At 31.3% G+C, this 115,343-nt stretch carries 112 protein-coding genes and 1 CRISPR repeat array (2 of these 113 cut by a window edge); of the genes, 50 read left to right on the top strand and 62 right to left on the bottom strand.

Annotation, left to right across the window (positions count from 1 at the left end; all coding sequences use genetic code 11):
• From EO083_RS02860 to EO083_RS02825, 8 genes are all read left to right on the top strand, one after another.
• Nucleotides 1-2,078: the 3' portion of a DNA-directed RNA polymerase subunit beta' gene (locus tag EO083_RS02860; RefSeq protein WP_126992686.1), read on the top strand. Its footprint begins 2,875 nt before the window's first position; the window shows 2,078 of its 4,953 coding nt (coding positions 2,876-4,953); the start codon falls outside the window, past its left edge; the stop codon is at nt 2,076-2,078.
• 100 nt (nt 2,079-2,178) lie between these two features.
• A complete protein-coding gene (locus tag EO083_RS02855; RefSeq protein WP_126992685.1) occupies nt 2,179-3,318 on the top strand; it encodes an amidohydrolase in 1,140 nt (379 codons plus the stop codon).
• Between the two features lie 127 nt (nt 3,319-3,445).
• Nucleotides 3,446-4,348, top strand: coding sequence for a carbohydrate kinase family protein (locus tag EO083_RS02850; RefSeq protein WP_126992684.1), 903 nt, complete (start codon nt 3,446-3,448; stop codon nt 4,346-4,348).
• 5 nt (nt 4,349-4,353) lie between these two features.
• Nucleotides 4,354-5,760 carry a glycosyltransferase gene (locus EO083_RS02845; protein ID WP_126992683.1) on the top strand — a complete coding sequence of 469 codons (1,407 nt, stop codon included), beginning with the start codon at nt 4,354-4,356 and terminating at the stop codon, nt 5,758-5,760.
• A 91-nt stretch (nt 5,761-5,851) separates the two neighbouring features.
• On the top strand, nt 5,852-7,225 hold the full coding sequence (locus EO083_RS02840; RefSeq protein ID WP_126992682.1) for a transporter substrate-binding domain-containing protein: 1,374 nt from the start codon (nt 5,852-5,854) through the stop codon (nt 7,223-7,225).
• A gap of 1 nt (nt 7,226) precedes the next feature.
• Nucleotides 7,227-8,456: a sensor histidine kinase gene (locus EO083_RS02835; protein ID WP_241229942.1), complete on the top strand. Its 1,230-nt coding sequence runs from the start codon at nt 7,227-7,229 to the stop codon at nt 8,454-8,456.
• The gene (locus tag EO083_RS02830) at nt 8,449-9,792 is read left to right on the top strand and encodes an HD domain-containing phosphohydrolase (RefSeq protein WP_126992681.1); all 1,344 of its coding nucleotides are present in this window, start codon (nt 8,449-8,451) and stop codon (nt 9,790-9,792) included. The genes EO083_RS02835 and EO083_RS02830 overlap by 8 nt, the downstream gene beginning before the upstream one ends.
• Before the next feature lie 171 nt (nt 9,793-9,963).
• Entirely contained in the window at nt 9,964-11,550 is a 1,587-nt protein-coding gene (locus EO083_RS02825) for a hypothetical protein (protein WP_126992680.1), read from the top strand.
• A 53-nt stretch (nt 11,551-11,603) separates the two neighbouring features.
• On the opposite strand, the gene EO083_RS02820 is transcribed toward EO083_RS02825, so the two are convergent.
• From EO083_RS02820 to pheS, 9 genes are read right to left on the bottom strand one after another with little or no spacing between them, the layout of a single operon-like run.
• Nucleotides 11,604-12,281, bottom strand: a complete 678-nt coding sequence (locus EO083_RS02820; protein ID WP_126992679.1) for a YjjG family noncanonical pyrimidine nucleotidase — start codon at nt 12,279-12,281, stop codon at nt 11,604-11,606.
• A complete protein-coding gene (locus tag EO083_RS02815) occupies nt 12,271-13,353 on the bottom strand; it encodes a Gfo/Idh/MocA family protein (protein WP_126992678.1) in 1,083 nt (360 codons plus the stop codon). Before EO083_RS02815 ends, EO083_RS02820 begins: the two co-directional genes overlap by 11 nt.
• A gap of 11 nt (nt 13,354-13,364) precedes the next feature.
• Entirely contained in the window at nt 13,365-14,105 is a 741-nt protein-coding gene (locus EO083_RS02810; RefSeq protein WP_126992677.1) for a ZIP family metal transporter, read from the bottom strand.
• On the bottom strand, nt 14,102-14,896 hold the full coding sequence (locus tag EO083_RS02805) for a carbon-nitrogen hydrolase family protein (protein ID WP_126992676.1): 795 nt from the start codon (nt 14,894-14,896) through the stop codon (nt 14,102-14,104). The genes EO083_RS02810 and EO083_RS02805 overlap by 4 nt, the downstream gene beginning before the upstream one ends.
• The gene (locus tag EO083_RS02800) at nt 14,871-16,064 is read right to left on the bottom strand and encodes a TIGR04013 family B12-binding domain/radical SAM domain-containing protein (protein WP_126992675.1); all 1,194 of its coding nucleotides are present in this window, start codon (nt 16,062-16,064) and stop codon (nt 14,871-14,873) included. The genes EO083_RS02805 and EO083_RS02800 overlap by 26 nt, the downstream gene beginning before the upstream one ends.
• A complete protein-coding gene (locus tag EO083_RS02795; RefSeq protein ID WP_241229941.1) occupies nt 16,055-16,291 on the bottom strand; it encodes a DUF370 domain-containing protein in 237 nt (78 codons plus the stop codon). The genes EO083_RS02800 and EO083_RS02795 overlap by 10 nt, the downstream gene beginning before the upstream one ends.
• Before the next feature lie 10 nt (nt 16,292-16,301).
• The gene (locus EO083_RS02790; protein WP_126992673.1) at nt 16,302-17,369 is read right to left on the bottom strand and encodes a DUF933 domain-containing protein; all 1,068 of its coding nucleotides are present in this window, start codon (nt 17,367-17,369) and stop codon (nt 16,302-16,304) included.
• Nucleotides 17,366-18,286 (bottom strand): tRNA pseudouridine(55) synthase TruB, encoded by a 921-nt coding sequence (truB, locus tag EO083_RS02785; RefSeq protein ID WP_126992672.1) that lies wholly within the window; start codon nt 18,284-18,286, stop codon nt 17,366-17,368. The genes EO083_RS02790 and truB overlap by 4 nt, the downstream gene beginning before the upstream one ends.
• Entirely contained in the window at nt 18,286-19,263 is a 978-nt protein-coding gene (gene pheS / locus EO083_RS02780) for a phenylalanine--tRNA ligase subunit alpha (protein WP_126992671.1), read from the bottom strand. Before pheS ends, truB begins: the two co-directional genes overlap by 1 nt.
• Before the next feature lie 94 nt (nt 19,264-19,357).
• Here pheS and EO083_RS02775 point away from each other — a divergent pair, with 94 nt between their 5' ends.
• Genes EO083_RS02775 through EO083_RS02765 form a run of 3 tightly spaced genes read left to right on the top strand, consistent with a single transcriptional unit; the run spans nt 19,358 to nt 23,033 of the window.
• Complete coding sequence (locus EO083_RS02775) at nt 19,358-20,452, top strand: M20 family metallopeptidase (RefSeq protein ID WP_126992670.1); 1,095 nt, start codon at nt 19,358-19,360, stop codon at nt 20,450-20,452.
• A complete protein-coding gene (gene lysA / locus EO083_RS02770; RefSeq protein ID WP_126992669.1) occupies nt 20,449-21,603 on the top strand; it encodes a diaminopimelate decarboxylase in 1,155 nt (384 codons plus the stop codon). The genes EO083_RS02775 and lysA overlap by 4 nt, the downstream gene beginning before the upstream one ends.
• Nucleotides 21,604-21,641: 38 nt before the next feature.
• Nucleotides 21,642-23,033, top strand: a complete 1,392-nt coding sequence (locus EO083_RS02765; RefSeq protein WP_126992668.1) for an HD domain-containing phosphohydrolase — start codon at nt 21,642-21,644, stop codon at nt 23,031-23,033.
• A 25-nt stretch (nt 23,034-23,058) separates the two neighbouring features.
• Here EO083_RS02765 and EO083_RS02760 read toward each other — a convergent pair whose 3' ends face one another.
• The 5 genes from EO083_RS02760 to EO083_RS09870 form a co-directional block, all read right to left on the bottom strand.
• A complete protein-coding gene (locus tag EO083_RS02760; protein WP_126992667.1) occupies nt 23,059-24,267 on the bottom strand; it encodes an RNA-guided endonuclease TnpB family protein in 1,209 nt (402 codons plus the stop codon).
• Entirely contained in the window at nt 24,206-24,667 is a 462-nt protein-coding gene (gene tnpA / locus EO083_RS02755) for an IS200/IS605 family transposase (RefSeq protein ID WP_126992666.1), read from the bottom strand. Before tnpA ends, EO083_RS02760 begins: the two co-directional genes overlap by 62 nt.
• 120 nt (nt 24,668-24,787) lie before the next feature.
• Nucleotides 24,788-25,582 carry an ABC transporter permease gene (locus tag EO083_RS02750; RefSeq protein WP_126992665.1) on the bottom strand — a complete coding sequence of 265 codons (795 nt, stop codon included), beginning with the start codon at nt 25,580-25,582 and terminating at the stop codon, nt 24,788-24,790.
• A 3-nt stretch (nt 25,583-25,585) separates the two neighbouring features.
• Nucleotides 25,586-26,392, bottom strand: a complete 807-nt coding sequence (locus tag EO083_RS02745) for an ABC transporter permease (RefSeq protein WP_126992742.1) — start codon at nt 26,390-26,392, stop codon at nt 25,586-25,588.
• Nucleotides 26,389-26,727: a hypothetical protein gene (locus tag EO083_RS09870; RefSeq protein ID WP_164723680.1), complete on the bottom strand. Its 339-nt coding sequence runs from the start codon at nt 26,725-26,727 to the stop codon at nt 26,389-26,391. Before EO083_RS09870 ends, EO083_RS02745 begins: the two co-directional genes overlap by 4 nt.
• 195 nt (nt 26,728-26,922) lie before the next feature.
• Between EO083_RS09870 and EO083_RS09940 the strand changes: the two genes are divergently transcribed.
• A complete protein-coding gene (locus EO083_RS09940; RefSeq protein WP_241229939.1) occupies nt 26,923-27,537 on the top strand; it encodes a transposase in 615 nt (204 codons plus the stop codon).
• A gap of 46 nt (nt 27,538-27,583) precedes the next feature.
• Here EO083_RS09940 and EO083_RS02735 read toward each other — a convergent pair whose 3' ends face one another.
• The 8 genes from EO083_RS02735 to EO083_RS02700 all read right to left on the bottom strand — a co-directional run bounded on the left by EO083_RS02735 (nt 27,584) and on the right by EO083_RS02700 (nt 38,531).
• The gene (locus EO083_RS02735; protein WP_241229938.1) at nt 27,584-28,276 is read right to left on the bottom strand and encodes an ATP-binding cassette domain-containing protein; all 693 of its coding nucleotides are present in this window, start codon (nt 28,274-28,276) and stop codon (nt 27,584-27,586) included.
• 25 nt (nt 28,277-28,301) lie between these two features.
• Nucleotides 28,302-29,162, bottom strand: coding sequence for a DUF1385 domain-containing protein (locus tag EO083_RS02730; protein WP_126992664.1), 861 nt, complete (start codon nt 29,160-29,162; stop codon nt 28,302-28,304).
• 32 nt (nt 29,163-29,194) lie between these two features.
• Nucleotides 29,195-29,428: a hypothetical protein gene (locus EO083_RS02725; protein ID WP_126992663.1), complete on the bottom strand. Its 234-nt coding sequence runs from the start codon at nt 29,426-29,428 to the stop codon at nt 29,195-29,197.
• A 7-nt stretch (nt 29,429-29,435) separates the two neighbouring features.
• On the bottom strand, nt 29,436-29,708 hold the full coding sequence (locus EO083_RS02720) for a stage V sporulation protein S (protein ID WP_004101650.1): 273 nt from the start codon (nt 29,706-29,708) through the stop codon (nt 29,436-29,438).
• Nucleotides 29,709-29,871: 163 nt separating this feature from the next.
• A complete protein-coding gene (locus EO083_RS02715) occupies nt 29,872-33,969 on the bottom strand; it encodes a PolC-type DNA polymerase III (RefSeq protein WP_126992662.1) in 4,098 nt (1,365 codons plus the stop codon).
• 12 nt (nt 33,970-33,981) lie between these two features.
• Nucleotides 33,982-34,455 carry a crossover junction endodeoxyribonuclease RuvC gene (gene ruvC / locus EO083_RS02710; protein ID WP_126992661.1) on the bottom strand — a complete coding sequence of 158 codons (474 nt, stop codon included), beginning with the start codon at nt 34,453-34,455 and terminating at the stop codon, nt 33,982-33,984.
• Between the two features lie 19 nt (nt 34,456-34,474).
• On the bottom strand, nt 34,475-35,575 hold the full coding sequence (locus EO083_RS02705; protein ID WP_126992660.1) for an MFS transporter: 1,101 nt from the start codon (nt 35,573-35,575) through the stop codon (nt 34,475-34,477).
• Between the two features lie 671 nt (nt 35,576-36,246).
• Nucleotides 36,247-37,766: direct repeats of the CRISPR family, unit length 30 nt; unit sequence GTTTAGAATCTACCTATGAGGAATGAAAAC.
• Nucleotides 37,767-37,850: 84 nt separating this feature from the next.
• Nucleotides 37,851-38,531, bottom strand: a complete 681-nt coding sequence (locus EO083_RS02700; RefSeq protein WP_241229937.1) for a transposase — start codon at nt 38,529-38,531, stop codon at nt 37,851-37,853.
• Nucleotides 38,532-38,916: 385 nt separating this feature from the next.
• On the opposite strand from EO083_RS02700, the gene rplU reads away from it, so the two are divergent.
• From rplU to EO083_RS02625, 15 genes are all read left to right on the top strand, one after another.
• Nucleotides 38,917-39,237 (top strand): 50S ribosomal protein L21, encoded by a 321-nt coding sequence (gene rplU / locus EO083_RS02695; RefSeq protein ID WP_126992659.1) that lies wholly within the window; start codon nt 38,917-38,919, stop codon nt 39,235-39,237.
• A complete protein-coding gene (locus tag EO083_RS02690; RefSeq protein ID WP_126992658.1) occupies nt 39,234-39,545 on the top strand; it encodes a ribosomal-processing cysteine protease Prp in 312 nt (103 codons plus the stop codon). Before rplU ends, EO083_RS02690 begins: the two co-directional genes overlap by 4 nt.
• A complete protein-coding gene (gene rpmA, locus EO083_RS02685) occupies nt 39,535-39,801 on the top strand; it encodes a 50S ribosomal protein L27 (protein WP_004101635.1) in 267 nt (88 codons plus the stop codon). The genes EO083_RS02690 and rpmA overlap by 11 nt, the downstream gene beginning before the upstream one ends.
• A gap of 11 nt (nt 39,802-39,812) precedes the next feature.
• Nucleotides 39,813-40,346, top strand: a complete 534-nt coding sequence (locus EO083_RS02680; RefSeq protein WP_126992657.1) for an ECF transporter S component — start codon at nt 39,813-39,815, stop codon at nt 40,344-40,346.
• 16 nt (nt 40,347-40,362) lie between these two features.
• Entirely contained in the window at nt 40,363-40,812 is a 450-nt protein-coding gene (gene rplM, locus EO083_RS02675) for a 50S ribosomal protein L13 (RefSeq protein ID WP_126992656.1), read from the top strand.
• 19 nt (nt 40,813-40,831) lie between these two features.
• Entirely contained in the window at nt 40,832-41,230 is a 399-nt protein-coding gene (gene rpsI / locus EO083_RS02670; protein WP_126992655.1) for a 30S ribosomal protein S9, read from the top strand.
• Between the two features lie 79 nt (nt 41,231-41,309).
• Entirely contained in the window at nt 41,310-42,917 is a 1,608-nt protein-coding gene (gene dnaG / locus EO083_RS02665) for a DNA primase (RefSeq protein ID WP_126992654.1), read from the top strand.
• A 7-nt stretch (nt 42,918-42,924) separates the two neighbouring features.
• Nucleotides 42,925-44,040, top strand: a complete 1,116-nt coding sequence (rpoD, locus tag EO083_RS02660) for an RNA polymerase sigma factor RpoD (RefSeq protein ID WP_126992653.1) — start codon at nt 42,925-42,927, stop codon at nt 44,038-44,040.
• A gap of 47 nt (nt 44,041-44,087) precedes the next feature.
• Nucleotides 44,088-46,652 (top strand): ABC transporter permease, encoded by a 2,565-nt coding sequence (locus tag EO083_RS02655; RefSeq protein WP_126992652.1) that lies wholly within the window; start codon nt 44,088-44,090, stop codon nt 46,650-46,652.
• A gap of 115 nt (nt 46,653-46,767) precedes the next feature.
• A complete protein-coding gene (gene rpmB, locus EO083_RS02650; protein ID WP_126992651.1) occupies nt 46,768-46,977 on the top strand; it encodes a 50S ribosomal protein L28 in 210 nt (69 codons plus the stop codon).
• Between the two features lie 330 nt (nt 46,978-47,307).
• On the top strand, nt 47,308-48,402 hold the full coding sequence (gene alr / locus EO083_RS02645) for an alanine racemase (RefSeq protein ID WP_126992650.1): 1,095 nt from the start codon (nt 47,308-47,310) through the stop codon (nt 48,400-48,402).
• The gene (locus EO083_RS02640) at nt 48,399-49,412 is read left to right on the top strand and encodes a 3'-5' exoribonuclease YhaM family protein (RefSeq protein ID WP_126992649.1); all 1,014 of its coding nucleotides are present in this window, start codon (nt 48,399-48,401) and stop codon (nt 49,410-49,412) included. The genes alr and EO083_RS02640 overlap by 4 nt, the downstream gene beginning before the upstream one ends.
• A gap of 1 nt (nt 49,413) precedes the next feature.
• A complete protein-coding gene (gene topA, locus EO083_RS02635; RefSeq protein ID WP_126992648.1) occupies nt 49,414-51,516 on the top strand; it encodes a type I DNA topoisomerase in 2,103 nt (700 codons plus the stop codon).
• A gap of 77 nt (nt 51,517-51,593) precedes the next feature.
• Nucleotides 51,594-52,085 carry a chromate transporter gene (locus EO083_RS02630; protein WP_126992647.1) on the top strand — a complete coding sequence of 164 codons (492 nt, stop codon included), beginning with the start codon at nt 51,594-51,596 and terminating at the stop codon, nt 52,083-52,085.
• A gap of 139 nt (nt 52,086-52,224) precedes the next feature.
• Nucleotides 52,225-53,565, top strand: a complete 1,341-nt coding sequence (locus tag EO083_RS02625; protein WP_126992646.1) for an FAD-dependent oxidoreductase — start codon at nt 52,225-52,227, stop codon at nt 53,563-53,565.
• A 49-nt stretch (nt 53,566-53,614) separates the two neighbouring features.
• On the opposite strand, the gene EO083_RS02620 is transcribed toward EO083_RS02625, so the two are convergent.
• The 12 genes from EO083_RS02620 to EO083_RS02565 form a co-directional block, all read right to left on the bottom strand.
• Nucleotides 53,615-55,477 (bottom strand): NAD(P)/FAD-dependent oxidoreductase, encoded by a 1,863-nt coding sequence (locus EO083_RS02620; RefSeq protein ID WP_126992645.1) that lies wholly within the window; start codon nt 55,475-55,477, stop codon nt 53,615-53,617.
• A 25-nt stretch (nt 55,478-55,502) separates the two neighbouring features.
• A complete protein-coding gene (locus EO083_RS02615) occupies nt 55,503-55,781 on the bottom strand; it encodes a 4Fe-4S binding protein (RefSeq protein WP_126992644.1) in 279 nt (92 codons plus the stop codon).
• A gap of 25 nt (nt 55,782-55,806) precedes the next feature.
• Nucleotides 55,807-56,136, bottom strand: coding sequence for a NifB/NifX family molybdenum-iron cluster-binding protein (locus EO083_RS02610; protein WP_126992643.1), 330 nt, complete (start codon nt 56,134-56,136; stop codon nt 55,807-55,809).
• 14 nt (nt 56,137-56,150) lie between these two features.
• The gene (locus EO083_RS02605; RefSeq protein ID WP_126992642.1) at nt 56,151-56,495 is read right to left on the bottom strand and encodes a NifB/NifX family molybdenum-iron cluster-binding protein; all 345 of its coding nucleotides are present in this window, start codon (nt 56,493-56,495) and stop codon (nt 56,151-56,153) included.
• A 16-nt stretch (nt 56,496-56,511) separates the two neighbouring features.
• Nucleotides 56,512-57,384 carry an ATP-binding protein gene (locus EO083_RS02600; RefSeq protein WP_126992641.1) on the bottom strand — a complete coding sequence of 291 codons (873 nt, stop codon included), beginning with the start codon at nt 57,382-57,384 and terminating at the stop codon, nt 56,512-56,514.
• The gene (locus tag EO083_RS02595; RefSeq protein ID WP_126992640.1) at nt 57,381-58,229 is read right to left on the bottom strand and encodes a P-loop NTPase; all 849 of its coding nucleotides are present in this window, start codon (nt 58,227-58,229) and stop codon (nt 57,381-57,383) included. The genes EO083_RS02600 and EO083_RS02595 overlap by 4 nt, the downstream gene beginning before the upstream one ends.
• A 61-nt stretch (nt 58,230-58,290) precedes the next feature.
• Nucleotides 58,291-58,539, bottom strand: a complete 249-nt coding sequence (locus tag EO083_RS02590) for a DUF5320 domain-containing protein (protein ID WP_126992639.1) — start codon at nt 58,537-58,539, stop codon at nt 58,291-58,293.
• Nucleotides 58,539-58,790, bottom strand: coding sequence for a DUF5320 family protein (locus tag EO083_RS02585; RefSeq protein ID WP_126992638.1), 252 nt, complete (start codon nt 58,788-58,790; stop codon nt 58,539-58,541). Before EO083_RS02585 ends, EO083_RS02590 begins: the two co-directional genes overlap by 1 nt.
• 167 nt (nt 58,791-58,957) lie before the next feature.
• A complete protein-coding gene (locus EO083_RS02580; protein WP_126992637.1) occupies nt 58,958-59,443 on the bottom strand; it encodes a polyhydroxyalkanoate synthesis regulator DNA-binding domain-containing protein in 486 nt (161 codons plus the stop codon).
• Nucleotides 59,444-59,484: 41 nt separating this feature from the next.
• Nucleotides 59,485-60,717 (bottom strand): hypothetical protein, encoded by a 1,233-nt coding sequence (locus tag EO083_RS02575; RefSeq protein ID WP_126992636.1) that lies wholly within the window; start codon nt 60,715-60,717, stop codon nt 59,485-59,487.
• 13 nt (nt 60,718-60,730) lie between these two features.
• Nucleotides 60,731-61,489: an outer membrane lipoprotein-sorting protein gene (locus EO083_RS02570; RefSeq protein ID WP_126992635.1), complete on the bottom strand. Its 759-nt coding sequence runs from the start codon at nt 61,487-61,489 to the stop codon at nt 60,731-60,733.
• Complete coding sequence (locus tag EO083_RS02565; protein WP_126992634.1) at nt 61,486-64,080, bottom strand: efflux RND transporter permease subunit; 2,595 nt, start codon at nt 64,078-64,080, stop codon at nt 61,486-61,488. Before EO083_RS02565 ends, EO083_RS02570 begins: the two co-directional genes overlap by 4 nt.
• 256 nt (nt 64,081-64,336) lie before the next feature.
• Here EO083_RS02565 and EO083_RS02560 point away from each other — a divergent pair, with 256 nt between their 5' ends.
• The 9 genes from EO083_RS02560 (at nt 64,337) to EO083_RS02520 (ending at nt 78,043) form a co-directional block, all read left to right on the top strand.
• Nucleotides 64,337-65,605, top strand: a complete 1,269-nt coding sequence (locus EO083_RS02560; protein WP_126992633.1) for an ABC transporter substrate-binding protein — start codon at nt 64,337-64,339, stop codon at nt 65,603-65,605.
• Nucleotides 65,605-68,256 carry an endo-beta-N-acetylglucosaminidase gene (locus EO083_RS02555; protein ID WP_126992632.1) on the top strand — a complete coding sequence of 884 codons (2,652 nt, stop codon included), beginning with the start codon at nt 65,605-65,607 and terminating at the stop codon, nt 68,254-68,256. The genes EO083_RS02560 and EO083_RS02555 overlap by 1 nt, the downstream gene beginning before the upstream one ends.
• Before the next feature lie 57 nt (nt 68,257-68,313).
• Nucleotides 68,314-69,195 (top strand): carbohydrate ABC transporter permease, encoded by an 882-nt coding sequence (locus EO083_RS02550; RefSeq protein ID WP_126992631.1) that lies wholly within the window; start codon nt 68,314-68,316, stop codon nt 69,193-69,195.
• A 12-nt stretch (nt 69,196-69,207) separates the two neighbouring features.
• On the top strand, nt 69,208-70,026 hold the full coding sequence (locus tag EO083_RS02545; RefSeq protein ID WP_004101577.1) for a carbohydrate ABC transporter permease: 819 nt from the start codon (nt 69,208-69,210) through the stop codon (nt 70,024-70,026).
• A gap of 14 nt (nt 70,027-70,040) precedes the next feature.
• Entirely contained in the window at nt 70,041-70,979 is a 939-nt protein-coding gene (locus EO083_RS02540; RefSeq protein ID WP_164723684.1) for a glycoside hydrolase family 130 protein, read from the top strand.
• A gap of 14 nt (nt 70,980-70,993) precedes the next feature.
• A complete protein-coding gene (locus tag EO083_RS02535; protein ID WP_126992629.1) occupies nt 70,994-72,046 on the top strand; it encodes a GntR family transcriptional regulator in 1,053 nt (350 codons plus the stop codon).
• Nucleotides 72,018-75,011, top strand: a complete 2,994-nt coding sequence (locus tag EO083_RS02530) for an alpha-mannosidase (protein ID WP_126992628.1) — start codon at nt 72,018-72,020, stop codon at nt 75,009-75,011. The genes EO083_RS02535 and EO083_RS02530 overlap by 29 nt, the downstream gene beginning before the upstream one ends.
• 255 nt (nt 75,012-75,266) lie before the next feature.
• Nucleotides 75,267-76,379, top strand: coding sequence for a KamA family radical SAM protein (locus EO083_RS02525; RefSeq protein ID WP_126992627.1), 1,113 nt, complete (start codon nt 75,267-75,269; stop codon nt 76,377-76,379).
• 125 nt (nt 76,380-76,504) lie between these two features.
• Nucleotides 76,505-78,043, top strand: coding sequence for an FGGY-family carbohydrate kinase (locus tag EO083_RS02520; RefSeq protein WP_126992626.1), 1,539 nt, complete (start codon nt 76,505-76,507; stop codon nt 78,041-78,043).
• Between the two features lie 32 nt (nt 78,044-78,075).
• Here EO083_RS02520 and EO083_RS02515 read toward each other — a convergent pair whose 3' ends face one another.
• Complete coding sequence (locus tag EO083_RS02515; protein ID WP_126992625.1) at nt 78,076-79,665, bottom strand: DNA-binding protein; 1,590 nt, start codon at nt 79,663-79,665, stop codon at nt 78,076-78,078.
• A 75-nt stretch (nt 79,666-79,740) separates the two neighbouring features.
• Between EO083_RS02515 and EO083_RS02510 the strand changes: the two genes are divergently transcribed.
• The 7 genes from EO083_RS02510 to amrA all read left to right on the top strand — a co-directional run bounded on the left by EO083_RS02510 (nt 79,741) and on the right by amrA (nt 85,498).
• Nucleotides 79,741-80,949, top strand: a complete 1,209-nt coding sequence (locus tag EO083_RS02510) for an L-cysteine desulfidase family protein (RefSeq protein ID WP_126992624.1) — start codon at nt 79,741-79,743, stop codon at nt 80,947-80,949.
• A 14-nt stretch (nt 80,950-80,963) separates the two neighbouring features.
• Nucleotides 80,964-81,833 carry a PP-loop family protein gene (locus tag EO083_RS02505; protein WP_126992623.1) on the top strand — a complete coding sequence of 290 codons (870 nt, stop codon included), beginning with the start codon at nt 80,964-80,966 and terminating at the stop codon, nt 81,831-81,833.
• Nucleotides 81,834-81,849: 16 nt separating this feature from the next.
• Entirely contained in the window at nt 81,850-82,422 is a 573-nt protein-coding gene (locus tag EO083_RS02500) for a DUF4897 domain-containing protein (protein ID WP_126992622.1), read from the top strand.
• A complete protein-coding gene (locus EO083_RS02495) occupies nt 82,422-82,958 on the top strand; it encodes a DUF6115 domain-containing protein (protein ID WP_126992740.1) in 537 nt (178 codons plus the stop codon). Before EO083_RS02500 ends, EO083_RS02495 begins: the two co-directional genes overlap by 1 nt.
• 122 nt (nt 82,959-83,080) lie before the next feature.
• Complete coding sequence (locus EO083_RS02490) at nt 83,081-83,806, top strand: carboxylesterase family protein (protein ID WP_126992621.1); 726 nt, start codon at nt 83,081-83,083, stop codon at nt 83,804-83,806.
• Between the two features lie 12 nt (nt 83,807-83,818).
• The gene (gene rmuC / locus EO083_RS02485) at nt 83,819-84,961 is read left to right on the top strand and encodes a DNA recombination protein RmuC (RefSeq protein ID WP_126992620.1); all 1,143 of its coding nucleotides are present in this window, start codon (nt 83,819-83,821) and stop codon (nt 84,959-84,961) included.
• A 15-nt stretch (nt 84,962-84,976) separates the two neighbouring features.
• Nucleotides 84,977-85,498: an AmmeMemoRadiSam system protein A gene (amrA, locus tag EO083_RS02480; protein ID WP_126992619.1), complete on the top strand. Its 522-nt coding sequence runs from the start codon at nt 84,977-84,979 to the stop codon at nt 85,496-85,498.
• Here amrA and EO083_RS09935 read toward each other — a convergent pair.
• The 5 genes from EO083_RS09935 to EO083_RS02455 form a co-directional block, all read right to left on the bottom strand.
• Nucleotides 85,495-87,177 carry an HD-GYP domain-containing protein gene (locus EO083_RS09935; RefSeq protein ID WP_241229934.1) on the bottom strand — a complete coding sequence of 561 codons (1,683 nt, stop codon included), beginning with the start codon at nt 87,175-87,177 and terminating at the stop codon, nt 85,495-85,497. The genes amrA and EO083_RS09935 overlap by 4 nt on opposite strands.
• Nucleotides 87,167-89,629 carry a DNA mismatch repair protein MutS gene (gene mutS, locus EO083_RS02470; protein WP_126992738.1) on the bottom strand — a complete coding sequence of 821 codons (2,463 nt, stop codon included), beginning with the start codon at nt 89,627-89,629 and terminating at the stop codon, nt 87,167-87,169. Before mutS ends, EO083_RS09935 begins: the two co-directional genes overlap by 11 nt.
• Entirely contained in the window at nt 89,622-90,272 is a 651-nt protein-coding gene (gene tsaB, locus EO083_RS02465; protein ID WP_126992618.1) for a tRNA (adenosine(37)-N6)-threonylcarbamoyltransferase complex dimerization subunit type 1 TsaB, read from the bottom strand. The genes mutS and tsaB overlap by 8 nt, the downstream gene beginning before the upstream one ends.
• Nucleotides 90,273-90,376: 104 nt before the next feature.
• Nucleotides 90,377-90,856, bottom strand: coding sequence for a DUF5317 family protein (locus EO083_RS02460; RefSeq protein WP_126992617.1), 480 nt, complete (start codon nt 90,854-90,856; stop codon nt 90,377-90,379).
• Complete coding sequence (locus EO083_RS02455) at nt 90,853-92,160, bottom strand: HD-GYP domain-containing protein (RefSeq protein WP_126992616.1); 1,308 nt, start codon at nt 92,158-92,160, stop codon at nt 90,853-90,855. The genes EO083_RS02460 and EO083_RS02455 overlap by 4 nt, the downstream gene beginning before the upstream one ends.
• A 459-nt stretch (nt 92,161-92,619) precedes the next feature.
• Here EO083_RS02455 and EO083_RS02450 point away from each other — a divergent pair, with 459 nt between their 5' ends.
• The 7 genes from EO083_RS02450 to EO083_RS02420 are packed head-to-tail and all read left to right on the top strand — an operon-like array spanning nt 92,620 to nt 101,090.
• Nucleotides 92,620-93,822 (top strand): hypothetical protein, encoded by a 1,203-nt coding sequence (locus tag EO083_RS02450; protein ID WP_126992615.1) that lies wholly within the window; start codon nt 92,620-92,622, stop codon nt 93,820-93,822.
• Nucleotides 93,819-94,709, top strand: coding sequence for a hypothetical protein (locus EO083_RS02445; protein ID WP_126992614.1), 891 nt, complete (start codon nt 93,819-93,821; stop codon nt 94,707-94,709). The genes EO083_RS02450 and EO083_RS02445 overlap by 4 nt, the downstream gene beginning before the upstream one ends.
• A gap of 2 nt (nt 94,710-94,711) precedes the next feature.
• On the top strand, nt 94,712-95,107 hold the full coding sequence (locus EO083_RS02440; RefSeq protein ID WP_126992613.1) for a hypothetical protein: 396 nt from the start codon (nt 94,712-94,714) through the stop codon (nt 95,105-95,107).
• On the top strand, nt 95,100-96,515 hold the full coding sequence (gene pelF, locus EO083_RS02435) for a GT4 family glycosyltransferase PelF (protein ID WP_241229933.1): 1,416 nt from the start codon (nt 95,100-95,102) through the stop codon (nt 96,513-96,515). The genes EO083_RS02440 and pelF overlap by 8 nt, the downstream gene beginning before the upstream one ends.
• Nucleotides 96,516-97,913: an exopolysaccharide Pel transporter PelG gene (gene pelG / locus EO083_RS02430; protein ID WP_126992611.1), complete on the top strand. Its 1,398-nt coding sequence runs from the start codon at nt 96,516-96,518 to the stop codon at nt 97,911-97,913.
• Nucleotides 97,910-100,177 (top strand): DUF2194 domain-containing protein, encoded by a 2,268-nt coding sequence (locus tag EO083_RS02425; RefSeq protein ID WP_126992610.1) that lies wholly within the window; start codon nt 97,910-97,912, stop codon nt 100,175-100,177. The genes pelG and EO083_RS02425 overlap by 4 nt, the downstream gene beginning before the upstream one ends.
• A gap of 4 nt (nt 100,178-100,181) precedes the next feature.
• Nucleotides 100,182-101,090 carry an MJ1477/TM1410 family putative glycoside hydrolase gene (locus EO083_RS02420; protein WP_126992609.1) on the top strand — a complete coding sequence of 303 codons (909 nt, stop codon included), beginning with the start codon at nt 100,182-100,184 and terminating at the stop codon, nt 101,088-101,090.
• A 20-nt stretch (nt 101,091-101,110) separates the two neighbouring features.
• Here EO083_RS02420 and EO083_RS02415 read toward each other — a convergent pair whose 3' ends face one another.
• The 22 genes from EO083_RS02415 to rplR all read right to left on the bottom strand — a co-directional run.
• Nucleotides 101,111-102,430 (bottom strand): glutamine synthetase family protein, encoded by a 1,320-nt coding sequence (locus EO083_RS02415; RefSeq protein WP_126992608.1) that lies wholly within the window; start codon nt 102,428-102,430, stop codon nt 101,111-101,113.
• An 86-nt stretch (nt 102,431-102,516) separates the two neighbouring features.
• Nucleotides 102,517-103,395 (bottom strand): RluA family pseudouridine synthase, encoded by an 879-nt coding sequence (locus tag EO083_RS02410; protein ID WP_241229950.1) that lies wholly within the window; start codon nt 103,393-103,395, stop codon nt 102,517-102,519.
• Nucleotides 103,304-103,852, bottom strand: a complete 549-nt coding sequence (lspA, locus tag EO083_RS09930; protein ID WP_126992606.1) for a signal peptidase II — start codon at nt 103,850-103,852, stop codon at nt 103,304-103,306. Before lspA ends, EO083_RS02410 begins: the two co-directional genes overlap by 92 nt.
• A 9-nt stretch (nt 103,853-103,861) precedes the next feature.
• The gene (locus tag EO083_RS02400; RefSeq protein WP_126992605.1) at nt 103,862-104,716 is read right to left on the bottom strand and encodes a CheR family methyltransferase; all 855 of its coding nucleotides are present in this window, start codon (nt 104,714-104,716) and stop codon (nt 103,862-103,864) included.
• A complete protein-coding gene (locus tag EO083_RS02395) occupies nt 104,655-105,374 on the bottom strand; it encodes a hypothetical protein (protein WP_126992604.1) in 720 nt (239 codons plus the stop codon). Before EO083_RS02395 ends, EO083_RS02400 begins: the two co-directional genes overlap by 62 nt.
• A gap of 1 nt (nt 105,375) precedes the next feature.
• Nucleotides 105,376-106,134, bottom strand: a complete 759-nt coding sequence (locus EO083_RS02390) for a YebC/PmpR family DNA-binding transcriptional regulator (protein ID WP_126992603.1) — start codon at nt 106,132-106,134, stop codon at nt 105,376-105,378.
• Between the two features lie 48 nt (nt 106,135-106,182).
• Complete coding sequence (clpP, locus tag EO083_RS02385) at nt 106,183-106,788, bottom strand: ATP-dependent Clp endopeptidase proteolytic subunit ClpP (protein WP_126992602.1); 606 nt, start codon at nt 106,786-106,788, stop codon at nt 106,183-106,185.
• A complete protein-coding gene (locus tag EO083_RS02380; RefSeq protein ID WP_126992601.1) occupies nt 106,772-108,079 on the bottom strand; it encodes a trigger factor in 1,308 nt (435 codons plus the stop codon). The genes clpP and EO083_RS02380 overlap by 17 nt, the downstream gene beginning before the upstream one ends.
• Nucleotides 108,080-108,118: 39 nt before the next feature.
• The gene (gene rplQ, locus EO083_RS02375; RefSeq protein ID WP_004101498.1) at nt 108,119-108,502 is read right to left on the bottom strand and encodes a 50S ribosomal protein L17; all 384 of its coding nucleotides are present in this window, start codon (nt 108,500-108,502) and stop codon (nt 108,119-108,121) included.
• Nucleotide 108,503: 1 nt separating this feature from the next.
• Complete coding sequence (locus EO083_RS02370) at nt 108,504-109,493, bottom strand: DNA-directed RNA polymerase subunit alpha (protein WP_126992600.1); 990 nt, start codon at nt 109,491-109,493, stop codon at nt 108,504-108,506.
• Between the two features lie 6 nt (nt 109,494-109,499).
• On the bottom strand, nt 109,500-110,129 hold the full coding sequence (gene rpsD / locus EO083_RS02365; protein ID WP_004101494.1) for a 30S ribosomal protein S4: 630 nt from the start codon (nt 110,127-110,129) through the stop codon (nt 109,500-109,502).
• Between the two features lie 13 nt (nt 110,130-110,142).
• Entirely contained in the window at nt 110,143-110,532 is a 390-nt protein-coding gene (gene rpsK, locus EO083_RS02360) for a 30S ribosomal protein S11 (RefSeq protein WP_126992599.1), read from the bottom strand.
• A gap of 12 nt (nt 110,533-110,544) precedes the next feature.
• Nucleotides 110,545-110,913, bottom strand: coding sequence for a 30S ribosomal protein S13 (rpsM, locus tag EO083_RS02355; protein WP_004101491.1), 369 nt, complete (start codon nt 110,911-110,913; stop codon nt 110,545-110,547).
• Nucleotides 110,914-110,925: 12 nt separating this feature from the next.
• Nucleotides 110,926-111,042 carry a 50S ribosomal protein L36 gene (gene rpmJ, locus EO083_RS02350; RefSeq protein WP_012057198.1) on the bottom strand — a complete coding sequence of 39 codons (117 nt, stop codon included), beginning with the start codon at nt 111,040-111,042 and terminating at the stop codon, nt 110,926-110,928.
• Nucleotides 111,043-111,062: 20 nt separating this feature from the next.
• Entirely contained in the window at nt 111,063-111,293 is a 231-nt protein-coding gene (gene infA, locus EO083_RS02345) for a translation initiation factor IF-1 (RefSeq protein WP_038042330.1), read from the bottom strand.
• A complete protein-coding gene (gene map / locus EO083_RS02340) occupies nt 111,277-112,044 on the bottom strand; it encodes a type I methionyl aminopeptidase (protein ID WP_126992598.1) in 768 nt (255 codons plus the stop codon). Before map ends, infA begins: the two co-directional genes overlap by 17 nt.
• A gap of 5 nt (nt 112,045-112,049) precedes the next feature.
• Complete coding sequence (locus EO083_RS02335; RefSeq protein WP_126992597.1) at nt 112,050-112,694, bottom strand: adenylate kinase; 645 nt, start codon at nt 112,692-112,694, stop codon at nt 112,050-112,052.
• Between the two features lie 5 nt (nt 112,695-112,699).
• Nucleotides 112,700-113,986, bottom strand: a complete 1,287-nt coding sequence (gene secY / locus EO083_RS02330; protein WP_126992596.1) for a preprotein translocase subunit SecY — start codon at nt 113,984-113,986, stop codon at nt 112,700-112,702.
• Nucleotides 113,987-113,988: 2 nt separating this feature from the next.
• A complete protein-coding gene (gene rplO, locus EO083_RS02325) occupies nt 113,989-114,432 on the bottom strand; it encodes a 50S ribosomal protein L15 (RefSeq protein ID WP_126992595.1) in 444 nt (147 codons plus the stop codon).
• 14 nt (nt 114,433-114,446) lie between these two features.
• Complete coding sequence (gene rpmD, locus EO083_RS02320; protein WP_004101469.1) at nt 114,447-114,632, bottom strand: 50S ribosomal protein L30; 186 nt, start codon at nt 114,630-114,632, stop codon at nt 114,447-114,449.
• Between the two features lie 3 nt (nt 114,633-114,635).
• Nucleotides 114,636-115,166 carry a 30S ribosomal protein S5 gene (rpsE, locus tag EO083_RS02315; protein WP_004101468.1) on the bottom strand — a complete coding sequence of 177 codons (531 nt, stop codon included), beginning with the start codon at nt 115,164-115,166 and terminating at the stop codon, nt 114,636-114,638.
• Nucleotides 115,167-115,180: 14 nt separating this feature from the next.
• Nucleotides 115,181-115,343, bottom strand: partial view of a 50S ribosomal protein L18 gene (gene rplR / locus EO083_RS02310; RefSeq protein WP_004101467.1) — the end only. 206 nt of this gene lie beyond the right edge of the window; only the last 163 of its 369 coding nucleotides appear in the window; its start codon lies off the right edge, out of view — the gene reads right to left on this strand; the stop codon is at nt 115,181-115,183.

Below are 115,343 nucleotides of genomic sequence, written 5' to 3'. Positions count from 1 at the left end.
CTATCAAAATATGGGCTGATGCTACTGAAAAAGTTCAAGATGCAACATTTGAATACATAGGAAAAGATCCATTTAACCCAATCTATATAATGGTTGATTCCGGTGCTAGGGGTAATAAAGACCAACTAAAACAACTTGCAGGTATGCGTGGTCTAATGGCTGATCCTTCTGGAAGAACTATTGAAATCCCAATTATTTCAAACTTTAGAGAAGGATTATCAGTGCTTGAATTCTTTATCAGTACACACGGTGCAAGAAAAGGTTCGGCAGATACTGCACTTAGAACAAGCTCTGCAGGATACCTTACAAGAAGACTTGTAGACGTTGCACAATCTGTAGTTGTTACAACAACCGACTGTGGAACACACAACGGTGTTAGGGCAACTGTTCTAAAGAGCAGCGATGGTTTAACTGTTGAAAAACTTGAAGACTTCTTATTTGGTAGAGTCCTTGCAAAAGATGTATTTGATCCAAAGACAAATAATGTTCTTGTAAATCCAGAAACAGGCAAACAATACACAAGAGATACAATGATCGATGATGATGATGCCAAGTTCTTAGGAAATTATTCTGTAAGAATTCCAGTAGTAACTGAAGGCGAAATTGATTTAAGCAGTCCTGAACTTCCAGAAAGTTACTGTGAACTTGCAGAAGATTTCGTATACGACGATGTACACTATGAAGCTGGAACAGAAGTAAACTGGGATATAATTAGAAAAGCAACATCTGCAGGACTTTCAAAGTTGAAAGTAAAGATATATCCAGTCGTTGGAAAAGTATCAGTTGAGACAGTATTAAGCAGTAAAGATTCCAAACAACTTGTTGTTGATGAAGAATTAATAGAAGTTACAACCGCAAAAATACTTGAAGAAAATAATGTTGAATCAGTACAAGTAAGACCAGAAATCATAGTTAGATCAGTTCTCACTTGTGAAGCAGAGCACGGCGTATGTTCAAAATGTTACGGTATGGATCTTTCAAATCACCAGATTGTTGGTGTTGGTGAGTCGGTTGGTGTTGTTGCTGCACAGTCAATCGGTGAACCAGGTACGCAGCTAACAATGAGAACATTCCACACAGGTGGTATCGCAACAACAGCAGATATTACTCAAGGTCTTCCAAGAGCTGAAGAATTGTTTGAAGCAAGAAAGAAACTTAAAGAACCTGAAGGCGTCTTTTCAAGAGTAAAAGGCTATGTAAAAGATATAGTTGAAGACGAAACTGGTCAAAAGAAAGTTTATATAGAAGATGAAGCTGGTGACATTCACGAATACGAAATTCCAATTAAAGTTAAAGTTGCAGTTAATAAGGGACAAAAGGTACTTCCAGGGCAATCATTGTCAACTGGTGCAATTAGGCCAAGAAAGATTCTTGAAACACTCGATGTTGATGCTACTGCATTGTACCTGTTAAAGGAAATCAAGAAAGTTTACGTAGAACAAGGTGTTGATATTCACGATAAACACTTTGAAATTATAATAAAACAGATGCTTGATAAAGTCGAAGTAGTAGATCCAGGCGATACAGATTATCTACCCGGTGATTTGGTAAGACTTGAAACGGTAAAAAGGATTAATAAAGAAATTTTAGAATCTAATGTACAAGTTGATTCAAACAGAAAACGTGTTATAGGAAAAGAATTACATCACCATCTGATCGCAGAAGATGAAAATGGACAAATAGTAGAAATTGCAAAAGAAGGGGAAGAGGTAACAGAAGAAATTTTAGAAAAAGCTATAAAACTTGGAATTAAAGACCTAGTAGTGAAAAACGGCGAGGGAGAAATTGTTACATATCAAATTCTTCCAAAAGAGCCAATTAAATACAGAAGAAGATTGCTCAGAATTACGAAGGCATCACTTGAACGTGTTGGCTGGTTAAGTGCTGCAAGTTTCCAACAAACACCACAAGTTCTTACAGAAGCAGCTATTGAAGGAGCAGAAGATCTATTACTTGGTTTAAAGGAAAATGTTATTGTTGGACAGTTAATACCAGCAGGAACGGGTCTGGATATGTTTGCAAACATTCAAATAGAAGAAACTCCAAGACTTGCGCAAGAAAAAGAAAAAATGGCTTAACAGACAATAATAGAGATAACCCCCCTCAAAAAATTGAGGGGGGTTATTTGTTTGAAATGCGAACTATATGTTATAATTTACTTTGCAGGGGGTGAATGGTATGATATTGATAAAAAACGGGACAATTTATCCAATTACAAAAAGTCCATTTAAAGGAGATATTTTAATTGAAAATGGGCAAATTAAAAAAATTGGTGAAAACATCGAAGAAAAAGGAGCAGAGGTTATTGATGCAACTAGTAAATACGTCTTCCCAGGATTTATTGATGCACACTCACATATAGGTGTTTTTGAAGAAGGAGTAGGTGAATTTTATTACCAAGACGGAAACGAATATTCAAATCCACTTACACCTCATGTAAGAGCATTAGATGCATTTTATCCAGGTGATAAGGCAATAAAAAGAGCTTTGTCCGGTGGTGTAACAACTGTAATGGTAGTCCCAGGTAGTGCAAATCCAATTGGTGGGCAGGGATTTATTCTCAAATTCAAATCCGACATCGTTGATGAAATGGTTATAAGACAACCAGCAGGTCTTAAAATGGCTTTCGGGGAAAATCCAAAGAGAGTATATGGATCTCAAAACAAAACACCAATGACAAGGCTTGGTGTCACAGCAGTTATTAGAGAATACTTTACCAAGGTAAAAGATTATATGAGAAGAAGACAAGAAGACCCAAAAACTCCAATTGATTTTACTCTTGAAATTGGTGTAAAAGTTTTAAAGAAGGAAATTCCAGCTAGATGTCATGCTCATAGAGCAGACGATATTGTTACAGCCATAAGGATTGCTGAAGAATTTAATTTTGACTTAGTTATTGAGCATGCAACAGAAGGTTATAAAATTGCTGATTTTCTAAAGAAAAAGAAAATACCCGTTGTTTTGGGGCCATTATTTGGTTTTAGAACAAAGCTTGAATTAACAGACATGACATACGAGGCAATTAAAATTATTAATGAAAAAGGAATTCTTGCAGCTTTAATGTGCGATCATCCAGTAATACACCTTGAACATGCTAATATTCAAGCTGCAACAGCATTAAGATATGGTGCAAAAGAAGAAGATCTATTAAAAATGCTTACAATAAATCCTGCTAAGATATTAAAAATTGACGATAGAGTAGGATCAATCGAAGAAGGAAAAGATGCAGATATAGTTATATGGAACACACATCCATTTAACTTTAAAGCTAGAGCAGAAAAGGTATTTATTGAAGGAAAATTAGTATACAGCGACTAAACAGTTAAAAATAACTTTAAAATCAGCAGCCTTTTTAGGCTGCTGATTTTTTATACACCTTATTTTACAAAAGAGCTATAGTTTTGTTGTATAATAATATTAATATATAAAAATAGGAGGAGCAAAAATGATATTGTTTGTTGGAGAATTACTTGCAGACATGATTGCTGAAGAATCATTTGACACAGCTAAGTACTTTGAAATGAAAGTTGGAGGCTCTCCAGGTAATATAGCCTCTTATCTATCACAATTAGGAGTTACAACTCGAATATTATCTAGAGTTGGAAACGATATTATCGGAAAAAGGATTATAAATAAACTAAGACAAAAAGGTGTAGATACCAGCTACATTCAGATAGATAAAGAATATGGAACAACTCTTGTTTTCGTTAAAAAAACAAAAGATACTCCAGATTTTTTTGTTTTAAGAGGTGCTGATAGATTTATTAAGCTACCTGATAATGATATATTTAATGGGATTAAAATACTCCATTTAAGTTGTTGGACTATTTCATACGATGACTTATTTAAAAAAGCTGTTTCAATTTTAGACATGGCTATTAAAAATAGAATCTTAATCGGTTTTGATCCAAATTGCAGGGATAAAATTTTTAAATGTGGCAAAATAAATAAAGAAAAAGTAAAATTTATTTTGAAACATACTAACTTTTGCAAACCCTCACTCGATGATGCAGCTGCTATATTTGGTAAAAAAGATTATTCTCTTGAAGATACCATAAAATATTACATAGATAAATTTCATGACTTAGGCGTTAAAAATATAGCATTAACTGCAGGAAAACATGGGGCATATATTTTTGATGGAAAAGATGTAATACATATTCCAAGTAATGCAAAAAAAGTTGTTGATGCAACTGGTGCAGGTGATGGTTTCTGGGCTGGCTTGTACTACGGAATATTAAATGGAAAGAATTTTGTAGAGTCTTGTAAAATGGGGAGTAAAGTTTCAGCTCATATTCTTAAGTTTGTTGGTGCTGATGTAGAGTTAAATAATAAAATATGGGAGTGATGTCGATGAAAAAAATTGCTTTTTTCAATCCTCAAGGAAATTTCGATAAAAATGATAGTCATCTAACTGAACATCCAGACTTTGGAGGGCAATTAGTATACGTTAAAGAACTTGCAAAAGCAATAGCTTCAAAAGGAATACAAGTTGATATTATAACAAGACAAATAATAGATGAAAAATGGCCTGAATTTTCAGAGCCCTTTGATTATTATCCAGATTCTCCTAATTTAAGAATAGTTAGAATACCATTTGGTGGAAAAAAGTTCTTAAATAAAGAAAATCTTTGGAACCATCTTCCCGAATATGTAGAGGGAATTTACGGCCTCTACAAAAAAGAAGGAAGTTTTCCAGATTTTGTTACAACCCATTATGGCGATGGAGGAATAAGTGGTGTTTTGTTTTTAGAAAAAACAGACATTCCATTTTCCTTTACTGGGCATTCATTAGGAGTATGGAAACTTGAAAAAATGCTAAATGAAGGATTTTCTCAAGAAGAACTTGAAAGAAAATTTAAATTCTCCGTAAGAATACTTGCAGAAAATCTTGCGATAAAATACTCATCTTTTGTTGTTTGTAGTACTTCCCATGAAAGATATGTACAATATTCTCATAAATTGTACAACGCAGATCCATACAGTGATAAATTTAAAATAATTCCTCCTGGAATTAACTCTAAAATATTTAATTCCAAACCTCATAAAGAAGATGAAATAATAGAAAATTATTTAAACAATGTACTTTCAAGTGCTCCTAAAGAAAGGCAAAAACTACCATTTATAATTTTATCTAGCAGGATCGATAGAAAGAAAAATCATATAGCAGTTGTCCGCGCATTTTTAAAAAATAAAAATTTAAAAGAAAATGCAAATTTAATTATTGTAGTAAGAGCAATAGATGATGTCATTAAATTTGTAAACGAAAAAGATAGCGAAGAATCAGAAATCTTAAGAGAAATAATTAATGAAGGTAAAAAAGAAATTAAAAATAGTATATTTTTCTTGAATATTTCTAATCAAAAAAGTCTTGCTTCTTTATATAGAGTCGCTGCAAAACGCAATTCGGTTTTTACCTTACCATCGCACTATGAACCATTCGGGCTGGCTATTATAGAAGCAGCCGCTTGTGGATTAGTCGTTACAGCAACAAAATATGGCGGTCCCGTTGAAATTTTATCTGATAATAAGGAACTACTATTTGATCCTGAAAATGCTGATGATATTGCAAACAAATTGTATATTGCCTTAACTAAATACAACAGCTCACAATTTATTGAATTATCTAGAAAATATACTTGGGAAAGTACCGCCGACAAATATCTTGAAAATATTGACAAAGTTTTGAAAAATAAATTAGAAATTAATAAAAACCAACTTAAAGGCGATATTAAAAAATTTCTAAGAAAAATTCTATAAATCCACAAACTTAATTTGTTATTTTAATATCATATATAATGTTTTCTTATTTTTTTCAAAAAGTGCTATAATTAATTATGGGGATGATAACATGAAAAAATTAATATTCTTATTCCTTATTATAATATATAATATGCTCAGTTTCTCTTTAACTTTGTATACTTATCCACAAGATAATATAAAATTTTTTGATGAAAATGGAAAACTAATCGGAATATCTCACAAATTTATCAAAATATTGAATGAAAAATTGAAAGAATATAATATCAAAATCGAATACAAATCAACCCACCCTAAAAAACTCTCCGAAATTCTCTCAGCCCTTGAAAAAGATGAAATTCAAGTATTCATAGGTCTTGCAAAAAATGAAGAAAGGCTAGAAAATTTTAAATTTACAAATTATCCACTTTGGAGTGTACAACTTGCTTTACTTACCAAAAAAGAAAATAACGATACAAAAAATTTTCACAATAAAAAAATTGGAGTTATATCAAATTCAAAAACCGAAGAGTTATCTAAAATATATTTTAAAGATGCTAAATTTGTCAAATTCGACGGTATCTCAAAAGCATTAGAAAGTTTATTAAAAGGTAAAATAGACTTTTTATCATATAACTCTTTTTTGCTTGGATATTACCAAAGTATATACTATGATTCTTTAAAATTGATAAATATTAAAAATGAAAAGTACAGACAATACATTGCTTTCTCAAAAAGTGTTGATGACAACGTCGTTGATATTTTCGACAATGTTTTAAAAGAACTTTTCAAATCAAATGAATTTGAAAAATTATTCGGTGGATATTACGGAATAATCCCTGGAAATATAGTAGAACTTGTAACCATAGATTGGCCATCTTATGAGTACTATGAAAATGGAAAATGGCAGGGAATTGACTATGAAATTTTAAATCTTGCTGTGAATGAGATGGGACTAAAATTAGTTACATATGAGTATCCATGGAGCAGGTGTCTTCAATTAATGAAATCAAAATACTCAGATATTGTCTTAACTTTGCTAAAAACAGAAGATAGAAAACAATATTTATACTTTACCGATATTCCAATTAGCTATGGAAAAGATGTATATTTTTTTCTAAAAGGTAATCCAAACAGGAATATAGCAGGATATATAAAAGACTATGCATATCCTAAAGAGTTTTTTAAATCACCTTACAAAAAAGTACCAGTAGATTCAGATGAAAGGGGAATGATTTTTCTTTCACAAAAAAGAATAGATGTATTTATAACAAACCTTTACGTTGGGTTATTTTATGCAAATAAGTATAACATTAATGTTGAGTACTCAAAGACAATTAAAGAACAAGAATATTACGTTGGTTTTTCAAAAACGTATTTTGGTAAGTTTTTATCTCAGCAAATTACGAAATTATTAGAAAGATTTAGAAAAGATGGAACATATGAAAAGATTTACAGAAAGTATAATATACCGTGGGAGGAATAAAATGATAAGTAAAAAACCGATATACTTTTTAATAATTCTATTTTCTCTGTTATCATTTTGTTTATATCTTACTTTTTGGCATAAAGATATTACACAAAAAATAGAAGTTTATTCGAGCGGAATAGAATATCCTCTTTGGCTTTTAGATATAGATAACCTTGATTTGTTGTCCACTGTTATTTTAAAAGATAAAGAATTTTGCCACATAGAGATATTTGATCAAAACGGTAATTTACTTTTAGAAAAAGGAAAAAAGAAAATATTTTCTATAAGATATTCTAAAGCAGCCTTCTTTGAAGATATAATTATTGGTACTATATATTTTGATATTTCTCTAAATAGGGTTATCTCTACATTTTTATACATCCTTCTTATATCTCTATCTTTCATGATTATAGCATCTTTATATTTTAAAAATGCTGAAAAAAATGAAAAATTGCTCGAATTAAACGAAGAACTTTCTGAAACAAATGAAGAGCTTGAACAAACTATTAGAGAACTTGAACAAACTCAAGAATCTTTAATTATCTCAGAAAAAATGGCCGCTCTTGGAAAGTTAATGCTAAGTGTTGCACATGATATAAATACACCTATAGGAATAATCTTTACAGCATCAACTGAAATTGAAAATATCTTAGAAAGTAATATCACTGACAAAGAAACTTTAAAACAACTTTCAAAGATAATAATTAAAAACTCTCAAAAAATAGCTGAAATTATAAGCTCACTTAAAAAAACTGCCATTCATGAAGTATCAGACAACTTCTCAAAATTTAATATTAAAGAATTGGTGGAAGACATTGTTGACACCTTATCTTTCAATTTGAAAAAAAATAATATAAAAACAATAATTGATGTTGATGATAAAAATGTGTTTTCAAACCCTGGGGCAATAGCACAAATTTTGATGAATTTAATTAATAACACAGTTGATCATGCATTCAAAAGTGAAAAGGCCGAAAAAATAATCTCGATATCTGCTGAAGTAAATAAAAAACATCTTAAGATAATAGTTAGTGACAATGGTGTAGGAATTGATGAAAAAATCCAAAGAAAAATTTTTGATCCTTTCTTTACTACTGATAAGGAAAAGGGAACTGGCCTTGGTTTAAGCATAGTTCATCAATTGGTTGTTAAATTACTAAAAGGGCATATTGAAGTAAAAAGTAATAAAGGAAAAGGAACAACATTTATCATAATAATTCCTTTGAAGGAGGAAAACAATGGATAAATGGAAAATACTAATTGTTGATGATGAACCAGACGTTCATACATTAACATCTATAATACTTAAAGATATTGAATTTAAAGGAAAAAAGCTAGAAATGATTAACGCATATTCATTAAATCAAGCAAAAAAAATTTTAAAAAATGAAAAAGATATTGCACTTGCAATTGTAGATATTGTAATGGAAAATAAAGATGATGGTTTTAAACTTATACAATTTATTAGAGAAACGCTTAAAAATAAACTCATGAGAATTGTAGTTAGAACTGGACAACCTGGAGTTGCTCCTCCAAGAGAAATAATACTAAAATATGATATTAATGACTATAGAGAAAAAAGTGAATTTTCAAGTAATGCCCTTTTCACACTTGTAATTTCAAAATTGAGAGAGTATTCAGATCTTCTAGAATTATATAATCAAAGAGAAATATTAGAAGAATTTGCAAACATAAATTTTCACAATTTAGATGATTTAAATCTATTTTTTGAAAAAATAAAAAACATCTTGTCTACAAATATAAATATTCAATATTCTGTATTAGACTATTCAGAAGAGGAATGTGACATTATCGACAAAACTCTATGGAAATCAAATAACGAAGTTGAAATATGTATAAAGGCAGAAAAAGAAAAAAGATTAAAATATACAATTAAATTTGACAATCAACTAAGTAATGCATACAAAAACATATTAAACTTAACTTTATCAAAGCAAATCTTAAATATTGAAAACAATATCCTCTCTAAAGAACTAATTGATAACCTGTACCAAATTATATATATACTTTCTGAAATAACAGAGACAAGATCATTTGAAACAGGAGAACATGTAAAACGTGTAGGATTAATAACTAAAGTGATAGCAAAAGAACTAGGATTTAAAAACCAAAAGTTAGAGTTTATATCCACAGCGGCAATGCTCCATGATATCGGGAAAATTGGAATACCTGATGCTATATTAAATAAACCTACTAAACTTGAAGATGATGAATGGCAAATTATGAAGCAGCATACAATTATTGGATACAAAATTTTGAGTTCGGTTGATAACCCACTATTTAATATAGCAGCAAACATTGCTCTTTATCACCATGAAAACTGGGATGGAAGTGGTTATCCAGAAGGATTAAAAGGCGAAGAAATACCACTTGAAGCCCGAATTGTTGCACTCGTAGATGTATACGATGCTTTATCAACTGATAGGGTATATAGAAAGGCCTGGCCTAAAGAAAAGGTTTTAAAATATATTAAAGAACTTAATGGAAAAAAGTTTGAACCAAAGATTGTAGAAATTTTTTTAAATAAATACGATGAGATTAAAAATTTTTATAAGAATTAACAATAAATAATCACTACCTTCTTAGATAATTTTTTCCTAAGCAATCCCTCCATTCAATGAGTTTGACATAAATCAAATTAAAAATTGTGAATTTGATATATTTTTGTTATAATTACTTTGTAGGGTAATTAATTTTAAAATTTTACCCGAATACTTTATGGGGGTGGTATTATGAAAATTTTCAAGGGTATTTGGATAGTTTTGATTGTACTTTTTGTATTTATCTTTGGTTGTGTAAATACAAATCCTATCGATCTTGGACCTTCCGAAATAAGTGATACAGGAAACAACCCTGAATCTCCAGCATATGCTGTTGATATTGTAACAGATAATGATTTCATAGACCTAATAAATCAAATCGCTAATACATCCAGCGGTGGAGGAACAACTTTATCAAAAAATTCAAACAACCTTTTTAAAACTCCTACATCATCTGACGAAGAACTTTCATCTCAAAATGAATATGATCATCTAATTAACATTTTCAATGCAATATCAAGTAAAGAGAATCTGATTAATAAGATGAAACAATTTAGGAAAGCTGTGAACAATCTGCTAAAGTATGAAAACAGGTATGAATACTATGCTGAAGTTACAGGAAATGCTAAAACCAAGCTAGAAAATGCTCTGAGACAATTAAAAGATTTAGATTCAAGCGCTTCAACAACAAACTTATATATCGATTTTAGAGATGTCATGGTATTAAATTTACTTATTGAACCCTTTATATTTATTCATGACAACCATGATGAACTAGTAAAAATTATAAGAGATTCCTCAGAAAATAACATTGAGCCAGTTATTCGAGATGAATTTACAAATTTAGTTAGTACCTTTGAAGCTTCTTATTCAAATGTAGATCCCTCTTATTTTTCAAATCCAACATTTTTAAACGATCTTAAAAATACTCTGGACAAAATTTCGGACATTTCTGAAGATAAAAATTATCTTGACTTAAATGACATTTTCGTTCCAGAGGCCTTTGTACTCAATTGGGTAGACGATGCTATTAATCTCTCTGATTTTCTTTTAAAAACAATTGTTGAAATTAATGAATATGAAATTAGAAAAACAGATGAAAATGGTTTTAGAAAAGATGGAAAAACAACAATTTGGACTTTTGGAGAAAATAAAGCTGATAATATATCAATTACACTTGAATGGTACAACACTCCTTTAATAGAAGAAGATCTTCCAAAAGGCGCAAGTATAACTTTGAATGATAAAGAAGTTAACACTTCTACAACAGCAATAGATGTTCTAAAAATTTTAGATTCAGCTTTACCTAATAACACTTTAACTTTAAATATTAGCTTTGCAACTCCAATAAACTTAGAAAGTACCGCAACCATCAACTACTCATTGAAATTTGATTTTGAAAAATTAAATACTTCAGCACTCGACTTAAAAAATTGTAATTTAAAGATTAATGATGGAATACTAGATATACTTAATGTTGCATCAATAACAGAACTTACAATGGCTATAAATACTCGAAATTTCGAGGTACTTAGCAGCTACTTAAGCTTTATCAGTAAAAACCTTGAATTTGCTTCATTTAGTTACGATTCTGGTTCCAATACAACCACTATTAAATTTGAATATAATCTAGAAAACGGAGCAGTTATAGAAACTCTAGAGTTCAAACTTGAAGGTATTACTTTATATGATTTAATGAATATACCAATTACTTTTCAGGAGAAATTTAGTCATTTAAATCCTCAAAAGTTGTTATTTCTAAAACAAATAAATTACTAAAATCAAAAACAAGGAGCCTTTATGGCTCCTTGTTTTAACATAATGTCCTTTTTTTAATCAGCTAATATTTTATACAATTCTTTGTAACTTGAAACTCTTTTTATATTACCATCAAATTTATTTTTGGGATCAAACAGAACAAAATCAAGCTTTGCTCTTTTTGCACCTTCATAGTCAGTTTCTATATTGTCTCCAATATAAATAGATCTTGAAAGCGGAACATTTGATAATTTTTCTGCATAGAAAAATATATCAGGTTCTGGTTTTGGTTTTCCAACCTTTTCTGAGGTAAGTACAAATTCAAAAAATCTATCTAGTCTTGCAATTTTTGCTCTTTTTTGCTGAACAGATTCTACACCATTTGTAATAGCAGCCATTCTAAATCCTTTCTCCTTCAATTTTTCTAAGAACTCTTCAGCACCTTCTATAAAGAAAGCAACACTGGAAAGTCCTTTTAAATATACCTGTGCAACTTCATTAAAATTCAAATTAAATACTCCAATTTTTTCAAAAAATTCTCTAAATCTTTCTACAACAATCACTTCTTTTCTATACTTTCCCTCTGAAAAAAGCTTCCACCATTTTTCATTTATAGGCCTATAAACTTCTATGTAACTTTCATCATAACCAATATTAAGATGTTCAAACACACTTTTTAGCGCATACTCTTCAGATTTGTCAAAATCTAATATTGTATTATCAAGGTCAAAATATATCATTTCATATTTCATATTTTTTCTCCTTTATCTCATATGTAGAAAATTCAAAAGGAAATTTAACCGGTTTTCCTTCAAGTGCTGATTTGTAGATCGCAAGCACTATCTCTACCGCTTTTTTACCATCTTCTCCACTTATGTATGGCTTTCTATCTTTCACTATTGATTCATAAAAATCTCTATACAAGGGTACATGCCCACTTCCATATACTGTATCTGGATCTGGCAAGGACATAAATGGATGTCCTTCTTCTCCTTCAAATCTCCATTCTTCTATCCTATTTACCGCCAAACCTCCTATTACCACTGTCCCTTTTTCTCCAAATATTGCTAGCTTTTCATGCAAGTTCTTTGGATATATCGTTGTTGTCCCTTCTATCATCCCTATTTTTCCATCTTTAAACTTTATTATCGCTCCTCCAAAGTCTTCTGCTTCTATATATGGGTGACTAAAGTTCTTTATTACCCCATATACTTCTTCTATTTCTCCCCCTAGCATCCACTGGAGCAAGTCTATGTTATGTGTACATTGGTTCATCAATGCTCCACCGTCTTTTTCCCATGTCCCTCTCCAACTTGCCTGCTTGTAATAGCCTTCATTCCTATTCCACCTTATTGTCGCAACTCCATAATGAACTTTCCCAAAATCTTTTCCTTCTATCTTTTTCCTTAACTCTTGTATCGGTGGATTAAATCTATTTTGAAAACATACCTCAAGTTTCAACTTCTTCTCTTTTGAAAGTTTTATCATTTCATCTGCATGCTTTGTAGATAGCGCCATTGGTTTTTCAACAAGCACATGTTTCCCGTTACTTAATGCTTCCATCGCTATCTCATAATGGCTTCCACTATCTGTCGCAATAGCAACCGCATCTATATCTTCTCTCTTTAGAAGCTTTTTAAAATCTGTTTCAACTTCTGGTCTTTTTCCTATCCTTTCTTCAAAAATATTAGCGCAATCTGATGCTTTTTCTTTTACTATGTCACATACTGCAACCACATCAAATAATTCTTTGTTTTGTATCAATGCCTCTGTATGTTTTTTTGTCGCTATCCTTCCACATCCTATCAATGCTAGCTTTAACATATATCTTCCTCCTATCCTAAAACAACATCAAGTGCAGACATTATAAAGAAACCTATTATTAAAAAGTACGTTGACAATCTTTCATTTCCTCTAAGGTGTGTCTCTGGAATTACCTCATCACTTATTACAAATATCATAGCACCACCAGCAAAAGCCATCATATATGGAAGAAGCGCTTTTGAAATAGACACTATTCCAGAACCTAAAATACCTCCAATTATTTCAACAACACCAGTCAAAAATGCCACCCAAAATGATGTTTTTATAGAATACCCGGCATTTAAAAGCGCTGCAGCAACAGCAGCTCCTTCTGGTATATTTTGCGCTCCAATTGCAAATGCTATATTTAACGCTTGATCTGAGAATGCACTCACACCAACCGCCATACCTTCAGGTAAATTGTGAATTGTAATTGCAATAACAAAAAGCCATATTTTACTTAATCTTTTAAGTTCAGCTCCTTCATGCCCCTTTAAAAAGTGTTCATGTGGTGAGTATTTATCCATCAAATCAACGAGTATTGCCCCAAGAAAAAAACCAATCCCAAATCTTAAAAGCCCGCCCATTTCAATAGAAGGCGCAACCAAACTAAAAGCACTTGCAGCAAGCATAATACCTGCAGCCATACCTAAAAGGGCATCAATAAACTTTTCACTTGCTCCTTTTCTAAATAGCAAAAATGGAATTGCCCCTAAAGATGTAGCCATCCCAGCAGCAGAACTTAGTAATACTCCTTTTAAAAACAAATTCATCTTATCACATCCCTATATAGCTCTTTCTTCCTATTTAAAAAATATGCATGCGATATTCCTTCTTCTTTGTATCTAAAAAAATCTAATTTTGAAACATCAATATCTGCATAAATAAGCTCTTCTTTTCTTTTTGCTTGAGTTATAACATTACCATCTGGCCCAACTATCCTTGAGTTTCCAATAAAGTCCATTAATCCTTTCCCACTTGTTGATGATGTTACAAGAAACGCTCCATTTTCAAGAGCCCTTGCTCTAGTTGCAATTTCATAAATATTCTTTCTTTCCTTTGAAAATGCAAATGGTGCAAGTAACACTTGTGCCCCGTTAAGTGCTAAAATTCTTGAGATTTCAGGAAATCCTATCTCATAGCATATCAAAATACCAAATCTAACTCCTTTGAATTTAAACACTAAAAACCTCTCACCAGGTGAAAAGACATCTTTTTCCCCTCTAAATAAATGTGTTTTATCATAAAATAAAATCTCTTTTTTCTTCTTTATAACAAACACAGAATTTCTAACTTCAGAAAGTACCTTTCTTGGAACACCACCTACTATAGCCAAGTTGTATTTTCTTGAAAGCCTTAAAAGCTCAGATTGTACCTCATTGAAAAAGCTTATCGAATCTTCAAGTATATTTTTATCGTAAGTATAGCCAGAAATTGAAAGTTCGGGGAATAAAATTAAACTTGCACCTAGCTCTCCGGCCTTTTCAATAAACTCTATATGCTTTTTTAAATTGTATTCAAAATTACCTGGTTTTGGACTAAATTGGGCTGCTGCTATTAACATCTGCAACCCTCCTTGCTAGCTCCTCTTGCCTCAACCAATAACCATCAAGATACCCTTGTGAAGTTAATAACCCCAAGAACTTGTAATGTTTCTTTGTAAGAACACCTGGTCCAATATTTGCAAGTGGAGTACCTGGAAGTGGCATAAAGGTATGCGCATGCACCTTGGCCTTGTATTTATTTACAATTTTTTTGATAAATTCAAAAGTTTTTTCAATATCCTCTTCAGTTTCAAACGGAAAACCAAAGATAAAATCCACTCGAGGAATAAAGTCATATTCTTTTAATAATGATAGTGCTCTTTCAATTTCCTCTAAATTATGCCCTCTTTTTATCATTTCCAATACTCTTTCACTTCCACTTTGCGCCCCAATTACTATGTATTTATTATTAACATATTTTTTTATCACCATAAGTATTTCTTCATTGACACTCTCGGGTCTTACATCTGAAGGAAACGTCCCAAAATATATTTCTTCAACTCCAACCTTTTTCAAGTTATAAAGCAGGGTATCAACTGCTTCAGGATTTGGAATTACACCATTTTTACTACCGTATCCAAATGAGTTTGGGGAAATAAATCTTGCAATTTTCCTATTATTTTTCACGCCTATCTTTGAGTATTCAACTATTTGCTCGATAGGTCTATGCCTTACTAATTTTCCAGCAAGTCTTGGAGTCTGACAATATCCACAAGAAAATGGACATCCCCTCGTTATTTCTATAGGCATATACAAACTTTTTTCAGGACAAAACGGAGGATAATCAGAAAGATCTACCCTATTTGTTATTCCATCATATATCCTATTTTCCGGAAAATCACCATCTATAAACTTACGTATATTTTCTTCCCCGTCACCAACAAATACATAATCAAACCCAAAATTCAATAATTGCTGTGGCATTGCAGTTGCATGAGGGCCTCCAGCAACCACAACATACCCTGATTTCTTTAATTCTTTTAACTCAACTACTACCGATTCAAGATCAAAACTCATAAAAGAATAGAGGACTACTGTCCCCTCTTTTTTATATGAAAAAATTTCTTCAAAGCTTCTAATATCAACAAGTTCTAAATCCTTTCTGTAAGAATAAATAGACGCAACAAGCGCTGTTATACTATATCTATTATTTTGGCTGTATCTAAATAATAATCTCTTTATCTCCACAGGGCTTCATCAACCTCTTCCAATGTTTTTGCAGTAACAAAAATATGACCGCTATCCATGATAATAATAGTCTTGGATTCCTCACCAAAGGTCATATTGACGATATTTCCCCCAACCTTATGCATTCCCCTCATTTTTCTGGCAACAGCAGAAGAAATTGGTAAAACTGCAATTATACGGTTTCTTGGAATATAAAGATTATTCGAGATTTTTACAATCTGTTCCACACTTTCACCCCTAAACATTAAATCTTATTGTAATTATATCACCATCTTCAATTATATGCTCTTTTCCAACTAATTTCATCAATCCTTTTTCCTTAACCTCTTTTTCACTACCAAGCTCTATTAAATCTTTGTATTTAATAACTTCAGCTTTAATAAATCCTCTTGCAAGGTCAGAATGTATTGCTCCCGCTGCTTCTACAGCAGTACTTCCTTTCTTTAAAGTCCATGCCCTAACTTCATCAGGCCCAACTGTAAAGAATGAAATAAGACCAAGTTGGTCATATACAACCTTTGAAAGTCTTTCTATTCCCGTTTGCTCAATTCCAAGATCCTTTAAAAACTCTGCTCTTTCTTCTTCATCAAGTTCCTGTATTTCCTTCTCCATTAATCCACATAGTTCAATATATGCAAAATTGTACTCTTTAACAAGCTCTAATACTTCTTCTTTTGTTTCATAACTATTTGAAGAAAATTGCTCCTCATCTAGATTAAGTGCTATTATAATTGGTCTTAAAGTTACAAGAGAATAGCTGGAGATCAATTTTTTTTGATCATCGGTTAATTCATATTTTGAAAGAAACTCTTCGTTTTCAAGAACCTTTGCCAGTTCTTTTAAAAGCTTTAACTCATTTTCTTCGCGATTATCAAGTTTTCTTTTTGCATTTTCAAGTCTTTCAATTCTATTTGTAATAATTTCAAGATCTCTAAATATAAACTCATCCAAAGCCAATTTCAATTGTTTAAATGCTGTTTCACCATTTTCTGGATATGGAACACTATCATTTTTAAAAGCCCTCAAAACTAATAAAAGTGCATCGGCATTTTGGACCATATTAAATACCTGTGTTCTACTCTTTTTATCTGAAGGATCAAGAGATGGCGTATCGTAAAATTCAAGGGTTGCATAAGTTGTTTTTTTGGGGTTGTACATCTTTGACAAAATATCAACTCTTTTATCATAAACCTTTGCAACACCTTTTTGATGTATAGGTGAATATGGATCAACCTCTATTCCAGTCAAAAGTGAAAATATGGTCGTCTTTCCAACTTGTGGAAGACCAATTATTCCTATTTTCAAATCAGTCCCTCCCTAAAAACTTTTTTTAACTTAAACACACTTCCTCTTACCTCATTCTTTTTTAGAAAACTTGATGTTCTCTGCGAAACAGCAATTGCAACTAATCTACCATCACAAAGGAGCATAACATCTTGATCTTTTCTAAAATCATCCCTTATCTCTTTTACAAAATCCATAGTTGGTTGTACACCGTTAAATATCTTTTCAACGTAATCTTTATAAACCTCAACCTTTGGTAAATCCAAAACTTCCTCTACTCTTAAAATCCTATTTACAATTTGCTCAGAAGACAATTCAAATGGATTAATCGAATCTTCAATAGAAAACTTTCCTACACTTTTTCTTACAAGTTCAACAGCTGTTGCTCCACAACCAAGCTTGTAACCTATATCCATACACAAACTTCTAATATATGTTCCCGGTGAAACTACCACCTCAAAAGAAAATTCTGGAGGATTTATCTTTATATTTCCTATCTCATATATTTCAACTTCAACAGGTGGAAGTGAAATAATCTTTCCTTCTCTTGCAAGTTTGTATAACCTTTCACCATTATATTTTTTGGCTGAATATGCCGGTGGAACCTGCTTGTATCTTCCCTTAAAAGATAAAATTGCATCTTTTATTTCATCATAGCTTTTTTGACATACTCTTTCTTCCTTTACTTGTCCAGTAATATCAAAAGTTTCTGTAATTAATCCTAAGATAGCTTTTACATAGTATCTCTTTTTTTCATTCTTTAAATACTCCAAAAGTCTTGTTGCACCGGAAATACCAATAACTAGAACACCTTCTGCAAACGGATCAAGTGTTCCTGCATGGCCTATTTTCTTTATTTTAAGCTTCTTTCTTAGTTCATCAATAACGTCATGAGATGTGACACCTTTTGGTTTAAATGCATTCAAAAATCCTACCATCAGTAATTCTCCAAAAACCTCACATCATTTTTAATAAAATCTCTAATATCTCTTATTCCGTACTTAACCATCGCAATTCTTTCAAGACCAAGGCCAAATGCAAAACCAGACCATTCATTCGGATCATATCCTACGTTTTTGAAGACGTTTGGATCAACCATACCTGCCCCTAAAATTTCAAGCCACTTTCCATTAAATAGAATATCAACTTCATAGCTCGGCTCTGTAAATGGGAAAAAGCTCGGTTTTAATCTAACCTTTGCGCTATCACCAAAAACTTTTCTTGCCATCTCCTCCAATGTATATTTTAAATGCTTTACCGTAACATTTTTATCTACATACAAGCCTTCCATTTGTGTAAACATTGGAAGGTGTGTGGAATCATAATCTCTCCTAAAAACTCTACCTGGTGAAATAATAGCAAGTGGTGGTTTTCGCTCAAGCATTGTTCTTACCTGAACTGGCGAAGTATGCGTTCTAAGTAAGATTTTATCTGTGAAATAAAATGAATCCTGAACATCTCTTGCAGGATGCCATTCTGGTGTATTTAACGCATCAAAATTGTGCCACGTATCTTCCACTTCGGGACCTTCTACCACCTCAAATCCCATTGAAATGAATATATCTTCCAACTCTTTTTGTATTTTTGTAAGAATATGCAAATGCCCTTTATCTTTTCTTGCTCCTGAAAGTGTAACATCAACTCTTAGTTTTTCATATTTTTTTTGTTTTTCTATTCTATATAACTCATTCATTCTATTATTTAAATAATCTTCCACTTCCGATTTTGCTTTATTAACGATTGCTCCAAATTTTGGTCTTTCTTGTTGCGGAAGATCCTTTAACTTTTTCATCTGAGAGGTTATTAACCCTTTTTTTCCAAGATATTTAACCCTTATCTGATTTAATTGTTGAAGATCTTCTGCATTATCTATTTCTTTTTTGGCAGTATCAACAAGTTGTTTGATCTCGTCCATCAAAACACCTCCAAATTTAACCTGTATGAAACGAAATTCAATATTAATTATAACATATATATGCTATCATTTAAACAAATAGGAGGTGAAGTAAATGGATTCAATCGAGCTTAGACACATTTTACACCAAAACCCAGAAACATCTTTTAGAGAATTTGAAACTCAAAAAATATTACTTTCAGCCCTAAAGGATCTTAAAGACGAAAGGCTAAAAATTTACAAAATAGCTGGTACAGGTGTTATTGCATTGTATGAACCAAAAAAAGGCGAACCTTTTATACTCTATAGATCAGACATTGATGGACTTCCAATTGAAGAAGAAACAGATTGGGAATTTGCTTCTAAAAATTCTAATATGCATGCATGCGGCCATGACGTGCATATGTCAATCGCATATGAACTAATTAAAAAAATACTTTCTTCAAATATAGAAAAAAATTTTGTCTTCATATTCCAACCAGGTGAGGAAACAGGAGCCGGTGCAAGGTACGTTTTAGATGAAATTGAAGAACTTGACATAAAACTTGCTCTGGCACTACACGTCACCGATGAATATGATTTTAAAACTATTGCAACAACTAAAGGTGTTTTATTTGCAAGTGCTACCGAAATTGACTTAACATTTTCTGGAAAAGCCTCTCACGTTGCTTTCTATAAATCTGGGATTGACTCAATATATCTTGCTAGTAAATTTTTGACCGAATTTTACAATCTAACTTTTGACAAAGCAATTGCAAGATTTGGAAAAATAGAAGGAGGAAATGCAAGAAACATTGTCTCTCCTCAAACCACATTAATGGGAAGTATCAGATCAGAATCTTTAAAAATCACTGAAGATATAATAACTAAAATACAAGAAGTAGCAAAAAGTGTTGTTCAAAAAGATGGTGGAGAATTTTCAATATCAAAAGGTTCAATATACCCACCTGTAATTGTGAATGATAAATTGTATGAACTATTTAGAGAATTTGCACAAAAAAACGACATACAATTTATTGATTGTGGAATGAAATATACAGGTGAAGATTTTGGTTATTTCTCCCAAGAATATCCTTCATTAATGTTCTGGGCAGGAGTTTCAAAAGGTAAAAAATATGGACTTCACAATCCAAAATTTTTACCTAACGACGAAGTTATACCATATTATGCAGATGTTGTTTTCAATTTTTTAAAGGAGCTGGAAGTATGAAAGAGATATTCCAAAAAGTTGCTAGTGAATTTGGAACACCCGTTTACATATATTTTGAAAAAATTTTAGAAGAGAGAATAAATAAAGTAAAAAATGTCTTTGAAGAAATTAATTTTTTCCCTACATTTGCAGCAAAGGCAAACAACAATCCTGCGATTTTAAAAATTCTAAAAAATCATGGATTTGGAGTAGATATATTAGGTGAAGGAGAACTTCTTGCTTGTAAAATTGCTTCAATAGAAGGAGATAAAATTGTCTGGAATGGAAATGGTAAAACAAAAGAGCAAAAAGATTTAATGAAAGAATATAAAGTAAAATATGTAAATGTTGACAGCAAAGAAGAATTTGAAAATTTATGGAAAAACGAAGATGAATTTGAACTGTTTTTAAGGGTAAATCCCGATATAGATGCAAAAACACATCCATACATATCAACTGGACTAAAAAAACACAAATTTGGTGTTGATTTTAAAGTGGCTGAAGAAATTTTAAAATCTCAAAAAATTAGTGGCCTCCATATACACATTGGCTCCCAAATAACAGATGTAAAAACTTTTAAAGAGGCTATTGAAAAAACTTTAAAGCTTTGTCAAAAATACAATATAGAAAAGATAAATATTGGTGGAGGATGGGGAATAAAATATAAAGATGAAAATGAACTAAATACTCAAGAATACAAAGAAGAAATAATACCACTTTTGAAAAATTTTAAATTAGTCATAAATGAACTTGGAAGGTTTATAATAGCACCAGCAGGATTTCTTTTAACAAAGGTAACATTGGTCAAAAAAACAGATGAAAAATTCTTTGTTGTAACCGAAAGCGGAATGAATCATCTACTTAGACCAGCACTTTACAATGCATATCACGAAATAGAGGTATTAAATAACAGTAAAGACGAAATTCTCGCTGATGTAGTTGGCCCTCTATGTGAATCTGGAGATTTTCTTGCAAAGGAAAGAAAAATTAAAAAACCTGAAATTGGGGATCTATTAGTTATCAAAAACGCAGGTGCATACGGTTTTTCAATGTCAAACAACTATAACGGAACAATAAGACCTGCAGAAGTTTTAATTACAAAAGACGGTAAAATAAAGCTTATTAGAAAACGAGAAACGTTTGATGATTTGTTTAAAAATATAATTTTATAGTAAAATTGAATTGTACAAAAAATATGGGGGCGCTGTTTATGCATAAAATAATGATAATAGACGATGATGAATTTGTACATAAATACATTGATGAAGTTCTATCAAAAGAATGTGAATATGAAATAGAAACCATACATGCCTTTTCAGAAAATCAGGCAAGCAAGTTAATCGAAAAATTTAAAGATGATATTTCTGTATTCTTTATAGATGTTTTTATGGAAAATGATAACTCAGGCCTTGTATTAGTTGACCTGATTAGAAATCATCTAAAGTTAAGAAAGCCTAGAATTATCCTTGCAACCTCCTACAAAGAATTTGTAGAAAGAAAACATGACATTTCTGATTTTGATATAAGCCTTTTTATGGACAAACAACACATGGATGAATTTATGTTAAAGCATACATTTTTAAGAGCCCTCAAATCATACATTGAAATTGTAACTCTTGAAAATACAATAAAATCGCTGCAAAAAATAATTGAACTTTCAAGGGATAAAGAAAAATTTGACAACATATTAAAATTTTTAAAATTCATGTTGTATGAAGCTATTAATCTATTAAAATTTTCTTCAAAGACAAGCATTGAAGGTTTTGTAACTTTAAACGGTATCGTATATGCAGCAACTCCAAAGTTTGAAGAATACCTAAATGAGCCACTTTCAAGAGTTAATTTTACATTTTTCCCCGAAAACACTATATATTTTGAAAAAGAACTAACAAAAGATTTATCAATTAAAGTTTATATTATTTCCGAGATAAAACTAAACGAAATTAATAGGAACCTTGTAAGTCTTTTTCTTGAAGAAATAACAAATTCGTATAGTTCAAACTATTATTCAAATCTTTATTCACAAACTCAAAAAGAACTTTTAGCAAAACTACTTTCAGCAATTGAGGCAAGATCTGGAGAAACAGGAGAACATGTAGCAAGGGTTGGAAAAATTGCAAAGATACTTGCTAGCAAAATTAACTATTCACAGATAGATGAAATAGAAATAGCTGCATCAATACACGATCTTGGAAAAATTGCAATACCAGACTCAATTTTAAACAAACCAGATAAATTAAATGATGAAGAATATGCAATAATTAAAGAACATCCTATTATAGGATACAATATACTTGAAAATTCAACTTCTAAAATTTTAAAACTTGCAGCTGTTGTTTGCCTTAAACACCATGAGAATTGGGATGGTAGCGGGTACCCATATGGCCTTGAAAAAGAGCAAATTGATATATCAGCAAGGATAACAGCAATTGCGGATGTATTCGATGCACTTGTGAGTGATAGAGTATACAGAAAAGCACTTCCATTAAATAAAGCATTAGAAATAATTAAAAAAGAAAGAGGAAGAAAATTCGATCCAAATCTTGTTGATATATTCTTTGAAAGCCTTGATGAAATACTTGAAATATGTGAACTACCATGACTTATAGAAGTCATGGCTTCCCGCTTCAACCCGTGATGACTCGTAGACCCCATTTGGGTTCCGCTGCCAGTGCACGGTCCACGGGCGTAAATTCGGACGGTTCCCGCCCTACTGATAGTATTAAGCCATACTTAGCTAGATTCTTAGCAGCATTTACATCTCTATCATGGTGTGCTCCACATTCAGGGCACGTCCATTCTCTAATACTTAAGTTTTTTACTTCTTTATTTATGTATCCGCATTCACTACACATCTGACTTGATGGATAGTATCTGTCTGCTTTTATTATTTCAATCCCACAGCGTTTTGCTTTGTATTCGAGAAGTTCTTTGAATTTACCCCACGATTGCATGTGGATGTGCTTTGCGAGTTTGTGATTTTGAACCATACCTTTGATATTAAGAGCTTCTACCACAATCTTACCAACTTGGTTTTTGCTGGTAAGACTGTGTGTAATCTTATGAAGCCAGTCACTTTTTATTTTTGCTATTTTTTCGTACAATTTTGCAAGACGCAAACGTGCCTTATCCCTATTCTTTGAACCTTTTTGTTTTCTTGATAATCGCTTATGAAGTCTCTTGAGTCGTTTCTCGTATTCAAAAAGATCTGGCATGCTGTATTTTCTACCATCACTTAATGTGATTGTGTCCTTAATCCCAAGGTCTATACCTAGAATATTGGTAGAAGTATTTTGTACTTTAACGTCTTTGACTTCAAAGACTATTGCAACATAGTATTTGTTCATCGCCGTTTTGATGAACGTTGCCTGTTTGATTTTTCCATCTTTCGTAATCTTTCTGTGCAACCGAACTTTTATGCCTTCTTTAAACTTTGGTACAAATATAAGGCCGTATTTTGGATTATCTTCTTTAATATACAACTGAATATGTTGTGGAACACGAAAAGTTTGTTGAGAGAATTTCTTTTTCTTGAACCTTGGATAGCCGGCTTGTTTTTTGAAGAAATTTTTGAATGCGCGTTCTAAGTCTTTTAGTGATTGTTGAAGCATTTGAGAATTTACTTCCTTTAGCCATGAATATTTGTCCATCCTTTTGAGTTTTGTCAAAACAGATGCCCATTCGTTGTAATATGTAGAACGTCCCATCACTTTGTAAATGGTAGAGGCGTAATTCAAAAAGAAATTATACACAAATCTGGTGTGACCAAAATGTTTAGAAAGTTTTTCTTCTTGTTCTCTCGTAGGGTAAATACGAAATTTGTAGGTTATTAACATTTTTATCACGTCCTTGAGATTTGATATATTCTTTCAGTACTTCTAAAGGCGCTCCACCTACTGTCAAAAGGCAATAGCTCTTAGACCAAAAAGCGGATTTCCAAAGTTTATCTTTGATTTGCGGAAACTCTTTCTTAACAAGTCTAGACGAAGCGCTTTTATATGCATTTATGAACTTAGATAGCTGCGAATTTGGTTGCGCAGAGAATAAAACATGAATATGATCTTTATCATGATTAAATTCCTTGAGTTTAATACGATACTTATCACCAATATATTCAAAAATCTCTTTAAGACGATTCGATATACGATCGTTAATTACCGGGCGTCTATATTTTGTCACGAGCACAAGATGATAGTTTAATTTAAATACTGAATGATTATTAGATTCAAGAATCAATTATTTCGCCTCCATATCGTGTATTAACACTAAATATTATATTCATATTATCAGCAAAAATCGCAAATTCATCTCCACCTTATAGAAGGTGGAGTCTTCTTTGCGCTTTATTCGATAAATTTAAATTCCAAACGCTGTAAATCTTTTAAGTCCATTTCTCCATACAAATTCAGATATACCAAAAACAACAATTAACCAGAATAGTTGTAGAAAAAGTACGCTAAAAAAATCTAAAAAAGTCGTCCTAGCAAAGAGAAAATTTACAGGCGTATACAACATTAATCTAAAAGGAAGTAGTTCAAAAATTGTTTGAAACTGTTGTGGAAAAAGATTTAATGGCAAAAGTGCTCCAGAAAGTATATTTTCAAGTGTCAAATAGAATGTTATAATCCCAATGTTTTCATGCGTGTAAAAAGAAATCAATCCTATAACATACCAAATTAAAAATCTTAATATACTGCCCAAAAACGCAAGTATTAAAAACAAAATCAGTGTTAGAAAATCTGGAAAAACTCTAGTTACCAACCCCAAAAGTATGTATGCAATTGGAGCAGCAAAAAGAAAGTACACCGTAACTGTTGACGCATATTCCATTAGATTAACAATTCCAAATGGAATATTTCTTGAAAGGTAATTAACTATCTCTCCAGAAAAAATCTTTTCCCTTATTTCACGTGATTTTCTTATAAAAGGATACATTTGAATTAAAAAAAGTGAAACTGTGTAATAACCAAGAACATACGATTTTTCTACCCCAGAAAATGCCTTGTTTTCTAAAATAGATATCCATAGAAAGTAGATCATAAATAATCTTGCAGGATAACCAAAAAGCTTTGTAAACAGCTCTATCCTATTACTAAAAGCTCTTTTCAAATTCAAAATATATGCTTCTTTCATTATATTTAGAATTCTCATCTTTTATCCTCCATAGCTTTCATATCTTTTCATTCCTAGTTTCCATAAAATTTTGAAAATAGCTATCCACATCATAATAGAAAAAACAGCCCCTAATAAAAGCGCCCAAAAAGTTCCAATATAATTCATTTTCAAGGTAACAAAAGCGGGAACAGTTGAAGCATATCCAAAAGGTAAAAGGGTAATCATAAAAACACGAATAAAGAATGGAAATATTGTATGAGGGTAATTTACTAGCATAGCAAGAGAATCGGAAAGCTCATCAATAGCTGAGATTTTCCCAAACCAAAAAGAAACTGTACTTGTAGACATTTGAATCAAGGAATAAATAAAAACAGCAACAAAATTAAAAAGTAGAGCTATAAAAAACGATATAACGTCTAATTTAATTTTGTAAAAATTAATAATGATAATTATCCATATAATTGAAGGAATAGCATTAAAAATATTTTCCAGTCGTATATAAAGTATATTTATTAGCACATACGGTTCTAACGGTTTTGTAAGGTATGTATCTAGTTTTCCTGTATATATAAATTTCCATAATTTTCCTGCAACAGGAAAAAATATCATAGTAAAGATATGAAAAAACTCTGAAAATGCTGTAAACAGGTACATTTGTTCTAATGTCCAACCATTAAAAACCTCTATATTTGTATAAATAATCTTCCAAAATAGTATGTTTACTATAAGAAAAAGGGCATTGCCTAGTACATTAAATAAAGTTGAAATTCTAAAATATAAAAGCCTTCTCAAACTCAGCTCCACACCAATTTTAAATAACTCAAAATTTCTTTTAAGACTTTTCAACAGAATTCCCCCACAAGCCAATTTATAATTTCTTCATAACTCATTTCCTCAATTCTGAAAGACACGACATTTGAATACATTAAAATCTTTCTTTTTATCTCTTCTATTTCCTCTTTATTCTCATACGGAACTTTTATTTTAATACTATTTTTTTCAATCTCTATGGGATATCCAAACAATCTGATATTTTCAACTATAGTTTTAGTTGGTTTTCCTTCAAAATCAATAACAAGGTTCTTGTATCCAAATTTATTTTTTAAATGTTTTGTTTCAATATCTAATTTTAATTTTCCATTATCTAGTAGTAAAATTCTGGTGCAAAAATCTTTTATCACATAGACCCTGGCCAAAGTAAAAAATAGGTTAAATTAGAATATAAAAAAAGGGCTACACCTGCTAAAATTATTTTTGTACCAAAAATAATCTTTATCAAGGAGGTGTAGCCCCTGAAAAATATTCACTTCAATATTATTTTACCACAAAAATTACTCAACAAAATATCTAATCTTGTCTTTGACAAATCTAAAAGAATGTATCTAAGAAAGTATCCTGATCATATCTTTGTTTTAATTTTATCTCTTATGTATTTAACTAATATTCAATCTATGAGAAAACTATATGCTTATCTTTTAGATGGAAGAATAAAAATAAATAATCTACCTTCTAGGCAAACAATACACTATAGATTGAAAAGATTATCAAAAAAGAAAGTGAGTAAGAAACTAAAAAGACTTTTTAGTACACTGCTAGTTATTGACAGTAGTGAAATTAGAGGAAAGAAAAAGAGACTTCATCTATTATATGAAGCAAAGGAAAAAGTGTTATTAGATTTTGAAATAGGAAATAATAAAGAAGTAGAACATGCAGAAGTTATGTTAGAAGATATAGAAGGCTCGATATTGTTGGCAGATAGAGGGTACTGGCAATGGGAGTTTATTGAAAAAATGAAAGAAAAGATGAAGTTATATGTAAGACCTAGGGGAAGAAAAGGGGAAGAATTTATGGAAAGAGAAATAAATAGGTTGATATATAGCAAAAGATGGGAAATAGAATGGTATATAGAAAGACTGAAGCAGAGGATAAAGATGAGAGGAATGAATGAAAGGACGCTAAAGGCACAGATTACATATATGTTACTAGGATAGCAGTTAATAATGCTAATAGACACACTCTCTGCTCATCCTAAGCTGATTAGATTGATTGAAAAATAATTTTTACATTGGCCAGGGTGTCTTTTATCACATAAAATTCATGTGTTATTATAAATACCGTCTTTTCAGATCCAAATGGGTAATTTAACAGGAACTCCTTAAAAGCACTCTTTGCACTTACGTCAAGCCCTATGGTAGGCTCATCAAAGAAAAAGATGGAAGGATCATGAATTGATGCCATAAGTATTTCTGCCTTCATTCTCTCACCAAGAGAAAGTGTTCTAACTATCCTGTTTAATAACTTTTCTATTCCAAAATATTCATCAAAAACTTTTAAACGCTCGTCAAGTTGCTTTTCATTTAATTGATATACAGCTTTATATAATTTTAGGCTATCATAAACGGTAAGTTCTGGAATAAGAAGAGATTTTTGACCAAAAAGAACACCAATGTTTTTTACATACCTTTTTCTATCCGAAAAAGGATCATACCCCATACATTTACAAACCCCCGAAGAAGGCGGTATGATCCCAGTTAATATCTTAAAAAGCGTTGATTTTCCACTACCATTTAAACCCAAAACTGCAACCTTTTCACCTTTAGAAATTGAAAAACTAACGTTTTCCAAAGCTGTGATAGTTTTAAATCGAGGGTTGAATAACCTTACAAAAAAATTTCCCTCTTTATTGTCTGCAATTTTATATGTTCTTGTCAAAGATTCAACCTTTACCAAAGATTACCCCCCCACTTATTAAAAACTATCCAACGTACTCTACATCTTCATCCGGTTCTTCTCCTTCAAGGGCAAATTTTAATGATTCTATAGCAACCTCTATTTGCTTTTCATCAGGTTCAGCTGTAGTAAGTTTCTGAAGCAGTAATCCTGGAAATGACAAAAATCTTAAAAATGGAAATTTATCAAATAACTTTAAAAGTTCATATGAAACAGATGCTACAACAGGTATTAAAACTATTCTAATTACTATTCTTTCAACCCAAGAAAGTGGACGATAAATCCCGAAAATACTAAAAAGAATTATAGCAACTATTAAAAAGATCATCACAAAATTTGTTCCACATCTTGGATGAATGGTTGAATATTTTTTAACATTTTCAACGGTTAATTCTTCTCCGTTTTCATACGCATGAATGGTTTTATGCTCTGAACCGTGATATTGAAATACCCTTTTTACATCTTTCATAAATGAAATTATCCAAACATACAACAAAAACAGTCCGAGTCTTATAAACCCATCCACCAAAGAAAATAAAAATTCATCATCTTTTACCCCCAAAAGACCTGTTAAAAACACCGGCAGTATTACAAACAATCCAATACCAACTACTATTGCTATAAAAATTGAAAAAAATGTTTCAGATTTTTTCATTTCTTCTCCTGTTGCAATCTCTGCAGACCTATCAAGACCTTTTAGACCAAAATACATAGAATAAAAAAGACTAAAAAGTCCCCTTACAAATGGTATTTTCAAAACTTTTTTATTCTTTATCTTTCCAAGTTCTTCTTTTACAATTTCTCCTTTTTCATTTCTTACAGCAATTACAATCTTTTTACCCATCATCAAAACACCTTCAATGATTGCTTGACCTCCAACTTTCATACAATAACCTCCTGTAAACAAAAAAATCGGGGTTATTTCTCCCCGAGAATCTCAAGTATTTTTCTTGCATTTTCATCTTCCAAAATAATTTTAAAAAACTTATACGCGTTATTATCTTCTTCTGAATTTTTACCTAAAAAGTATTGGCGAACCTTTTTAACAAAGTCTTCTCGTTCCTCGCCGCTCATGTTTGCAACATCTTTGACAATATTCAAGAGTCTTTCATCATCCCTACAGCTTTGAGCAATATACTCTAAATCATTCATCCAATAATTATTCCGCCTTCTTTGTTAAATATACTTTAAAAGAAATTCCTGTTCTTGTTTCACCATCGATCTCTACTTCAATAAATCCTGGAACGGCATATAAATCTTTACCTTCTTCTGATAAAAACCTTCTTGCTACTGCCAGAGCTTTTGAAGCTTGATTAACAGCTCCAGCACCTATAGCTTGGATCTCAAGCTTTTCATTCTTGTTTAGAGATCCAACAATAGCACCCGCTACCTTGTTAGGATTAGATTTTGAGCTAACCTTAAGTGTTTCCATAGCTATACCACTCCTCCTTGAACAGATATTAATAGAACTGTTACTAATACGATTATATTTTAACATAAAATTACAAAAATTCAAAATTTTATAAAAATTTATATTCTGATCATATTACAACTTTATTTTTTACCGTAAAATATTGATTTTTCTTCGTTTTTCTTTAGAAATCAAACAACGATGATTGATCTGTTTCAGGTAAGTTATTTAATATCTTCAATTTTTTCATAGTAGTTATATGTGCTTTACTTAATTTTGTCCTTTTTTTCAAATCCTCTATTGAAGTAAATTCCTTTTCTTTTCTTGCTTGAACAATTGAATATGCAACACTATCTCCAACACCTGGAATTCTGTTTAAAGGAATCCTTAGTTTATTATCTTCAATTAAAAATCTTCTGTAATCACTCTGTAATATATCAGGTGGTAAAAATGAAAAACCTCTTAAATACATTTCTAAAGCTGCCTCAAGTACTTTTTCCTCATTCTTTTCCTTTACATCTTTTTTCATTTTTACACTAAGTTCAGTTAATCTCTTTTTTATAGCATTTGGACCTTTTAAAATTGTTTCAATGGAAAATTCATCTCCCTTAATGGAGAAGAACGCTGCATAATATGCAAGTGGAAAATGAACTTTAAAATAAGCAATCCTAAATGCCATACTAACATATGCAACAGCATGAGCCTTAGGGAAAAGATATTTTATCTTTTTACAAGATTCTATAAACCATTCTGGTACATTATGCTCTCTCATCAAATCCTCTTCTTCTTTTGTAATGCCTTTTCCTTTTCTAACTTTCTCCATTATCTTAAAGGCCGTTGATTCTTCAACCCCTGCTTTTATAAGGTAAATCATTATGTCATCACGACAAGAAATAACTTCTGAAAGTGTTGCTTTTCCGGACCTAATTATATCTTGTGCATTATTAAGCCAAACATCGGTACCGTGTGAAAGCCCTGAAATTCTAACAAGCTCTGCAAATGACTTTGGTCTTGTCTCTTTAAGCATTTCCTGGACAAAATCGGTACCAAATTCAGGAATTCCAATAGTACCAATATCCGTTCCTAAATCAGATGCTCTTACTTTTAAAGGTTTTAAAGACGAAAAAATTTCCAACGTTTCCTTATCATCCATAGGAACTGTGGTGGGATCTACTCCAGTATACTCATATAAAAGTTTAATCATTGTAGGATCATCGTGCCCGAGTGCATCAAGTTTTACCAAATCATCATGTATTGATTCATATGCAAAGTGAGTTGTACACATTTCAGAATCCTTCTTGTTTGCTGGATACTGTATTGGAGTAAAATCATATACGGTCATATCCTTTGGAACGATCATTAGACCTCCAGGATGCTGGCCTGTTGTTCTTTTTACCCCTGCAACCTTTTCTGCCAGTCTTACTTGTTCCGCTGTATTTAAAGTTTCATCTTTTAACTCCATATAACTTCTCACATAACCAATTGCACTTCTCTCGGCAATTGTACTGATTGTTCCAGCCCTAAGAACATTATCTTTTCCAAATAACTCAACAATATAGTTGTGGGCCCTTTCTTGATACTCACCTGAAAAGTTTAAATCTATATCCGGGACCTTATCCCCTTTAAAGCCCATAAAAACTTCAAAAGGAATATCTTGACCTGTTTTATTTAATTTTGTTCCACATTTTGGGCACAATTTATCAGGCAAATCATAGCCTGAACCAACTTCCTTTGAAAATTCAAGGTATTTACAGTTTGGACAAATATAGTGCGGCGGAAGTGGATTAACTTCCGTTATACCCATAAGGTATGCAACAAATGAAGAACCAACAGAACCTCTAGAACCAACAACATAACCATCTTCGTTTGCCTTTTTTACTATAAGATGTGCAATTTCATACAAAACCGCATAACCGTTATCAATTATACTTTTAAGTTCTTTTTCAAGCCTTTTTTCAATAACCTCTGGGAGTGGATCACCATAAAGCTCTTTGGCTCTCTTTAGAGATAAATTTCTAACATTCTCTTCTGCACCATCAATTATTGGTGGATGGAGCTTTTTCTTTACCGGTGCAATATCTTCAATCATATCTGCAATTTTATTTGGATTTTCAATAACTATTTCTCTAGCAATTTTTTCGTCCTCAAATATTTCCATTGCCTCTTTTAGTAATTCATCGGTAGTTCTCAGATAAAGCTGTGCATCTTTATCACGTAGATCTTCATCGTGTGGATTGCTTTTTTCTTTCGGCGAAAGTAAAACATGCCTTGCCTTTATATCTTCTGGCTCTAAATAATGAGCGTTATCAACCATTACAACGGGCATTTTTAACCTTTTTGCAAGAAAATAAAGCCTTTTAAATATATCCCTTGCCTGTTCTTTATTTACTGAAACAATAGTACTAAGTGGAAAAATCTCAACATAATCATACTCTTTTAAAAGCTCAATTATCTCTTCATCGGTTGCAGAACCCTTTAATGCTTCAAAAATTTCTCCCTGCTCACAGCCTGTACCAAATATCAACCCTTCTTTATATTCTTTTAAAACATTCTTTGGAACAAAAGGTACATATTTAAAATATTTTACATGTGCGTCTGAAACTAATTTATACAAATTTTTCAATCCTATCTTGTCTTTAACTAAGATAGTTATGTGATTAAATACTCTCTTTGTCCTTATACTTGAAATAGAAGTACCTGCTTTTAGCTTATTTATATCATTTAAACTATTTATTCCCATCTTACCTAATATTTCAACTAATTTACCAAAAAGTTCTGCAGTTACACTTGCATCTTCAAAAGCTCTGTGATGCTTAAATGGTCCAAGTTTGAAATATTCAACAAGTTTTCCAAGGCCAAAAGACTTAACCTTCCCTTTCAAAACTACCCTGGAAAGTTTCAATGTATCAAGATAAGGCATTATCAAATCTTTATCGTATATTTTTCTGTAAACTTCCCTAATAAATCCATAGTCAAAGTCTGCATTATGTGCAACAAGAACAGTACCTTCTATAAATTCCAAAAATTTTGGAAAAACTTCTTCTATACCTGGTGCATCTTTTAACATATCATTTGTTATTCCAGTAAGTTTTTGGGTAAATTCGTTTATATCTTTGCTTGGTTTTACAAAACTTTTAAAGGTACCAATAATTTTTCCATCTTTGTACTTTACTGCACCAAATTCAATTATCTCATCGAATCGTGCGTTTGTACCTGTTGTTTCAAGGTCGAAGACTGTATAAATGCAATCCTTAATCACATAATCTTTGTCTAAATTCTTTACAATATCTCCAGGTTCATTAAGAAAGTACATTTCAGTTCCAAATATGGGTTTTATCTCGTTGGATTTAGCTTCTTCATATAAATATGGTATAGATTGCACATTTCCATGATCCGTTATAGCTACTGCCTTCCAACCCCATTCTTTTGCTCTTTTTACAAATTCCTTTATGTCTATAATTGCATCTAAATCACTCATTTTTGAATGAACATGCAAGGGCACTCTCTTTTCTTGTGATAAATCTTTTCTCTCAATTGGCTCTGGATCTTCGTAAATTTCTTTAACAGAAAAATAAAACTCCCCATTTCTATCAACACTCATCGACCCCTTAAAATAATACCAATTATTTACGGAAACCAAGGTCTCTATTTTATCTACATTCTCAAATACTTTTGCAAGTATGGAATCTTTGTTATCTGTAACATATATACTTAACACCGGATACCCATATTCAGATTTTTCAATTTTAAACACCTTTCCTCTTAAGAAAACTCCTTTTGCATTCATTGAAATAGTTGATGGAAAATAATATTTTATTTTTCCACCTTCAAATGTTTTCAAAGAACTTTCTACTTTTGGAGGAGTAAAACTTATTTCCTCTTCAATTATTTCTACTCTAACATTCTTTTTAGTTAGACTTTCAATTCTTTTTAATTTACTTTCTATTTTTTTAGCTGCAAATTCACCAAAAGCTTTAATAACTATTTCATCTTCAAGAAATTCCACATCTTTTACATAAGGAGCATTACCATTAAGCATGTTCAAAATTTTCTCTTTATTCATCTCAGGCAAACTATATTCTAAAAACACATCAACTCCAAAAAACATCTTCAACTTCTCGCTTAAAATTTCTAAATCTCCAATCGCTTCATTTAAATAAAAAGTAAGAGATTGAGATTTTGTATCATATACTATTTTTACAATCTCACCGGAAAGTTCCAGATTAAAGTATTCTGAAAGTTTCGTAATAGGGATATTTAAATTTGGAAAAACATATTTCATTTTTTATCCTCCCTATGCTCTTATTTCAACTGCAAGACACCAAGCAACTGCTAATGCATCGGCAGCATCATCGGGCTTTGGGATATCATTTAAATTTAAAAGCATTTTAACCATCTTTTGAACTTGTTTTTTATCTGCTCTCCCGTATCCAGTTACATTATTCTTTACTTGATAAGGCGTAAACTCATACAAAGGAATGTTCCTTTGCGAAGAGGCTAGAAGAATTACTCCACGAGCTTCTCCTACATGGATGGCTGTCTTTACATTTTTGTAGAAAAACAAGCTTTCAATTGCACAAGCATCTGGAGAATATTCTTCCAATAGCTCCACAAATCTATCATATATATACCCCAATCTCTTATACATGGGAACATCTTTTTCAGTGGTTATAACCCCATGCGTGACATGTGAAATTTTGTTTTTATTCTTTTCTAGGATCCCATATCCAAGTATACCATATCCCGGATCAACACCTATTATTCTCAAAGATAAATACCTCCACTTTTTATTTGCTTTTCACTCCAAAATTATATATCAATATGGTTAATAACGGAAAAACACTTGCACTCAAAAACATGAATATTGTGTTATTACCAAATATCGCTGCATAACCACTTGAAAGGAAACTTCCAATCGCCCAAGAAAATCCCATTGAAATACCAGATGCAAGAGCCTTATTATTTGGTAAAAGCTTTTGAGCAGAAACAATGTTAGAAGACATTGTAAAAAAGCTAAAGCCGTCAAACAAGACAAAAGAAACTACCTTTAACCACAAATTAGGTACAAATACAAACAACAGTCCAAATATACCCATTCCTACAAAACCAATAGTATTGGTAAATTTATCATTAGTTTTTTCAAGTACAATTGTACCAAAGAAATTAGTAAAAACTCCAAACATCATTCCAAATGTTAATATTGAACCACCTACTACTAAAGATTTTCCAACTTCATTCATATAAATTGGAATATATGTATGAAATATATCCATAGAAAAACTTCTTGATGCAACTATTAAAAAAATAGGCCAAAGTTTGAATATATCGCCTTTAAAACTTAATTTCTTTGCTTCAACTGGTTTTTCATAGCTAAATATCTTGAGGGAAAGAAGTAAAAGAACCGGAATAAAAAATAAAGTTAAAAAATATAGTTTTTCAATTCCTATTTTTTCTTGATAAAAAGTTATAAAGACTGGTGCTATACCGGCACCTAATGTTCCCGCAACTGAAAATAAAGCAACATGCTTTCCTTTAGAACGCCTTCCTGCAAAGCTAGCACCCAGAGGATGAAACATAGAATTTAAAAGTCTAATGACAACCACAAGAGAAAAAAATAAAATAGCTGATTTTACAATACCCAAAAAAGATACCAAAAACACTTCTAATACAACAATTACTGTTATATAAATACCATCTCTTTTTATTTTATCAAAATACATGCCAAAAAATACTTGGAATATAGAAGTAATACCACCAAGTAAAGCTATAAAGCTTGCAAATGTTTTGTTATCAATTCCTAATTTGTCAATAAAATGAGGTGCAAGAGGTTTTACAAAAGCATTAAAAAAATCTGCAAAAAAGTGAAATATTGCTCCCAACAACTCCATCTTATTTCCCCCTTTACATTATTTAGCTTTACGAATTATCAAGATTATTATACCAATTTTCTTTTTCATTGTCTAAAATAAAAGATTAAAAATTAAAATATTATTTGTACCCAATAACTCTTACATTGTAAAATCAAAAAAATCACAAAAATTAGCATCAACACTAAAAACAAAATTAACTATATTGTTATTATATAGTTAATCAAAAGTAAATTGTAACCATAAGTTAGTTTGTATTATGAACATTTTTAGAGGAATTAAAAAGACGTATATTATGCAATATAATATTATTAAAAATGACTTTTATCATAAAATACTTATTTTACTATTTCTTTAAATCTTGAAAATAAATTTAACCTTATTCTTGTAATATTAATTAAAAATAATATACATTATTTTTTAACCCAGGTTTTTGCGAGTATTAAATTAGCACAATAAAAAATATTAACTTTTTGTAACTAAGTTCTGCATACCCCAAAAATAATACGTTTATTTTTTGATTATTGTAACTTTTATGTTAAGTCACAAAAATTGTCTAACTTTCCGGGGGATCTTTTTATACTTGTTTTTTCGTAAAGCCTCTTAAATAAAAGATTTTACATTTTATTTACTTCAGCTCAAAGGTTTCGTTACTTGTTGGGATTGCTTGTATATATTATAATTATTACGGGGTTTAGAATCTACCTATGAGGAATGAAAACCTTGGTTTATCTTTTACGTACGTAACGACTTTTAACGTTTAGAATCTACCTATGAGGAATGAAAACTTTAGGACATCAAGAAGATAAGAATAGACCAAAAGATATTGTTTAGAATCTACCTATGAGGAATGAAAACAATGCCCATCGTGTTCAGCGTGAAGTATCAAAAGAATTATTAGTTTAGAATCTACCTATGAGGAATGAAAACAGTATAGATCAAATGAAGGCACTTGCATAGTTGTAGGTTGGTTACGTTTAGAATCTACCTATGAGGAATGAAAACTCTATGCCTGCTATAGCTGTTCTAACTATTTTTAATATGCGGGTTTAGAATCTACCTATGAGGAATGAAAACCTTCCTCAGATGATGTATAATCATTGATTTCAACATCAAGTTTAGAATCTACCTATGAGGAATGAAAACAAAACACTTTCCTTCATCATAATAAAAACTAAAAGTTTAGAATCTACCTATGAGGAATGAAAACAATTCTGTTAAAATACTTTTCTTTTCAAAAAGAAGAATGTTAACGTTTAGAATCTACCTATGAGGAATGAAAACATCCTTATGTTTTTTGCAATTCTTGCTTTTTCTTTTTTGGTTTAGAATCTACCTATGAGGAATGAAAACTTTTAATAACCATACTAACACCTCCATAATTTTATTTTTTCTGAGGTTTAGAATCTACCTATGAGGAATGAAAACACATTGGCGGTTTACGAAGAACAGCACATGCCTCCTAAATTGTGGTTTAGAATCTACCTATGAGGAATGAAAACAATGCAATTATAGTTATGACAATAATTGCAAAAACTATGGTTTAGAATCTACCTATGAGGAATGAAAACACTGGTTAAAAACTGTGGCTAATTGCATGCGGTATCACCGTTTAGAATCTACCTATGAGGAATGAAAACCCGATGTTTCATCTTCTGCTACGTTCTCGTCGGATTCAGGTTTAGAATCTACCTATGAGGAATGAAAACCAATCAAAACCGCTCTATCATAATTCACACCATAATACAGGTTTAGAATCTACCTATGAGGAATGAAAACACCCATCTGCCCTTGCCAATTATTATCTTTGCAATTGTAACAGGTTTAGAATCTACCTATGAGGAATGAAAACCTTAATGGTCAAGTAAGTCCTGTTATAAGCGGTTTAATGCAAACGTTTAGAATCTACCTATGAGGAATGAAAACTAAAAGACCTCTTGCCTTACCTTCTTCTAAATCATATGTTTGTTTAGAATCTACCTATGAGGAATGAAAACGATATAAGGAAGATCATATCCCACGTATTTTTTGAATCCTTCTCCGTTTAGAATCTACCTATGAGGAATGAAAACCTATTGTAGTTTCGGCTTCTAAAAATTCCGTTTCGTGCGGTTTAGAATCTACCTATGAAGAATGAAAACAAAACGGATCATCCGCAAGTACGACACATTCTAATAAGTCAGTTTAGAATCTACCTATGAGGAATGAAAACTTCTTTATAAAATGTGGGCTTCTACAATGGTAACAATTTGGTTTAGTTTAGAATCTACCTATGACACCCTGGCCAATGTGAAAATTATTTTTCAATCAATCTAATCATTTTAGGATGAGCAGAGAGCGTGTCTATTAACATTATTAACTGCTGCCCTAGTAACATGTATGTAATCTGTGCCTTTAGCGTCCTTTCATTCATTCCTCTCATCTTTATCCTCTGCTTCAGCCTTTCTATATACCATTCTATTTCCCATCTTTTGCTATATATCAACCTATTTATTTCTCTTTCCATAAATTCTTTCCCTTTTCTTCCCCTAGGTCTTACATATAACTTCATCTTTTCTTTCATTTTTTCAATAAACTCCCATTGCCAGTACCCTCTATCTGCTAACAATATCGAGCCTTCTATATCTTCTAACATAATTTCTGCATGTTCTACTTCTCTATTATTTCCTATCTCAAAATCTAATAACACTTTTTTCTTTGCTTCATATAATAGATGAAGCCTCTTTTTCTTTCCTCTAATTTCACTGCTATCGATGACTAGTAATGTACTAAAAAGTCTTTTTAGTTTCTTACTTACTTTCTTTTTTGATAATCTTTTCAATCTATAGTGTATTGTTTGCCTAGAAGGTAGATTATTTATTTTTATTCTTCCATTCAAAAGATAAGCATATAGTCTTCTCATAGATTGAATATTAGTTAAATACATAAGAGATAAAATCAAAACAAAGATATGATCAGGATACTTTCTTAGATACATTCTTTTAGATTTATCAAAGACAAGATTAGATATTTTGTTGAGTAATTTTTGTGGTAAAATAATATTGAAGTGAATATTTTTCAGGGGCTACACCTCCTTGATAAAGATTATTTTTGGTACAAAAATAATTTTAGCAGGTGTAGCCCTTTTTTTATATTCTAATTTAACCTATTTTTTACTTTGGCCAGGGGCTCTAATTCCCCTTACATAGAGTCCATTTGTGTTAACGTTGAGAAAAATAATATTAACAGAATGTTTTCATAAATAATCATTAAAAATGGTAAAATATCTTAGGTTATAGTCGCCTGGAACGTGTCTTAAACGCCAAAAAAGGCTACATGTTCCAGCGGTTGTTTATTTCAAAAAAACTGAGGAGGTGAACTTTGTGTACGCTATTGTTGAAAGCGGTGGAAAACAGTTTCGTGTTGAACCAGGAAAAGTCTTTTTCACTGAAAGAGTTGTCGGTAAAGGTGAAGGAGAAGAAGTCAAACTTGACAAAGTCCTTATGGTAAAAACAGATGATGGAAAAGTTTTAGTTGGAAAACCATACCTTGACAATGTAGAAATTAAGGGAACTATCGTTGAACACGGCAGAGCAAGAAAAGTTGTAGTTGGAAAATTTAGACCAAGAAAAAACTATAGAAGAATAAAAGGTCACAGACAATGGTACACCGCAATTAAAGTAGAAGAAATCCAAGTAAAATGATTACATGTAAATTTTTTAAAGAAAACGGGTATTTTGAAAAGTTTTTAATAACAGGGCATTCAATGTATGCTCGAAAAGGTAAAGATATAGTTTGTGCAGCGGTAAGTGTTATAGCTCAGCACACAGCAAGATATCTGTTAAAAAATGGAGCATCTGTCAAAATAAAAGATGGATATTTAGATGTAAAAAATATTTCGCACGATAATATTTCCCAAATATTTGTAAACGAATTAATTGATACCTTAAAAGATTTAGAGGAACAATACCCAAAATACCTTAAACTGGAGGTGAGCAATGATGAAAATTAACATACAGCTTTTCGCAAAAAGCAGTACTGCCAAAAATGGACGCGACAGCAATCCTAAATATCTTGGAGTTAAAAGAGGCGATGGCCAAAAGGTTTTAGCTGGCACTATTATTGTTAGACAAAGAGGAACAAAATTCTGGCCAGGTAAAAACGTAGGAATGGGAAGAGATTTTACCTTATTCGCACTCAAAGATGGTGTAGTCAAATTTGAAGTTAGAAACAACAGAAAATACGTAAGCGTATATGAAGAAAAATAAGGGGGGCATTTATGCTTAACGCCAAAAAAGTGGCAATTATAGGGGTGTTTGCTGCACTTGCATTTGTAGTAATGTATATCGAAATACCAATATTCCCAGCAGTCAACTTTTTAAAATATGATCCTAGCGATATTTTAGTACTATTAACTGCTTTTATATATTCTCCAACTGTTGGAGTAATAGTGCTGGCAATAAAAGATATTTTGTTTTTCATATTTAAATCACAAGATATAGTCGGAATTGCTATGAATTTTGCAGCTGGAGCTTTGTTTATCGTTCCTGCGGCAATAATATACGGGAAAAAGAACAGATTCAGAGAAATATTAGGTTACATAATTGGTACTGTCGCTGCAACTGGTGGAATGGCACTTTTGAATATGATAGTAGTTCCATATTATTGGAAAATTCCTTTGGAAGAAGTGTTTAAACTTCTGCCATGGATTATTGGCTTTAATGCAATTAAATTTTCAATAGATTCAGTAATAAATGGAATAATTCATAGACGCGTTAAAAACATTTTAGAACCAGATGAAGCGAGAATATAAGGAGGGAGGAATAACAATGGCAAGAACGTTGCCTATACAAAAAACAACTTTATTAAAGAAAGAAGAAGTAAAAAAAGATTGGTACTTAATAAATGCAGAAGGTCAAACACTTGGTAGACTTGCAACAAGAATTGCTCTTGTTCTTATGGGAAAAAATAAACCAAACTGGACTCCACATGTCGATTGTGGGAATTTTGTCGTTGTAATCAATGCTGACAAAATTAAATTAACTGGTAAGAAATGGGATCAAAAAGTTTACTACAGACACTCTGGATACCCTGGAGGAATTAAAGAATTTACAGCAAGACAACTTCAACAAAGAAATCCAGAAAAACTCATTCAACTTGCTGTTAAAAGAATGCTTCCAAAAACAATTCTTGGAAGAAAAGCATTAAAAAGACTTAAAATATATGCAGGTTCAGAACATCCACATAGCGCACAAAAACCAATCGAATTGAATTTTTAATCAAGGAGGGATGTAGAAAATGGCTGAATACTACATGGGAACTGGAAGAAGGAAAACATCAGTTGCAAGGGTATATCTAAAAGAAGGTAATGGAAAAATTACAGTTAATGATAAAGACTATGAAGACTTAAATGGATATCTTGAAAATTCAGTTTGGACTCTTCATGCCCTTGAACCATTAAAAGTAACTGGTCTTGAAGGTTCTTTTGATCTCTTTATAAGAGTTCAAGGCGGAGGAAAATCTGGACAAGCAGGTGCTATAAGACTTGGTATTGCACGTGCGCTACTTCAATACAACCCTGATCTTAGACCTACATTGAAAGAAAAAGGTCTTCTCACAAGAGACCCAAGAATGGTCGAAAGGAAAAAATACGGTCTTAGAAAAGCAAGACGTGCACCTCAATTCTCCAAACGTTAATATTCCTTATTTGCAATATAACTTCACCGTGGCAGTAAAAATACTGCCACGTTTCCTCGTTTAAAAGAGGTGATTACTTATTCTTAAAGACACTATTGAAGAAATCAAGTCAAAAATTGATATAGTTGAACTTATTTCCCGCTATGTAAGTCTACAAAAAGTGGGAAATAGTTATCGTGGTTTGTGCCCTTTCCACACAGAAACAACACCTTCCTTCTATGTAAATCCATCCTTTAAGACATACCACTGCTTTGGCTGTGGAGCGTCTGGGGATGTGATTAAATTTGTTCAAGAAATTGAAGGTATACCATTCATGGAAGCGTTAAAAAAACTGGCTGATGAGGCAGGAGTTAAAATTGAATACAGCTCATCAAATAGCTTTCAACAGTTATACTTCAATTTTTATAAAGAACTTCATAAAGAATACATGGAAAAGTTATTTGATGAAAAAATTGCTCTTGATTATTTATTTTCAAGAGGTTTTAGTGAAGAAGAAATAAAGGAATATGAGTTTGGTTTTTCACCTATAAATTCTAAAATTCCTCAAAAAATTGCTAAAAAATTAGACATTAAATCCTTGAAAAAATTTGGTTTTTCAAATCACGATCAATTTGAAGGAAGATTAATAATACCAATTAAAAATGAATATTCAAATGTTATAGCATTTGGTGGAAGACTCTTAGGTGAAGGTCAACCAAAATACCTTAACTCATATGAAACAGATCTTTTTAAAAAATCAAAAACCCTCTTTTTACTAGATATTGCAAAAGACAAAATTAAAACTGCAGATTTTGCAATTATTTGTGAAGGCTATTTCGATGCTATTGCATTTCATAGAGCTGATTTTAAAAATGCTGTTGCAACACTTGGAACAGCCTTTACAAAATTTCATGCTTTTTCTATTAAAAAACTTACTCAAAATGTTATTTTAGCCTTTGATACTGATAGTGCTGGAGTAAAAGCAGCTCTTCAAAGTATAAAAATACTTATTTCAATGCAATTTAATGTTATGGTTGCTGGAAAAACAAAAGAAAAAGATCCTGACGAAATTTACAAAACTCAAGGTAGTTCTGGACTATATTCTTTCTTAAAAGAAGCAATACCAGCTGAAGAATTTATCCCTTATGTTTTAAGTAAAAACTATGATTTAAACAACTCAAATGCAATACCTCTCTATACAAGAGAAATAAAAAACTGGGAAAAAATATTCGAAAATTTTCCAGAAAAACTTGAAACATTTAGAAAAACTGCCGAAAAGATATCAAAAACGAGTATAACTGTTTCTGTACCTAAGCCAAAACAAAAAACTAATCTTCCAACCTTAGATGAAATGGTTATATATTTACTTTTAAACAATCCGAAAGTTGATATAGAAATTAACCCAAAAATATTTAATGAACTTACCCAAGAATTCATTAAATCTTTAAAAAATCTTAAGAACTTTTCATTTGAAAAATTGTCCAAAGATTTGCAAAAATATATTGAAAATATATTGAAAAAAATGGAAAAATTTGAAATAAATGAAGAATATATAAACACAGTAAAGAAAAAAATTGAAGAAAAAACTTTAGAAAAAAGGATAGAAGAAATAGATAAATATTTAAATTCTGCAACAGATGAAGAAAAAAGGGTGCTTTTACAAACAAGAATGGAACTTGTTAGAAAGCTCAAAAAACTTGGGAGGTGAACTCCTGATGGCAAAGAAAAAAACTGTAGATTCTTTAGATTCAAAAATTGAAAAACTCATAGCTATAGGAAAAGAAAAAGGCTTTGTTACGTATGAAGATATTGACAAGATGTTCCCGCCAGAAAAGGCAGATGAGTTTGATGGAAATGTATTAGAAAAAGTCTATGAAGAGCTTGAAAAAAATAATGTTGCAATTACTGAAGAAAGTACAAACGATGGAATTGAAGATGTAACTTTGGAAGATTTTTTAGAGGAATCTCCAAAGTTTTATGACAATATGGCAACTAAAGACTTAATAAAGATGTATTTAAAAGACATTGGAAAGATTCCACTTTTAAGTCAGTCGATGGAAAGAGAACTTGCAAGACGTGCACAACTTGGAGATGAGAGGGCAAAGCAAAAATTGGTAGAATCTAATCTAAGGCTCGTTGTAAGTATAGCTAAAAGATATGTTGGAAAAGGTCTTTCATTCTTAGACCTTATACAAGAAGGTAATGTTGGTCTTTTAAAGGCCGTTGAAAAATTTGATTGGAAAAAAGGTTATAAATTCTCAACTTATGCAACATGGTGGATCCGTCAAGCAATTACTCGTGCAATAGCGGATCAGGCAAGAACTATAAGGGTTCCAGTACATATGGTAGAAACAATAAATAAAGTTCAGAAAATAATGAGAGAGTATTATCAAGAACATGGAACAGAAATACCAATTGAAGAACTTGCAAAATTAATCGGAAAACCTGTAGAAAAAGTCGAGGAAATTCTACAAGCAGCAAAAGAAACAACTTCTCTTGAGGCACCAGTTGGTGAAGACGATGATTCAACTGTAGGAGACTTTATCGCAGATGAAACGATCGCTTCACCAAAGAAAGAAGCAATGAGAATGTTAATACGTGAAGAAGTAGATAAAGTTCTTGAAACATTAAATGATAGAGAAAAGTTGGTTCTTAAAATGAGGTATGGTCTTATAGATGGAAAAGCAAAAACCCTTGAAGAAGTAGGACAATATTTTAATGTTACAAGAGAAAGAATTAGACAAATAGAAGTTAAAGCTTTAAGAAAACTAAGACATCCTTCAAGAAGTAGATATTTAAAGCTTTTATTCAAAATGCTTGACGAATCATAAAAATTTACCGCACATATTGTGCGGTAATTTATTAGGGTGATACCGTTATGATAAAAATAGCCTTTAGAAACTTCTTTTCAAATTTTAAACTCTCTTTGCTTGTAATACTTGGAAGTATGATAGCAACAATGTTGGTTGTTGGAGCTCTTTCATTGAACGATTCTGTTGATAGCTGGTTCAATTCTAAATTAAGAAATAATTTTGGAAATATAGACATTATTGCAAAAGATAAAAGTGATACATTCTTTTTTCCAAAAACACTAAATGTAGAACAAGTAGAAAAATATCTTAATAAATATAAAAATGAGGGCGTTGTAAAAGATTTCGTCTTTACCTATCTAGTGTCTTCAAGAATAAAGCATAATGGCAATTTTTATGATATTTTTGCCATAGGTTATGATGAAAAAATAAAGGAATTTTCAAAAAAAGATATAGATGGAATCATTTTATCTAGCGACCTTGCAAAAACTCTAAACATAAAGCAAGGCGACACAATAACGATCATAACTCCAAGTGGAAGTAAAGAATTAAAAATTGATCACATTGGACTTGAAGAATTTAACTTCCGTGGTGAAACTGGTATGACAAATGGTAGTATTTTTATTCCAAAAGACTTGATGCTGAATCTAAGAATGTACACATATAATGCTCCAAATACTGTCTTTATATCATTAAATCTTGATTTAAAAAAGCATCTAGAGTTTTCTGAAAAGCTCTCTAAAGACCTTGATCTAAGAACAACTCCAACCAAATATAACTTGAAATACTCACCATTAAACAAAGTTATAGGCTACCTATTTCTTGGATTTAGTGGTTTTTCTATACTAAGCAGCTTTTTATTCATATCAAACTTTTTCGGTGTACTTGCTGAAGATCGAAGAAAAACACTTGGGACTTTACGAGCATTGGGACTTTCAAAGAAAAAAAGTGGTATTATCCTTTTTTTGGAAGGATTAATGTATATAATCTCTTCTTCAATTGTTGGAGCACTACTTGGAATTATTTTTGGTAGGTACCTGCTCTCTTTTGTAAATAACCTTCCAAATATTGCATCATCAGACACAACTATTGCTGAAAAAATTCCATACGTGATAACATATAAATCAATTTTTCTTGGGATTTTAATTTCAATTATTTTACCAGTAACATTATTAATTACTAGAAGCATTTCATTTTCTAAAATTCCACCAGTTGTTCTTCTCTCAGAAGAACAAATACTACCTAAAAAAAGATGGTTGTTTATATTAGCATTTTTAATCGTTGTAGCTTTCTTTTTTATTAATCCACTTTATTCACTGTCTGTGCTAATAATCTTAATATCTATCTTCTTTAAAAAAAGTTATGTGCAACTTCTTGCGGGAGTCCTTTCCATTCTCACAATTTACAACAAAATAGGAACAGGAGAAAGATGGGATTATCTTGCAAGATCAGGAATATTTTTAGCAGCAAGTGTAGTAATAATATTTTCTATTCTTCCTTTAATAAAAAACGTTATTAGAAAATTCTATAGTCTTTCAAATATACTTGCAATTTCATACATTGAAAAACAAAAAATGAGAAACTATATAATCTTTTTTGTATATGCAATAATAACTCTTGTAATACTTTTAACAGCTGTTATTCCAAGTAGCGTTTTTAATTACGTTGACAAAAAACTTGATAGTGGAATTGTAGGATATAACTTTTTGATTATAGAAAACCCATTAAAAAGCTTTTTTAAAAGTGATTACTACGAAACAGATGAAAATTTTAAATCAATGTTTGAAAACCTTGTAAAAATACAACTTGTAAACGCAAAATTTGATAATAAAACTCTTGCAATTATACTTGCAAGGAAAGGAATCGAAAAATCTTTAAAAATTGAAAATGTAAAAGTTAATAATTTGTCGTCAAAAGAAGGAATAGCAAATAAAGAAATCTTTTCTAAGGATTCAACCTATACTTTTTTGATAAAAGGAATACTACCAGGTATAAGTGCCAGATTTTACGAAAACTTTAAAGTTGTCGATACTTTTGATCCTAAAAATGTTATAGTCCCATTCGATGGAATATTTGTTTACGATAAAAAGGTATCTGGTGCCCTGCAAGGATATGCCGGGGTTGTAAAAGAAAAGTACGTAAATCAAGCTAAAAATACAGTATATGAAAAATTCGATGCCCCATTATATGTTACTGAAGAGCTTAATAAAGTATTCTTGAGTATAAAATACTTTATAAATGTCGCCGTGCAACTATTTTATTTTGGTTTTATAAGCGGCTTTTCTGGACTTACGATTCTTAGCCTAAAAAATGTATATGAAAGGAAAAGAATAATTGGATCCCTAAAAGCTTTGGGAGTAAACAGAAAGACTGTATTTTCCTTCTTTATTACCGAAGCATTTTTAATAGTTACTATTGCTATATTAACAGCAATAATTACAACATTCTTCATTACCATGGATTTAACTACTATGATCTCAAGTGAATTACCCGATTTTTCAATAACTATCCCATGGATCCAAATAATCGAAATAATTGCAGGTATTTACTTAATTACAGGTATATTTACAATTTATCCTGCAAACCTTGCACAAAAAATAAGTCCTGCAGAAGCTATAAGGGTTTTTGATTAATGAAACACATTTTTTACATTAAAAAAATTGACACAGTAAAAACAAAAGTGTAAAATATAGTTTGTGTCAGAGTAGATAATTAATAATATTAAATAGAAGAAAGGGGAGGAGCAAAATGGCAAAATGTCAAATTTGCGGAAAAGGACCCGTTTCCGGAAAGAACGTATCTCATTCAAACAGAAGAACAAATAGATGGTTCAGACCAAACTTACAAAAAGTAAGAGTCTTAAGAGAAGATGGAACAGTAAAAAGAATGTGGGTTTGTACCGACTGTCTAAGTGCAGGAAAGGTAAAAAGATACGTCAGCAAATCAGTCGAAGCATAATGAAGCGGGGGGACCCGCTTTGTTTTTTTTGTATAGATTAGTTTTAACCATTATATTTATTATTTCAACACTAATTGTTGCCTACCTTTTGACTCTCCCCATTAATATTATCCCCGTATTATTAATCACTTTATCATACTCAGCTATATTAGTGCTTTTTTTAGAAGCAATAACTTATAAGTTTGAAATAGATGATAAATTCATTATATTTAAAAGCATACTTTATAAAAAAAGATTTGAGATAAGTAAAATAGAATCTTTTCAGATTTCATTTTTTTGTGTTAAAATAAGGTCTGAAGGAAAAAAATACACATTTTTACCATTGGGGGGATGGGTACGGAAAGTAGAAGAACGTTTGCGGAAATAAATATAAATAACTATATTGATAATCTTAAATACTTTCAAAAAAAATGTAGTCCAGCAAAGGTAATGCCCGTTATAAAAGCTAACGCCTACGGGCACGGTGCAGTAATGTTAGCAAAAGCTGCAGAAAAAATGGGGATTGATTATCTTGCAGTTGCATTTTTGGAAGAAGCATTAGTTTTAAGAAAAAATAGGATCAATACCAATATTCTCGTTTTTAACTATCTGGACAAAGACTTTGTTCCACTTGCAGCTGATAATAACATTACAATTACAATAATTTCAAATGAGCAGGTTGAAGAATACAAAAATTTAATCAAAAAGCCAAAGGTTCATATAAATATAGATACCGGTATGAATAGAGTTGGAATTAAGCCAAAAGATGCTATGAAAATATACGAAAAATTAATTTCATATGGCTTTGAAGTTGAAGGTGCATACACACATTTTGCCGTAGCAGATTCTTTAAAGAAAGAAGATATTGAATTTACAAAAAAACAATATGAAAAATTTTTAGAAGTTGATTTACCTGTTAAAATAAGGCACACAAATAACAGTGCTGCCTCTTTATCGGGAATCATATCTTGTGGTGATTATGTAAGAATAGGTATTGCAAGTTATGGCTTAATGCCAAGCAATCAAGTAAAAGATGAAAATTTAAAACCAGTTTTGACCTGGAAAAGTGTTGTATCTCACGTAAAAACGCTAAAAAAAGGAGAAAGTGTGAGCTATGGAAGAACATTTACTGCACCTTATGATATGAAAGTAGCAACTATACCCGTAGGATATGCAGATGGATACTGGAGACATCTTTCAAATAATGGGGAAGTACTGATAAACGGAAAAAGAAGAAAAATTTTGGGAAGGGTTTGTATGGATCAATTTGTTGTAGAAGCAGATGATGAGGTTAAAATAGGCGATGAAGTAATTCTAATTGGAAGACAGGGAAATGAATTTATCAGCGCAGAAGAAATAGCCGATAAGGTTGGAAGCATAAACTATGAGGTTACCTGCAGAATTTCAGAAAGGGTGCCTAGAATTTACAAAGGGGTGGAATTTTGAAGTTACCTAAAGAATTGCTCGAAAAATTTAGAGAACCTTATATCTCAGAACTTGAAAATTATATAAACTCAGAAGTTGAAACAATAGTAAAGGTAAAAAGTAAAAGACTTTTAGAAACCAAAAATGGACAAAAATATTTACTTTTAACCTTTGAAGACAAAACAGGCATACTTAGGGCCATTGACTGGTTTAATGCAGAAAAAAATGATGCCAAAATAAACGTTGGAAATGTTGTAAGAACACAAGGAAAGGTAGTAATATACGATGGAAGAATACAATTAAACATTTTGGAAGATTCAAATATCATTGTTCTTAACGAAGATGAATACAACATTGAGAGGTTTGTATCAGAATCCAAGATGTCCTCAGAAAGTGCAAAAACTAAGATTAATTATTTTATTGATTCAATAAAAAACGATACTCTAAAAAAATTACTAATAGAAATATTTAAAAATGATGAAAAATTATCAGAAGCATTTATGAATGCGCCTGCAGGGCTTAGAGTTCACCACAATTATGTAGGTGGCCTTGCAGAGCATAGTGTAACAGTTGCTAGTATATGTGAAAATGTAGCAAAAATCTACACATGGCTTGATAGAGACCTTCTAATAACCGGTGCTTTATTGCATGACATTGGAAAAATATACGACTATGAAATATCCTCACATGGTATTGAGCTAACACAAAAAGGAGAATTAATTGGTCACATCGTAAGTGGATTTGATATAGTAAAGGAAAAATTGAATAAAATAAATGCTAGCAGTGAGCTTTCAGAAAAGCTACTACATATGATACTCTCTCACCACGGTGAGCTTGAATGGGGCTCTCCTGTTCTACCAAAAACTCCAGAAGCATATGTACTACATATGATTGAAAACATGGATTCAAAATTGAACAGGATGTATAACATCAAAGAAAGAGAACTTGAAATAAATCCAGAAAAAACCTGGAGTGATTTTGATCCAAGTCTTGGAAGAAGAATCTTATTAAAACACGATGAGAGGGGTTAATATGTCCAAAAAAAAGAAAGTGATCATAGTAGAATCACCAGCAAAAGCTAAAACTATTGAAAAAATTCTTGGAGATGAATATAAAGTTATATCTTCAAAAGGGCACGTTAGAGATCTACCTCAAAAGAAATTTGGTGTGGACTTAAATAATTTTGAACCAGAATTTGAAATAATTCCTGGCAAAGAAAACGTAATTGAAAGTATAAAGAAAGAAATAAAAGGAAAAGAAGTGCTTCTTGCATCAGATATGGATAGAGAAGGAGAAGCTATTGCTTGGCACCTTTCACAAATCTTTAACCTTAAAGGAAAAAATAGAATAGTATTTACCGAAATCACTCCAAATACCATTAAAAAATCTGTGGAGACACCCAGAGAAATAGATATAAAAAAGGTTAACGCGCAGCTTGCAAGAAGAATTTTAGATAGAATTGTTGGCTACAAAATAAGTCCATTACTATGGAAAATAATTAAAGGAGCTATGAGCGCTGGAAGAGTTCAATCTGCCGCGTTGAAAATAATTTGTGATAGGGAAAGAGAAAGATTCTTATTTAAACCAAAGGAATTCTACAAAGTATCTATTAATGTTAAAAAAGTTAAAGCAAATCTTTGGAGCATTAACGGGAAAAAGATCAAACAGGAAAATATAACAAAAGAAATTGCAGAAGATATTAAAAGCAATGTAAAACAGGTAACACTTTCAGATATAGTCGAAAAAGAAAGAAAGAAATCTCCTCCAAATCCATACATTACAAGTACACTGCAACAAGATGCAGCAACAAAGTTAGGTTTCCCTGTTTCAAAAACAATGAAAATTGCACAAGCATTGTACGAAGGTATTGACACAAAAGACGGTCATCTTGCTTTTATTACATACATGAGAACTGATTCAACCCGTGTATCAGAAGAAGCAAAACAAATGGCTCAAGAATTTATAGAAAAAAACTTTGGTAAAGAATATATTGGCGGCTCAAAAAAGAAAAAGAAAACCTCAAAAAATGTTCAAGATGCACATGAATGTATAAGGCCTGTTAATCCAGAAATAACTCCAGATATTGCGAAATCTTTACTATCCAGTGATTACTATAAGTTATACAAACTAATATGGGAAAGATTTATGGCATCACAAATGAAAGAATCAAAATATAAAGAAAGAACATATATTTTTCAAAGTGAAAAATATGAATTTAGAACAACATATTCTCATCTAATCTTTGATGGTTTTGAAAAAATATATAACTCTTCAAGCAAGGAAAAAGAAAAAATAGAGCTTGAAAAAGGAAAAACATATAAAGTATCAAAAGTAAATATTGAAAAAGATACTACAAAACCTCCTGCAAGGTTTACAGAAGCAAGTTTAGTAAAAACTTTAGAAGCAGAAGGAATTGGAAGACCAAGCACTTATGCAACTATAATTTCTACACTTCTTGCAAGAAAATACGTAAAAAAAGAAAAGAAAGAGCTTATTCCTACATTACTCGGATTTACCGTAGAGGACTTTTTGACAAAAAGATTCCCAGAAATTGTTGACAAAAAGTTTACCGCCTTAATGGAAGAAGAATTAGATAAGGTGGAATCAGGAGAAAAAGAATGGAAAGAAGTATTAGATAAGTTTTACTCTGAATTTTCAAAATACCTTTCAACTGCACAAAAAGAGTTTTACACTATTGATTATGAAACAGACTTACCTTGTCAAGATTGTAAAGAAGAAAATTACAAATTAAAAATTGGAAAGTATGGATTATATTTAAATTGTGAAAAATGCAAAACAAATAAAAGTATAGATAATACAATAAATGCGGTTCTAATAGAAAATAAAATGTTCATTGCACAGGCACTTGAAAATCATGCAAATGAAACCGTTTCAGAAAATTCATGCCCAAAATGTGGTGGTCATCTAGTCAGAAAAAAAGGTAGATATGGATACTACTTCAAATGTGATAATTGTGATTTTACAGTTTCAGGATATAAAATAGCCCAGGCAAAATGTCCAAAATGTGGTTCATTGGTAGTTATGAGAAGAAGTAAAAACGGTAAAACATATTGGACATGTACTAATTCAGATTGTGATTTTATGTCTTGGACAGAGCCTAAAAATGAAGAATAAAAAATTTTTTCTTTAAGAAATTCTCTCGTGTAGAGAGAATTTCTTTTTACTTAATTAACAAATGAGAGGTGTATAAAGTGCTAAGAGTTTTCTTAGAATTTGTAAAAATAGGATTTATAGCATTCGGTGGTGGTTGGTCAATTATTGGGATAATTAAAGATGCTGTTCTCTCCAATAATTGGTTAACTCCCGAACAATTCAAAGAAATACTTTCAATATCTCAAATGACACCGGGACCTGTAATGCTCAATACAGCAACGTACGTTGGGCTAAAAATGTACGGAATAACAGGTGCTATTTTAAATTCTATTGCAGTGCTTATTGCACCTATTACATTTACAACACTATTTTTTATAGTCCGTGATAGACTTCCAAAAGAATTTATAACAGCACTTAAATTTGGTGTTATTTTTTTGATCTCACTTACCTTCATATCGCTGCTTACAAACATAAGCAGTTTCTATCAAATTTTAATATCTATAGTTGCATTTCTTTTATTTACAAAGACTAAAATAGATCCAATATACGTGATTTTTATCTCTGGAATTATAGGTTTCTTCTTGTTCTAGTTTTCACAATATTCCAAATACTTTTCAGCTAATAGTAGAAATATATATTTAAACAACATATCTGTATTTGTGATATAATATATTATGTACATATATATTTTTCACATGTGAATTATATAACTTTATTGGAGGTGACCTTATGAAATACGATATTATTGTAATTGGAGGAAGCGCAGCTGGATTGGTGGCAGCTTTAACATCTAGGAAACTTTACAAAGATAAGAAAATTCTTGTTGTAAAAAAGCTTGAAAAAGAACTTGTTCCCTGCGGAATACCTTATATATTCCATACTCTCGGAAAAGTAGAAAACGATTACATGGGTATAGAAGATAAATTCAAGGCAAATGGTATTGATTTATTAATTGATGAAGTAGTAGACGGAAACGTTAATGAAAAGAAAATAGTAACAAAAAGTGGAAAAGAATTTGAATATGATAAATTAGTTATTGCTACAGGGTCAACACCATTTGTTATTCCAATCCCAGGAAATGATTTAGAAAACGTATTCTCCATACCAAAAAATTACAAATACTTGGGAGAAGTTCAAGAAAAAGTTAGAAATGCTCAAAATATAGTTATTATAGGTGGAGGATTCATTGGTGTTGAGGTTGCAGATGAAATAAAAAAATCTGGTAAAAATGTAACCCTAATAGAAGCAAAAGATTACCTCTTACCTGCCTCATTTGATGCAGATTTTGGTGAAATAGCAAAACAAGAAATTGAAAGTGACAATGTCAAAGTGCTATTAAGTACAAAAGTTACAAAAATTGAGGGAAATGGAAAAGTAGAAAAAGTCATTTTGGAAAATGGAGAAGAACTACCAGCCGATGTAGTTATTATAGCTACCGGATATAAACCAAATACGGAGCTAGCAAAAAATCTTGGAATCAAAGTTACAGAATTAGGATACATAGAAACTGATGATTATATGAGAACATCAGTAAAAGATGTGTTTGCAGCGGGTGACTGTGTACAACACAAAGATTATTTCACTGGAAAACCTTCAAGATTAATGCTCGCATCCGCAGCTGTTTTTGATGCAAGAATTGCAGCATCAAATCTTTACAAATTAAGACTTCTAAGGACAAATAAAGGCTCACTAAATGCTTATTCAACTGTAATTGGTGGAAAAACATTTGCTTCTGCTGGTATAACGGAAACTGTTGCAAAAGAGGAAGGTTTTGACGTTGTAGTTGGTAGAGCAGAAGTTGTTGATAGACATCCAGGCAAATTTGCAGACGCTTCAAAAATTACAATGAAATTAATCTTTTCAAAGGAATGTGGATTGCTACTAGGAGCACAAATTGTTGGTGGAAAGAGTGTAGGAGAAATAATAAACATTATAAGTCTTGCAATTCAAAAAGATGTTAATATAAAAGACTTACTTACCATGCAAATTGGTACACATCCGCTACTAACCGCTGCTCCAACTGTTTATCCTCTTGCAATTGCAGCTGAAGATGCCTTATCAAAAATGTAAAAAATAAATATCCCAGTAGCTTTTAGCTACTGGGATTATTTTAATTTTATTATATCTTTTCTGAAAGCTCTAATGCTTCTTGAGCAGCATCAATTATCTGGCCAACCTTCATAGCATCTCCAACTAAATAAACGTTATCAAATTGCGAAGATAATTCTTCATATATTTTGTTTTCAGGTTTTGTTCCAGCTGTTATCACAATATCATCAAATTGACCTAATGAAATTTCTTTTCCATCTTTTTCAACAATTACCTCTTTGTCTTTTACTTCTTTAACTAATGTGTTTGTATATACATCAATTTTAGGTGCATAATTTTTTTGGAACAACTTACTTGCAACGATTTCCATACCTCTTCCAATTGAATCTAAGGCTTCAACTACAGTCACTTTTTTTCCTTCTTTGACCAGCGCTTCTGCAACTTCTAAACCTATTAATCCTCCGCCTATTATTAATACTTTTTCCCCTGTTACTTTTTTACCTTCAAAAAAGTCAAAACCAGTAATATAATTTTCAAGTCCCTTTATTGGAGGAACAAATGGTTTTGCACCAGTTGCTACAATAATAGCATCAAACTTTTCCTTTTTAAATGTCTCTACAGAAACTTCAGTATTCAACTTTATATTCAATTCTTTCTCTGCCTTTCTAATCAAATCATCCAAAGTATCTTTCATAGAAAGCTTTCCTGGCGCTCTATACGCTAATACCCATTGTCCTCCCAAATAATTGTTTTTTTCAAAAAGGGTCACATTGTATCCTTTTTTCTTTAAATATAATCCTGTAAATAATCCTGCAGGACCTCCTCCAACAATTGCAACTTTCTTCTTTGATGTCGCTTTTCCATTAAATTCAACGTGAACCTCTGGGTTTGCAATACAACCTACTGGTTTTCCTGCTTTTACATTTCCAAGACATCCTTGAAGACAACTTCCACACCTAATATAGTCATCTGAATTAGAAATTATTTTCTTTGGAAATTCAGGATCTACAATCAATTGTCTTCCTAAAACAACACCGTCAACAACCTTTTCTTCAACCAAATATTTATATCTTTCATTCTTGTACATTCTTCCTGCTGCAATAATAGGTAGTGATGTTAATTTTCTTATCTCTCTTAATTTCTCGTCCATAACATCCAATGGAAGCGACATGTGATTGTAATACCATGGAGCAGAATCACATGCATTTCCCCATCCAACATGGACAGCTGAAACACCAAATTCTTCTGCCAATGCTAGTATCTTTGATAAATCTTCGTTTGTAATACCGCCCTCGACAAATTCGCTCCCCGAAATTCTAATAAATATTGGTATTTCAATGACCTTTGTTATTTCAATAAGTAAATCTCTTGCAAATTTAAGTTTGTCTTTTCCATATTCATCTGTTCTTTTATTTAATCTTTCTGAATAAAATTGATGAACGAGGTATCCATGACCAAATTGAATTTCAATTCCATCTACTCCAGCTTTTTGAGCTCTCAATGCATTTTCTTTAAATGCATTGATTATTTCATCTATTTGCTGAACAGTTAATTCCTCTGGAATTTGCCCTGTAGATGGACATTTTATTGATGAAGGTGCAAGAACTTCACCTGACGCCTTTGGATTAGCCGCTCTTCCTGCATGATTTAAGTGAACAATAAGTTTTGTTTCATATTTATGTAATGTATCTACTAATTTTTTTAATCCCTCAATATGTTCATCTGTATTTAACATAGTTTGCTTTGGATGCTCTTTCCCTGAAGGAAGTACAGCAATCGGCTCTAAAATTATTGTTCCTACTCCACCTTTAGCCCTTTTTTCATAATATCTAATTTGTTCATCAGTAATAAATCCTGTCTTTGGCGTAGCCAATGCAGTTTTAATAGGAGCCATAAAAATATGATTTTTTGCTTCAAAATTTCCAAAGTTCATGAGCAACCACTCCCCTTATCTTTTTTCAAAATCCTCTATTTCTTCCAAAACCTCTTCCCATTCCTCTTCCCATGCCACGACCAAATCCACCACGTCCCCCTCCCATTCCACGCAAGGAAGGATTTTCATAATTTGGCCTTATAGCATTTTTTGGACATTTTTCCATACACAAACCACATCTTGTACAAATATCATTGTTTATATAAGGATAACCATCATCTTTTAGCGTTATAGCCCCTTCAACTGGACACACATTTACACATACCTTACATTTAATACAATCGCTTTCCTTTACCCAGGGCATGTAATCACCTCCAAAGAAAAAACAACTATTTTTCTTCACCTAATAGTGCCTTTACTTCTTCTAATGCTTCATCTACAGTTCTGCTTTCAACTAAAATAGGTTTATACCCTAATTTTTTTAATTGAATCATAGAGCCTTTTCCCATTGAATTCCCAACCCAAACTTTACAATGCCCCAAAAACTCTAGAATCTCATCAACTTTAGCGTGCATATGAGTTTCAGCATAAGGATTTTTTATCTCCTCAATTTTTTTAAAGTTTTCTCCATCAAATTCATATACAACATATATGTGAGAATGTCCAAAATGTTCATCATTTATTCGTTTTCCATCTATAGTACCGAATGCTACTTTCATACTAGTCTCACTCCTTAATGAGTTGCATTTTCTACTTTCTCCAATTTTCCATTTTTATAATTTTCAATTATATTTGCCAATGTATCCTTTTTTGTCAAATATACTTCAATCCCTGCTGCTTTTAATACTTCAAAAGCGTTTTTTCCAACACTTTCCAAAATTAATACGTTTACACCTTTTTCAGCAAGCATTTGAGAAACTTTTGGCCCCATTCCATGTGCCTCATTCGCCGTATTTTCTATAATCTCTACGATCTCACCTTTATCTAAGTCATAAATTACAAAAAGTTCTGCCCTTGCAAATCTATCGTTGCTTAATGAGTCTAATGTTTTACCTTGTGATGGTATGGCTATTTTCATTCTAACACCTCCTGTTTTATTTAAGTTTTTCCATTACTTTCTCAAATATTTCCTTTATAGCCTTCCCAGCTATGCTATTTTCATACAATACTATTGGTTTCATTTCAAGATTAGACTTTTCAACCAATTCATCAAACGGTATTTTCCCTAAAATTTCAATATTATCACTCAAACAGTAATTTTCTATTTGCTTACTTACATCAGGATTTAAATCGTATTTATTTATAACTACACCAAACTCTCTTCTAAAATGCCTGACAGTCTCAACAATTCTTTTTAAATCATGTAGTCCTGAAGAAGTAGGTTCAGTAACTATAACAACATAATTTGTAGCAGTTATAGATGATGTAGCAGGACAACCAATTCCAGGTGCACCATCTATTAAAACAATATCTTTACCTTTTTTTTCCGCCTTTTTCAATGCAAGCTTTCTTACTTCTGCAACTAAACCACCTGAAGTTTCCTCTCCAGGATTTAAATTTGCATGGACAATTTCTTTTTGTTTATCTATAACAGAATAATAATACTCCCCAGAAAGTGCTGTTTCCAAACTAATAGCATTTTGAGGACATGCAATAACACAGGCATTACAACCTTCACACGCATATGGGTCTACTTCATATATATTATTTTCAAAGTTAATGGCTTCAAATCTACAAACTTTCTTACAAATTCCACACTTGTCGCATTTATCTTGATCTATTATAGCCTTTTTCCCACCATAATAGTCATATTTTTCTTCTAATTTACCATTAAACATAAGATTAAGATTTGCTGCATCAACATCACAGTCTGCTAGAACAACAGGACTTAATAGCGCACCAAAAGATGAACTTAATGTTGTTTTACCAGTTCCACCCTTTCCACTAACTATTGCTAACTGTTTCATTTGACCATCCCCTTTATTGTATCAAAAACATTAGCAAACTTTTCTTCCCATTCTGGCAAATATTCTGAAAAAATCTTTCCTTCAGAATATAATTTTGCAATCTCTCTATCAAATGGAATTTTCAATAATATCGGAATGTTCTCTTTCTTTGCATATTCATCAATCAAATTTGTATTTCCAGTATCTCTATTAATAACAATTCCAGCTGGAATCTTCATCTCTTTAACTAAATCAACAGCTAGTGAAAGATCGTGTAACCCAAATGTAGTAGGTTCAGTAACAAGAATTGCAAAATCTATATTTCTTAAACTTTCAACAACTGGACACGAAGTTCCTGGCTGAGAATCTATTAACACTACATCAACATTTTCATCTATGTGTTTCTTTAATTGCCTTATTATTCTAACTCCAGACGGCTCACCTATATTCAAAAGTCCCATTCCAAATTTCAAATTATCATTTATCTTCCCCAATACAATCTTCCCAATACTCTTTGGAACTTCTGTAATAGCATTAACAGGACAAACCATAGAACATGCTCCACAACCATGGCACAAGTTTTTAAATACCACAGTTGCATTTGGAAAGGAGGTAATAGCACCAAACTGACACGCCTTTGCACATTCTCCGCACCTTATACATGCATCATTATCAACCACTGGTAATAATATATCAACACTCTCTTCTTTTTCCACGTTTACATCAAAGAAAAGATGATCATTTGGTTCTTCAACATCGGCATCAAGTAATTGAACTTTATATCTTTTAGAAAGTGTATAGGCCAAATTAGTAGAAACAGTTGTTTTACCAGTTCCACCTTTTCCGCTTAATATTGCTATCTTCATATCCAACCTCCTAACTTAAGTTAAAAGAGGGTTGGATTTCCAACCCTCTTTTAACGTATATTTACCACCAAAACCTTCCAAAACCTCGACCAGCACCTCGACCAAATCCGCCTCGACCATACCCAGCAAATCTTCCGTATCCTCTACCAAAACCTCTGCCATATCCTCTTCCATATCCGTAAAACCAACCAGCTACTGGTCTAAACCAACCGTACCTAGGAGTATAAGGTGCATTTATGTTAGAACATGGTCCCAATCTTCTTCCAACTGGTCCTGTTCCCATTGGTCCTGTACCATCGAAACCTGGCATTACCTGTCACCTCCTTGATAATTATCAATTTCTCTTAATCTTTCCTCTACAAAACGTAATTCTTCCTCAAGGTATCTTTTATAGTCCATTAACATAGCTTTTTCTTCTTCAATTGAGGGCTCATAATAACCATAACCAGCTCCATATCCAAAGCCTCTACCAAAACCACGTCCGTATCCTCTACCAAATCCTCTTCCGTATCCCATTCCTCTACCATATCCACGTCCGTATCCACCGCCATAGAATGGCATATACCTCACCTCCTGTCCAGGTCTTACCATTTTCCATTTTTATTATATGATATTTTTTTATATATGTCAAGTACATATATATACGTAAAAAATAAAATTTTTCCAATAACCAATCTTAAAATTATTTAAAGCCTTTTAAAAACAGATAAAGTAGAAATCTCAACTTTTTATTCACTTTGACCTTCACACCTTTTCTTTAAAAGCTCATATTCCTTCTTTAATTTATCATACTCTTCTTTTGGGACAAAGCCTGTCGATTTAATCAATTCAATTATATCTTTTTTCATATTGTCTTCAAACTCGTTAAAATGTCTGATCACTGCATTTCCGAGTTCTTTTGCAATATCTGCAGGCAAAACTCCTTGATTTACAAGATCAAGAAGTATTTCAATAAAATCATCGGTATTTCCCTTAAATATCTTAATAAATCCCTGGATTAACTTTTCTACCATTTCTTTTTTTAAACTACCAAAAACTCTGCCCTTTATTCTAGCCTTCAAAAAAATTTCCTGGGTAATATCATTACCCAGGTTATCAATAACCTTTACAGCTTCACCATTTTTAACAAAATTTGCAATATCGCTTAAAGTAATGAATTTTTTTATACTTGTATCATATAACTTTCTGTTTTTATATTTTTTAATTATCCTCACTGTATTCCCCCAAAAATCTGGGGGGAGATCCCCCAGAAAGTTTAATAACTAACCTTTACACCGATCATTACTACATTTGTATCGCTATCATCTATTTTACTATATAATCCTCTTGCAAAAAGTGCCGTATAATCATCAAAATTATATGATCCTTCGTACATAACATCAATTTTTTCAGATTTCATGTTATATTTTACCATACCCTTTACACTAAATTCATCCTTTTTATAATCTCCATAAGCCGAGATAGCACTATCATAATACTCAAAATCGTATAATCTTATGTATCCATCAAATCCTATAAGTCCTTGGGTTCCAATTTGATATTCTACGCCAAATACATTTTCTAAAACACTTGGCACTTTCTCCTCTATTTCCACTTCTCCTAATCCTTCAACTGGCAAATTAAATGTACTTTTATTTTCGGATTCAAAACCAGTGTAATTATGAACTATAAAACTGGTTGATGGTATTTGATAAACAAATGATAACGATGCAGTATAAACAAATGGCCATTTAAGATGAACTCCATCTTCTAAAATTTTATCTACAATTAGATAATTTGACTTTTTATAAGTAAACAAAACACCATAATCAACACCGAGTACATTTCCGCTCCAATTTAATGCGTATGCAAAATGATCTGCAAATTTTTGATCTTCAAAAACAGTCGGTAATCCTCCACCTTGCATTGATGCTAAAATTGCCATCTTTGTTTCATCAGGCAAATTTGTTTTTACAGTATAAACATACGAAGCTGGTGTAGAAGATGGTAAACTTTCAAATGTCGAAAAGGTGTAGAGCCCTAAAGTTCCGTAATTTGTTGTGTAAGCATACTTTGCACCTGTAATAGAAAGTTTTTCACCTGATAGGTAACTTCCTATTTTATCGTATACTTTAAAAACTTCAGAATCCACTAGTTTTTCAACAAATTTTCCTACCTTTAAATCTCCAAAATCTGTATATGTTTCAACATATGCTTCATTTACATTTACAACTGCTAAAGGAACAAAAAATGACGCAGTAAAAAACTGTCCATCAAAGTATACATATGAATTATCAAATGTTTGATCAAATCTCAAAGAGGATTTTGTGTAAAATATTCCATCAAACTTTGTATCAGTACTAAACCTTACAGGAATAAATGTTAAACTGTTAGTTTCAAGTGAAAAATCATTTCCATCATAGTATAAATATCCTCCTTCGAATAAAAGAGAATATGAAAATCCAAAACTTGCTAATATCACTAATAAAACTAATATAGTCTTTTTCACAATAAGTCACCCCCTAAAATTTTAATATTGGCTTTGAAATAGTCATAGGTGAAAAGAAACTTTCTGGAATACCTATGTCAAACTCTACATCATTTAAGATAATTTCAGTCTTAGTATTTTCCTTGATGTTGTTTGCCAATATCTTTGTTGGAACATTGTATCCTTGAATATTTTCAATCTTTTCAAAAGTTATAGTTTTATATTTTTCACCTTGCCAGTTAAAAAATTCAATATAGACAGGTATTTTAAGTTCTTTATCTATCTTCATATTCAACTCTTTAAAATCCAATTCTGCATCATTATGAGTAATGTGAAGGTAATAATATTTTTCATCCTCTTTTACAAGTTCTGCTTTATAATTTTTATCACTTACTTTGTAAACAAGTTCTATATCTTTGTATGTAAAATCTGATCCAGCAAATCTATCATTTTTTGCAGCTCCACTTATTCTTTTTGTGGTCCTAAATGCAGGCATGTAAAGATAAATGTTGTCTGCACCTTTTACAAGTAATGTAAGTCTTTTATCAGAAACTGGTTTTTCAAAACGTATAATGGCATACACATCATCTTCACTCTTTTTGTAAAGGTATATAACAAACTGCTTTTCTTTTACTGAACCTTTTTCATCAGTCATCTTCAATGTAAATACTGCTTTTTCATCTTTTACATTCTGATAGTTATCCTTAACCATATCCAATACTTGCTGACCTGTCAATGAAAAAGCAAAAATTGAAAAAACTAGTATTGATACAACTGCCCAAACTTTCCTCATGACTTTCTACCTCCTTTATTCATTAGTAAGAACGCTGATGATAAGAATAATATTGTAATAATTGCACTCAAGAGTAAAGTTATGCCAGTTAATACTCCAAATTGTCTTAGCATCCTAATACTTGAGAAAAAGAACGTAAAGAACCCAAAGGAAACTGCAAGAGCATTAAATAATATTCCCCTTCCACTTGTATAAATTGTTCTCACAATGGCAGTCTTAGAATCTTTTATCCTCCTACTTTCAATCTTGAATCTTGAAATAAAGTGAATTGCATAATCAACTCCTGCACCAATTGCAATAGCAGCAATAGATATCGTTGCGGTATTTAACGGTATGTTAAACATCCCCATAAGTGCAAAATTAAAGAAAACCGTAAAAATAGAAGGTATGATACCAATTATCCCAACTTTGAAAGATCTCATTTGAAGTAAGAGAAGTAAAAATACAACCAAAAGTGTAAGTAACATCGATTGATATTGATTTTTAAATAACAAATCACTAACATAAAGAGCTATCTCCTGTGCTCCAGTATGGACAGCACTATAGGTAGGTTGATCCGATGGGTTATACACACTATCTTCTGCAACAATCTTTAAATATTGTTCCGTGTTTTTGTTATATGGAACATTTAATTGTTCTGCAAAATACATTGCTTTCCATTTTTTGACACTTAAATAAAGTTCATTGTATAATGCATAACCAAAGTCAGGATTATCTTCCATAATTTTTTCAAATTCTTCTTCAGAAAAATCTTTTAAGTTAATAACCTTTCTTAAAACTTCTTCTTTATCATCAACAGTAAAACCATACATTTTTTCTATATGATTAATTGAATTTAATATATCTTCTCTGTGCAGTTTTGAAAGAGTAGAAAAACTCACATTTTTAACAGTTTCATACGACTTCTTTAAATTGCTTGCTTTAACACTTAAAAGATTTGAATAGTATTTAAAATCAACATTATTTGACATTTTAAAGCCCTTTGGAATACTACTTAAAACTTCATCAATTTCTTGCAAAAGTCTTCTTGTTTCACTTTCACTTTCAGTCTTCACTGTTATTTGAATAATTCCTCTATTCAAATCTTTATTTACAACTGAATAAATAGTGTCATTACCAAGCAAGAAAAACCAGAGATTTGAAAGTTCATCTTTAGAAAATGGAATTGAGTAAAAGCCAGTAAATGCTTCACTCAAATCCAAAATTGTATCCACGATTGAAAAAGTATTAACTACTCCGGGAATTTTATTTAATCTTCTTTCAATTTCATTCATCGCAATTAAAGTTGAAGGATCCTTAAAATCTCCCTTTATATCAACAAACAAATAATCACTACCGCCAAAGTTTTTATCCAAAAATTCCTTATCAACTATTATTCTCTCGTTTGGATTTAAGGAATTTACAATATCCATATCAGTTTTGATCCTAAATAAGAAAGGAATACTTACAATTGCAAGGATAATTAGGATAGATATTGTAAGCTTTGGTTTCAAAATCAATTTGGAATGATTTTTATTTTCAACGTGGAAAACAGGTTTTGGATTTATGTAATACAGTAGTGCCGGGACAAAAAAGAGTGCTATAAAGTTACATAACATTACTCCTATACTTGAAAATATTCCCATTATCCAAACAGGTTTTATATCAGCAGTCAAAAGTGAAAGAAATCCAACAGCAGTTGTAAGACCGCTTAAAATAACTGCAAGACCAACATCTGAAATAGTTGAAATTACTCTTTGAGATCTTTCTCCTTTTTCTTCATAGTATTTATTTACAACATGTATAGAATAGGCTGTACCTATGGAAATAAGTGCAACTGGAATAATTGAATTTGCAACTGTTATATTAAAACCAAACAATGCAATTAACCCCATTGTCCAAATTACACTTACAATTACACCTAAAATTGGTAAAATTGCACCTGAAATTTTTCTAAAAGTAACTGAAAGAATAAGTATTACTATAAATATCGAAATTGGAACAAGCCTTAAAATATTTTTTAATGTAATTTCTTTTACCGCTTCGTTAACAGCAGCAACTCCAAAAAAATGTACATCCTTTGGATATTTATTTTCAACAACTTCTTTTAATCTTGAAAAAGTTCCAGATTCTTTTCCGTTCTCAAGAGAAACAAGCATCAAACCAGCTTTTGCATCACTTGAAATAAATTTATCTTTTAAAGTTTTATACTTTAAAAGATAGCTGGGTTCAATATCTCTTGTTTTTAATATTTCAGAAACTGTTGAAACTTCTATTCCATAGTCTGTTTCAACAACTAAAGGAATATTCGTAAGTGAAGTTACATGCTCTACACCTTCAAGTTTCGAAATTTCCTGGGTCAGATTATCAATAACCCTTAAATCGTTAGAAGAATCAATAGAAAATCCAACCATCAACATCGAATTAATACCAAATTCTCTTGCTAGCGAATCATACTTTCGAACCAAAGGATCATCCTTTGGCGGGTATTTGGTAATATCATCTTGAATTTGTAAATCCTTAATCTCATAGCTAAAAAATACGGTTAATAATACCGTGATCAAAACAATCCAAATAGCATTTTTTTGTACAAATCTTCCAAGCTTTTCCAAAATAACACCTCCTTATTATGCATTGCATAATAATAATTTAAACCATATTATATTACAATTAAAGTATCAAAATTGTTAATTTTTATGCACTGCATAATCAACAAAAAAATCTTTCCTAGCAAAAAGAAAAGATTCATTTGTTTATACCTGTATATACAGGTATAAACAAATCTAATTGAAGCTCAATGACTTTGACTTTATGTTAAACAAACTTGTAAAATCAAGTTAACAACCACAATAAAGGGGAGGAGTTTTCATGAAGAAATTTTTAAGTATCATTATTGCATTTTTAACCGTAAGTATTTTATTTTCACAAGTAGAAGTAGTATTTTGGCATGGCCTTTCAAGAGATCCTGATAAAAGCAGCATTGACAAAATCATAGCAGAATTTGAAAAAGAAAATCCGGACATTAAAGTTAAAGTTGTTCTTGTTCCTGCTGCAGAAACCGATTCAACCAAACTTTTAACGGCTGTAGCAGCTGGCACAGGACCAGATCTAGTTTATCTAGATAGATTTACTGTCTCACAAAGGGCTGCTAACAATGTTCTTGAACCCATGGAAGATTATTTAAAAATGGTAGGAATAAATATCGAAGAGATGAAAAAACAATTCTACGATTTTGCCATTGAAGAATGTATTTTCAATGGAAAAATGTGGGCCCTACCATTTGATACCGATGTTAGAATTCTTCTTTACAATAAAAAACTATTAGAAAAAGCCGGTTATTCAAAGCCTCCAAAAACTGTATATGAAATGATAGATGTGGCTGAAAAACTCACCGTTGAAGGGAAACGTGGAAGGTATGAAACTGTAGGTTTTATACCATGGTATGCGCAAGGTTGGCCATATACCTGGATATATGCATTTGAAGGAAAAGTATTTGACAAAAAAACGGGAAAATTTGTATTTGCAACAGATCCAGGTGTTATTGAGGCATACAAATGGCAAAAAGAATGGGCAGATAGATTCGGCTATGAAGCATTGAATGCTTTTGGTTCCTTGCAAATAGGAGATTTAAACCCATTTACAGCGGGAAAACTTGCAATGATCGTCGATGGAAACTGGACCATATCTGGACTGAGAATGTTTGCTCCTAAAGATTTTAAATATGAAATCACTGGTATTCCAACAAAAAGCGGCCAACCAGTTACCTGGGCTGGTGGTTGGAGTCTTGCAATTCCAAAAGGTGCTAAAAATAAAGAAGCTGCTGCAAAGCTTGCATACTTTATTGCTACAAAAGGTCAAGTAATTTACTCAGTTGATACGTTACATCTTCCAACATATAAACCTGCAGTAGACGACTTTCTAAAAAAAGATCCTTCACAAAAAGTTTTTGTGGACTTATTGGATCACGCAAAAACAAGACCTCCTCTTCCAGTCGGCGCACTTTTGTGGGACAAATTAGTTGAAGCAAGGGATTTTGTCTTAACAGGACAAAAATCAGTTGAACAAGCTCTATTAGACGCTCAAAAAGAAGTACAAGAGGAATACGACAGAATAATGCAAAGAGTAGGTGGTAAATAATGAAAAAAATAATTATTATATTATTCTCAATTTTTTCTATAGCTATTTTTTCACAAATTCCTGAAAGTTCATACTGGTATCCTAATGATATTTTAGATTGGTCTCCACAAACAGATCCACAAGCAATTTACAACGTTTCACATGTTCCACTTGCAAGAAGAGTTATAGGAACACCTATTACAGATAGTGCAAGCAAAGACATAAAAATAATGGCTTTATCAATAATGAATCCATCAACCAGTGGAATGCCTTCTCAGGGAAGTAATAACTCTTTTAAAACATACCCTTTCACTTTTTGGCAATATGTAGATTACTTAGTTGCTTGGGCAGGTTCAGCCGGTGAAGGAATTATTGTACCACCAAGTGCAGATGTAATAGATGCAGCCCATAAAAATGGTGTATACGTTCTTGGAACAATCTTTTTCCCTCCTAATGTATATGGTGGAAGAAGAAATTGGGTAGATCAATTACTAAGAAAGGAAAATGGAAAATTCGTCATAGCAGATAAGTTAATTGAAATAACAAAATACTATGGCTTTGATGGCTGGTTTATAAACCAAGAAACAAACGGTTGCAAAGATTCACATGTAAAAGATATGATAGACTTTCTAAATTACATAAAAGAAAGGGCTCCATGGATGAAATTAGTCTGGTACGACTCAATGTCAAATACTGGTGCTATAGAGTGGCAAGGTGAATTAAACGAGAAAAACGTTGTCTTTCTAAAAGACAGTGAAAAGTACATTTCCGATGCAATATTTATAGACTTTAGATGGCAATCACTTAAAAGACCAGAGACTATTGAAAACACATTAAATATTATGAAAAAATACAACATATCTAAGGACAGAGTCTTTGTAGGATTTGACCTTCAAGCAAATGGATACTACACATACTCAAACTGGCCAAAAATTATAGACGAAAATGGAAAATTAAAGGTATCCTTAGGTTTTTATTGTCCAAGTTGGGCTTATTACTCCTCAAAAGAAATTAAAGAATTCTGGGATAAAGAAGAAACCCTTTGGATAGCAGATCATCCTGTTCTACACTACAACTCAAAATCTGAATTCTTCAAAATTCAATGGAACAAAGATTATGAACAATACAAATGGCAATCTCCCGCAAAATACGTTGTAGAAAAATCCCCTGTTACATCTCTTCCATTTATAACATTCTTTAATGCCGGACATGGGTACAAATTCTTTATAGACGGAAAAGTTGCAAAAGATTCCGAATGGAATAATCGAAGTATGATGGATGTATTCCCAACATATAGATGGAAAATAGATGGAAATGATGTGAATATTTCTGTTGATTATTCAGATGCATACTACGGTGGCTCATCACTAAAATTTGAAGGAAAACTCAAAAAAGGACAAGAAACAAATGTAACTTTATACCTTACAGAGTTAAAAATCAACTCTACAACAACTTTAGAAAGTGTAATAAAAGGTATTGGAAATATAAAGGTATCTTTAGTTTTAACTTACAGCGATAACACTTCAAAAGAATTTCCTTTAAAATTCTTCAATGACTGGGTTAAAACAATCTATAACTTAGAAAATAACAAAACTATTTCATCAATTTCTCTCAAAATAATAGCAACAGAAGATACCAGTTACAGCTTTAACTTAGGTATGATAGGTCTTATACCTATCAAAAATTATGATTCACACGCAGGAGATGTGAAAATTGATAATATAGAATTCAAAGAAGGGCTCTATGCACAAATTAATCTGCACTGTGAAAATTCAAAAGCTAAATACTATGAAATATACAGAATTCTTCAAAATGGTGAAAGAAGACTTGTGTGGGTATCCTACAATCCTTACACATATATCACTCAGATCAAAAGAGATGGGAAAGAAAAATTTACCACACTGGAAGTTGTTGGAGTTTCAGAAGGATTTACAAAAAGTACTCCTAAGAAAGTTACATTTCAATGGCCTCCATATCCAAAACCAAAAGCAAACTTTGAAGTAAGCAATACTATTATACTCCCCGAAAGTACTGTAACATTCAAAAATCTTTCTTCTGAAGTTACAGAAAAGGTCCTCTGGATTCTTCCTGGAGCAACTCCAAACGTATCTAGAGAATGGAATCCTACAGTAACTTATAAAGAAGAAGGAATATATCCAGCTATCTTGGTTGCAATGAATAGTGAGGGCGAAGATGTAAAAATATTCAATCCATTAATTGTAGTTACAGAAAAAGCAAAAGAAATAAAAAATCTCGCATTAAACAAAAAGACCTACGCAAGTTCCAATGTTCCAGCAGAAAAACCTTCTATGGCTGTCGATGGAACTGTTGAAAATAATAGTAAATGGTGTGCAGTTGGAAATCCCCCACATTGGATAGTAATTGACTTTGAAAAAGAAGTAATAATTAGCAGTGTCACAATAAAACACGCTGAAGCAGGGTATGAATCTGCCGACTGGAATACTAAAGATTTTAGGCTCCAAGTAAGTAACGATGGAACAAATTGGAAAGATGTTGCAATAATACGAAATAATACAAAAGGAGTAAGCACACATTCATTTGCACCGGTAAAAGCAAGATTCTTTAGATTATTCATTGAAACTCCTACACAAGTTGGAGATAAAGCAGCAAGAATCTATGAAATCGAAGTATATGGACTTGAATCGTTCTAAGATATTCAACCGCCCCATGTGCTCTAGCACATGGGGCATTCACAGGAGGGATTTAGATTGAAAAAGAAAGAGCTAAGAGAAATTGGCAAAGGCCTTATATTTGTTTCCCCTTGGTTAATTGGTTTTATAGTTTTTACATTAATTCCATTTATAGCTTCTTTTTACTATTCTTTTACCGAATTTAGTATTACAACGGATGTAAAATGGGTTGGAACAGAAAATTACAAAAGAATATTCAACGACCCATTATTTTGGAAAAGTCTTAAAAACACACTTGTTTTTGCAATAGGACTCGTCCCACTTGGCCTTGTTGTGGCACTTTCAACAGCATTTCTTATGAACAAACCTTTAAAAGAAGTAGCTTTCTATAGAGCAGCAATTTATATGCCATCAATAGTTCCTGCATTTGCATTTTCTGCGGTTGTAACATGGTTTTTCCATCCATATCTTGGACTTGTAAACAGCATTTTAGAATTTTTGGGAATTAACGGCCCGTTGTGGTTAAGCAGCGAAAAATGGGTAAAACCTACAATAATAATTGCAGCACAATGGGGTGTAGGTAGTGCAATGCTTATATTCTCAGCAGCATTAAAAGATATACCAAAAGAGCTTTACGAATCCGCAAAAATAGATGGAGCAAAGAGTTTTACTATGTTCAGAAAAATAACTTTGCCATTAATAACGCCAACTATTCTTTATTATCTTATTACTTCAACTATAGGAGCTCTGCAAATATTTGATCTTCCAATGTTATTGACAAACGGTGGGCCTGCTAACGCTAGTATGTCACTTTCCATGTATATTTATAAACATGCATTTACATATACCAATATGGGTTATGCTTCTGCACTTTCCTGGATACTATTTTTCTTGACATTTGTTTTGACAATAATATACTTTGTCACTTCAAAAAAATGGGTTTATTATTTTGGAAATTGAGGGGTGAATGTAATGAAAAATACATATATAGTAAGAAGAATAATCCTTATCTTAATAACATTTATTTATTTGCTCCCATTTTTCTGGATGGTGGGAACATCTCTAAAACCAGATAGTGAATTATTAACTTTTCCACCAAAAATATTTCCTGAAAATCCAGATTGGTCAAATTACGCAAAAGCTCTAGAAAAATTCCCTTTTTTTACATACCTTAAAAATAGTATAATAATAACCATAGGAAACTTAATTGGAGTTATTTTATCTGCTCCATTTGTTGCATATGGTTTTTCAAAAATAAAATGGCGTGGAAGAGAATTTTTATTTGCTACGATGATGGCAAGTATAATGCTTCCTGGAGCAGTTACAATGATACCTGTATTTTTAATATACAAAAAACTTGGCTGGTTAAACACTTTTCTTCCACTCATAGTTCCAGCATTTTTGGGTGGAGGAGCAATGAATGTTTTTTTAATCAGACAATTTTTCAATACTATTCCAAATGAAATTCTTGAAGCTGCTAGAATCGATGGAGCAAGCGATTTTAAAATATTCTTCAAAATTATGCTACCTCTTTCAAAACCAGTTCTTGCACTTATATCACTTTTTACATTCACAGGAAGTTGGAATAATTATATGGGACCATTAATTTATATAACTAGCGAAAGTAAATACCCACTTGCACTTGGAATGCCAATGTTTATGAGCCGATATGGGACTTATTGGAATCAGGCAATGGCAGCTGCAACACTTACACTCATTCCTACTATTATTTTCTTCTTTGTAGCCCAAAAATACTTAATCGAAGGAATTAAGCTTTCCGGATTAAAGTAAGGAGGAGATTAAAGATGATTCCTTGGGAAGATAGACCAAAAGATTGTAGTGATGTTATATGGAGATATTCAAAAAATCCAGTAATTAAAAGAAATCAAGCTAAAAATTCAAACAGTATATTCAACAGTGCAGTTGTAAATTTCAAAGAAGGTTTTGCAGGAGTTTTTAGAGTTGATAATACAGAAAGAAACATGAATTTAAGACGTGGTTTTAGTAAAGATGGAATAAATTGGAAAATTGATGATAGTACTATAGATTTTATTCGAGAAAATGAAGAAATAGAAAGTGAATATAAATATGACCCAAGGGTAATATATATAGAAGATAGATACTGGATTACTTGGTGTAATGGTTATCATGGACCAACTATAGGTGTTGGATTTACTTTTGATTTTGAAAAATTTTACCAAATAGAAAATGCATTTTTGCCATATAATAGAAATGGTGTGCTTTTTCCAAGAAAAATAAATGGAAAATACGCAATGCTTAGTAGACCGTCAGATAAAGGTCATACACCTTTTGGCGACATTTTTTACAGTGAAAGTCCTGATATGATTCACTGGGGAAATCATAGATTTGTAATGAACCCAGGATACAGCCCATGGCAATCACTTAAAATTGGAGCAGGACCTAACCCCATAGAAACAAATGAAGGATGGCTTTTATTTTACCATGGAGTACTTTTATCATGTAATGGTTATGTCTACAGTTTTGGAGCAGCTTTATTAGACCTTGATAAACCATGGAAAGTAATAAAGAGATCAAAAAAATATCTTTTATCACCACAAATGATATATGAACAGATCGGTGATGTTCAAAACGTAGTTTTTCCAGTTTCTGCATTGGTTGAAGACAATAAAGTTGCAATATATTATGGAGCAGCTGATACAGTTACTGCGCTCTGTTTTGGCTATATAAACGAAATAATTGATTGGCTTAAATATGAAAATTAATAGGAGGAACAAATATGATACCACTTTATCTAAAAATCGCAAATTACCTTGAAACCAAAATCTTAAAAGGTGAATATTTACCTGGAGATAAAATTCCATCAGAAAATATACTTTCAGAGCAATTTAATACAACCAGAACAACTGTAAGAAAAGCATTAGCAGAACTTGAAAAAAAAGGGATCATTACCAGAGTATTTGGTCTTGGCACATTTGTTACAGAAATAAATATAGTTTCAAAGAAAAAAATAGGAATTATAGTTCAAAACACGAAGATCGTTTATGGAATAATAAAATTTTGTTCTAAAATTGGAAGCAAATGTTTTGTTGTTGAAAGAGTAGAGAATCTTGAAGCTGAAAAACAGGCAATAAAACAACTTTTATCTATGGGGGTTGATGGAATAATTATGGAACCAACTACAACCAGCAGAGCAAACGACATTTTAAAGTCACTACTTCGAGATAATTTCCCAGTTGTATTTGTTGATAGATCTATCGATATAGGTTTTCCAGTTCCTACCGTAATTAATAACAACTACAGTGGAGGAAAAATGCTTGGTGATCACATGAGAAAAGTTCATAAAATAAAAAGTGCAATTTATGTAACCAGTGAAGATATGACAATTTCAAGCGTATATGAAAGATACAATGGTATAAAAGATGGACTCAAATTTTCACCAGAAATCATCAAAGTTTCAAAAATAGATGGAGATTATTCACAAATAATTGAATTTGCTAAAAAGGTAGATGCAATATTCTTCTGCAATGATATGATGGCTGTTAGAGGAATAACCACACTTTTACAAAATAACATCAAAATTCCAGACGATATTAAAGTTTTAGGATATGACAATGATTACGTTTCAAAAATCTTGAATCCCAAACTTACAACCGTAAATCAAGACTTATCTCTTATTGGAGAAACTGCTGCCTCATTAATGGTAAGTCTCATAAAGAACGAGAAGGTAGAACTTGAAAATAAAATTGAATCAAAACTCATAGTCCGAAATTCTTGTGGATGCAAAGAAGAGGAGGAGAAAAATGTACAGAGGAAAAGACAAAGAAATTAGCCACTTAAAAAGGGCTCTTTCTGAAATATATCCATATTGCATTCTAAAACGTGAAGAATACACAGGTTGGAAACATGATGGAAAAGAAATTTCTATACCATATGAATGGTCTCACCAAAAAATTACATTCGAAAATGAATTTAAAATTGACAATAAAAACACATACTTGAGAGCATGGTTTGGTGGTGAAACACTTATATTTATTGACGAACAACCAGTAGGGGAAATAAACCCATTTCATAGAGAGTTTGATTTATCACCATATTGTGATGGAAAGGTTCATTCAATAAAGGTTGAAACTGTCCCAAGAGGATTATTTGGAACAAAAGAAAATCCCCTTTTCAACGAATCCTTCTTAATTTACTACGATATTGAATTAAAAAAAGCTCTAAACTTTGTGTATAATGTAATTCAAGTTGCAGAAGAAACCACGGACCAATACTTGGCACAAGCATTAATTAATATCACTGATGAATTTCTTTCATCCATTTATGTTCCAAGAAATACAAAAGAGTATCTAAACAATGTTCTAGATAATCCAGCAATTATACAAGAAATTAAGAGTGTATGGAATCCACCAAAACTTAAATACACCAATTCCAGAAATAACAGTGACATTAAAAAGAGTGTTCTAGAAAAATTTAATAACTTTAAGGAAAAGATTAAAAATATTCCATTTCCAAAGCATGGAAAAGTTTTTGTAGTTGGACATGCACATATAGATTATGCATGGCTCTGGCCCGTAAATGAAACAAAAAGAAAAATAGCAAGAACTTTTTCAAATGCGGTCACTCTTTCTAAAAAATACAAAGAGTTTATCTACACACAATCTTCTGCAAAAATGTACAAAGATATAAAGGAAAATTATCCTGAATTGTTTGAAGAAATAAAAAAATTGGTTTCCGAAAATAAATGGGAGCCTGTTGGAGGAATGTGGGTTGAATCTGATTGTAATGTTCCTTCCGCTGAATCATTAATTAGACAATTTTACTATGGCCAAAAATTTTTTGAAAAAGAATTTGGAAAAAAATCTAAAACTTGCTGGCTCCCTGATGTCTTTGGCTTTTCATGGATTTTACCACAAATATTAAAAGAAGCTGACATAGACTACTTTGTCACAACCAAACTTTACTGGAACGAATCAAACGAATTTCCATACGATCTATGTAAATGGCGCGGTATAGATGGCAGTGAAGTCATTTATTACAGCTACAAAAACATGGAAGAAGGCTATAACGGAAAAATTTCAGCTAAATCTATAATCAACACATTTGAAAATTTTAGGCATAAAGACTTAACATCTTCAATTCTTTTGTCTTTTGGATATGGTGATGGTGGTGGCGGTCCAACAGAAGAAATGTGTGAAAACTACTACGCTTTAAAGGAAATCCCAGGAATACCACAAGTAGAATACAGTACTGTAGACAACTTTACCAAAAATCTTCCAAAAGAAAATATTCCTGTCTGGGATGGAGAGTTGTATCTTGAACTTCATAGAGGAACACTCACCTCACAATCTAGGACAAAAATATTACACAAAAAATGCGAAGATAAACTAAGAGAAATTGAAATATTAAACGCACTCTATGGAAAAAATTACCAGAAAGAAATTGATGATCTCTGGGATATAGTTTTATACAATGAATTTCACGATATTTTGCCCGGTTCCTCAATTCACGAAGTATATCAAGGTGCTGAAAGTGATCTAAATAAAGTGTTAGACAAAGCCGAAGATATAAAAAGACAAATTCTAACCAAAACTAGTAAAAACAAGCTCGTAATATTTAATTCTTCTTCATTTAAACAAAAAATATACTTTGAATCTGATAAATTATTAAACCTTGAATTAGACGGAAAATCACTAAAAGTTCAAAAAACATACGATGGAAAGTATCTTTATTATTTAGATAAATACATTAACCCCCTTGAAACTATACAATTAAACATTAAAGATAAAATGCCAGAGCTTGAAGCCAAACCATTTGAAAATAAATTAATAGATCTTACCATATTTGAAGATGGAAGCATAAATATATTCGACAAAAAAACTAATAAATATCTCTTCAAAAATAGTGGAAATATTTTAATGCTTTACAAAGACATTCCATATTACTGGGAAAACTGGGATATCGATGCAAATTATGCAAAAAGTGGAAGAAAACTCAACGCAAATAAAATTGAAGTAGTAGAGGAAGGATCAATAAGAAAAGTCGTTAAAGTTGAATATAAAGTTGAAAACTCAAAAATTGTTCAATATTACATTCTTCAAAGAGATTCAAATTGGGTTGAAGTAAAGACAGAAATTGACTGGCATCTTAGAAGAAGCTTGCTAAAAGTTTTATTCCCAACTAATATACTAAGTAGATACGCAAAATTTGATCTTGACGCCGGATACATTGAAAGGCCAACTCACAAAAATACAAATTTTGAAAAAGCCCGCTTTGAAGTTCTAGGACATAGGTGGGTAAATATTTCTCAACCTGACTTTGGAGTGTCCATAATCAACAATGGAAAATACGGCCACAGCGTTGACAACAACGTAATCGGGCTTTCACTAATAAAAGCTGGAACATATCCAGACTTTTTTGCAGATGAAGGCTTCCATGAATTTTCATATGCAATTGTTGAAAGCTCAAACGTTAAAGATACTATACAAATCGCTGATAACTTTAATAAAAGAATATTTGCGCTGGAAAAATTCGATACTAAGGACTTTTCAATAAAAATTTCTCCTGATAACTTCAAAATACTAGCACTAAAAAAACTAACACCAAATACTATAGTGCTTAGACTTGCTGAAGTTGTTGGGACAAGTGGAACACTAGAAATTGAGATTGAAAATTTAAAAAAAGCATATATTTCAAATATACTAGAGGAAATTAAAGAAGAATTAAGTGTGAAAAATAATAAAATAATTTTAGAATACGAGCCATTTAAAATATACACATTTATATGCAAGCTTTAGAAAAATCCCCCTCCTATAAAAATTAGGAGGGGCATTATATTTTTATTATATTATTTTTTATACACAATATAACTTATCTTTCTAAAATTACCTCCAAACCTCTATGTTCTAAAAACCATCATATTTTTAATACAAAAGATATATAAATGTTACTCTATATTTTCTTATATGTAGTATTAAATTAAAATCTAATTGTTAGAATGAAAATGCCCCTTTTTCCTACAAAATCCCACCACAAAGAAAGGAGGAATCCTCATGCAAGTAAACTACATCACAAAAATCGAAAAAGTTCCACAACTTTCCGAGGAAGAAAAAATCAAGTTAAAAAAAGTAACGGAAAAGTATAAGTTTAGAGCTAATGATTATTATTTAAACTTGATTAATTGGGATGATCCAAATGATCCAATAAGAAATTTAATAATCCCACAAATCGGTGAGTTAGAAGAATGGGGAAGACTCGATGCATCAAATGAAAAATCATATACAATTTCTAAAGGTTTACAACACAAATATAGAGACACCGCGCTTTTATTAGTCAACGATGTTTGCGGTGGATTTTGTAGATTTTGTTTTAGAAAGCGCCTCTTTATCAATGTAGGAGAAGAAGTTGCTAGAGATGTTTCTGAAGATCTAGAATATATTAAAAAGCATAAAGAAATAACAAACGTGTTATTAACCGGCGGCGATCCACTATTACTTGCTACAAAAAAACTTGAAAAAATAATAAGTCAGATCAGAGAAATTGATCATGTTCAGATAATAAGAATAGGAAGTAAAATGGTCGCATTTAATCCATATAGAATCACTGAAGATCCAGAATTAATAGAATTGATCAAAAAATATTCAACAGATGAAAAGAAAATATACATCATGACACAATTTAACCACCCAAGAGAAATCACAAAAGAAGCTATTAAAGCTGTAAATATGCTTCAAAAAGCGGGGGCAATTCTTGCAAATCAAACACCTTTGATAAAAGGAGTTAACGCAGACTGGAAAACACTTATGGAACTATTTAAAAAACTTTCATTCATAGGTGTTCCTCCATACTATGTATTTCAAGGAAGGCCTGTTGCAGGAAATAAACCTTTTGCAGTTCCAGTAGAAGAAGGATATCAAATATTCTTAAAAGCAATCATGAATGTATCAGGACTTGCAAAAAGAGCAAGATTTGCAATGTCACATGAGACAGGAAAAATAGAGGTTTCTGCTCTTACAAAGGAACATATTATATTTAGATACCAACGTGCACATGACCCAAAAAATGCTGGAAAAATAATGGTATACAAAAGAAATCCAAACGCATACTGGCTCGATGATTATACCGAACTTGTCGAAGAATATTTTGTAGAAAACCCAATCCTTTAAAAATAAGCCATGGGCCTCCATGGCTTATTTTTTCCTTAAACTTTTTTCCGACCTTCATTTTAATTTTTTCCCCCTTTAAGATATAATTTTAATTAGCCAAACTATTATTTAGGGAGTGAAGATAATTGGAATTTGCACTTAGCATAGATTGTGGAACCCAAAGCCTTAGAGCTCTCCTTTTTGATGGGCTTGGAAACTTACACGATATGGAAAAGATCCAATATACTCCATATTATTCACCAAATCCAGAATGGGCAGAACAAGATGCCAATATTTACTGGCAATCTTTATGTAAAGCTGTTAATACTTTAAAAGAAAGAAACAAAGAAAAATTCAAAAAAATTATTGGCGTCAGTATAACTACACAAAGGGATACAGCGGTCTTGGTTGACAAAAATGGTGTTCCATTAAGACCGGCTATAATCTGGCTTGATCAAAGAAAAGCTTCGTACAAAAATCCACTTAATTTTTTCGAAAATATTGCTTTTTCAATAATTAAAATGAAAGAAACTGCAATAAGAATATATAGAAAATCAAGGCCAAATTGGATCAAAGAAAACGAACCCGAGATCTGGGACAAGACTCACAAATTCCTTCTTTTATCAGGTTATCTATTATTCAAACTCACAGGTAAGTTCATAGATTCAACTGCCTCTCAAATAGGACATATCCCATTTGATTATAAACACCAAAGGTGGCCTAAAAATAAAAATAGTTGGAGATGGAGAGTCTTTGGAGTTGAAAGAGAAAAGCTCCCGGAGCTTGTTCCACCTTGCACAATTGTTGGAAAGATTTCAAAAGAAGTTGCAAGCCAAACAGGGATTCCTGAAGGTACACCCATTATAACTTCTGGATCAGACAAGGGATGTGAAACTATTGGTTCTGGTTGTACTTCTTCAGATTGTGCAAGTTTAAGTTTTGGAACAACCGCTACCATTCAGACAACTTCAAAAAAATATTTTGAAACAATCCCTTTCATTCCACCATATCCTGCGGTTATTCCAAATGCATATAATCCAGAAATTGAAATATTTAGGGGCTATTGGCTTGTAAAATGGTTTATAAAGGAATTCGGAGAAAAAGAACTTGAATTATCAGAAAAATTAAACGTTGCTCCAGAGATAATATTAAATGGATTTCTTGATAACATACCCGCTGGATCTGAAGGGTTAATTTTGCACCCTATGTGGACACCAGGCCTTGATATGCCAAATGCAAGGGGAGCTATAATAGGATTTTCCGATTATCATACAAAAGGCCATATTTACAGAGCAATTATAGAAGGTATAAATTTTGCATTGAAAGATGGCATGGAAAGAATAGAAAAAAGAGGAAAAATAAAAATAAAAAGACTAACCGTCTCTGGTGGGGGCTCACAAAGTGAAAAAATATGTCAAATTACAGCAAATATGTTTAATCTCCCAGTTTATAAACCAAAAACACATGAAACTTCGGGCCTTGGTGCTGCATTATGCATCTTTGGTGCTCATTCGACAATAGACGAAGCAATAAAGAATATGATCCACTACAGTAAAGTTTTTTACCCAGACAAAGAAGAAGCTGAGATCTACAATGAATTATACAAAAAAGCATATAAAAAAATTTATTCTTCACTACGTAATATTTATTCCAACATCAAAAAATTATCAGATAACAACGATTAAAAAACTAGCGCCCAAAGGGGCGCTAGTTAAAATTAGTGAGATGAAAGAAATTTAACTATATTAACCGCAAGTTTGGCATCATCTCCATAGCTCCAACCATCGTGTAATATATCATTTTTATCCCCTGTTCCATCATCAAACGGAGAGCTGTCTCCTATAGCAACAACAAAACCTTTTCCGTAACTACTCAAAACTAAATAAGGCTTTTTATTCCTATCTGAAATTAAAATTTTTACATCATCTCTTAAAACCTGGATAGTACTTCCTGCCCAAGCTCCAACATTGTTTATTCCTTCTGTTATTTCATGTTCATACACGTATTCTAATGGTTCTTCTTCTATACTATCCCCAGTAAATTTAAAACCAAAATTTTCTACAAATTCATTAAATATTTTTGGAGAATCCCAACCATTTCCATTTCTGTCTGAACCGCCATGGTCAGCTATTAAAAATAGGCCACCACCATTTTCAACAAACTTTAATATTGCATCTATTTCTTCTGCTTTAAAAGGTCTGTTAGGTTCAGGAATAATAAATACTTTATAAAGGCTTAAAAGTTCGTATGTAAGATTTTCTTTTGTACTTTCAACATACATACCAAGCTCATTTTTAAGTGCATTTGCAAAATCAGAATATGCACCATATATTACCCAATCTGCATTTCCTGCCTGCTGTCCGTGCCCTTCATCAAATAAAACCCTTTTAGCAAATACATCTTTTTCAGGATTAATAGAAGCAATTACTGATCCCATCTGGTTTTCATTCATATCTTTTATAAACCTTATCATTATTTTAACTGTTGAATCTATTTTTTTATCAAGCTCAAGTATAACTACTCTATTACTGAAATACATCTTGTGACCTTTTATACTTCTTCCTGCAATTCTTATAGTTTTATTATCTATAACGCTTTTTTCAGAAACTGGTTCATTAAAAACAACATATACCTTATCATCCTTTAAAAATACTGATTTTACTTCAGGTGGAAAGACATCACCGGCTTCTATATCTTCCATACTTCTTGGCCAAAGTTCGAAAAATGATTGATATCTTCCAAGGACTCCCTTTACCTTAAGATGCATTCCAACTCTAAAATAAGATGTAAGTATGCCGGTATTTTCACGAATAAATACCATACCATTTCCACTTCCATCATCAATATATACTTTTCTTGGATCTGATTGCTCTATTTTTACTACATCACCCTCTACTTCTACAAACAATCCTTGATATTCTTCATTAGTAATATCCTTTGTTGATATTTTCTTTGGTTGAGGCAAAATATTATTTTTAGATAAGACCTTTATGTAATACTTTTCTTTGTCAGCATCAATTACAAGTTCTCTATTTAATCTATGTGTCCACATGTATCCACTAATTTCAACTAAATCCCCTCTGTTTATACCTTCAAAATGACCCCCACGAAGGTAAACATTAATTCCTCCACTTTCATCCTGGATAAAGATAATGTTTACATCAAAAGGGCCTGGTTCAACGGTAACAATTCCTCTTACAATTACATCTTTCCCATCGCTAAGAGCCTTTGCATCTGAAATACTAATAACTGATGAAAATAAAAATAGTGGAACAAGTATCAAAAGCATAAAATAAAGTTTTCTCATACCTTTCCCTCCCATATTTTAATTTATCATATTATTGTATCATATGTTATAATTTCAATGAAAGGGGGTCTTAGTTTGATAAAAGATATATTCTTTGATCAGGTAAAGCCAGCATATGGTTGCACCGAACCCATAGCTGTAGCATTATCGACAGCTACGGCAAAAAAGTATTTGAATGAAAGTTTAGAAGAATTAAAAGAAATAAAAATATCTCTTGACAAAAATACCTACAAAAACGGACTTGTTGTAAATATCCCGGGCACAAATATATACGGCCTTGAAATTGCTGCCGCTTTGGGATATTTATGTGGAATCCCAGAAAAAGGACTTGAAGTTTTAAAAAATGTAAATTCTCAATGCCTGAGCAAAGCCATGAACCTCAAAAATAAAATTAAAGTAGAAATTAATGATGTGCCATACCTTTATGTGGAAACAATAGCTGTATCAAAAGACAATCACACCGTTAAAATTTTAATTGAAGGAAAACATGACAACATTGCAAAAATAACTATTGATTCTAATACAATCCTTGACAAGCCATTTAATCCATCAAAAACCACCTTAGAAAACATTAAAAAATACTCAATTGATGAAATTATCGATTATGTTGAAAATCCGGACAAAGAAGTTTTAGATTATGTTGAAAAAGCAATTGAAATGAATATAGATATTGCAAAATACGGAATGCAAGTGGAAGGAAATTTTTCAAACGCTGCAATAAATGACTATGTAAAATACGTAAGTGCAGGTGTTGACGCAAGAATGAGCGGGGTCTTAAAACCAGTAATGACTGTTGCTGGAAGCGGAAATCAAGGACTTTCATGCATACTACCAATAGCTACAAAAAGAGAAGAATACGATAAAGAAAAAATCTTAAAAGCAACATTGCTAAGTATATTAGTTACAATATATATAAAAGCATATACTGGTCTTTTAACTCCAATTTGCGGGGCAGGAAGTATTTCTGCTGCAGGCGCTGCAGCTGGGCTCACATATCTAAAAGGTGGTAACAGACAACAGATCAAAAATGCAATTAACGACACAATTGGAACATTGTTTGGATTAACTTGTGATGGAGCAAAAAGAGGGTGCGCTCTAAAGGCAGTAACGGGAACACTTACCGCTATTCAAGTAAGTGAGCTTGCAATAAATAATATTGATGTTCCTTGTGGAAATGGTATAGTTGCAAAAGATGTTGAAGAAACAATAAGACGTGTTGGAAAACTTACCAATTCTGTAAAGCAATTTGATAAAGATGTATTAGACTATATAGGAAAATGTTAGTGGAGGTGTAGCATTTGAAGTGCCAACATTGTAAAAAACAAGCGATATTAAAATCTCCAAGGCTATGTGAAGATCATTTTGTAGAATACTTTGAAAGAAAAATTGGTAAATTCTTAGAAAAGTATAAGATTAAAAACAAAAAATTATTGGTAGCCATATCCGGTGGTAAAGATTCAGTTGTTGTAAGCTATGTTCTCTCAAAACTAAAAGAAAAATTCAACCTTCAAATTGAATATTTCTTTATAAGACTTGGAATACCAGTATTTACAGAAAAATCCGAAGAAATAGCTACAAAGGTAACAGAAAGTATAAATTATCCTCTAACAATATATGATTTGAAAAAAGAAGAAGGATTTACCATTATGGATATAAAATATAAACCATGTTCATACTGTGGAATGATTAGAAGATATATTCTTAACAAATATGCATTTGAAAACGATTTTGATTACGTTGTTCTTGGCCACAACTTAGATGATGAAGTTTTCTTCATTTTCAATAATATGTTCAACAAAAATATTCCGCAGCTGCAAAGAACAGGCCCACTTACTCAAACTATAAAGGATAAAAAACTTGTTGGCAGAATAAAGCCACTATATTTCCTTACAGAACAAGAAATACTACTTTATGCAAAACTTAAGAATCTTCCATATGTGGGTTGTGCATGCCCAAATTCTCTGGAAAGTACTCAGAAAAAATTTAAAAAAGATATAGAATTTTCAAGGGATCAAAAATTAAACATCGTCTATTCGATACTTGAAATGAAAAAGTATTTGCCAGAAGAAAAAGTAGAACTAAAATTCTGTGAAAATTGTGGATATCCAACTACTTCTGATACATGTAAATTCTGTAGAACCAAAGAAAAAATTCTAAGCACGCTTTAAAAAGGAGGTCTATACCTTGCAAAATAAAACTTTTATGTATATTCTTATACTTGTTGTAGTTGTGTTTTTAATATTTGATCTATTTACAGTATTTAATAGACGTCCAAAGTTTGATATAACATTTTACAAAACTGTTGTTGAAACGGATTACTCTGACACCGCTACAATCACAACAATTGCTGGACTTTCATTTAAAGACAAAAAATCAATGTATGAATATAAAGAAAATTACACAAATGCATCATCAAAAACCTTCTTAAATTACTTTGAACAAATTTCAAAGGAAATAGGTAAAACAATAACTGTATTAAATTATGAAAATTCTGCAAAAGAACGTGCAGGAATTCTTGAGATAGAAGAAGTTGCCGTATTAAAAAATCTTGTAGATGTTTCAAATAATACCTATACTCTAAACATGGGAAATATCCAAATAAATCCAAATCCCAATTCCCTTTTTATTGTTTACATACCAAAAGATAGTATTTTAGTTTCTTCAAATCCAACACCAACTAGCTTTGAAAACAATAAATTAAGCTGGGATGGAGAAAGTCTCAAAAACTTTCCGACGGTGATATATAGGAGGAAATGATGGGAATTATAGAATGGTTAGTATTAATTAGTACAATTTCAACTTTATCTTTTTCATGGGCAGTTTACTTAATAAATTTACATAATAGTAAAAATCTTCCCGAAAAAATCAAGGAAGATGAGGAACGTTTAATTCAACTTATGGGAAGAGTAAGAGTCTTTGTTGATTCCAAAATAGAGATTTTAGAAGAAAAAATGAAAGAATTAAACGAGTTAATTTCTCAAATAAATGACCTTTATTCAAAATTAGTTCTGGAAGTCTCTGAATATCAAAAAAACATTAAAACTAATTCTAAAACATCATACGAAGAAAAAAAGAAAGTTGAGGCTGAGGCAAATTCAGAAAATTTTGAAAAAACCTTAGAAGGAACAATAGAAAAAAGAGAAACCAAAAAAACCGAAATGACAAGAGAAGAACAAATTATAGAGTTATACAACCAAGGAATTGAAGAATCCGAAATTGCAAAGAGATTTGGAATGGGTATAGGAGAAGTACGGCTTATTATAGACCTATTCCATAGAACAAAAAGTAAATAACTAAATCTTCAATATGAAAAAGCATTCCTATTATTTAAATAAACATATTCAATAAAGAAAAATTATTCACAAAAAATAGCACCTTAAATTATGAGAAAATTAGTTACAAAGAGGTGTACTGTTTGAATTACCTTGATTTGTTTAAACCCTTTATATATAAAGACGAATTTATTACTCTCCCTTACAGATTATACTCACCAAAAATAGAAAATAATAAAAAATATCCTTTAGTTGTATTTCTTCATGGAGCCGGAGAGCGTGGAAATGATAATATAAAACAAATTACAGCTAATAAAGGAGCAACTGTCTGGGCATCTGCTGATGTTCAATCAGAAAATCCATGCTTTATTTTGGCTCCTCAATGCCCTGAAAATAGCTGGTGGGGTAGCTATAAAAAGGATGACTTTGTTTTTGAAGCTAATACTATTTTATATACTGTTATGCTATTAATTAATAAAATCTCAAAAGAAAATCCAATAGATGAAAACAGAATTTACATCACCGGTCTTTCAATGGGAGGCTTTGGAACTCTAATCTTATTATCAGACTTTCCGGAAAAATTTGCAGCAGGTGTAGTTGTTTGTGGTGGCGGCGATTTAGACAAAGTGTCAAGATATAAAGATATACCAATCTGGCTTTTTCATGCAGAAGATGATCCAGTAGTTTCCGTAGATTTTTCAAGAAAGCTTTTTGAAAAAAGCAAAAGTATAGGTGGAAATATTAAATACACTGAATATCCAAAAGGATTACTACCCTCAAAAAAGATTCATCCTCATGCAGCTTGGGAGTTGGCATATAACGATAAAGAAATGATCAAATGGCTCTTTAATCAGATAAAAAGGAGATAAGGGGGAATTATTTTGCAAGAATTAATATATATAATTTTGATTACTTTAGGATTATTAATAGGCTTGTTTTTAGGCTACAGACTTGGATACAAAAAAGGGAAAAGTGATAAGAATGCAGAAGAATTATCTTCTAATCTTTCTACAATCAATAATCTTTCTATCCAAATAGCAGAATTAAAAGCCAAATATGAAGAAATAGAAAAAGCAAGGCTTGAAGCTGAAAAGCAAAGAGAAAAACTAAACGAAGAAAAAGAGAAAAGATTTAAAGAGTTTATAGAAAACACTCAAAGGTTATTTTCAGAGATAAGCAACAAAACTATTAAGATTGATGAGGAAAAAGAGAAACGAATAAATGAATTAGTTGAGCAAATGAAAAATTTCTTTGAAGAGCAAAAGAAAAATACCGAAAAATTTTTAAATGAACAAGGAAAATCAAGAGAAGAAATCGAAAAAAGAAGGGATGCCCAAATCGAAGATATGAAACGGATGATTTCCATGTTTACAAAAACAGTGTCTGGAACAAAAACCAGAGGTATGACTGGTGAATTTCTTCTAAAAGAAGCATTAAAAGAATCAATAAAGGTTGGATTAATTAAAACGAATTTAAAAACTGAGAATGGTGAAGTAGAATTTGCCTGGGATCTTGGTGACGGAAAGTATATTCCAATTGATTCAAAATTCCCAGATGTATTTCAACTATTAGAAGAATACAACAAAGTGGAAAATTCAAAAGAAAGAGAAAAATTAAAGAAAGAAATTATAAATAAAGTTAAGAAAGAAATTCAAAGAGTTCAAAAATATCAAAATCTTTTTAATACCATAGATAGTTGTATTTTAGTTGTACCCGAAGCCATCTTAGAAATTGCTCCTGAACTTGTTGGATTAGGCCGAGAAAAAAACGTATTTTTATGTAGTTACAAAGATGTTTTTGTTATAGCTCATACATTACAAGATAAGTATATAAGACTAAAGGAAGAAGGAGACATAGGAAAATATAAGCAAATGGTTTCTTTACTTTTTCAAATTATCGAAAATATTAACAGTAAGGTCTCTACAATTGATAAAGCATTAACTACTATAGCAAATGCAAACACTTATATTAAGGACTATATTAATAAAGCTAAAGAAGCTGGCTCTAGTAATAATATAAATTAACATGGAGGTGATTTTATGATAGGAACTCATCCCTATGTTAAATGGGCTATTAAAGTTATTGAAAATTATATCTTACACTCAAAAGTAATAGAACCCGATCCAAATTCTCTTCCAAAAGAATTTTTTGAAAAAAGAGCAGGTTGTTTTGTTACTTTGCACACCAAAAATGGCAACTTAAGAGGCTGTATAGGAACATTTGAACCTACTCAGGAAAACCTTGCATTTGAAATAAGAAACAATGCAATTGCAGCTGCAACTCAAGATCCAAGATTTCCACCAGTATCAAAAGAAGAGTTAGACAACATAGTAGTATCTGTTGATGTTCTAAGCGAAATTCAACCTGTATCTTCTCTTAATGAACTTGATCCCAAAAAATATGGGATCATAGTTGTTAAAGGGTTTAAAAGAGGTTTACTCTTACCCGACATAGAAGGAGTAGATACTATAGAAGAACAAATAAGAATTGCAAAGCTAAAAGCTGGAATTTTTGATGATGACTTTAAAATATTTAAATTTACAGTTGAACGATATCATTAATTTAAGTATATTTCATTCCATATTTTTTCTATTTCCTTCTCATATCTTTTAAAAACTTCTAAAACCTCTGGTGCAAAATGCGAAGGCTGCGTTCTTCCATCACCTTCCAATATAATTTTCATTGCCTCTTCATGAGTAAAGCTTTTCTTATATGGCCTTTCTGAACGCAAAGCATCATATACATCAACAATATGAGTAATCATCGCCTCAATTGGAATTTCTTCTTTTTCTAGACCGTAAGGGTATCCTGTCCCATCATAATTTTCATGGTGATAAAGAGCAATGTTACGTGCAATCTTAAATTGTTCTTTATCACCTATTAAGCGTGCTCCATAGATGGTATGTTTTTTCATTTCTTCCCACTCTTCTTCCGTTAATTTCCCTTTTTTCAGCAAAATTTCACGTGGTACAAATATTTTACCAATATCATGAAGTGGTGCATAATAACGTATATCGTACACGATTTTTTGAGAAAATCCCATTTTTTCAGCAATAAAAGCTGACAAAATACCTACTCTTTCTATATGATTCCCTGTATTTTCATCATATCCTTCAGCAACCATGGCAAGTTGTGAACTAAAATATATATATGATTCTTCAAGTTCTTTATTAATCTTTTCAATTTCAGAATAACTACTTTCTAGTTCCTGATTTGCAGCATTTAATTCCTGCATATACGCCGATACTTCTTCTGCCATTTTGGCAAATTCACTTGCTATTTTATTCATTTCTTTTATCTCAAAATTAAATGTTCCATCTTTATAAAGTGATTTTTCTTTTCTAAATCTCTCAATATTTCTAATAAGCAGGCTAAAATCATTCGAAATCTTCCTTGAAATTTTTCTTGAAACCCTATATGATATTAAAAAACCTAGTACAATAAAAATAGTAAATAATAACACCAAAAAATAAAATACCCTGTAAAATATTGAAAAATTAATAGAGATGTTTAACAATAATGGTCCAAAAAGGCTATGAGCATCTTCAAAAGCTACGGGATAATAAATTTCATAGCTTCCTTTATCACTTTTTCTCTTATAAATACCTTTATAAGCAACCAATTTTTCAAAATTTTCTAGTACAAAATCATTAATATCGCCATCTATCGTTTTTCCGTTTTTCGTATATAAACTTATTGAATTCACAAACAAATATTTTCTATTTAATTTATTTAAATTACTGATAAAACTTGTTAATATGGAAGTAGGCATCTTCATATGAAGTAAATAAACCTTATTATTAACCCTAATATAAAGCTTATTCTCAAGAAAACCATTGTATACATTTTTAATAGAGTAATAACTTATTGAATCTTTCAGTTTATCCATTAAAAATTTGTCTAAACTATCAAAGTTCAATTCTTCAAAGTAAACTTCTTTAAAATAATATGGTGCCCTCGAAAACAAATATGTTAAAAATTCTTCAAATCTATCTGGTTCTTCTCTAATATTATAGATAGTTTCATCGATCTTTTTTTCAAAAGCCCAACTGACTTCACGAACTGTATTTTCCAAAAGTTCCATGCTACTTTTAATAAAGCCAAGAGAAATGTTCTGAACCTGGCTATTTATAGCACTTATTGAAACATAAACAAATAATGTTACAATTAAAAATAAAGTCAAAATCCCTATTACAACATATTTAAAAAAATTTTTTATAAAATAAGTTTCAAAATTCATTACCATCCACCTCAAAAATTGTTAATTGACCTTCTGCAATTTTTTTTCTACTCTTTATTTGTTTTAATTGCCCTTCTTTTAAAACTCTTACCTTTTTCTCAAGTTCACTCTTTTTAGTTATAACTTCTAAAATTTCCTTTGCTCTTTCAACTACACCATCTGGAACTCCCGCAATTTTAGCAACTTCAATACCATAACTTCTATCTGCAACTCCGTCAACAACTTTATGTAAAAAAACTATACCGTCATTTGTTTCTTCAACTTCTATCGTTAAATTTTTTATGCCCTTATACACATCAGAAAGTTCTGTAAGCTCTGTAAAATGAGTAGCAAATATTGTTTTACATTTTATCTCGTTGTATATGTACTCACTCATTGCCCACGCAATGCTTATCCCATCAAAAGTGCTAGTTCCTCGACCTACTTCATCTAAAAGAACCAGACTATCTTTTGTTGCTTTTGACAAAATTAATGCAACTTCGCTCATTTCAACTAAAAATGTGCTCTTTCCAGTTGAAATATCATCCCTTGCACCCATTCTAGTAAAAATTCTATCAAAAATTGGAAGCTTTGCACTCTTTGCTGGAACAAAACAACCAATTTGGGCCATAACTGCTATTAACCCAACTTGCCTTATGTAAGTACTTTTCCCACTCATATTAGGCCCTGTTATAACATACATTCGCCTTAGCTTATCCATGTATATATCGTTGGAAACAAAGTTTGATACATACCTTTCAACAACAGCATGTCTTGCCTCTTTTACAATAAATTTTTCATCATCAAACTCTGGTTTTACATAACCATAGAGCTGGGATACATATGCAAACGTTGATAAAACATCTAACTCTGCTATTTTTTCTGCAGTTTTTTTAATGTCATTTACATATTTTAATATCATCTTAGTTAATTCATCAAATAAAGCTTTTTCAAGAATTTCAACCTTTTCACGTGCTGACATAATCTTTTCTTCAAATTCTTTAAGTTTTTGAGTAATATATCTTTCTGAATTTACAAGCGTCTGCTTTCTTATGTAATAATCTGGTACATTTTTCACCTGACCTTTTGGAACTTCAATATAATACCCAAACACTTGGTTAAAACTAACCTTTAATTTTTGAATATTTGTTCTTTCTCTTTCCTCTTTTTCAAATTCTTTCAATTTATCTTCAGAGTGAAATAAAAGATTTCTATAATCATCAAGTTCAGGAGAATATCCATCTTTTATTACATTCCCATCTCCAACTGTACTTGAAGGATCATCATATAAAGCTCTTTCAAGCAGTTCTACAACTTCTGGAAATTCTTCTATTTCTTGTATATACTTTGAAAATTTTTCATTTGTTTTCAAAGCATCTAAAATATTTGGAATAATATAGAGTGTATTTTTCAAAGAAATTAAATCTTTTGGAGATACTTTTCCATATTGAAGTCTGGTTAAAATTCTTTCTACATCAAATATTCCATTTAAATATTCTCTTATCTCATTTAACAATAATCTATCATTAAAAAATGCATCAACTATTTCTTGGCGTTCTATTATATCCTTTTTTACCTTCAAAGGTTGCAAAATCCACTTCTTTAAAAGCCTTGAACCCATGGCAGTTTTTGTTTTGTTTAAAATATCGTATAAATTCTTTCCTTTTTCACCAGGAATTAGAGATAGATTATCAACTGTCTTTGAATCTAAAATCATCCATTTACTTTCTTCCAATTTTTTTGGCTTTTCCAATGCTAAATTGCTCATTAGTGTGTATTCTAAATATTTTAATAATGCACCTAACACTCTTAACTGTTCGTTTGAAAGTTCAAAGTGATCAAGTGAAACAATTTCAAACGTTTCCTTCACTTTGTCTTCAAACCCTTCAAAATACCAATCATCAAGCTTTTCTATAAATTTATTTGGCAAATTATTATTTAATTCATCAAAAATTTTTTCTTCACAAATTATTTGAGATATATTTACTATAGAAACAAAATCAATTAAATCATTAATTGTCTCAAAATCTTTTACAAACAATTCACCGGTTGAGACATCAACAAAAACAGTATTAAAATTTTCTCTAAATGCAACAGCCATTAAATAATTATTTTCAGAACTTAATAAATCTTCTTCAATCAAAGTGCCAGGAGTAATAACTCTTGTTACTTCTCTTCTTACGATACCTTTAGCTTGAGAAGGATCCTCCATCTGCTCACAAATTGCAACTTTATAACCACTATCAACCAATTTTTTCAAATAATTATCGAGGGCATGATGGGGTATACCGGCCATTGGAGCATTTTGCCTTTTTGTTAGAACTATATTTAATACCTTTGAAATAATTTCTGCATCTTCAAAAAAAGCCTCGTAAAAATCTCCAAGCCTAAAGAGCACAATTGCATCTTCATAATTTTTCTTTATATCCATATATTGCTTCATCATTGGGGTTAAATTCTTCAATTTAACCATCCTTTCGTTGATTCTTTTTTTCAAAATTAATTTCTGCAATAGATTTTTGAATATACAAAGGTTCAACTTTCTCAATAAAGTTCCCAAGTTCTACTTCCTTTTCGGCTAAATAACCTAGTCTAGACGGTTCAGGATAGTTATATAACTCTGGAAGATTTCCACCAAAGTACTCTGCACCATCTCCTATGACTACAAAATTTTCCATCTTTTCAAGCTCTTTTGAAAAATTCTCGATTGATTCAACAAAAGGTTCAACAATAGTATTTAAATACTCATCATATATTGCACCATAAATATACCCTTGCCGTGCTTTTCTTGTGACAACTATATTTTTTCCACTATTCATTAAATTGGCCGCAATAAGTTTTGTCGAAGGAACGACAACTATCTTTTTATCTATAGAAAGTCCAAGAGCAAAAGATATTCCAACCCTTAGACCCGTTAAACTTCCAGGACCTATTCCAATACCTACAACGTCAATATCTTCAAAGTTTATATCCAAATTTTTTAAATTATTCATTACTACACCCAAATTTCTTCCATGCTTATCCTTTCCCATGTAGGTCTGAGTAATAATCTTTTCAGAATCTCTATAATACACTACAATTTTTGATGTTGAAGTATCTAAAGCAAGTATTTTCATATTTCTCCCTCCATTTCTATTTAATTTTATCATATTTAAAAAAATAAAAGAGGGATTTCTTACCCTCTTTTACCTTTTTAAAACTGAATATTTACATTACTCAATTACTTATTTGAATTTATTTTAAGTAAAAAATAAAAAACTCCAACATACACAAATATATCCCCTATACTAATTACGTAATATTCTCTCCATGGAAGTATAACTGGGATCCAATCACCTAAAAATAATTTCCAAGAAAAGTTATCTACAACTAAATGCCTCATACCAACAGGAAGATTAAATTTTTCAACCCAGCAACTTAAAACTGGCATTCTCCAATTATTAATCATCATAACAAAGGAATTTAAAATTGTTCCAATTGAAATTAATGAAAAACCAGGGATATGCTTGTTTAATATCAACAAAACAAGTAAAAATGCAAAAGAAAGTGGCATTAAAATTTCTCTATAGCTTGGAATCATTTGTAGAATAAAAGGTATGGGAAATAAATAAAAATATCTATAATTTCTTTCTATTACATGTTTAATCCGTTTCGTAAATATAGAAATCAAAAAAGCTATCAAGAATATGTATACTATCATATACTACCACCCTCTATTAATTTTAAAAATATATTTACAATTTCAGGATCAAACATGATACCAGCATTATCTTTTATAAACCCAATCGCTTGCTCTTTCGACCAAGCCTCCCTATATGGCCTATCACTTGTTAAAGCATGATAAACGTCTGCTATCATTAAAATTCTAGACTCTAATGGAATTTTTTCACCACTTATTCCTTCAGGATAACCCTTTCCATCCCATCTTTCATGATGGTGTAAGACCCACTTTGCAACTGTTTCCTTAAATTCAGTTATCTGACTTAAAATTTCATACCCTTTTTTTGGATGTTCTTTCATTATTTCATACTCTTCACGGGTTAATTTTCCGGTTTTTGTAACTATAAAGTCAGGTATTCCAATCTTTCCAACATCGTGAAGAAGCCCTGCAATTTCTATCAAATTTAGCTCTTTATCCTGCATTCCTAACTCCTTTGCTATTGCTATCGAAATCTTTGCTACATTCTCACCATGCCCAAATGTATAGCTGTCTTTTTCTTCCAAACTCTTTGCAAGCGCAGTAAGTAAATCAAGCTTTGCTTGTCTATATTTTGTCGCATAATAATTTCCAAGTTGTATTCCTATAATTGTAAAAAATGAGACAGGAATTGCAGAAATACCAATAAATTTATACAAAATGTAAACTATAACCGTATTAATTGCCGTTGAAAAAAAGTTTGTTAATCTTCCTTCACCTATCATTTTAAAAACAAAGTCTTTTGAAAAACTTTTATACATAAAAACTAACATAAGAAAGACAAAGAAAAGGTTCATAACAAAGTAAAAAATTGAAATCAGTGCAACTACAAATGATGAAAATATCAAATTATTTTTCATTACATTAGGGAATACATTATATAACTTAAAAGATAAAAAGATCAAAATTCCGATCGATGAAACATTAAAAATAAAGTAATAATAATTTTTTGAAAATAAAACATTAGATCTTAAAACCAAGAAAACTAAAAAAGGAATTATCAATGCATTAGAAATATTTAAATGTATTGCAGACAAAACACTAACAATAAGCCCAGCACTTAAATACATCTCATATTCTATATCTTTATCATCAAATTTATTTTCAAAAAAGGTTTGAAACCTTACAGGAATAAACTCAAAGAATAAAGAAAAAAGAAAAAAAAGATAAAAATCTATATTTGAATAATCAAATCCGTATTTTTTAATAGCAAAGAACAAGAGGGCCACATATATGGCCCCAAGAGCTAAACTATATATATGAACCAAACTTTCTTTTAAATCTAAAGCTACTTTCTTTTTCTTCACCCCATCACCTACTACTTCTTTTAGACTCTTTAGTAAGATTATAACACAGCAGCTATCCAAATAAAAAAACTAAACTACTTTCCACCTTTTCCTGGCCATAAAGTAATGTTTCCAACTGTTGAAATTACAAATGGAAGTGCCACCAATGCAAAAACTATCACCTTTTTCCAAATTTTTTTCATAACTCCCTTCCCCCTTTCCAAAGTTTTAGAATTGAAACTTATTATTATCACAATATTCATTTTCGTTATTTATTATAAAATTAATTTACATTATTGTCAACACAGCTATGGAATCTTCCAAAATTATTTTACAACCATTTTCTAATATTATTTTAAAACATTTTAACTACTTTTTCCTAATAAAAATTGTAATAAAAGTTTTATTTCTTTTAATTTTCTTTAAAAATTATTAATACTTAATTATTTTGGTATAATATATTTTAGGATGGTGAAAAAAATGCAAAGCAAAAGTTTATACAGCTTTCTTGAGCTTTCAATAATAAATCTAATAATATTTATCCTCGATTTATTATTTAAAAACTATGGTTATATTACTGTAAATCCTAATCCCTATCTAATATTAAATTTATATGTTGCCATTAGATACGGAACAAATATATTCTTTGCTTCTGCAACATTGAGTACATTTTTTTACTTTTTATCTATACATATTCAATATGGCCTAAACGTATACTTAATTTTATTTTCTTGGCCAGTGTTAAAAATACCACTTTTCATTCTTTCCCTTGGTTTTCTTATTGCGTTTTTTAGAGATAGCTATGTTCAAACAATAAATGAACAAGAGGAAAAAATAAAAATACTTTCCAAAAAAATTGATACATTAGAAGATACCATTAGAAAATATGAAAATCTAACAAATGACTTGCAAAATAAATTACTACTGGAAAATAAAGGCGTCTCTATATTTGTCGACAAACTTAAGGACATTGAATACAATAATCCAGAAGATATTTTTAACGAAGCTGTTGAATTAATTTATGACTTTATTGAAGCAAAAACGGTGTCTATATATACATTAAGCAATAACGATTTTTTAAGATTAAAAGTAAGAAAAGGCCCCCAAATCCTTCCAAATTCTTTCCCTCTTGAAAAATCCAAAGTACTTTTAACCACAAAAGATTTAGGTTTTGCCTCCGCTAGCATACTATACCTTTCTAATGTTGATATAGATTTTTCATTTGAACCAGCCATGGCTTCAAAAATTGAACATATGGGAAAGATCTTAGGGTTTATAGTTATAGAAAATATAGACCCTGAAAAAATAAACAAAAACACAGAAACATATCTTAAAATACTATCTGATTGGCTATCAAACATGTTATATGTTTCATCAGAACTTGAAAATCAAATAATTAAAAACGATATTGAAAAATTCAATTTCATTTTTGAAAAGATTGAAGAAAGGTTTGAAAGGTTCAAAATTCCTTATTCATTTATAAAAGCAAAAATTAAAGAAAACTCTAACATAAAAAATATTAAAAAATTTATTCGCGAAACAGATTTTGTATTTTTTGACGAAAAAAATTCAGAATTAAAAATAGTTCTAACCTCATGTAATTCTATTGGACTAAAAAGAGTCCTAGATAAATTAAAAGATTTTAAACAAATAGAAATCGAGGAGGCATATACAAAAGAATGAGGAAATTCTTTGTTCTCGAATTTATATTATTTTTAATTGGATTATTTTCTCTAATATATAAGGAATATTTCTTAACTCTTTTTCTGTTATATCTGGTAGGTAATGCTCTTATTACAATTATATATAAGCTTGATTTATGTCAAGTAATCCTTTCAATTTTCATGTTCCCTTATTTTCCACTTATACAATTTTTTATTTTAAAAGAGCAAACACCTCATTACGTACCATTGGATTTTGAGTACAAGCCAATAGAAACTATCAATCCTTCTTATAAAACAATTGATCTTGCTCCTTTTCATGTAATGTTAAAATATGGTGATAAGGGACAAAAAAAAGAAGCCATAAGATTAATTTTAGAGCTTACATCAAAAGAGGAAATTGATTTTAATGAAGGTCTTAAAATGATCTATACAACAATATCCAAAGAAAACGATCAAGATGTAATTCTTTATGCAACTGAAGCTTTAAATTATCTTGAAAAAATTTTACTAAGAAAACTATATGAATCAAAAGATAAAAATTCTGTTGATTATGCTAGATACTCTTACTATTATGCAAACTCTCCATTTTTAGAAAAAGAACAAAAAATTGAATTGTTAAATAGTACAAAAAAATTCCTAGAAGATTTTATTAAAAAATATCCATACAATATTGATGCTCTTACACTACTTATTAAAATTCTAGAAGATCTAGAAGGACATGAAGAAATTGAAAAACTACTGGAACTAAAACTTGCAAAAATTAAATCTAGAGAACTTTTTGAAATAGCTATACTGTATTATTTGAAACATAGAAAACATTCTAAGGTAAAAGAGTTGTTAACAGAATTCCATAGCTATAAATACACATTCAAAAACGAAAGTCTCAAAATTTTATTGGAGGGATAAAATTGGATAAAGTACTCTTTGGCCTGGTATTAATACTAATATTTTTAGTCATTGTTGTTAATATAAACCAAGTTGAGGCAACATCAGCTGAAGAACTTAAAAAACTTCCATTTGATAAAAGAAGTCTTTATATTAAAATGACTGAGCTTTACGACAAACTTTACAAAAAAAACAATCTTACAATAGATGATATCAAAGATGTTGAAGAATTAATAGAAATATCTTCGATATTAAAAGAAAGTAAAAAGCACGAATTTGCTGAAAATCTTAAATTTTTAATCCTTACCAATGAATTAGAAAGACTTAATCTTACCCCAACACAAAGGTTAGGTCTCTATATTCTTAAACATAAAAACATTTCAAAAGAAGAATTGCAAAAATTAATAGAGGGTGAATAAATTGAAAGTTGGAATAATTTTTGAAGGAACTTATCCTTATATTGTTGGTGGCGTCTCAAGTTGGGGAAATTCTTTAATTTCAAATATGAAAGATGTAGAGTTTTGTGTTATCCACGTAGGTGATGTTCCAAAAAAGAAAATCCCAAAGTATAAACTTCCAAATAATGTTACAGATTATTTTGAATATTATCTTTTTGCAAACTATAAATTTTATAAAAAAAGAAAAATAGGAAAAGAAATTACAAATGCTTTGGAAAATATAATTTCTTATCCTTTTGATGAAAACCTTATGGGCAAAAATCTATATGAATTATTTAAAAAAAATCCCTCTCTTGATTTTACAAGTATATTTAAATCTCAATATTATTGGGGCACGATTGTAAGCTTTTACGAAAAGTATCTTCCATATGAAAACTTTACAAACTATTATTGGACATTATACTCAATGCTTATTCCATTTTTAAATTCTATGACAGTTGATCTTCCAAAGTGTGATGTATATCATACTATTACAACCGGTTATGCTGGCATTTCGGCCATTCTAAATGGTTTAAAATACAATGTCCCTGTAATACTTACTGAGCATGGGATATATCATAGAGAAAGGCAGCTTGAAATCCTAAGAGCTGATTGGATAAAAGAAGAATTCAAAACAGGTTGGATTAAGTTATTTAATACAATAAGTTCTGTAGTTTACAAAGGCTCTGAAAAAATAACAACCCTATTCAGTGAAAACCAAAAATATGAAAAAGAATTTTGTTCTATAGAAGAAAAATTCTTAATTATTCCCAACGGTATAGATACTAACAAATTTTCAAATCTTACATATAGGAAAAGAAAATCTCCATTCAATGTTGGTCTAGTTGGACGCGTTGTGGAAATAAAGGATATTAAAACAGCAATTAAGGCTGCAAAAATTGTAAAGCAAAGAATAAAAGATTTTAAGCTCTTTATTATTGGACCAACAGATGAAGAGCCTGAATACTTTAGAGAGTGCAAAGAGTTAGTTGATATTCTAAATTTGCAAGATACAGTTGAATTTACTGGTATGGTTGATGTAAAAGAATATTACCCAGAATTAAATTTAATGATTCTATCCAGTGTAAGCGAAGGTCAACCCCTTGTAATATTAGAAGCATTTGCCGTAGGTATACCAGTAGTATCTACTAATGTTGGTGCATGCAGGGAACTTATATATGGAAGCAAAGAAGATTTTATATCACCTGCCGGAATTGTAGTAAAACCAAAAGATTTTATATCACTTGCAAAAGCAATAATTTATATGTATGAAAATGATAAATTTAGACTCAACGCATCAGAAACTGGAAAGAAACGTGTCCAAATGAGGTATAGATTAGACCAAATGATAGAAAACTACAAAAAACTGTATCTTTCGGTGGTGAAATAAATGGCAGGTGTGGGCTTCAAACTTAATAAATTATTTTACAAAAATCAAATATCAACAGACGTTCTTGCAGTAATATATTCAATTTTAACATCGTCGGGACCTTGGATAATAACAACTATATCTTTATGGGTTGTTATATATTCTTTAAAGTCAGCAGATATATACTTTAATATGGCTGTTATATATGCATTCATACTTTCGATTATCTTTTCTGGTATTTTTTCCATGTTTCTCTCACGAAGAACCTCAGATCTTATATATTCGAAAAAATATGAAAAAATACTTCCTGAAACACTTTCAATAATCCTAGTAAATAACTTAATTGTAATTACTTATCTTCTAATATTTTTTCTAATCTTTAAACACGACATCAAATTCATTCTTTCCTTTTCCTATTTAACCACTTCACTTATAACATTATGGTTAATATCGGTATCATCACTTGCCACTGATTCAATAAATTGGTATATATTTTCATATTTAACTATGGGCATTTCTTCAATAATCCTAGCAAAATATTTTGGAATTATAGGTTATGCAATCGCAGTAAATATAGGAATAATAATAAATGTATTCGTAATTATTTATTATTTTGGTTCAAGTTCAAAAAAAATTTCCTTTGAATGGCTGAAAGAAGTTAAAAACTACTGGCAAAACCTATTAATTGGTTTTACTTACTATCTTTCAATATGGATAGACGACATAATAGTTTGGAATCATCCAAAATTTGGTGAAGAACCAATTAGTGGATTTAAATTTTCATATGTATATGATAGTCCAATGTTTTTTTCTTATCTTACTATAATTCCAACAATAACAATGTTTATTCTTGTTTTAGAAACTAGATTCTACAAAAAATACAAAAGTTTTTATGACTCTTTGATCAAAGGTCACGTTTTATCTGAAATAATTCTATTAAAAAACTCTATGGAAAAAGAATTAAAGCAAAATATAAGTCTTACAATAAAAATTCAAGCACTTATAACAACAGTATTCTTCATCCTTAACGAGCTTGAGTTGCTACCATTTTCTAATCAACTTTCAAAACCTATACTTCGTCTTGGATTAATAGGTGCCATGCTTAATGGATTTTATTTAATGATGCTTTTGTTAATACTTTATTTTGATTTTAGAAATCTTGCCCTTGCAATAAATCTAAGTGTCTTAGGTTTAAATGCTCTACTAAGTACTATATTTATAAACAAAATTGGGTATGCAGCCCTTGGTTCAGGTTATGCATTTTCATTTGCAATTGGAACCTTTATTTCATATAACTTGCTCAAAAAAAGAGTCAACAAAATTATACAAATAGAATATTCAAGACAAAAGGTTGATCTTGAAGAAGGATACTATCTAAGGTTAAACGAACTAGAACAAATTAGGGAGGAGTTAAAATGAAAAAAGTATTAATAATATTTTTAGTGGTAATTAGTATTATTACATTTTCACAAAAAAAGTTTCTTCTGCTCTATAAGGGCTCTGAACAATATGGAGAATACATGTTAAAGGACTATGTAATTCCCTATCTTGAGAAAAATAAAATAAACTATGAATTACTTGATGTTGAAAGAATGAACTTTTACCGCATAAACTCTAATGACTTTTCAACAATAATAACTTGGTATTATTCAAATGATCTTGAAAACTCTGTATTATATCTTAGGCAGCTTTCAATATTTATAGAAAATGGTGGAACTTTTTTCTTTTTTAACAATATTGGTGCAAATGCAGATGCAAGGGAATTAAATAATGTTTTCAACAAAATTGGAATACATTACAAATATGGATACAAACAATTAACTAATTATCAGATAGAATACGAAAGAAACTTTTTTAAAACGTCTCCAAGCACTGATATAAGCAGGCCAGTTGAAGAATACGAAGTATTCAGTAAAGACACAAAAATAATACTTTCTTTTAAAACAATTGATAAAAAGAAGTATCCAATGATTTTTCTCTCAAAAAACGGCGGTGGTGCAATATTCAACAGTTTTATCGACAAAGAAGGAAATGTTATACTAGATATTCAAAAAATATTACACTATCTTACAAACAAAAAAGTTGGAAGGGAAAATAAAATTTTAGTTGTTTGCGATAAATATGACAAAGAATTCTATCTTGAAAAACAATTTCAACTAAAAAAATTACTTGAATATGCAAAAATAAATTTTGAAACAGTTTACGTTGAAAAATTTTTTGACCATTCATATATAGATCTTACACCTTTTAGATATATAATATGGATAACTGATTCAAAATTTATAACTACTAAAACTATTAAAAGATTTATAAATAACGGTGGAACATTTTTATTTATAACAGATCTTTATAATACTCCATGGAATAACAATATAGTTACTGAGAAAAACAACATAAAAAAGATATTATTCAATAAAAAGTTATTTTTCTTGTCAAATACAGATGAAGGTTGCGAATTTGATATAGATTTTGATATTGACTTTAATGTTGATCTTGACGCCTCAAACATAGTACTTGCAAATCTTGTTGGAAGCAAACCTATCCCAGCCGTTTGGTACAAAAAAGAAGGAAAGGGATACATAGGTTATATATATCCACCAATAATAATGAAGGAAACAAGAGGATTAATTCTTCAGTGTATTCTTGAAATGCAGGATTTTAATATATCTGGATTTCTTAATTCTTTTATATTTTATCTTGATGATTTTCCAATCCCCTCATATAATGTATCAAAAAGAGATGTAATAGACACAGATTTTTACTATAAGACGTGGTGGAAAGATATAAAAGCTTTTGCAAAAAGTTACAACATTAAATATACAATAGTAACACCGTTAAGTTATAATGGAGTTAGCAATCCTCCTTTTGAATTTTCCGAATATCTAATAACTCATTTCCCAAAAGATACTCTCATAGAAATAGATAACTCAGATTTTGAATTAGGACTCCACGGATATAATCATCTATCCTTAACAAAGAAAAATTGGCCAAATCCTCAAAACATAATTGAAAGTTTAAAAGCATCTAAAAAATTCTTAGAATCAATATTGGGTCATAAAATATTTTTAAATAGCTATGTAGCACCAAATAACATAATAGATGAATATGGCGTTCAAAACCTTATAAAAGCCTTACCTGAAGTTACCACTATAGGGACAACGTATAGCTCTACAGATGAATTTTCAGAATATATGATTTACAATAACAACGTTGTGATCATACCAAGAACTACATACGGTTATTATCCATTAAAAAGAATCCTTATTTCTAGTATAAATACACTTGCAAATTTTGGAAGCTTTCAACACTTTATACATCCCGATGATTTTTTTGCAAAAGATAGAAATCCAATGCAAAAAGATTGGGATGAATTAATATCGATACTCGACAAATTTTACTATAAGATAAAATCAAAAATGCCTTGGCTAAAAAATTATACAGCTTCTGAAGCATATCCTTACTTTCTTGATTATTTAACTCAAAAATACGAATACAAGATAAATGAAAATTATATAGAAATAACAATTCCAAATTATTCACTAATGCCCAAATACTTTCTTTTAAAAACTAAACTCCCTGTAGAAAAAATAATTGGAGGTAAAATTGTTTCTTTTTATCTAGAAAATGATATATACATAATCCAAATGCAAGGGACAAGAATGAAAATTTTCTTTTTGAGGTGAAGACGTGGAAGATATTATTAAGCTACTTACGATTGGAATACTACTCTTTTTAATCATACAACCATTATCCATTGAAAGAGTTGAGGTACCTCTTATATATCAACTTCAAAAAATTAATTTAAGAACAATCTATGCATACTACAAGCCTAAATTTTTGATTATTGATGTCCAAGATATTGATGAAAAGGATATATACTATATTAAAAAGCTTAAGGAAAATGGAACAACAATTCTTTCTTACTTAAGCATAGGTGAAGCCGAAGATTATAGAAGCTACTGGAAAAAAGAGTGGTATAAAAATCCGCCTGAGTGGCTAGGAAGTGAAAACCAAAATTGGCCTGGAAATTACAAGGTAAAGTATTGGTATAAAGAATGGCAAAATATTGTTTTTAATATGATTGATGAAATCTTGAAATATGAAGTAGACGGTCTCTACCTCGATCTAATTGATTCATTTGTTTATTGGTCAGAAAATGGATACCCAAAAGAATTTACAGCATTACAGATGATTGACTTTGTCTTTCAAATCTCAAATTATGTCAAAAGTAAAGGAAAATTTTTAGTCGTTCCACAAAACGGGGAAAATATATTAGATTACGATCTTTTAAACAATTATATAAATGCTATCGATGGTATAGGAATAGAATCTTTATTCTTTAAATACACAAAAAGAATTAATGAAAAAATTACTTTAAATAGGCTAAAATACATACAAAAAATTCAAAATCAAGGTAAATTTGTTCTAGTTACAGATTATATATTTTCACCCTTTTATGACAACAGTAAAATAATAAATGAATTTATCGAGTTATGCAAAAAACATAATTTTTTTGGATATCCAGCAAATAAAAATAAAAAACTTTCTGATATTTCTGGTGGACTTAAATATTTTAAAGAAAAAGAGGCCAAATAAGTTGGCCTCCTTATTTTATATTATATTATTTCATATCTTTGCCTTTCCCATTCTGTAACTGCAATTGAAAAATCTTTCCACTCAAGTTTTTTCATCTCTAAAAATTTATTGAAAATATGCTCTCCCAAAGCTTCTTTTATTAGCTCGCATTTTTCCATTTCATCTAAAGCTTCTTTCAAATTTGAAGGTAAATGATCAATTCCAAAATTATCCTTTTCTTCTTCTTTCATGTGATAAATATCCTTTTCAACTGGAAGAGGTGGCTCTATTTTATCTTTTATTCCCTGTAACCCCGCTTTAATTATCACTGCTAATGCAAGGTAAGGATTACAAGAAGGATCTGGAGATCTATATTCAATTCTTGTTCCCATTCCCCTTGCCGCAGGAACTCTAACGAGTGCTGATCTATTTGCAAGAGACCATGCAATATTTACCGGTGCTTCGTATCCTGGAACAAGCCTTTTATAACTATTAATTGTCGGATTGGTAACAGCAGTAATTGACTTTGAATATTTTAATATTCCACCAATAAAGTATCTCATATATTCAGAAATGTCTCCCCTCTTTTCATCAAAAAACATATTTTTTTGCAAATCAGTTGACAGCAAACTTACGTGTACGTGCATACCACTACCATTTACACCAAAAAATGGTTTAGGCATAAAGGTTGCATATAGATTATTTTTTATCGCTAAAGTCTTTATAACCAACTTTACTGTTTGAACTGCATCTGCCGCAGAAAGTGCATTACTGTATCTAAAATCAACTTCATGTTGGGACGGTGCAACCTCATGGTGAGTTGCTTCAACATCTATCCCCATTTCCTCAAGCATAACTGCAACTTCACTTCTTAAATGCTCTGCAATATCTACTGGCAAAAGATCAAAATATCCACCTTCATCCAAGAACTCAAACGAAGGTTTATTGTTCTTTCTTGGAAGAAGGAAAAATTCAACCTCCGGACCTGCATGTGGGACAAATCCCATATCTTTTGCTTCTTGCATCACTTTTCTTAATCTAAAACGTGGGTCCCCTTCAAAAGGTGTGCCATCTTGCTTGTAAACATCACAAATAATTCTAGCACTTCTTTGTCCTTCAAGAGTCCACGGTAAAATTGCAAAGGTATCCGGATCTGGTTTTAAATACATATCAGATTCATTGATTCTAACAAACCCCTCAATTGATGAGCCGTCAAACATAATACCTTTTTCAAAGGCCCTTTTCAAATCTGCAGACGGAATTTCTACATTCTTCAAAGCTCCGTTAATATCGGAAAACTGGAGTCTTACAAATCTGATTTTCTCATCTTCAATTATCCTGAAAATCTCGTCAATTCCCACAGATAACACCCCCTAACATTAATAAAAAAGAAAAATAAGGCATTTAATGCCTTTATAGCTCAATTATAACACATTATCGCTAAAAATCAATAAATTTCAGACAAAATCTTTAAAACTCTTTTAAAATCTTCTGGAAGAGGAGCTACAAATGTCATTTTTTCTTTTGTTGTGGGATGATAAAAAGAGAGTTTTAATGCATGAAGCATTTGTCTTGTAGCGCCATAAATGTCATCTTTTTTTCCACTACCGTATAACTCATCACCTAATAACGGATGGCCTAAGTATTTCATGTGTATCCTTATTTGGTGTGTTCTTCCGGTTTTAGGAAATGCAAAAACAAGTGTTGCATCTTTAAATCTTTTTAATACCTTAAAATATGTAAGTGCATTTTTGCCCCAATCAACTGCGGCCATCTTGGTTCTTACCACCGGATTTCTCCCAATTGGAACTTCTATAGTTCCATAATCTTTTTTTACTATACCTTTTACAATTGCCGCATAAACTTTCTCGGTTACTCGATCTTTAAATTGCTTTGATAAACTCTGATGAGCCTTATCATTTTTTGCAACTACAATAACACCGCTTGTATCCTTATCAAGGCGATGTACTATTCCAGGTCTCAATTCCCCACTTATACCTTGAAAATCTTTGCAATGATACATTAATGCATTTACAAGCGTGCCAGATGTAAAAGATGGTGTTGGATGGGTTATCATTCCCGCACTTTTGTTTACAACAATAATATCTTTATCTTCATATAAAATATCCAATGGAATGTTTTCTGGCAAAATTTCTACTTCTTTAGGCTTTTCTGGAAATTCCAAAAAAACAACATCACCAAGTTTTAATTTATAACTTGGTTTTTTTATTTCATCATTTACTCTTATCTCCCCACTCTTTATTGCTTTCTGAATGTACGTTCTTGAAATCCAACTCGGTGCTTTCTCCTGAACGAATTTGTCCAGTCTCCAACCTTTCTCCCTCGCTGTTACGTTGATCTCCAATATCTCTCCTCCAAAGAAGTACTAATCCTATACCAATTCCACCAACCAAAATAAAAAAATCCGCTAGGTTATAAATAGTCGGCCAGTAAGGCATAGTAATAAAATCTACAACATAACCAAATCTTATTCTATCAACAACGTTGCCAAGCGCTCCGCCTATAATAAATCCTAAAAACATATTTGTCCAGAAAGTTAACTTCTTAAAAAGCGGTATAATTGAAAGACCAATAATAATCACAAGTGTTAAATAAATAACTATTTCCTTAGAGCTTGAAAACAAACCAAACGCCACGCCTTTGTTTGTTGCATACGTTAAATAAAAAAAGTTAAAAAGCCGCGTTGGATTAAATCTCCAATACTCTGTTGCAATATATTTTGTAATTTGATCAATAACAAAAGCAAGAGTAAGCCAGAACAAAAAACCACCTCACAGTTTCCTGTATATAAATGGTGATGCAACTTCAAATCCAAGTTGTCTGTAATTAAAAATTCTTTCTGTATTTCCAATAAACAATATTCCACCTGGCCTAAGGGATTTTGCAAATTTTTCATACAATTCCATTTTTGTCTCCATTTCAAAATATATAACAACATTCCTACAAAGAATCAAATCATATCCAGTTTCAAATCTATCTTGGAGAAGGTTGTGCCTTTTAAAAATAACTCTATTTTTCACATTTTGTTTTACTCTGTATGTTCCTCTACTAGTTACTTCAAAATATTTTTTTAAATATTGTGGTGGAGTACTTACAAATGATCTTTCCTCATATTCACCCATTCTTGCCTTAGTAAGAACACCAATGTCGATATCTGTTGCATGAACTTTTGCAGTAGATGGTGCCTTGAGTTCTTCAAGAAGTATTGCAAGAGAGTATGGTTCTTCTCCTGTTGAACATCCTGCACTCCAAGCCTTAAATTTTGAACCACTTTCTTTCAAAAGTTCAGGTATAAATTTATCTCTAAGTTCCCACCATTTTTCTGGGTTTCTAAAAAACTCAGTAACATTTATAGTCATCCTATCAAAAAATTCTTCCTTCTTTTTTTCATCTTTTTTTATAAGTTCATAATACTCCTTGTATGACTTTAAACCATACTTTCTAATTAACATCTCTATTCTTCTTTTAACTCTATGTGGTTTATAACCTGTAAGATCAAAATTGAAATCTTTTTTCACAACTTCTAAAAACCAGTTAAATTCTTCCATTGAAAATTCTTGTGTATTACCAGATAGAGAATTCAATTGAAAACTGTCTCTTTTCTTTTTGAAATCCTCCAATGACATATATTTCACCCCATTTCCATTTAAAATTTACCTCATCATCGTTTAAAAATAAAAAATTTTCATTGTCTTTTAATACAAATCCAAATTTTCCATTAACTGGCACAAAATAAAATCCCATGTTTTCATTGTTAATATTTAATGCAAATTCTAAACCAAATTTATCAAAATAAACAACTATACCATTATATTCAAACCCAAAAATATTTTCCGTACTATTTTCAAAAAAGACTCTATAATCACTATATTTTAACGCAAAGCCATACATATCTTCGTTAAATATAAAATCAAAAATATCACTATTAAAGTAACTATAATTGCCATAAAAGCCAGTAAATCCCCAAACAATATTTAAATTTTTTTCATAAGGATTTACACTTACATAAAATGGTATCTTCTTATGAAAATAACCATACTCAACCGAGTATGTTTCAGAATATAATTCAAAATTAATATTTAATTGTTCTGGTCTCAATAATGGAAAGCCCTGCTCCCATTTAACAGGCAAATCATAACGAAGCAGGGCCTTTATATTCCAAAATTCTATATTTTGACTTATACTAAATCCATATAATACATTAAATGGATCAACCCAAAAACCTAAAATATTTGAAAAAATTGTTAGAGGAAATAAAAAGAAAAATATTACAATTTTTTTCATCTTATCCTTCTAGTTTTGACATTATTTCTTCAAGCTCTTTATCATCAATTTCAAAGTTTGCATAAACTTCCTGTACATCATCATTATCTTCAAGAACACTAACCAATTTCAATACTTTTTCAGCATCTGCACCTGTTACTTTAACAGTATTTTTTGGAATAAATGTTACTTTTGCTTCACCTTCAAAACCGTTTTCTGCTAATTTATCCTTTACTTCAGTTAACATATCAGGAGTTGTAATAACTTGAATTGGATCATCTTCAATTATGTCTTCTGCACCAGCATCGATTGCAACCATTGCAAATTCTTCAAAATCAGCAATTTTCTCTTTTGGAATTTCAATGATTCCTTTTCTTTCAAATATCCATGCAACTGAACCACTTTCTGCTAATGAACCACCGTGTTTACTTAAAAGGTGTCTCAATTCTTGAGCCGTTCTATTTTTATTATCTGTCATTGCATAAATGTAAAGTGCCACTCCAGCTGGAGCGTATGCCTCATATATGATTTCTTGATAATCTACACCTTCTAATTCTCCGGTACCTTTCTTAATTGACTTTTCAATTGTATCTTTAGGCATATTTGCTGCTCTTGCTCTTTCCAAGACTGCCCTTAATCTTGGGTTTGTTTCTGGATCTCCCCCACCTTCTCTAGCAGCAACTATAATCTCCCTAATCAACTTTGTAAAGATCTTTGATTTTTTCGCATCTTGGGCAGCTTTTCTGTGCTTAATATTTGCCCACTTGTTGTGACCTGACATTTTTTTACCTCCTTCAAAAAATCCTTATCATCTACATTATACCATAAATCATTTTCTATCTTCCGGTTTTATAACTTTATCTATCAAACCGTATTCCAAAGCTTCTTCAGCTGTCATAAAAAAGTCTCTATCTGTATCTTTTTCAATTCTTTCGATTGGTTGGCCTGTATGAAAACTTAGTATCTCATTAATTTTATTTTTTATTCTTAAAAGCTCCTTTGTCATTATCTCCACATCTTTTGCAGGACCTTCTGCCCCACCTAGTGGTTGATGAATCATTATTCTGCTATTTGGCAAAGAAAATCTCTTTCCTTTTGTACCTCCAGCAAGCAAAACAGCTCCCATAGATGCTGCTTGCCCTATACAAATTGTAGCAACATCACATTTTATATACTGCATTGTATCATATATAGCAAGCCCTGCACTTACAGAACCACCAGGTGAATTTATATAAAGTTGAATATCTTTATCAGGATCTTCTGCTTCTAAAAACAAAAGTTGGGCTACAACCAAATTAGCAACATGATCATCTATTGCACTTCCTAAAAATACTATTCTATCTTTAAGTAGTCTTGAGTATATATCGTATGCTCTTTCATATTTTCCGTTGCTTTCAACAACCATTGGAACATACTGATTAATTATTTCCTTCATCCTCGCCACCTTCTTTGTTTATATCAACAATTTCCCTCTCAACATTTTCTGAAATCTTATCTAAAACCTTATCAACAAAAATCATATTTTCTACTTCATTTCTTACTTCTGCTCTTTCTTTAACTAATACTTTTGCTCTTTCAACACTAATACCCCAATATGGAGCAAGAATTTCTGCATATTTTTCAAGCTCTTCATCAGTTGCTTTTCTTTCAATATTGTATTCTTTAGCAATTTTTTCAATTGCTGCTTCCTTTTTCAATTCGCTAACATAGTATTCTCTAATTGCTTCTTTAGCCTTTTCTTCATTATCATATTTTTTTACGTACTCTTCGTATTTCCCTTCCTCTTTCATGTTACTTACAATCAATCTTACTGCATAATCAATTGTTTTTTCTGAAATAAACAATTCTGTTGCTTCTGGAAGTTGTGCAAGAATTTGTTCTCTAATTGAATGCTTTATTTCATCATCGTATATTTTTGTACCTTCTTCTAAAATTTTATTTTTCAACTCATCAAGTGTCTCTAAATGCATTTCAGTTAAATTATTCTTTACAAATTCATCGGTAAGTTCTGGAAGAATTCTCTTGTAAACATCTAAAATCTCTATTTTGTAGTGATAAACTATTTTTTCTTCTTCACCTTTTTGAAATTCTCTATCAAACTCAACAACATCGCCTTTTATGTGTCCTATAAGATTTTGAATTGTAGGTCTTTCATCATCTTTATAAAGTACATACTCATCTTCATTACCATCAACCAAAACCTTACCTGTTTCTTTGTTAGTTACGTATGTCTTAACTCTTACTAAATCGTCAAACTCTGCTGGTCCTTCTTTAGGCTCTAATACTGCATTTTCCTCTCTTAATGTTTTTAATCTTAAATCAAGATAATTTTCTAAAACTTGATCTTTGTTTGCTACTTTTACCTTGATTTTCTCAAAATCTACTTTAGCTACTGGTTTTTTGTGAAAATTAACAACTATTCTTGCACTTTCACTATTTATTTCTTTTTCTGCAATTTCCGGTATAAGTAACAAATTTGACTCTTCCTCAAAAGATTTATATATTTCCTCAACTAATTGTTCGAAAACAAAATAATCATAAAAATCTTTTCCAAATCTAGCTTTAAAAACAGAAAGAGGAACTTTACCCTTCCTAAATCCCTCTATAGTGTACTTTCTATTAAGTTCATTTAATGTTCTCTTTTCAGCTCTTTGTATCTCTGCAGAATCAAATATAAATTCTTTTGTCACAATGTTTTTATCAACACCAAGTTCTTTAATTTCCATACCGCACCTCCTCAAGAGTAAAAAAGGGGGTATTCCCCCTTACTCTTCTATTACAAGCTTAATTAATGACATTTCTGCACCGTCGCCTCTTCTTGGACCAACCTTATAAATTGCTGTATATCCACCTTGTCTGTCTAAGTATTTTGGAGCAATTTCATCAACTAACTTGTTTACCAATCTTCTATCTCCAAGTGCTTTGAATATTTCTCTTCTCAATGCAACTTCTCTTTCCTTTTTATCAGCTTTTTTTGCTTTTACAGCCTTTGTCATTAATTTTTCAAAGAAAATTTGTACAGCCTTTGCTTTTGGAGTTGTTGTAATTATACTACCGTGTTCAACAATTTCTCTTGAGAGATTTCTTAAAGTTGCTTTTCTATGGCTTCCATATCTACCTATTCTGTGTCTTTTCATTCGATGTCTCATTTCAACTTTCCCCCTTTCCGAAGCTGAGCCCAAACTTTTCCATCAACTTTTCTTTTACTTCATCAAGTGATTTTTGACCAAAATTTTTGATTTTCAATAGTTCCTCTTCTCCTCTACTCAACAAATCACCAATTGTTTCAATTTTATCGCGTTTTAAGCAATTTAGTGCACGCATTGATAAATCTAACTCATCAATTTTTCTACTTAAAATATCATTTTCATCAACAACCTCTTCTTCAACTACGCTTACTTCGCTTACTTCAGCAATATCCTTTTCCTCATCAAATTCTCCAAAACTTTCTTCAATAATCCTAAAGTGATCGTTTATTATTTTAACAGCTTTCTTTAATGCATCTGATGGCTTAATATTCTTCTTTGTCCATATTTCCAATACTAACTTATCATAGTCTGTTTTTTTACCAACCCTAACATTTTCTGCAATCCAGTTAACTTTTAAAACTGGATTATAAACTCCATCTAAAACTATCCAACCTATATCAGGTTTTTCATTTCTTTCTGCTGCAGGCACAAATCCTTTTCCTATAGTTGCATAAAGCTTTATTTCCAAATCTGCATCTTCATTTAAAGTTGCAATATGTAAATTAGGATTTGTTACGCTCACACCTGCTGGGACTATTATATCTCCTGCTTTTATCTCACCAGCGCCTTTATGTTGAATTGTCAACTCAACAGGCTCTTCTACATAATCTTCCATTGAAAGCTGAACTTTTTTTAAATTTAAAAGAATCTCAAGAATATCTTCTTTTACACCTTCGATAGTATCAAATTCATGATATTTTTCTGGCCTTACAAATTTTACGTCCGTTATTGCAAGAGAAGGTATTGAAGATAGCAAAACTCTTCTCAATGTATTTCCAATTGTTGTAGCATAACCTTTTTCAAGAGGAGAAAGCACATAACGTGCATAATAGTAATCATCCGATTCTTTGTGCTCCTCCATCTTAAGTCTTTTAGGCATAACAAATTCCATATTTTATCACCTCGAGTACAATTCGATAATTGCTTGTACATCAACTGGAAGATCAATAACCTCTTCTAGTTTTGGATTTCTTTCGTATGTACCTTTATAATTTTCATAATCAACTGTGAGCCATGGCATTGTATTTTTATCTTTATTCAACTCAATTGCATTTTTAACTGGTAAAATATCTCTACTCTTCTCCCTTATTTCTATTACATCTCCTGGTCTTACCTGGTAAGAAGGAATAGTAACCTTTCTACCATTTACCAAAACATGGCCATGATTTACTAGTTGTCTTGCAGTTGTTCTATTAACTGCAAATCCAAGTCTATATACTACGTTATCGAGTCTTCTCTCTACTTGAACTACAAGATTTTCACGGGTATCTCCTGATTTTCTGGAAGCTGTTTCATAATATCTTCTAAATTGTGTTTCAAGAACTCCGTAGATTCTCTTCATTGTTTGTTTAGCTCTTAATTGAATTCCATATTGAGTTAATTTTTTCTTGTCTCTTCCATGATCACCTGGAGCAAAAGGTCTTCTATCAAAAGCACATTTATCTGTAAAGCACCTTTCACCTTTCAGGTACAACTTCATTCCTTCGCGTCTGCAAAGTTTACATTGTGGACCTGTATATCTAGCCATTTATTTCCCTCCCTTAAACTCTTTTCTTCTTTGGCCTGCAGCCATTAAATGGAATTGGTGTAACATCTTTTATTACTCCTATCTCGAGTCCAGCTGCTTGGAATGTTCTTATTGCAGCTTCTCTTCCTGAACCTGGACCTTTTACCAAAATGTCAACTTTTTTCATACCAAGCTTGACTGCTTCTTTAGCAACCTGATCGGCTGCAAGCTGTGCTGCATATGGAGTACCTTTTCTTGTTCCTTGAAATCCGGCAGTTCCTCCACTACCCCAGGTGATTACTTTACCATCTGGATCGGTCAAAGTAATTATTGTATTGTTATATGTTGATTTTATATGAACTACTCCACGATCAACTGCTAATTTCTTTTTTCTTTTGACAACTCTACGTGTTTTTTTGGCCATTTATGTCCCTCCCTATTTTTTCTTTTTAATTCTGCTTGGTCTTGGACCTTTTCTAGTTCTTGCATTTGATTTTGTTTTTTGACCTCTAACTGGCAAGCCCAATTTGTGTCTAAATCCTCTATAACATCCAATGTCAATTAGCCTTTTTATATTTTGCATAACTTCTGTTCTCAATTCACCTTCAACTTTGAAATTTTGTTGAATGTATGTTGCTATTTTACTTATTTCCTCATCGTTTAATTCTCTAACTCTTTTATCTGGATCAATATTTGTTGCTTCACAAATTTGTTTTGCTCTTGTTCTACCAATACCGTATATATATGTAAGTGCTATTTCTACCTTCTTGTCGTTTGGTATTTCAACACCGACGATACGAGCCATCTATCTCCCTCCTCAACCCTGCTTCTGATTATGCTTTGGATTTACTTTACAAATTACGTATACTCTTCCTTTTCTCTTTATTATCTTACAATGCTCGCATCTTTTCTTAACTGAGGATTGTACTTTCATGATTCCTCTCTCCTTTCTTTTTATGACTTTTTCCTATAGACTATTCTTCCCTTAGTTAAGTCGTAGATAGTAAGTTCAACAACAACTTTGTCTCCAGGCACTAGCCTTATAAAATTCTTCCGCATTTTTCCACTGATATGTGCCAAAATTTTGTGGCCGTTTTCAAGCTCTACTCTAAACATTGCATTAGGTAAAGCCTCAACAATTGTACCTTCCATCTTGATAATATCTTCCTTATTCGACAAATCCATCACCCCGCCGGGTTAAAACTTCACATCCATCCTTTTTCACTAACAATGTGTGCTCGAAATGTGCCGCTCTTTTTCCATCTTTTGTAACTACAGTCCAACCATCATCCAAAATTACTACGTGCCAGCCGCCTTCAGTAACCATTGGTTCTATAGCAATTGTCATACCTTCTCTGAGTATTACTCCCGTTCCTTTTTTACCATAATTTGGTATTTGAGGATCTTCATGTAATTTTTTTCCGACTCCATGCCCCACAAAATCTCTAACAACATTAAATCCATTTTCTTCAACATATTTTTGTATCTCGTATGATACATCTCCTAATCTAATTCCAGCTCTTACAGTCTCTATAGCTATTTCCAAAGACTTTTTTGTGACTTCTACTAACTTTGTACCAATTTCATCTGTTTCACCGATTATATACGTATACGCTCCATCACCATAGTACCCTTCATATATTGCTCCAACATCTATTGAAACTATATCTCCTTTTTTAAATACTTTCTTTTTCAATGGAAAACCATGAATAACTTCGTCATTTACTGAAACAGTTGTAATATATGGATAACCATTATAACCTTTAAATGCAGGAGCACATTTCAATTCTTTCAAAATTTTTTCAGCAAGAAGCTCAACATCCCAAGCGCTTGCTCCTTCAACTGCTACTTTTTTAGCCTCGGATAATATTGTTCCAACCGCTTGAGAAGCTATTTTTATCTTTTTAATTTCTTCCTTAGATTTAATATAAATCAACTTCCTCACCTTCTGATAATATTTAATACTTCTTTTATTACTGAATCAACATCTAAAGCACCATTAACTGTAAAAAGTTTGTTAGATTTTTGATAATATTCTATTACAGGATATGTGTTTTCCATATAAACTCTGTATCTTTTTCTTACTACTTCTTCTTTATCATCTTCTCTTTGGTAAAGCTTACCACCACAGACGTCGCATTTTCCATCAACCTTTGGAGGTAGTGTAATTAAATTGTATATCTTTCCACAATTACTACATATCCTTCTATTACTAATTCTTTTAACTACTACCTCTTCATCAACTTCAAAATAAATCACATAATCTAAATCTTTTCCAAGCGAACTCATTATCTCATCTAATGCTTTTGCTTGAGCTACCGTTCTTGGAAAACCGTCTAAGATAAAGCCATTTTTACAATCTTCCTTAGATAATCGTTCTTTGACAATTGAGTTAGTTAAATCATCTGGCACTAGATCCCCACGTTTTAAAATTTCCTCAACCTTTTTTCCAAGCTCACTTTTAGAAGCAACTGCCTCTCTAAACATATCTCCAGTTGATATATGTGGAATATTGAGTATTTCTACTAACCTTTTAGCGTAAGTCCCCTTGCCTGCCCCGGGGGGCCCCAGGAAGACTATATTCATATTGATCATCTCCTTCCTGGGAGTTTACCCTTTTTAACAAAACCTTCGTAATTTCTCATAATCAAGTGTGCTTCCATTTGTTGAGCTATGTCAAGAGCCACACCAACCGCAATTAAGGCACTTGTTCCACCTAACCAAATATTTACTCCCGTTACACCTTGAACAAGATAAGGAACAAGTGCTATTGCTACCAAAAAGAGTGCTCCGACAAATGTTATTCTATTTAATACTCTTGTTATATATTGTTCTGTTGGTTTTCCAGGTCTTATACCAGGAATGTAACCACCGTAGCTCTTAATATTTTGTGCAATATCTTTTGGATCAAAAACAACAACACTATAAAAGTATGTAAAGAAGAAGATCAACACTGCATAAATTGTAATTACTAATGGACTGGTCATTGAGAACAAGGATTTTGCTGTCTCAGAGTTTGTAAGTTGTGCAATTCCAACTGGGATGGAAACAATTGCCCAACCAAAAATTATAGGTATAACACCACTGTGATTAACTTTAATTGGTATATGGGTTGATGTTCCACCATAAATTCTTCTTCCAACCATTCTTGAAGCATATTGAACCATTATTCTTCTTTCTGCTTGTTGTACATAAATAATTCCAATAACCATCAAGAACATTACACCAAGTAAGAAAATCCATTCAAAGATATTCAAACCACCAAGAACTGCTGTTCTAAAGTAAGTTGGATACCTTGCAACAATTCCAGCAAATATTAAAACACTAATTCCATTTCCAATACCTTTCTCGGTAATCCTATCACCAATCCAAAGTAAGAACATTGTTCCTGCAAGGAGAGAAACTGTTGCCAAAAATACAAATGTCCAAAGTGGAATTACAAGAATATTTTCAAACCCTCTTGCAAGTCCAAAGGAAATAACAAATGCTTGAAGTGCACCAAGTAAAACTGTTAAATTTCTCGTTAATCTTTGGAATTTCTTTCTTCCTTCTTCTCCTTCTTTCAACATTTCCTTTAATGAAGGAATAACTGAAGAAAGCAATTGCAAAATAATAGATGCATTAATATAAGGTGTAACACTCAAAGCAAAAATAGAAAATCTTTTGAATGCACCACCGGTAAAGACATCATAAAAACTTAATAAACCACCTGCACTACCTGTACCCATTTGAGAAAAGGCAGCCCCCCATGCCTTTAAGTTCACCCCAGGAACCGGAATATATATACCTAGTCTAAAAACAATTAACATTAACAGAGTAAATACTATTCTGTCACGTAATTCAGGAATTTTAAATGCGTTCTTTAACGCTTTCCACATTATTAAATCACCTCTGCCTTGCCGCCTACGGCTTCAATCTTCCTCCTGGCACTTGAACTAAAGGCATGGGCTACTACTGTCAGAGGTTTTGTTATTTCTCCATTTCCTAAAATTTTAACTCCATCATTTATTTTCTTAATTAAACCAACTTCAAGCAATTTTTCAGGTGTCACTTCGTCACCAGAATTAAATTTTTTTTCAAGATCTTCAACATTAACAACTGTATATACTTTCTTAGCAAAATTTTTGAATCCAAATTTTGGAAGTCTTCTATGAATTGGTGTTTGACCACCTTCAAACCATGGATGTACTTTTCCTGTTCCTCTTGCTTTTTGACCTTTATGACCCTTACCAGATGTTTTTCCTTTTCCAGAACCAATCCCTCTACCCACTCTAATTCTTTTTCTCATGGAACCAGGAGTAGGTCTTATATCTGATAACCTCATATTATATTACCTCCTTATTCCTCTATTTCCTCTACCTTAACTAAATGCCTAACTTTTCTAATCATACCTCTAATTTGAGGAACATCATCTTTTATTACTGTAGAATTTAACTTTCTTAATCCCAATCTTTTTACTGTATCTTTTTGATCATATTTATAACCTATTGGACTTTTAACAAGTGTGATTTTTAATTTTTTCATTTATTAACCCTCCTTTTTTACACCATAGATAACTTCTTGTGGAGTAATGTCTCTTAACTGTGCAATTTTTTCCAATGATAGGAGGTTTTTCAAACCATTAACTGTTGCTTGCGCTAGCACTACAGGATTTGTTGAACCGCTTGTTTTTGTAAGAATATTGTGAATTCCTGCAAGTTCAACAACAGCACGGACGGTTCCATTTGAGATTATACCTGTACCAGGTGCTGCTGGTTTAAGTAAAACTTTTGCTGCATCTTGCCTTCCAACAATTTCGTGAGGAATTGTTCCGTTATAAATTGGTACTTCAAATACATTTCTTCTCGCAGCTGATAAAGCTTTCCTTATTGCATCTGGTACTTCTCTTGCTTTACCTACTCCAACTCCTACTTTCCCATTTCTATTTCCAACAACAGCTAAAACTCTAAATGATAAATTTTTTCCACCCTTAGTAACTTTTGTTGTTCTTCTTATTTCAACTATTCTTTCTTCAAAGTCTTCCCTTGTATTTCTTATCTTCTGTGCAATGTCTGCCATTCAGTGCACCTCCCTTAAAATTCCAAGCCTGCTTCTCTGGCACCTTCTGCAAGTTCTGCAACTCTTCCGTGATATCTGTAGCCACCTCTATCAAATACTACTTTCTTAATGCCTTTTTCAATTGCTCTTTTACCAATTAATTTTCCAACTTCTCTTGCTGCTTCCTTGTTCCAGGTC

Origin of the sequence: Thermosipho globiformans (assembly GCF_003990895.1) — a bacterium.
Lineage (GTDB): Bacteria > Thermotogota > Thermotogae > Thermotogales > Fervidobacteriaceae > Thermosipho > Thermosipho japonicus.
Note: the sequence above shows the minus strand (reverse complement) of the source record. Positions and strands in the feature narration are given on the sequence as shown.

Bases quoted from the DNA above. Each gene is read 5' to 3' on its own strand.
- EO083_RS02855 (WP_126992685.1), top strand. From the start codon at position 2,179: ATGATATTGATAAAAAACGGGACAATTTATCCAATTACAAAAAGTCCA.
- EO083_RS02850 (WP_126992684.1), top strand. From the start codon at position 3,446: ATGATATTGTTTGTTGGAGAATTACTTGCAGACATGATTGCTGAAGAA.
- EO083_RS02845 (WP_126992683.1), top strand. From the start codon at position 4,354: ATGAAAAAAATTGCTTTTTTCAATCCTCAAGGAAATTTCGATAAAAAT.
- EO083_RS02840 (WP_126992682.1), top strand. From the start codon at position 5,852: ATGAAAAAATTAATATTCTTATTCCTTATTATAATATATAATATGCTC.
- EO083_RS02835 (WP_241229942.1), top strand. From the start codon at position 7,227: ATGATAAGTAAAAAACCGATATACTTTTTAATAATTCTATTTTCTCTG.
- EO083_RS02830 (WP_126992681.1), top strand. From the start codon at position 8,449: ATGGATAAATGGAAAATACTAATTGTTGATGATGAACCAGACGTTCAT.
- EO083_RS02825 (WP_126992680.1), top strand. From the start codon at position 9,964: ATGAAAATTTTCAAGGGTATTTGGATAGTTTTGATTGTACTTTTTGTA.
- EO083_RS02820 (WP_126992679.1), bottom strand. From the start codon at position 12,281: ATGAAATATGAAATGATATATTTTGACCTTGATAATACAATATTAGAT.
- EO083_RS02815 (WP_126992678.1), bottom strand. From the start codon at position 13,353: ATGTTAAAGCTAGCATTGATAGGATGTGGAAGGATAGCGACAAAAAAA.
- EO083_RS02810 (WP_126992677.1), bottom strand. From the start codon at position 14,105: ATGAATTTGTTTTTAAAAGGAGTATTACTAAGTTCTGCTGCTGGGATG.
- EO083_RS02805 (WP_126992676.1), bottom strand. From the start codon at position 14,896: ATGTTAATAGCAGCAGCCCAATTTAGTCCAAAACCAGGTAATTTTGAA.
- truB (WP_126992672.1), bottom strand. From the start codon at position 18,286: ATGGTAGGATTTTTGAATGCATTTAAACCAAAAGGTGTCACATCTCAT.
- pheS (WP_126992671.1), bottom strand. From the start codon at position 19,263: ATGGACGAGATCAAACAACTTGTTGATACTGCCAAAAAAGAAATAGAT.
- EO083_RS02775 (WP_126992670.1), top strand. From the start codon at position 19,358: ATGGATTCAATCGAGCTTAGACACATTTTACACCAAAACCCAGAAACA.
- lysA (WP_126992669.1), top strand. From the start codon at position 20,449: ATGAAAGAGATATTCCAAAAAGTTGCTAGTGAATTTGGAACACCCGTT.
- EO083_RS02765 (WP_126992668.1), top strand. From the start codon at position 21,642: ATGCATAAAATAATGATAATAGACGATGATGAATTTGTACATAAATAC.
- EO083_RS02760 (WP_126992667.1), bottom strand. From the start codon at position 24,267: ATGTTAATAACCTACAAATTTCGTATTTACCCTACGAGAGAACAAGAA.
- EO083_RS02750 (WP_126992665.1), bottom strand. From the start codon at position 25,582: ATGAGAATTCTAAATATAATGAAAGAAGCATATATTTTGAATTTGAAA.
- EO083_RS09940 (WP_241229939.1), top strand. From the start codon at position 26,923: ATGTATCTAAGAAAGTATCCTGATCATATCTTTGTTTTAATTTTATCT.
- EO083_RS02730 (WP_126992664.1), bottom strand. From the start codon at position 29,162: ATGAAAGTTGGAGGTCAAGCAATCATTGAAGGTGTTTTGATGATGGGT.
- EO083_RS02725 (WP_126992663.1), bottom strand. From the start codon at position 29,428: ATGAATGATTTAGAGTATATTGCTCAAAGCTGTAGGGATGATGAAAGA.
- EO083_RS02720 (WP_004101650.1), bottom strand. From the start codon at position 29,708: ATGGAAACACTTAAGGTTAGCTCAAAATCTAATCCTAACAAGGTAGCG.
- EO083_RS02715 (WP_126992662.1), bottom strand. From the start codon at position 33,969: ATGAAATATGTTTTTCCAAATTTAAATATCCCTATTACGAAACTTTCA.
- EO083_RS02705 (WP_126992660.1), bottom strand. From the start codon at position 35,575: ATGGAGTTGTTGGGAGCAATATTTCACTTTTTTGCAGATTTTTTTAAT.
- EO083_RS02700 (WP_241229937.1), bottom strand. From the start codon at position 38,531: ATGTATCTAAGAAAGTATCCTGATCATATCTTTGTTTTGATTTTATCT.
- EO083_RS02690 (WP_126992658.1), top strand. From the start codon at position 39,234: ATGATTACATGTAAATTTTTTAAAGAAAACGGGTATTTTGAAAAGTTT.
- rpmA (WP_004101635.1), top strand. From the start codon at position 39,535: ATGAAAATTAACATACAGCTTTTCGCAAAAAGCAGTACTGCCAAAAAT.
- EO083_RS02680 (WP_126992657.1), top strand. From the start codon at position 39,813: ATGCTTAACGCCAAAAAAGTGGCAATTATAGGGGTGTTTGCTGCACTT.
- rplM (WP_126992656.1), top strand. From the start codon at position 40,363: ATGGCAAGAACGTTGCCTATACAAAAAACAACTTTATTAAAGAAAGAA.
- rpsI (WP_126992655.1), top strand. From the start codon at position 40,832: ATGGCTGAATACTACATGGGAACTGGAAGAAGGAAAACATCAGTTGCA.
- rpoD (WP_126992653.1), top strand. From the start codon at position 42,925: ATGGCAAAGAAAAAAACTGTAGATTCTTTAGATTCAAAAATTGAAAAA.
- EO083_RS02655 (WP_126992652.1), top strand. From the start codon at position 44,088: ATGATAAAAATAGCCTTTAGAAACTTCTTTTCAAATTTTAAACTCTCT.
- rpmB (WP_126992651.1), top strand. From the start codon at position 46,768: ATGGCAAAATGTCAAATTTGCGGAAAAGGACCCGTTTCCGGAAAGAAC.
- alr (WP_126992650.1), top strand. From the start codon at position 47,308: ATGGGTACGGAAAGTAGAAGAACGTTTGCGGAAATAAATATAAATAAC.
- topA (WP_126992648.1), top strand. From the start codon at position 49,414: ATGTCCAAAAAAAAGAAAGTGATCATAGTAGAATCACCAGCAAAAGCT.
- EO083_RS02625 (WP_126992646.1), top strand. From the start codon at position 52,225: ATGAAATACGATATTATTGTAATTGGAGGAAGCGCAGCTGGATTGGTG.
- EO083_RS02620 (WP_126992645.1), bottom strand. From the start codon at position 55,477: ATGAACTTTGGAAATTTTGAAGCAAAAAATCATATTTTTATGGCTCCT.
- EO083_RS02615 (WP_126992644.1), bottom strand. From the start codon at position 55,781: ATGCCCTGGGTAAAGGAAAGCGATTGTATTAAATGTAAGGTATGTGTA.
- EO083_RS02610 (WP_126992643.1), bottom strand. From the start codon at position 56,136: ATGAAAGTAGCATTCGGTACTATAGATGGAAAACGAATAAATGATGAA.
- EO083_RS02605 (WP_126992642.1), bottom strand. From the start codon at position 56,495: ATGAAAATAGCCATACCATCACAAGGTAAAACATTAGACTCATTAAGC.
- EO083_RS02600 (WP_126992641.1), bottom strand. From the start codon at position 57,384: ATGAAACAGTTAGCAATAGTTAGTGGAAAGGGTGGAACTGGTAAAACA.
- EO083_RS02595 (WP_126992640.1), bottom strand. From the start codon at position 58,229: ATGAAGATAGCAATATTAAGCGGAAAAGGTGGAACTGGTAAAACAACT.
- EO083_RS02590 (WP_126992639.1), bottom strand. From the start codon at position 58,539: ATGCCAGGTTTCGATGGTACAGGACCAATGGGAACAGGACCAGTTGGA.
- EO083_RS02585 (WP_126992638.1), bottom strand. From the start codon at position 58,790: ATGCCATTCTATGGCGGTGGATACGGACGTGGATATGGTAGAGGAATG.
- EO083_RS02570 (WP_126992635.1), bottom strand. From the start codon at position 61,489: ATGAGGAAAGTTTGGGCAGTTGTATCAATACTAGTTTTTTCAATTTTT.
- EO083_RS02560 (WP_126992633.1), top strand. From the start codon at position 64,337: ATGAAGAAATTTTTAAGTATCATTATTGCATTTTTAACCGTAAGTATT.
- EO083_RS02555 (WP_126992632.1), top strand. From the start codon at position 65,605: ATGAAAAAAATAATTATTATATTATTCTCAATTTTTTCTATAGCTATT.
- EO083_RS02545 (WP_004101577.1), top strand. From the start codon at position 69,208: ATGAAAAATACATATATAGTAAGAAGAATAATCCTTATCTTAATAACA.
- EO083_RS02540 (WP_164723684.1), top strand. From the start codon at position 70,041: ATGATTCCTTGGGAAGATAGACCAAAAGATTGTAGTGATGTTATATGG.
- EO083_RS02535 (WP_126992629.1), top strand. From the start codon at position 70,994: ATGATACCACTTTATCTAAAAATCGCAAATTACCTTGAAACCAAAATC.
- EO083_RS02530 (WP_126992628.1), top strand. From the start codon at position 72,018: ATGTACAGAGGAAAAGACAAAGAAATTAGCCACTTAAAAAGGGCTCTT.
- EO083_RS02525 (WP_126992627.1), top strand. From the start codon at position 75,267: ATGCAAGTAAACTACATCACAAAAATCGAAAAAGTTCCACAACTTTCC.
- EO083_RS02515 (WP_126992625.1), bottom strand. From the start codon at position 79,665: ATGAGAAAACTTTATTTTATGCTTTTGATACTTGTTCCACTATTTTTA.
- EO083_RS02495 (WP_126992740.1), top strand. From the start codon at position 82,422: ATGGGAATTATAGAATGGTTAGTATTAATTAGTACAATTTCAACTTTA.
- amrA (WP_126992619.1), top strand. From the start codon at position 84,977: ATGATAGGAACTCATCCCTATGTTAAATGGGCTATTAAAGTTATTGAA.
- EO083_RS09935 (WP_241229934.1), bottom strand. From the start codon at position 87,177: ATGAATTTTGAAACTTATTTTATAAAAAATTTTTTTAAATATGTTGTA.
- mutS (WP_126992738.1), bottom strand. From the start codon at position 89,629: ATGGTTAAATTGAAGAATTTAACCCCAATGATGAAGCAATATATGGAT.
- tsaB (WP_126992618.1), bottom strand. From the start codon at position 90,272: ATGAAAATACTTGCTTTAGATACTTCAACATCAAAAATTGTAGTGTAT.
- EO083_RS02460 (WP_126992617.1), bottom strand. From the start codon at position 90,856: ATGATAGTATACATATTCTTGATAGCTTTTTTGATTTCTATATTTACG.
- EO083_RS02450 (WP_126992615.1), top strand. From the start codon at position 92,620: ATGCAAAGCAAAAGTTTATACAGCTTTCTTGAGCTTTCAATAATAAAT.
- EO083_RS02445 (WP_126992614.1), top strand. From the start codon at position 93,819: ATGAGGAAATTCTTTGTTCTCGAATTTATATTATTTTTAATTGGATTA.
- pelG (WP_126992611.1), top strand. From the start codon at position 96,516: ATGGCAGGTGTGGGCTTCAAACTTAATAAATTATTTTACAAAAATCAA.
- EO083_RS02425 (WP_126992610.1), top strand. From the start codon at position 97,910: ATGAAAAAAGTATTAATAATATTTTTAGTGGTAATTAGTATTATTACA.
- EO083_RS02400 (WP_126992605.1), bottom strand. From the start codon at position 104,716: ATGTCATTGGAGGATTTCAAAAAGAAAAGAGACAGTTTTCAATTGAAT.
- EO083_RS02395 (WP_126992604.1), bottom strand. From the start codon at position 105,374: ATGAAAAAAATTGTAATATTTTTCTTTTTATTTCCTCTAACAATTTTT.
- EO083_RS02390 (WP_126992603.1), bottom strand. From the start codon at position 106,134: ATGTCAGGTCACAACAAGTGGGCAAATATTAAGCACAGAAAAGCTGCC.
- clpP (WP_126992602.1), bottom strand. From the start codon at position 106,788: ATGAAGGAAATAATTAATCAGTATGTTCCAATGGTTGTTGAAAGCAAC.
- EO083_RS02380 (WP_126992601.1), bottom strand. From the start codon at position 108,079: ATGGAAATTAAAGAACTTGGTGTTGATAAAAACATTGTGACAAAAGAA.
- rplQ (WP_004101498.1), bottom strand. From the start codon at position 108,502: ATGAGACATCGAATGAAAAGACACAGAATAGGTAGATATGGAAGCCAT.
- EO083_RS02370 (WP_126992600.1), bottom strand. From the start codon at position 109,493: ATGGAATTTGTTATGCCTAAAAGACTTAAGATGGAGGAGCACAAAGAA.
- rpsD (WP_004101494.1), bottom strand. From the start codon at position 110,129: ATGGCTAGATATACAGGTCCACAATGTAAACTTTGCAGACGCGAAGGA.
- rpsK (WP_126992599.1), bottom strand. From the start codon at position 110,532: ATGGCCAAAAAAACACGTAGAGTTGTCAAAAGAAAAAAGAAATTAGCA.
- rpsM (WP_004101491.1), bottom strand. From the start codon at position 110,913: ATGGCTCGTATCGTCGGTGTTGAAATACCAAACGACAAGAAGGTAGAA.
- rpmJ (WP_012057198.1), bottom strand. From the start codon at position 111,042: ATGAAAGTACAATCCTCAGTTAAGAAAAGATGCGAGCATTGTAAGATA.
- infA (WP_038042330.1), bottom strand. From the start codon at position 111,293: ATGGATTTGTCGAATAAGGAAGATATTATCAAGATGGAAGGTACAATT.
- EO083_RS02335 (WP_126992597.1), bottom strand. From the start codon at position 112,694: ATGAATATAGTCTTCCTGGGGCCCCCCGGGGCAGGCAAGGGGACTTAC.
- secY (WP_126992596.1), bottom strand. From the start codon at position 113,986: ATGTGGAAAGCGTTAAAGAACGCATTTAAAATTCCTGAATTACGTGAC.
- rplO (WP_126992595.1), bottom strand. From the start codon at position 114,432: ATGAGGTTATCAGATATAAGACCTACTCCTGGTTCCATGAGAAAAAGA.
- rpmD (WP_004101469.1), bottom strand. From the start codon at position 114,632: ATGAAAAAATTAAAAATCACACTTGTTAAAAGTCCAATAGGTTATAAA.
- rpsE (WP_004101468.1), bottom strand. From the start codon at position 115,166: ATGGCAGACATTGCACAGAAGATAAGAAATACAAGGGAAGACTTTGAA.